This window comes from Mucilaginibacter sp. SG538B, assembly GCF_013376065.1.
Lineage (GTDB): Bacteria > Bacteroidota > Bacteroidia > Sphingobacteriales > Sphingobacteriaceae > Mucilaginibacter > Mucilaginibacter rubeus.
The window spans coordinates 919,943-1,035,285 of sequence record NZ_JABMJI010000001.1 but is presented as its reverse complement, the minus strand read 5'-3'; the positions used below and the strand labels follow the sequence as shown (position 1 = coordinate 1,035,285).

Sequence of the window (115,343 nt, the reverse complement as noted above, 5' to 3'; positions counted from 1 at the left end):
TTCTTCTACAAGTTGTGTAAGCAAAGCTTTCAATACAGCTTCGCGGGTCCATTGCTGTTCGGGTGACGAGGCATCCTCTTTATACCATTGCAAGGGGGTGTTAATTTCGATGCGGGCCTTGTAGGCAAAGTTTTTGGTTGGGTGTAATTTGGTACCCTCGTAACTATTCAGATTTTCGGCTTTAATGATCCGGGCAAGGTCACGGATCCGGATATCTACCTGAAGGCATTCATCAATTGAGTTTTTAAAATCCTGTTTATCTTCCAGCCACAAAGTAAGCACTTCATCGGTAATATCGTGTTCGGCAATAGTTATCCGGCTGTAATCATAATCAACCGATATAATAAGCCACCAAAGCTGGCTTTTAAGTTTTTGAGAAATTTTTATCATGATAATTAGTGTATTGATTTCGTATTATTTTAATTGAGCATTTTAGACCGTAATACCTGCAACCAGGTTATGACCGTTTAAAAGCGGGCATCCATCCCGGCATATACTTTTGGATAGCAGCAATTTCATCTCTATATTTTTCACATGCAGTTTTGTAACCCTCAAAGCGCTGCAAAGCCTCATGTTCATTCAAAGTATCCCGACTATCTTGATTGTTATTAACTCCTGTCAATTGCCGCAAGGCCGAAAATGCTATATGCATGGTAGTATGATATTGATTATTTATTGATATTATTTCTTGATTTTAAATTACAGAACATTGTATTTAACTAAAAGAATACTCTTTATAAAACGAACCGAACATTTTGATTTGTGAATAATTTGACTTACATTAGCAATTATCAACGAAACAAATATACAGAATAATCTTTATTATAATCAAGAAAAATCTTTAAATTATTCATCCATGGAAAACGAGATAAAACCAAACAAAATAAAGATTGTACGGCCCGAAACATTGGAGTTCATCATACTTTATAATCAGCTTAAGGGAAAAGCTTTTAACGGAAATGCTCAATTAGCTGAAGCGTTAGGCTTTAATTCACCAAGCTCGATCACTGAAATAATAAAGAGCCGACAGAACATAGATCCAGAAAAACTCCGTATTTTCAAAGAAAAATACAAAGACTACATAGCAGGAGATAAAACACAGAATTTTCCTGAATCAAAGCCTGTATCCAAACACAGTGAGGGCATACCTATGTATGAAATTTCTGCAACCGCTTCAGGCGTAGAAGTATATAACGACATTAATGATTCACAGCCTGTTGGTCATATGAATTTCCCGGGCATTGAGGACTGCGATTTCGCACTTCCGGTTTGGGGGCACAGCATGTATCCATACCTTGAAAACGGCTGCTGGGTTGCACTAAAAATAATTCATGACAAAAAGATCCTACCCGGCGAGGTTTATTACATTGAGTGGGGAGATTACCGCATGTATAAACGCCTGCTTGCAGGGGATAGCCCTGATGAAGTAATTGCACATTCAGATAATACAACCGAGATGGTTGGCAACCGGCTTAAATATGCCCCATTTATTATAAAAGTAGCCGACATCAAAAAACTTTGCCTTGTTAAAGATATCCACAAAAAGCATAACCATTAACCCGCATGGCGGTAGAATTTGTTAAAAGAAAAACAAATTCTACCGCCATTATTACCTGCCCGGTGACCAGTTATCATACTTATAAAATGAATACCGAAAACCGTATAAAAACCCTACGGCGAAATAAGCTGATCATTATTACAAAAGGCAAGCTATCATATCTTAAACACTTCCCTATTTTTAATTACAATTTATTTGACAGATAAAATGACAATCCGGCTGGCTACCCTCAATGATATACCCCAGATATTAGCTTTTGTAGCTGAAGTAATACCTGGCATGAAAGCAGCAGGTAATTTTCAATGGAATGACGACTATCCCAATAAACAAGTATTTACAGATGACATTAACCTTAACCAACTTTGGGTGGCCGAAGTTACAGGAGCAATTGCGGGTGTGGCTGCCCTAACTACCGATCAGGATGCAGAATATGCGCAGGCCGGGCTTGATATCGGTGAAGCTGCTATAGTTACGCATCGGCTTGCTGTAAACATTAACTACCAGGGCCGGGGCGTCGCCACAGCACTTCTCAAGCAGGCCGAACATGAAGCTATACAGCGAGGAATAAATACATTACGAATTGACACCAATACTGCGAACATGGCAACGCAAAAGCTATTCCCAAAGCTGGGCTATGTTTTGGCCGGCGAAATTAGCCTGGATATAAGGCCGGGTTTAAGTTTTTTGTGCTACGAAAAGCGGCTCAATAGCAAACAATAACAAATTACAACAGCTATCCGGCATGGCTAACCTGTTTCCATCTATTTAAAGCTTCACATATTTACACAAAACTTACAACCATTTCTCAATAGTTATTCACAAATGGGCATTTTATCAACAATAGCTTTTTAGTTTATTCTTTATTCAATTATATTTATAGTAATTATAAACCGCAGGCCTCTGCCGGAGTGATAAAGTTGTAATAAAAGAGAAGAAGATGGAACCTATCATGATACTGGTAATCGCGGCTATTATTGCTGCCATAATTTTAGTTGAATTTAACAAACGGCAAAACACAAAAGCTGGCGATAGTAGTCATATAACCGCCGATGTGCAACAGCTATACCTGCTTAAAGCTGCAGAACATAAAATAGAAGTAATTGAAGATTTGCAAAAGAATGCTGCCAATACCAACAATACCATTGTAACAAGTATTGAACAGGAGTTAACACGCTTAACAGGGGCTTTTGAAAAAGGCGATATCAAATTGAAAGAATTTAACCTCAAGCTTGACAACTTACTTAGTAACCTCGATGTTAACAATTCACTGGCACAAGCATCATAAACAATAAGTTACTTAATTGCGCCGGCTCGCATATATCACTTTAAAAGTGTTACATACCCCGACTGCGGTTTCTTACCATCTTTAAGATCAACCACGTAATAATAAGTCCCGGCCGGCAGCACGTACCCATTAAATTGCGCACGTAAACAGATCAATTTCAGGGCTGTTGTTTGGAAAGCAACAAATTAATTTAAATTATAAAATCCGACATCACCAAAAACAAAAAAGCCGGACTAAGCCGGCTAATATTTTTAAAAAAGAAGAATAATGTTTTAGTTGGTATTAATTACGTCTGAAGCCACCTTTTTGGCCACCGCCGTTAAAGCCAGGACCTTTATCTTCGGCTACGTTAACCGTGATCCTGCGGCCATAATAACTTGCTCCATTCATGCAACGTATCGCTTCTTTCGCTTCATCCTCGTTAACCATCTCCACAAAACCAAAACCCTTACTCTCTTTTGTTTCGCGATCTTTAATGATCCTGAGCGATTTAACCGGCCCAAAATCACCAAAAACAGCTGTTAATTCGGCCTCATCTACTTCTAAAGGAAGACCTGCAATAAATACTTTCATCAATGTTTTTAAAATTTGCGTAAAGGTACAAAAAAAGAGCCGGATTCCTGCCTCGCCCGGCACTAATGATGATTAGGTAATGGCTTTTTTACCTTCATATTACTGAGTAAAATTTCCAAACCAATGTTAAAAACAGAACCGGATTTTATTTGAGTTGTAGCTCGAAGCTTCCCTCAACGCGGTAAAAGGGAGAGTCAGACTTATCGTCTTTAGCTAAAAAGGTAAAGAAAGTACCTTTAGCAATCATATTTTCGTGATTATACTGATCTATATCAATCTTACCAAAATCCTGTTGTCCGGCATATTTGGTCAGGGTATATTGAAGCAAAGGTTTTTTTTCATCAACCTTAAACAAAAACTGACTTCCGGCTACGTCGCTGCTGGTTTTCACAGAAGCCAATCCTAACGAGCTGATGCCAAAACTCATGTTATGCGCTTTATTGATCGCTGTGATGCCAAAGTATTTGTTATCGCCATTATGCACGTTTATGAATGCGATTGAATCCTGGCTGGCATCGAAAGTGTAAGTTGAATCTTCGATGGTAACTTTTAAAGTACCTTTGCCTGCAAGAAAATTACCCGGAGTATTGATAATGTTTACTGACGATACGCTGTCCTTACTGCCTGATGTTTTAACCGCGCTGATATCTTTCACCTCCTCGTCTTTTTGGCAGGAAGTTAAAGCCACCGAGATGGATAAACTTAGTAAAACAAACCATTTAGTAAAACTGGTACGTATCATAGGCTTATTGGCAAATAAACATAGCAATAAATAATTACAAATTTCATTAAATATGGTTAAACGAATTAATTTTTTAACTTTTTTTAACTTTTATATGAATATACGTCAATAGTCATGCTAAAGTTGCCGGTTTACGCGCGGTAATGCACTTTTAATAAAAATGCAAAAAACAGACAAGCTACGGCCTATTTTCAGGGATTTTCACCATCCAAAATGTAAAAATTAAAATACAAATTACAGGCAACATGCTGTTAATCAAATCAATATCGACCAATTAAAACACTTCGCCCACATTAATAAACAAGCCTTTTGACCCTTCGCGCCCGAAACCATAATCAATGGCTATGTTTGTTTTGGATACCTTATTTAGTTTAACCCTTAAACCGGCCCCAAAACCGGGTTGCACAGTTTGCAAAGCCGTACCCGGTGCCGCCGAAAACGACTCGCCGTTTACAAAAGCTACCCCTCCAAGTAAACCATTACGGGTTATTTTAAACCGGTATTCGCTTTCAAGGTAAACCATTTGCGCCCCTCTAAACCTGCCCTGTATGTATCCGCGCCCGGTAGTAAAGCCTGGGTCGTGCCCCGTAGCGGGCAGATCGAGATATGCCGGCCGTCCATTAATTACCAGCCAATTATATGACCAAAAGGCCAGCACGTTATCCGAGCTTTCCGGAAACCTGAAGTATTTGCGCACATCAACAATTAAAGAGCGCCAGGCAGTTGTACTACCTAAAAAAGTATAATTATCCCGGTACTGTAACGAGGTGTAAAATCCGCGCGACGCATTGATCGGGTTATCGCGACTGTCATAGAGCCCGCTAAACGTTATCCCGGTTGATATAGCGCGGCTAACAGGGCCGTACCTTTCATAGTCGGACGTTTTTCCGTTTAACTGCCCTTTCTCGTACATATTCCACCTGTCATCAAAAATATACCCCAAACCGGCGTAAAAATTTCCGGTTATATTGCGCAAAACAGTTTCATGGAAACGAAAAAAACTGTAAACCAGGGGATTTTCATTATCCCTGTCAGAATTACTGCCTAAACCAAAACTGCTTTGCGGATATTTGTAAAACCTAAAATCGCCAATAAAATCGTACTTGTTATTTTTCGACCATATGTTTGATTGGATTGGAACGATCACCTGCTTGTTTTGGGTATAAGCAGGGTTTACCGTTATAGTAGAGATCCGGGTATTGGGAGCTAACCTGAAAATCACATTGCCGGATATGGTACCGGCCAAACCTGTTTGTAAAGTATATCCTATAGCCGGGATGATTGATATTACTGGTTTTGAAGTTACAGAATCAACCTTGCCGGGTTTCTTGCTTTCATGAAAAATGGATCCGATAACGTCAAAAATATCCTTTTCAAAGGTAGTGTCGGGATGGGTAACCAGTACTGTATCTTTATATTTAGTATGCCCTATCGGGATGTATCTTTTATCCTGGGCGTGTACTCCGATACTTATGAGCAAGCCTGCAAAAATTAAAATGCTTGTTTTATTAATACCCATTATAATTATTCGATGCAGGAAAAGTAAAGGTTTATCCGTGCAATTATAAAATAATTATTTAAGTTATTTGTTTGTACAAGATTTTATTGTGCTTTAAGCCGCGGATCAAAAGTGAACTTGTTTACACTGCTGATAGTTATTTTATTATAATCGGGATGGGCCGGATTAAGCAGGTAATTATATTCCAGATCAATAATTGCCGATGGTACTTTTAATACGGCCGTTTCCATTTTACGAAGCCAGGTATCGCCAAGCAATTGAGTAACCGGGTAGTTAATTACCTTGTGCCAATTGGCATTAAGTTTTTGGAGTTTGTTTACAGTGATTTCAAAAACAGGCAGGTTATCTGGTATCTGAAATATAATAACCGAAAAATCACCTGCATATAAAGCAGTACCAGGCGAATGCGCCAGTTTTTCAAGGCATGAAAGAGCCAGCGAACCGCCTGTATAGATCATATATTGCCCCAATGAATTCCATCGGCCGTCAATTCCTGAGCCTTTGCGGTCATGGGCATATTTGGTTTGACTTATCCGGTAAACGTTCAAAAGATAGATGGAAAGATTAATAACCTATTTAGTGATCATAAATTTGCGAAAAAAATGCAATCATTCACTAAATCATTAATTCAATAATATTTTAGGCAAGCACACCGTAATCAATACGGATAAGCTGGCTTATTACAATACTAATGCCTGTTATGGTATCAAGTAAATCAAAAGGGATAGCATCAATGCCCGGATTATAATGTTTTAGCCAGCCTTTAAACTCGTCAAGGGTGCCAAAGGTATCCAGGCCTTTATCAAAAAGCTCAAACAGTTGAATAATGTGCTCACTAAGCCCCTGGTTTAACTCATGTGTGCTTTGCAAATGCTTACGCAAAGTAGGCTCGGTTATATGCAGCCATTTGGCAATATCACTTTGAGTAGCACCGGTTACCTTTAATAAATCAGTGATGGAATTTGAACGCAACCCTTGTTTTATAGCCCCAAGCTTGGCCAAAGGCGATTTAAAATAGGTTTCATAAGGCATCAGCAGATCATTAAAAACCTGCATAGGCGCATCGGTAAATACATAAGGGCGGGATGCAGCCTGCCCTTGCCTGCCTTCAATAGCTGTATTACGTTTAATTGCTTTGCTCATATACAAATGTAAATATTTTCTATTAAAAAAGAAAATATTTACATTTTATTCATCCACCATATGCTCACTCACCTTTATTTGTTTCAAATAAAAAATTACCAATAAAATTAGCAATTGTAAAAAATATTTCCGATATTTGATTATTCTTTTATGCCAATCGGCATTTAAAACATAATGAAACCCAATATATCTTCCTTTAATAACGCCGCCCAGGTTGAGCGGCTTATCGACAAATACTTCGCCTATATAAAGGGGAAATATCATATTGAACAAAAACCGGTAAAAAACAGTAAAGACAATGCAGAAACTATTGAACAAAAGGTTTGGGACCGTGAACCCGAACCCGCAACGCTATCAGGGCTGGCCCTTGCCCTTGGCTTTAGCAGCCGGCAGGAGTTTTATACATATGTACAGCACGGCCCGTTTTCACAGGCAGTTAAACAAGGCGTTTTACGCGTAGAAGCTTGTTATGAAGCCCATCTGCACCAAAACGCAACCGGGGCAATGTTCGCGCTAAAAAACATGGGGTGGAACGAAAAACATGACCCATCACCAAATACAGAAGCAGGGAATCCTTTAAAAGTGGAGATCTTTAACTCCGGACCGCCCCCTGCCGGCAGCGAAAAAGAGGTAAAACTATAACCCCGGTACCCGTTTGCAAGTTCAGGTATCAGATTTAAAAATCAGCAACAATGACCGATGAAGAAATAATCACCGACATTCCATTTAAAGAACCGGAAGGTTTTCACTGCTCTGTCCTATTCCAACAAAATTATCTTTCAACCGCGCATGTGGTAATTAACCAGGGAGGCACCAGCAGCGGTAAAACATTTGCCATTGAGCAGGCGCTGTTTTGCCTTGCCTGCGAAAACCCCAAACAGGTGATCACCATAGTTGGACAGGATATCCCTAACCTTAAAGCAGGCGCCCTGCGCGATGCTCTAAATATATACAGCTCTTCGCCGGTATTACAGGCAAAAATTAAAAGCTATAATAAAAGCGACCGGATCTTCGAATTTTTTAACAGTAGTATTATTGAGTTTAAAAGCTACGACAACGGACAGGACGCAAAATCCGGAAAGCGCGACTACCTGTTTATCAACGAAGCCAATGGCCTTACATGGGACGTATATACAGAATTGGCCCTGCGTACCAAAAAGCGCATTTTTATTGACTATAACCCCAATACCGGCTTTTGGGTACATGAGCACTTAATTGGTAAACCGGGGGTACAACTTATAGTGTCCGACCATCGGCATAACCCGTTTTTAGGTCAGGAAGTACGTGATAAAATAGAAGCGTTAAAAACTGTTGATATTGAACTATGGAAAGTATACGCCCGTGGTTTAACCGGCAAAATAACCGGGCTTATATTTGACAACTGGTATATCTGCGAATCTATCCCGGCCGATGCCCGTTTGATAGCCCTGGGCTTAGATTTTGGTTTTACCAATGATGAAACCGGATGCATTGAAGTATACCAGCAAAACGGCGAATTGTGGGTAAACGAGTTACTCTACAAAACAGGCCTCACCAACACAGATATTTCCTCAAAATTAAAAGAGGCCGGTGTAGGTTTTAACTGCGAAATTATTGCAGATAGTGCAGAACCCAAATCAATAGAAGAATTAAAACGCCTGGGGTGGCGTGTTACAGCTGCAAAAAAAGGTGCCGATAGTGTTAAAAACTCTATTGATATCCTTAAACGCTACAAAATAAATATAACCCGCAATAGTACAAACCTGCGCAACGAGCTTAACCGTTATAAATGGCGCGTAAATGTAACAGGCAAAACCATCAATGAACCGGTTGACTCATGGAATCATTTGATAGATCCCTTAAGATATATCGCCCTTAATAAATTAAAAATAAACGGCACCGGAAAACTTCAATCACGCCTGCCGCACAGGCAAAGTATTCAACAGGCAGGGGCGTTATACGGGCTGACCTAAACATCCATAATCAAAAACCACAAAACCGATACAGGCTTAAATAGATATGACAGAACAAATATTAAAAACACCCCAGGGCAAGTTGCGGGTCCGGATACCAACGCAATTAAATGAAGTAACCCTGGGCCAACTAATGGATTTGCAAGCCCGGCCCGATATAACAGATTTGGAGGCCATCAGCATACTTTCGGGCATCCCGGTTATTGAGCTTCATAACATCAAAAACTATGATGATCTGCACCAGTTTGGCGATGCCGTGCTTTCTTTATCCTACCAGATTAAACACCTGTACAACAGTAACGAGATCCCCAAAGAGGTAATTTTTATGCTATCTGGGGACAGCGGGGCACCATTCCAAAAAACAAAGGTAAAAGTAATGCAAAACCTTTCGGTTGAGCCTGCTGGCGCTTTTATGGCAGCCCGCGATATCATAGCCGAAGAAATAAATACCCATATAAAAACCCATGGCGAAGATGATTGGCAGGAACATTTTAACCCATCATTAAACGCCTGCTGCCAGGTATTGGCACAATACTTTTATTGCAGGGCTACGGGTAAAAAATATAACGAATATGAAGTCGAAAACTTTATTGATGAAGTTAAAAAGCTACGGGTAACGGAGGCACTGCCCATCTCAAAGCATTTTTTTACCTGTTATCCCAGCTTATCGATGCCGAGAATAAGCTTTTGGCATCGGTTCCTACCGTATTGGAAAAAAGGGCAGGAATCCAGTTGTTCGAAAAATTCAAATACATCAACACTGTAAACTCATTAGCAGGCGGCGATATTACCAAATGGGACTTGATCATGAGTATGCCATATGAGCGCTTGCTTACCAAACTGCTGCTTAACAAAACTGAAGCTGAATATCAAAAACGATATAGCGAGCTATCTCAAACTACAACTTAAAGCGCCTTATCCCTGCAAGGCTATTAAATACCAAACCACCCCAACCCAGGGATCGGGGCCTGAATTATTATGCGTAACCAAATAGAAGCTATTGTACAAACACTTAATGGCAACCTGGCTTTTGCCTATGGCACCCAGGCCGAACTGAATACCCTTGCAGATGATATCAGCTTTCCCTGCGTATTTCTTTACCCCCTTCAGCCTATTGAGGTAAGTCCGCAGGTTAATGGCTCGGTTGATAATACGTTCACCGTTTATATGGAGTTTCTGTTCAAAACAGATTTTGGACAGTTCACGGCCGAAAATGAAACCTATATATCGCAGGCACTGCAAATGGCTAACCAATTTGTGGTAAAAGCCTCAAAATACAGGGAAGGCGAAGGCCGGTACTTCAGGGTCAAAGCAGGGCAAAAAGCCAAATGTGTGCCGGTTTATAACAAGTTTGATGTTAACACCACCGGTATTGGTTTAACCATAGCGTTATCGGCCATGTATTTTGATGCTTTTTAAACCCTCATTCTAACCAATAAAAAATGAATATAACAGCCACTATTAATGAAACCATCAGCTCAACAACCTACCCCGACCAAAACGGGGGACAAATCGATCAGGGCGATGTATTCATCAGCATTATTGATGCTGATACCAGGCAGCCTACCAATGGCAATAACTGCGAAGTCACCTATCAGCGTAACGAAAACGGGTATACAAGCACCTTCACCGTTATTGTAGCCGGGCAATCATTCCCACTTTATTCAGGTATCATCAGGGATTACGAATATAGTCCCCAGGGCGATATGATTCGGAGTAATTATGTATCGTTCAGCATAATTGCTGTCAAAGCCGGTGACAATCCTTCCCCCAATCCCTCTGTTTGTGATCTGAAGATAAATTATATAGCTATTAATAAGATCGAGTCGGCCCCGGGAGCTGCCGACGCTCAGATTACAGTTAACGCGACCTCAAGTTTTGCATCCATATTGTATAGTATCGATCTGGGTGTAAACTGGCAGGCGTCTCCTGTTTTCACAAACCTAAGCGGAGGGTTAAAACACATACTTGTAAAAGACAGTAACCCCTTAGGCTGTACAGACACCGCGGAGGTTAGTATTTCAACATCCACCAATCTGTTAACCGGTGACCCTTCGGTAATGCTCCCCGATGGATATATATCACGCTGGAGCGCGGCGTTCAATCCTATCGTGTTTACCTATCAAAGAAAAGATTTCACGATTAACAACATAACAGCCGACGGCGAAAAAGGGCATGCCTGCATCAGTGTTAACGCCAATTTTAAAGACACCAATACAGGTTTGGTTAAAGTCAAGGAAGGGGATAAAATCTATCTGAATACGAACGCTTATAAAGGAGTTTATACCATTGAAAAAGTAACCGGCACCAATAGCATAGTGATTGATACTTCCTTTATAAACGGTGACACTACCGGTTTTATTAATATCAACAGCATGTACCCGTATTATGAGCTACATACCCGCATTACCTATAACGATCCGCTTACCAATAACCTATCCGCTATAAAATCAGTAAACCGGCCGGATAATACCGGCTTAGTAAAAGCGGACCTGTCAAACTTTTTACAGAGTTTGCTGCGCCCGGCCGACAGCAGCGATTACAACCAGGTTGATCATCGCGATACCAATCTCTGCGCCGCTTATACGGTTGAGTACGCCCAGCATTATGATGATGGCTCAAACGAAGGATTTACAAGCAGCTTCAGTCAAATTCGGTATCCGTACTATGTGGTTTATGCGGCCAAACAGCTCGGGGATAAATATGGCGGCAACCTTGCAGCTTATGTACCAAACGTTAACTCACCTGCACAATGGATAACAGATTTTAAAGAACCTGTGTATTCGGCCGGGTACCCATTCGATATTGGGTTTATCTGCACCGATGAGATGGCCGGCCTCCAACCCTATTGCCTGCTTACTTTGCTTGATATTAACCGGAACCCGCTACCGGGTGGTTCACAACCCGATTATTTACAAAACGAAGATGATTCATGGATATTGAATGAAGATGGCAGCAAATTTAGTATTGGGAACCAGACATCTTTTATCATGCCTTTAACAGGTCCCGCCGGCCTGCACCGGCTTATGGTTAATGCAAACTTCCCGGCCGTGGCCTATTACTTCAATATCCAGATCAGGTATGATGATGAAAATGGCTCGCATTCGTTAACCAAAGCACAAACTATACGGATAGATGATGCTGTTGATGATAATTCAGTATACCTGAGATGGATCGGGCTTAGTGGTTCCTGGAATTACTATCGTTTTGTATTTAACCAGGAAATAAGCCTGGATGTTCAAAATGCTGTTATAATTAAAAACTTTGTACAAAACTGGCAAACCCAGGAAGGAATTGAAGAAGTGATCAGCAAAAGTGCAGGGCAAAAAATGAAGGTTATGGCCGAAGACCTTTCTGTAAATGATATCCGCGGGCTGCAGTCAATTAAATATTCGCCAAAGGTACAAATGCTGGTAAATAAAAATCCTGTCAGGTGGCAAACCATTGTGATAAATACGGCTACCTACAGCGAATATGAAACCCGCAACGGGCAGGCCCCGTTTAGCGTAACATTCAACATGCCGTCGATAAATATTCAAAGCCAGTAACCGCCCTATTCTTTCGTAAAACTAATGTTATCAATCCCATAGTAATAATCACCATCAACAGTTATACTACTTTCATAACTTACTTCAAGTGCATTTTCGCTAAGTGTATTAACGGTATAAGTGCCTTCATAAAATGCCGGTGTTGTTTTACTTATGGTTAATACTTTATCCTTCAAAGTGTATTGATATTCAATAAGCGCCGTTTCGCCCGACGGAGTGCGGTTTGACGTATAACCTGAACCATCATTATTAAAAATTTCAAAATCAGCAGCCGAGTAATCTATACGGGCAGTATCTCTCAATAGTACATTGTTTTTATAACTGCGGGTATGATATTTTTTCAGGTACCATTTACCTGTAATAGTAACTACAGGGTTAGCAGCCTTATCATCTTTTTTGCATGATACCAGGCAACATACCAATATGGCAATTATCAAAAGATACTTTACATGCATTGAATGCTGTTTCAGGTTAATTGGTCGGGATCATAAACTTAAATAAATTATTGATAATAAACCAATTGTTTTAAACAACGATCAACAACTAACATTTGCTAATTTCATGAATCAGATACAACTTTATATTAATGACCAAGTGGTTGATTTAACTGATGACAGCCCTATTGCGCTTACCTTCCAGATCAATAACCTGGCCGAAGTTAAAAACCAGCAGGGCAATACCAGCAACCAGTTTAAGATCCCGCTAACACAGCGTAACCGTCAAATCCTGGGTTTCCCGGATGATATAGCTTTTACTACTATGCTCCCTTATGATAATTACCAGGCAAAAATCATCCAGGATGGGCTGGAGATTATTCCTTACGGGCTGGCTGTACTTAACAGCATTGAACAGGATATGGCCAACATCACCATACTAAGCGGTAACGTTGATTTTTTTGATGCGTTGGAGGGAAAAATCTATGACATGGGCGATAGCAGCAGCCCAACATCCAATTTGGGTAAAAACCTGCCGTGGCAGGCTTTTGACCACCCCTGGAATCTGGATACTATTATCGCCTCACAAAAAAAGGCAGACGGCTGGATATGGCCCGTTGTGGACTATGGATCGATAAACGAAGTTGATTTTGATAAACCTTTAGATGTGTACACCATGCGCCCCGGCTTTTTCATTAAAACAGCAATCGAACTAATGATCAAAAACACAGGTTATAAAGCAACAGGCTCCTTGCTTAAAAATGAGTTATATCCTAAACTTATTTGCCAGTTTGCCAATGATGAATTTGAGCATGGCTCAGATTTTCAAAATTCTGTTGAAGGCTTGAGTAAATCAGCATCGATGTTGTATGTAACAAATAACGACCTCGTAATAGATGGCGGGCAATTAGGCATGCATGCTAACAACAATACGGATAGAACATTACCAATTGGGTTTCAGGAATACCACGCAAAAGAGCGGGTTAACGGAACAGCAAGCCTGATATTGGATTTGGATATGCATGGTATTGCCAATACTGGCGATAATGGGTATTTTGAACTCATTATCAACTATCGCGATGCAAATGGGCATGAAAGTGTTTCAACAAAACAAACGATAAACTTTACCGACAAGGCCTATCCGCCTAACACCAGGGAGCGCACAGAACCGGTTAAGAACTTAAAACTCACATACGATTTTGAACTTAATAAAGGGGATTCGGTTTTTATCTCTTATCACCTGCACCGTTACAATACAACGGTATTCATTCACAAAGGTGCTGCATTTAGGTTTGATGTTGACCAGAAACCAATTTTATACGGTCAACAGGTTCAATGCGAACGTATTTTTCCGGATATTAGTCAGAAGGATTTATTGAAGGATACGCTACAACGTTTCGGCATTGTATGCCAAACAGATAACAGTACCCGCACCGTGTCGTTTAACTCATTTGCTGATATTGCAGATAATATCCCAATCGCAAAAAACTGGACCAGCAAATGCATCGATCAGGGCAAAACTATTAACTTCCAGCTTGGTGGATATGCACAGGTTAACTACATGAAATACAAGGATGATGATAATGTACTGCCTAAAAAGTTTGCCGACGCAGAAATTGTGGTTAATGACAAAACCTTGCCGGCCAGTGCAGATTTGTTTGAAAGCCAATTTGCCCCTACCCTTAACCGGGCTTTTACTGGTGGAACCATAGCTCAAATCAAAAAACTCGATCCTGACAGCGATAACAACGATTTTAGTATCGGGACATCGCCAAGAATATTGATAGATCAAAAGTTAAACCTGCTTAGTCTTAAAAACTACCCTACTGTAAAATTTACCGATGGCGAGAAAACTGTTGAGGTAAATGACGTTGTATCGGTACCTTATTTTTATAAACCCGACGGTGAATTTAACCTTTGCTTTAGCGATAAACCGGGAGTTAACGGTAGCATACAGTCTGGCTTAAAAACAAAGTATTATCCGCAGCTCGAAAAAATACTTTCGCAAACCAAAAAGGTAGTCAGATATTTTTTGCTTACACCCCGCGATATCCTTGAGCTCGATTTACTTATTCCTGTTTATCTTGAACAGGATAGTTGCTATTAATACATCAACAAAATTGATAGCTGGCGAAAAGGACAGCCGACGAAGGTTGAATTGGTGAAGTTGGGATGATAATTATTAATTGTTAAATAGCATTTGTATGATATTATATAAATGGTATATTTACCAAAAAAATTAGCATTTTATTGTACAATAAATCAATAAACCTACATCATGAAATTATCACGATTAATTCCCGTTTTGTTTTGCCTTGCTGCTTGTAGTGATAGTACACAACAGGGAGACCAATTGAAAAACATGCCTGCTCCGGAACTGGCCCTCATTAAAAGAGTTGAAATTGCCGACTCCGCTAAAGTAGTTAACGATAACCCAATCAAAAAAGGCGATGCCGTCAAATACCATAAAGCAGCTATTTTAAAATTTGTACAAGATACTTTGCAGGGGAATGTAAAACAATGGTTAGCGGTTATAGAGACAATAAAAACGACACCGCTTGTAGACGATGATTATGATACCAGCGTAAGATTATTGATTCCGAGGAATAATTATTTAGACGAAAAAGTTCCTGAATTTGGTACAATAATATTTGATGCTCAAATTGATAGCGCAGGCGCAGTAAAAAATGCCTTGAAAGAAATGAAAGACGGAGACAGAGTAATTGTTTCAGGAACCTTTGTAAGGGATATCGTAAACAATATTGATTTTGATAATATCATCGATTTACATGAAGGCTTTAACAGCCCTACGTTTAAATTTAATATTCAAAGCATAACCAAACGGCCATGATTTAAACCGTTAAGAAAAACCGCTGGCTAAATGATTTAGTGTACGTAATTATAGGATATTACCTCATAAATAGTAAATGGCTATGGTCACACTACAGGTTAATCTATGCTATTTGTTTGTTCATTCCAATTTACTTCTTCCGTCAAATAAGCCATAACTTGAGATGGCAAATTTTCTAAAAAACCACCAAACCTGATGTATTTAACGGCGTAATAAATATGCCATATGGAACTACATTCATAAGCATAAAACCCGTTCAGTAGTCACAAACAATTGGCTTACAAGCAAAAACGACATTAACATCTTTAACTCAAACAGAAAACCCTCTTTCCATCCTGCAAAACGCATACCGACAGTAGCTCTTTCCAACACCTCCTACCCCTCATTCCTATTTCCAACAACGATCAACCAATTAAAACAACTTACATTATATGCCAGATGAAAAAAAAATAACCGTCGATGTTAAGGTCAACAGCGATGGACAAAGACAGCTCGACCTATATACCAAAGCCTTTGTCAACTTCCGCAATGCTATAGCTGATATGTCAAAACCTTTGAATACTTTAAGCTCCGATCTTCCTAAACTGACTGATGCCATTGACAAATTAAATACTCAAAATCTCAAACTGGCTGATTCAGGCGACAAAGTTGCCAATAAGATCCCTGATATGATTAGCGCGTTTCTTAACTGGAAAGACATACTGGACTTAATTAAAAAAGGCTCAGAACTGGCTGAGGGAGCATTCACACTTTTTGAAGGCGCATTAACAGGAGGTTTGGCTATCCTGGCGGTATATGGCCCCGAAATAATTAACTGGGCAATGGCTCTTTTTAAAGGAAAAGAAGCTATTGATGTTGCCACGCTTAGTTTAAGCAATCTTAACAAGGGATTAGCATCAACTGACTATTCACATGCTATCGAAAATGTTGATATGCTTCACCTACGGGTACAAGTAACAGGAATAAATGCCCCTCCAATAAATTCAGGGAGCATCCACAACCATTATAGCACAAATGCTGTGCTTCTTTAACCAATTTATAATATCTACATCATGACAACATTTGAACACAGAGAGATCAGGGGCATTACCATAAAGAATATGATAGTCACCATAGCCAGCACCATAAGTATTGTTGTTTCGGTAATGACAGGCTACTTCCAATTGAAAGGCGACATTAAAGATATCCGTTCATCGCAGGAAACACAAAGCAGGATCGCCGAGATCAGGTTAAAAGTACTGGAAGGACAAGTTAATGTTTTACAGCAGGAAGTCCGTGGATTAAAAGACGGGAAGAGATCTTAAATACGTTGTTTAAGAGGTGTGCCCAGAACGAGATTCGAACTCGTACATCCTTACGAATGCCACCCCCTCAAGATGGTGCGTCTACCAATTTCGCCACCTGGGCTTTTAAAAAATGTGAGAATCTTTCAATTCTCACATTCTAATTTTTCTTACTTTAAAAAAGGCGTGCCCGAAGAGAGACTCGAACTCTCAAGAGACAATTCTCAACGGCTTCTGAGACCGCAACGTTTACCAATTTCGCCATCCGGGCTTATCGTTTTATTAACAAGCGTGCAAATATAATCGTTTCCGGCAAATTGCAACTTAATAAATTAAAAAATCAATATTATGTTGTTTAACGGCCTTTGAAAATCTAACTTAGGTTTCATAAAACTCTTTATATCAAACGTAATGAAACTAAACCGCATTTTTATTTCAGGTATCTTACTTTGTTCTTTGTGGTTCAATTCTGTCCTGAAAGCACAAACTATTACCGTTTTACAACAGGATAAGCCAACAAGCATCCGCGGTTTATCTGTAGTTGATGATAATATGGCATGGATAAGCGGCAGCAAAGGATACATCGCCAAAACAAACGACGGCGGCAAAACCTGGAGCTGGCAACAAATAAAGGGTTATGAAAAATCCGACTTTCGGGATATCGAAGCATTCAATGATCAGGAAGCCGTGATCATGAGTTCGGGCACGCCGTCCCTCATCTTAAAAACGGTTGATGGCGGCCAAACCTGGCAGGAAAAATATCGAAAAACAGATACCACCTATTTTTTAGACGCCATGGATTTTGCCGATAACCTTCATGGCTACATATTAGGCGACCCGATCAACAATAAATTTTTATTACTGGAAACCAAAGACGGCGGTGAAACCTGGAACGAGTCAAAAAATGCCCCGGATGCATTGCCCGGAGAGGCATCGTTTGCCGCAAGTGGCACATGCCTCAGAGTATCGGGCAAAGAGGCGATATACATCGTTTCAGGGGGTAGTAACGCCAGGCTTATTTCCTTACAGCCTCACAATAATCAATGGCAGTATTCAAACCTTCCACTTACACATGGAAAAAGCAGTGAAGGCGCTTTTTCAATATCGATAGGGCAAAATGCCGGTATTATTGTCGGAGGTGATTATGCCAGTGATAAAAAAACAGATTCAGTGGCGACTATCCTGGCGGTTCACCCTGTCCTCACATTTACACCACCCCAAACAGGGCCGGCAGGTTTTCAATCAAGTGTTGAGCACATAAAATCCGGGATATTTCTTTCCACAGGCACACCCGGGAGTAATATTACTACTGACGGCGGCCAAACATGGAAACAAATAGATAGCACAAGTTTTAATGTTTGCCGCAAGGCAAAACATGGTAAGCTTGTATTATTAGCCGGGAATAGTGGTAAAATAGCCGTTCTAAAATTGTAGTTTACTGGTTTTTAACGGCTTAAAAAAACCTTAATATTAATTTAAAAAATAGCTTGCAGGGAATAATTAAGAACCCTATATTTGCACCACTTTAAACGGAAACGGTTAACCGAACCAAAGAAGTTTAAAGAATGATTCCGTAGCTCAGCCGGTAGAGCATAACACTTTTAATGTTGGGGTCCTGGGTTCGAGTCCCAGCGGGATCACAAAGCCTTTGAAAAGAGGCTTTTTTATTTAAAAACAAAAGCTGCCTTTAAACAGCCACGCCTTAGTAAGCGAAAAATTTAAAGAATGATTCCGTAGCTCAGCCGGTAGAGCATAACACTTTTAATGTTGGGGTCCTGGGTTCGAGTCCCAGCGGGATCACAAAAGGCGCAAGAAATTGTGCCTTTTCTCATTTAAACCGTACCCCGCATTGTTTTAACATATAAACGCCCTTCTTCCGTTCAGGTTGAGTCGCGTCGAAACTACTGAACATCTTTTTCGTTATATTGCTCCACAATTAAGCACAACCAATACTAAAAATGACCGGCGGTAATAAGAACGATAAGGTGAATATGAAAACGCTTGCGAAAGAGCTTAACCTTTCAACCGCAACCATATCCAAAGCGCTGCGCGATAGCTATGATATAAGTCCTGAAACCAAACTGCGGGTAATGGAAGCCGCCAGGCGTTTAAATTACGTACCTAACGCTTATGCCAGCAGTCTCCGCAAACAAAGCAGCAATACTATAGCCATCATTATACCCGAAATTGCCGACAGCTTTTTTAGCCAGGCCATTAACGGCATTGAAAGTATTGTCGCGCCAAAAAAATACCATGCGCTGATCTACCTTACCCATGACAGTTATGAACGGGAAGCATCCATGTTTAATGACCTGGCCAGCGGACGCGTTGATGGCCTCATTATGTCCGTAGCCAGCAGCACCCAGGATACAGGACATATTAAAACATTACAGGAAACAGGCATCCCCATAGTTTTTTTTGATAGGGTGTGCGAGGATATTACTGCGGATAAAATAGTAACCGACGACTATAATAGCGCTTACAACGCAGCCACACACTTATTGCAAGCCGGATGTAAAAACATCTCACTGGTTACCATCAGTGGCTATCCTTCTATTTTAACCGCCCGGGAACAAGGATATCGCAACGCTTTAACTGACAATGGGTTTGTAGTTAAAGATGCAGGAATAGTAACCTGCTCCAACAAATATACCGACGAAAATGTAAATATAATCAAAGCGCATTTGGCAACCGTTAAACCCGATGGTATCATAGCTACCGTTGAACAGCTGGCTACCGCAACTTATCTGGCTTGCGATGAACTGAAACTACAGATCCCTTGTGATGTAAAAGTTGCTTGTTTTACCAATCAAATTACCGCGGCCATACTTAATCCATCGCTTACTACTATTTTACAACCTGCATATGATATGGGAAAGCAAGCAGCGGAAATCCTTTTCGGCCGCTTGTCCGGGCGGCTTAATGAAGCCAAGCAGGAACTGATAATGCCATCGCAATTGATAGCAAGAGCATCAACAGCCAGTTAGAGATTGTTATATATCGTTCTTAAACGTAGAAGACACTACCAGCTTACTTTTTTTCTGACGACACTATATTTTTGATATCATCAGCAGATAATGCGGCTTTGAATACTTTCACTCTGTCCATAAAGCCGTGAAACACGCGTTCCGATGGAAACTCTTCGTTTCGGCCTAACGTCCATTTGTTATTTACCGACAGATCAGCGGTTACCTCTAACAGCGTGGTTCCGGCCAAAACACTATCGATATAAACATACAGCTTTTTGCCGTTGCACACGCCCGCAATGTGGTGCCAGTGTTGTTGCCAGTCGGCAGGGAGGTTTACAGTACAGTCGCCCCTGCCCCATCCGCCCGCAAAAAAAGTCAGGGTTCTGTTATCGGTCATTTGCAATACATCGTTATCGCCTTTGGTAATGATATCAACCAAACCTTTCTCATTGCCCATCGGGTAAACCCATCCCATCATAGTAATGGATTCATCCATATTGTCCAAAGATGGTGAGTTTGGGACTTCCAAATAAGTACTATCGCTAAATAATAGTTTATCATTAGTAGTTGTTACTGAAGATGAAATAACATTTCCGTTGTTATGAAAGCCCGAACTATCAGCTACTATCTTACCACGGGCTATCGATGCGAAATCAAGTAATAATGATTCTGTAGCATTTTCATAAACCTTGTAGATAGTTTTCGCCGTATCGACCCTCACATATTCAAATCCGTTTTTGGAAGCTTTTATATGATGACTAATGGTTTTAACTTCACCGGCATCAAGTTTAATATTATCGGTAAAAACAACCGAATCATTCTGGATTACAGGTATAATAAAGGTTTGCTTTAATCCGCCAGTATTTTTTATCCGGTATTTTATTTCCTGGCTTTCATTCAACCTGATCATCGGTTTTACTTCCAGCCCCGATATTTTAAAAGCTTGCTCCTGCGGTTTTGCAGGCAGATTCACTTCGACAATCAACGGTAGTGTATTATCAAGCTTCAGTACCGTTTTTCCCACAGGGTAAAGGCGAAACTCAATAGAATCCTGAACAGTTTGTCCCGGCTCAACCAGGCAGTTTTTATAACTATATGGCTTTCCGTTAACCAACAGCTTTATGGTTTTAATGCCCTTGCTACCTGTATTTTTAAGTTTAAACCTTATCACAAGCGGCTCGTCAGGCACTGCATTTTTTTTATCGACCGAATAACTCGCTATACTAAAGGCAGTATTTTTTTGTGTGGCCGATAGCTCAATCGGATCTTTATCGGTTGGCCAGTTACCTGGGGCTTTCCCCATATCAAAAGTCATTGCACCACCGTTAACCAACACCGAATGTGGCAGGGCCAATTGCTGCCAGGCTTTGCCATTCACATGCAGAGCCTGTACGTAATTATTTTTTTCAGATGAATTATTACTGCCGATGATGAACTTTTTGCCATTGGGTAAATGAAGCGTTACAGATTTGAACAAAGGCGCACCGATAGCGTAAAGCGGATTACCAGGACATACCGGATATATCCCGAGCGAGCTAAAGACATACCAGCTTGATGTTGAACCCAAGTCATCATTACCGGGTAAACCACCGGGTGTGGCGCTGAACCTGTTGAGCATAATATCCCTCACCCATTTTTGTGTTAACTGAGGCTTACCTGCCTGATTGAACATATAAGGCAAATGGAAAACAGTTTCGTTATCAAATAGAATAACATTATTGCGCAGGGCAGGGTCAAGCCGGGCGGAGAATTGTTCGTTGCCGCCGGTCATGTTAATAAGGTCTTTACCGTTTTGAGGTACAAAGTACGAGTACACCCATTTATCGCCCTCTTTATATCCTGATGTACCGGGCTGCAGTTTAAACTCATCACCATTACGCGGAAGCATAAAGAGTTCATCTTTATTTAAAAGATTACGGTAACTAAATCCCCTGTTTGCTAATAATTGAGCGGTTTGTTTATCTCCCATCGCCTTTTCGGCAAATTGCGATAAAGCCCAATCATCATAAGCATATTCTACAGTGCGGGTAACCGACTCAGGTTTGGTGAATGGAACGTAGCCTTTTTGACAGTACACTTCCATGTCCGATTGCACGAATGGGCCATCAACCAAATCCTTCTTCATAGCCTTGTAAGCAAGCTCTTTATCGAAACCAGTAATGCCTTTTAAGTATGAGTCAACAATGATAGGAATAGCATGATTGCCCGTCATGCTTTCTGTTGGCAGATGCCCGCTTTGCTTGTAAACATCAAGCATGGATAAGATCACATCCTGCTGCTTCTGTGGATAAAGCAGTGTAAGTAATGGGTGCAGCGACCGGAAAGTATCCCATGGAGAGAAAGCCCCGTACTGATTTTGCCCTGTTTTTTGATGAACCTCGCCATCATTCCCCCGATAATTGCCATCAGCATCATCAACAACCCAAGGCAATAACAGCGAATGGTAAAGCGCCGTATAAAATACTGTTTTGTTTTGCTCGTTACCGTCGATTATATCAACTACCGATAATACTTTAGCCCATTCGCTGCCGGTTTTCGCGCGGATCTCATTAAAAGTTAAGCTACCGATTTCCTGATCAATATTATGCTGTGCATTGAGATAGCTAACTGATGATTTACTTAAGCGCAAAGTAATCACTTTAGTCTTCGGGAAAGTGAAAACCCAGCCTCCTTTAACTTCCTTTTTTTCCGTGTATCTTTCGCTAAAGTTTATCACAGCGTTTGCAACTGAAGTATGGATCACTTTACTTGATATCGCCTGGATTTCACCGGCATTTCCAACGAAAATTTGTGGATTAGTGCTTCCATTGAACATAAACCGAAACATGCCTGTTCTAGTAGTAGCTGTAGCTTCGGCGGTAATCCGCTGGTTATCAAAATTCACTTTATAATAGCCCGGTACGGCAGTTTCTTTTTTGTGCGAAAAATGCAGGCTTGACTTTCCCGGTTCAAAACTTTCACTACCACTAAACGGCATCACAAAAAAGTGGCCTGATGATCCTTCAGGAAAGCCGCTCATGTGGCCAAAACAACTGAAATAATAAATTGAGCTATCGGTGTAGTTATATCCCCTTGCCCCTGTAGTCCTTGTTTCGGGACTTAGTTGTACGCTGCCCGACGGCGCAACAGCTCCCGGATAACAACCTCCATTATTACCCCATTTGGTAAGCACATTGCTAAGTGATGTACCGATAAACGGATCAACATATTGCAGATGGTCTGTATGCTGGGCATAGAGGTTGCTGCCCAATAATGTAATGACTGAAACTAAACAGAATATCTTCTTCAATTGCGCAATCAATAATTTAAAACACTAATGTAAAGACGCATAATTGCGTCTCCTGCTTTGCACGGGCATTTAAAGTGTATGCCGTCTCTGTACAATTAGAGACGCAATTATGCGTCTCTACGTAAATTGTTATATTTTTATATAGATCTTCTTTTTATCAAGCACCCAAGCCACCAGCCAGCAAAGCATCATATAACATAGTGCAAATACCAGTGTACCAAATGCGCCGGGGAAGATCTTTTGATAAAGCGCCTGGTTTATCCAGTCGTAAAAGCTTAGCTGTGGTTTTACCCAAATGGTTTGAAAAACTGTTAACAGCAACTCCGAAAGCAGGTAAATAGCCAGTGAATTGCGCCCGAAAACCTGGAAGAAATTTGTACCACTCTTGATCTTTTTTATCTCGATAGCAAATACCATGAAGCCTAACAGTAAAAGATCAATACCGATAGTAAGTAGTGTAAATGAGCTCGTCCATAGTTTTTTAGCAACTGGGAAAAATTGCGCCCAGAATAAGGAAATAGCAATCAGTAAAACACCGCACATAAACAAACGGGCAACCGACTCATAGTTTTTACCCTTACGCTGTATAAACGCTCCGGCCAGATAACCGCCAATTACATTCACAATGGCTGTCATGGTGCTGAGTAAACCCTCCGGGTCAAAAGCTATCGGACCGCCTTTATCGTGATATAAATGATCGTTTCCCATTAACACAATATCTAATCGGGTGCCCGCATTGCCAAGCATGGTATACTCTTTACCCTGTTCGCCGCAAAATATCAGGAATGCCCAGTAGCCCAATAAAAGCACAGCAGAGATAACGATGGCCGTCTTTTGCGAGCAATAATGAACTATCAGTGCGCCAAAAAAGTAGCACAGCGCTATTCGCTGCAACACGCCCATGATACGGGTATGGCTTAGTGGGTTAAACACCCAATTACCCGCTTCACGATGGAAGAAAGGGAACCAGTACATCAGATACCCCAGCAGGAAAATGATCACCGTGCGCTTAAAGATCTTGCCTATAAAAGCGGCATCCGTTTCAAATTTCTTTTTAGAGAAACTAAGCGCGTTGCCAACTGCAAAAAGGAATGATGGAAAAACCAGATCGGTAGGTGTAAAACCAATCCAGGATGCATGGTCAAGCGGCGACCATACGTTTGCCCCCGAGCCGGGGGCGTTAACGATGATCATGAAGCAAATGGTCATACCACGGAAAACATCAAGTGCGGTAAATCTTTCGGTTATTGTAGCCATTTTCTGCTATTCTATTAATTAAGGGGTATTGAAATTTCTTTGATTGATCTGCCCGCTGCTTCTTCGGCCACAATGCGGGTTTTATTGATACTATTGCCTTCTTCGTCATAAACCACCACCTGGTTTAAACCCGGTTTAAGCCAGCATTCGGGGATATAAAGGCTTTTCAGATCCAGTTTTTCGGGATACCTGCCAAGGTTATGACCGTTAACCCAAACAGAACCGTGACCTAAACCAACAGGATCAAAACGCCAGATGAATGTATTTCCGTTTGATTGAGGCAAGTTGAAAGTTGTACGATAAAAGGCCGGAGCATTTTTCATTTGCTTTGCTGCGTCAAGCTTAGTCCAGCCCTGAATAGCTTGTGCATCACCCGGACCACCTTTTAATTGCCAGTTAATTACCGCTGTTGCATCACCTATGGCATTGATTTTTACAGATTGATCGATGCCTCCTTCATTTGAGTAATTTTCAATAAAAAGGATAAGATCAACCGGGTGTTTTAAGGTTTCTGCATCAATAATGTTCACTTCAAATGGCTGGTTCCAGCCGTCATGATGGGCTACTTGTTTACCGTTAATAAATACGGTGGCGTTTTCGTCAACGCTTTTAAACAGCACTGCTAATTTTGAAGTACCCGCCGGCTGCTGCGAAATAGTTGTGTGAAACCAGGCAAAACCCTCTTTCAGGTTAAAAACATCATTGCCTATTTTATATTTTTTGTATATCAATGTATCAAATGCCGGTGGTCCTTGCTTTACATCGTCTTTTTTGTTGGCTTTGGCAAAATACCAGTCACCAAGCTCAGAAATGAACGGTCCGCCCTTTTTGATCAAGGCCTTACCGAAAAGGCCTTTGCTGTCTACTTCATCTATCGGGCCAAGATAGGCAGCCAGCTTATCGCGGCCATCATGTGCCGCAAAAACGGCCAGTGTATGTTTGCCTTTGATAAGGTTAAGCGTTAATTCATTATCATTCAGTTTCCATTTAGCCGTGGGTTTGCTGTCAATAAAAGCTTGACCCCTGCCGCCACCTTTTACCTGCAGGGTATATTTTCCGTTGGATGGTATATTTATGATAGTCCTATACCAGGCATCGGCAGTTATATCGTCATCCGCTCCCATTGGCTTCGGATCCTTTGATTTGAGCCAGCTGCTTGTGTTTACATTTGTTGCCGCGTTAACGGCCGCGTTTTTATATTGCCAGTTAGCTAAGCTGATAGTTGACTGCTGATTGCCTTTCTGCGCATCAAGGCTGAATGGTATCTCCTTGCGATCAGTATATAATACCGCTTTCTGAATTATGCTCTCGGTTAAAGGCGTTTCTGCTATTAATTTTAACTGGCCATTTTTAACCGATGCCTCACCAACATAGTTCAACCCAGTGATGATGTAGTTTTTGTCTTTGCTTTCGGTAATCCACGTTTTATCGGTTAAAGCACGATTCATGACTAAAACTCTTACAGTTTGCGAACCAACGTTAAAACTATATTCAACAACCTTTTCCGCGATTGCCGGCATTTGCTCATCGATAAGCACATTATTGTTATCGATTTTTACCGAAGCCTTTGCTGATGAAGCTGTCTCTTTAGTATTGAAACGAAGAAGCAGCGGATCATCGGCTTCAGCCTCAACAATTATAGTTGTGGTATTAGCCTGCCTAACAATAGCAAACACGCGGGTAAGTGCCCAATCAAGCGTAACCTCATCGTTAAGCCTATAATTGTGTACCAACGGATAAATCTCTTTGGGCTGTAGGCTGATCTTTTTTCCCGCAAACAGGTTCTCGTTACCCTTGATATTTAATGATGAACTTACCTTAGATGTACCCGGATTATCCAGGAATATCAGATCACCTGCCGGGCTTGTACGGGCAGATATTTTAACCGTTGTGTTAACGGCAATGCCTTTGTATGTTTCCGCAGCGTTAGTGCTGTTCTCCAATACATTCTGAAAACTGCGGGAGAACCATGCGGCCCGTTTAAAAGTGTAATAGATTGGTCGCAGATCACCGGCCTGGCCTATACCAGTGCCATAATCGTATGAAGCTGCGTCCTCATCATTATTGGTATAGCCAAAATTTGAACCGCCATGGGCCATGTAGTAATTATAACCATTACCACCGTGAGCAATGATTTTCCAGGTACGCCTGTCATAAAGCTCAGCATCGCCCGGCTTAGCACCATATTGCGAATACCAAACGGCCCAGAACTCGGTAGAAAACCACGGGTTTGGCCGTTTATCATCGTCAAGCTTTCCATCGCCCGCCGGGTCGCTGGCATGATGTAAACCGCTGAAGAAATATGGTACCTGCAAGCCCAGATCCGAAGCCTTCGCCTGCAGGTGTTTGAAATAACCATCAGGCATTACAGTTCCCCAACCATTAGGATGCTCGTTTTCAAGCTGAACCAGTATTACTGCGCCACCTTTATTGATCTGTCTTTGGAATACTACCGGCAAAAGATGATCGAAAAAGCGATCTACATATTGCTCAAATGGTTTATTGTCCTCACGTACCCTCAGGCCTTTTTTAAATTTAAGCCATATCGGGTAGCCGCCGTTATCCCACTCAGCACAGTAATACGGGCCAACGCGAACAATAGCATATAAGCCCAACTGTTTTACTATATCCAGGAATTTCCCAAGGTCACGGTCGCCGTTGAAATTGAATTTACCGGGCTGCTCTTCATGAAAATTCCAGATGGTATAGATCTCTATACAGTTAAAACCCGCCCGTTTTATCCGCAGTAATCTATCATACCAAAGTTCATGCGGGATGCGGGCGTATTCCAACCCGGCCGATGCGATAAATGTGCGTTTACCCTGAACAATAAAGCCTTTGCTGTCAAAATCAATATAAGGCTTTGCAACTGCTGTGGCTGGAAAAATATGATCGTTTGAGCCCTGGCTGTGGGCTGCTGTGAAAGCGGTTAGTAGTAAGATAAATGTAAATATAGCGTAGCGTATTCTCATGATTCTTCAAAAATCCAGACTTACGAAGTTTTGAAAACTTCGTAAGTCTTCAACTTCATATTTTTTTATCGTGTCCCCAAAATCATCGCATTATACTTCGCAAACAATTGCTTTGATTTTTCAATGGCATCACCTTTTGCTGTATCGGTATAAGCATTATCATGCTTGTTTACCCATTGCCACTCCCAATCCTTTACCTGCTTATCAAAGGCTTCGGTATTAAAGTCGGTTTTGGTTGATAACGACTTATCCAACTGGCCAAAGTACATTGACCAGCGTGGTTTGTAATAGCCTTTGATTAAACCAGCCCATTGACGGTTTGAGTATTCGCGCAAACCACTTTCTTTGTCACCCCAAAGGGTAACCAGGTCACGGGCGTTAAACTCATACAGGTTTTTCTCTTTATCGGTTACGCCGTTAGCCCTTGCTTCGTTAATCCATTTGCCTAACAGGAAATCTTTACGGGTACTTAGCAAAGCATCCATATCATCCATCAGTTCCAAAAACTGGCTGCTATATAATTTAAATTGTTGCTGATCCTTATTTTGATAAGCCTGAGCCATTTTCTGCTGTAGCGGACTTGCATAATTGGCCAATACCTGCCGGGTAACATCAACCAGATCATACTGAAAACCATCACTTTGTTTTAGGCTGTCGGCAGCATTTATGAGTAGCGTCCAGGCTTTAACCAATTGCATCGGGTCATAATCCAGTTTGGTCAATACCCTGTCGATATATTTTTTTATTGTCGGCCTTGCCACAATGATCGATTCTGGGCCGCCTTCGGTTAGGCCGCCTGAGTACACCGAATTTAACAGGATGTGCCATGCTTCATCTGCCTGATTGTTAGCTTGTCCGTAACGGCGCTGCGCATAGTTAGCTACCCATTTATCGGCATCAATCGGGGTATCGTTCCAAACGTTTTCCAACATTAGTGCAAACAGCGCAGGGTTTTGTTCGATACCTTCGGGTGTAACACCAATACCACGCATATTTTTTGATTCAGGATCATGCAGGGCCATGGCCGGATCGGCAGCTACATGGCGCATACGACCAAACAGGCTGATGTTCCCGCCAAAGTTTTGGAGCATACCCCAGATCCATGGTTTGCCATAGTAAGCTTCCGTACGGTTCCAAACCGGGTGGGCATCGCTGTACAAATCAAGCACGATCATCTGCTCGTTTGGCACAGCGTTAAGCAGCGCTTTAATCTGTTGCGGCTGCCAGAATTTGTTATTATAGTGAAACATCCAACCCTGCATTACCCAGATAGCTTTAGGATCGGCAGCAGCCATAGAGTTGAATACTTTCTTACTCATACCATCCAGGTAGGTTGAATCATTTGTTGGCGGCACGTTTTCATTAAAAGTATCGGCCGAGTACAGGTGGTCGGTACCGAACTCTTTTGTTTGTGCCTCTATATATTTTTTACCGATGGTTTCAAACATCGGATCGTCGGGATCAAGTATAAAAACATCTGGAAACCCGGCATCCCAGTTGGTTCTTTTAACCTTAGCAGCGGGGAATTTATCTTTAAATGATGGCGGCACATGGCCGGTAAATGACGACAATACAGGCGTCATCCCAAATGAGCGTTCGCGCTCTAAAATCTTTTTTTGTAATGCTTTATGCGAGTCCATCCAATGTTGCGGCAGCGGGCCGCCCCAGGCATCAATGTTCCCCATCCAAAACCATGAAAAATAAGCAGGGCCGCTAAAAAACTCATATAGTTGTTTATCAGTAAACCCCATGTCTTTGTAAACGGTTTGCCAAACGGCTTCTTCGCCGGTTATGGCCAGCGGCATATTGATACCGTTCAGGGCCATCCAGTCAATTTCTTTTTGCCAGCGTTCCCAATCCCACCAGGCCATGGTGTAATTAAACGTGCAGTAATTTAAGTAGTAGCGATATTGGTAAGGCGTGGTTTTATGGATGAGGCCTTTAACTGACGGCAAAGTAGCAGGCAAATTAAGGTTTGTGCCATTCCAGCCGATATCGCAAAAGCAATAATTTTTAAGATAGTAATTTAGCGCTGATGCTATAGAAAGGCCATTATTACCTCTCAGCACAATTTTACCATTACGGCTTTCCAATTCAAATACATCTTTGCCGTTTTGTTGCGGGATAGCCTCAACAACAAACAAATTACCTTTGCCGGGAATTACTCTTTCAATAAAATCGTACGAGGCTTTCTGATCAACCTGGGCACCGGCTTTAAGGCCGAATGAAATAATAGCAGCTAAAACAAGTAAACACTTTCTCATCAACAGATAATTAAACGCTGGAAATAAATACCGGCAACAGGAGGCTCTCCCCTATTGCCGGTATAAGGATATAATTATTTAAAATTAGGGTTCTGTACTAACACACCTTTACTCTTATCAATCTCAACCTGGGGGATTGGGAAGTAATAGTTTTTAGGGCGTACAAAGGTTACCGTTTTGTTTTGATCAAGCGGAGCTTTGGAAACAGCAAGGTTATAAATTGCCGCTATATCCACAATTTTAGCTTTATCCCAGCGCATCAGGTCCTGATGGCGTTGATCTTCACCCGCCAGTTCAACTCGACGCTCATGGATCAGCTCTTTCATGCCAGCTCCTGAAACAGGTTTTAACAGTGGAGAAGCCCTATGCCTGATCTGGTTGATCAAAGCGTCACCAGCTCCGGCACCTTGTGTACGGATCAAGGCTTCGGCAACTAATAAATAAATATCTGCAGAACGCATTAGAGGCACAGCATAACTGTGGTCAACTCCACCGCCATCAGCTTCAGTATTAAATACAGCGTACTTTTTAAATGCATAACCAGTAGCAGAAAGATCGGCGGTAAACGTTGTCAAGCCCTTGCCATCACCCAGATCAACCTTGTCGCCAACGCTTAATAAAGTAGCCTGTTTACGCGGATCCCCTGCCTCAAACTCATTGGCAAGTCCCTGTAATGGCTGACTAAAGCCATAACCGTTCCATGATCTTGGAATGTAATAAACTGTAAAGTCATTTTGTACAACGGTTTGTACAGCCTGGATCGAAAAAAGCAACTCGGTGCTGGTTTCGTTAGCACGGGTAAAATTATCGGCGTAGTTAGCAGCCAACGCGTAATGTGAATTGGAAATCACTTTTTGACCGGTTGCAATTGCCTCAGGAAGTTTTTCCCAATACATGTAAAGCTTGGTTAATAAGCCCAATGCAGTTCCTTTGCTTACACGGCCGCGGTCGGCAGAGCCATAGCTTTCAGGCAAAAGATCCACCGCTTTCAACAAGTCCGACTCGATCTGTTTTCGTACTTCTTCAATTGGCGATTTTGGAACATTAAAAGTTTGTTTTGAGTAATCATCTTCGGTAATGATAGGTACATCGCCATGAATGATCATTAAACGCCAGTAGCCAAAGGCACGTAAAAAATAAGCTTCGCCCATACTCCGATTTTTAATATCGGCAGATATTGCGGTGATCTTTGGGATGTTAATGATGCAATTGGTTGCCCGGTTGATGGTTTCATACCTCCATTTCCATGGATACCTGATGGCTGCATTTGAAGCATCATAAGTTAAGTTCTCAATGCCCTCATCCTCGCTATGATCACCTGAACGCCAGTAATCGTCAGATGGAACATCAAATGTAGCCTCCGCGTGGCCAACATAATCCTCTTCTTCCAAAAGGCTATAAATACCGGAAACCGCATTTACAGCATCAACTTCGTTCCTGAAATAATTATCTGAGGTATAAACCCCTTGTTGTTTAAGATCAAGTGCTTTTTTACAGGCGCTGTTGAGTAACGCCAGCCCTATAACCATATATATTGTAATTTTCGATTTCATGATTTTAAAGTTTAGCAGTTATACCGAATGTAATTGTACGTACCGTAGGGTACTGGGCCACATCAACCCCACGCTGCAGGTTGCCATTAGTATAACCAAGCTCAGGGGTGTATCCTTTATAATTGGTTATAAAAAATATGTTTTGACCTGATGCATATAACCTTACGCTTTTCAGTGTCGCTTTTTTAGCCCAGCTTGCAGGTAAAGTATAACCTAAAGTGGCATTTTTGAGGGCAAAGTAATTTCCGCTTTCGACAAACAGATCGGATGTGCGATAATTGTCGTTAGCACGATCTAATGACATACGCGGGATCGAGTTGCTTGTGCCCGGCCCTGTCCAGCGGTTCATGTCTTCGGCATAAAGATTAAACGGATAGGTTGGATCAATACCTTGCATCCTATCGGCATTATAAAGGCTTACACCAAATACGCCGGTAAAGTTTGCTGCAAAGTCAAAACCTTTGTATGAAAGACTGCCTTGCAAACCAACTGTAGCATTAGGATTTGGATTGCCCAAATTGGTGCGGTCATTACCATCAATCTGGCCATCGCCATTTAAATCCAGAAAACGCACATCGCCGGGTTTGATATTAGCCTTGCGCGAATCATTTTTAAGCGCCGGATCGTTATCAATTTCTGCCTGGGTTTGGTAAAGGCCATTTGTTTTCCATCCGTAAAAAGAAGCTATCGGCTGACCCTGATATGTTCTTGAGATTTCCTGGCTTGAACGCCCGTAAACTGTCGAACCAATGAAAGTACCTTCTCCATTAAGTTTAGTTACCTTATTTTTGATAAACGAAGCATTGGCACCGAATGAATATTTTAGTTTATCGCCGCCTTGATAGTTAATTTCAACTTCGACACCTTTGTTATTCATTGTACCGATGTTTTGATTTGGAATAGCTACCGAACCCGCTGAACCTACTACCGGCGGTGATATCAGCATATCTTTAGTATTCTTATTGAAATACGTAAGTGTGGTATTTAACTGGTTATTCAGGAAACCAGCATCAAGGGTAATGTTGGTCATAGCAGTACGCTCCCAAGTAATATCCGGATTTGCAATACTTGTAACAGCTGCACCACTTACTCCCGTGCCGCCAAAGGCATAACCACCATTTTCATAAGTACTGCCAATTTTGATCAAGCTTAGATACTGAAAAGGCAGTACATTTTGATTACCCAACTCACCATAACCACCCGTCAATTTCAAGTTATTAATCCAAGTGATATTTTTCATGAATTTTTCACTGGTAATTCTCCAGCCCAAGGAGAATGCAGGAAAGTACCCCCACTGTTTGCCGGGCGCAAATTTGGAAGAACCGTCTGCACGAAAAGTAACGGTTGCCAGGTACCTGCTGTCAAAATCATAAAATAACCTTGCAAAGCCCGACTGTAGTGAAGATGGTTGAGGCAAGATATTTGAATTGAATTGGCCATTGCCCTGGTTAAGCACCCGCTGATCGGGATCGGTATCGTCATAACCAACCCTTTGAGCGTTAAAACCGTAATCTTTAAAGTTTTGATAAGAATAACCACCTGTAAAAGTTACGTGACTTTTGCCAAACACCTTATCATACGTAAGAAAAGATTCAAGCAACTGTGACGATACTTCCTCTTCAGATTGAGTTAAGGTAGAATTTGGATTTGGCCTTGTTTGATTATTATCTGCGATACTAAAATTATAATTGCGGATAAATGTACCGTCAAAGGCATAGTTAACCTTCAATTTCAGCTCCTTTAAAAAGGTAATTTCAGCAAACGCGTTGGCCAAGGCCCTGTACTTTTTAGTGTACCTGTCGGCCATTTGGATAGTAGCATAGGGACTGTTGATATCACCCAACTGATTAGCAAAAGCCTTTGATGTACCGTAAGTACCATCAGGATTTACCAGCGGTATAGCCGGGTTAAAACGTAGAGCCGAAAATATCAAACCCGTTTGCGAATTATTGTTATCAAAGCCATTGTTATTACCGTAGGTCAGTTGAACGTTCTCTCCCAGTTTTAACCATGAAGTTATCTTATGCTCGGAATTGATACGTGTACTGTATCGTTTGAAGTTGGTTTTATCAATAATACCATCCTCGTTATAAATAGAGCTTGAAAAGTAATAATTAGAGGCATCGTTACCTCCTTGTATACTAACATCTCCATTGGTTACATGTCCTGTACCCATAATAGCCCGTTGCCAATCTGTTCTTTGAGTAGCATAATAATTATCATCCCATGGAGCATCAATTGCTACGCCGTCATTTGTATAACGTTCCCTTTTTAATTTAAATAAATCTGGAGCCGTTAGCAGATTAAGATATTTAGTTGTGTTGGAAAACCCGCTATAAAAGTTAACAGTGGTTGCCAGCTTTTGATTATAAGTACCTCTTTTCGTAGTTACCAAAACCACACCATTCGCAGCACGTGTACCGTAAATAGCGCTTGAAGAGGCGTCTTTCAAAATGTCGACGCTGGCAATATCGTTGGGGTTAATGTCACTTAACGCGTCAGGGTTACTGGTAGGTACACCGTCAATTACAATTAACGGATTGGCATCATTCACTGTACCTGTTCCACGGATCCTGATGCTCGGCGCAGCGCCAGGTGAACCATCGTTACGAACAATACTTACACCACTTGCACGGCCATCTAAAGCCTGGGCCGCTGTACTAACAGGCAAGTTTTGAATATCCGATCCTTTAACGCTTGCTACTGCACCCGTAACATCAACCTTTTTGCTGGTACCATAACCAACAACCACAACTTCGGTCAAGGCAGATGGCAGGGCAACGAGGGTAATATTTAAAGTTTGGCTTCCGGTTATGGTAATTACCTTTTTTTCATACCCGATATAAGATATTTCCAACACACCATTTACCGGTGCATCAATACTGAAATTACCATTTGCATCGGTAGTAGTGCCCTGATTAGTCCCTTGTAATCGAATATTCACGCCAATAAGCGGTTCGCCTTTGGCATCAACAACTTTTCCTTTTATAAGGGCAAGGTTTTTGGCATCCTCCTGGTTGGCAATGATCACTACATGATCGTCACTCATTTTATAGGAGAGCTTATCATCAATGATAACGGCAAGCAGCTCATCAATAGTTGCGTCTTTTACATCCACATCAACCCTGCCCAACTTTTTAACACTGGCATAGTTGTAAAAGAAACGGTAATCACTTTGTTTTTGAATTTTGGTAAGGACACTGCTTACTTCGGCCTGCTTTAGGTTAAGCGTAAATTTCTGCTGTGAGTACACTTTTGCAGAAACTTGCACACAGGTAACCATGACCAATAAAAATACTGCTTTCATCAGCAAAATAACTTTGAGACACACGGGCGCGCCACGAAGCGGGAACACCCTTCTTGTTTTTTTCATTACATTTGTTTTGAAAATAAATGGATGGAGTAAGTGCTGTGTTACAATAGCTTACTCCGTTAATAAAATCCTATTTGTTTGCGGGGAGGAGTGGCAGCTCTTCCCTTGTTTATTTGAGGATGTTTCAGGAATCTGACAGGTAAGTTTTCAATATCATAAGCTGTTAATTAAGTGGTTAGTTAGTTTATTTTGTTTTTATTTATCTTTCTTTGACAGGTACACCGTTTGTCCATCAACCCTAAAATTGAACGGCGTGGTCAGTTCAATAATGCCTAAAGCTTCCTTCAACGTTTCTTTATCAAGTAAACCGCTTATTTGCTCGGTACGAAGCGCCCGATCTTCAAACACAACCTGCACGTTGTATTTGCGTTCAATTTGAGCAGCCACATCTTCAAACATCTCGTTGGTGAACAGGATGCGGTTATCAACCCAGGCTGTTTCTTTCACTTCATCCGGCTTAACATCAGGCAATTCGGTTACCTGGTATTCAATTTTACCTTCCTTGCTCTTTACACTTTTAGGCTCCCGGTTATTAACAACAATCAGCTTTTCATTAGGCAACAGGATAATCTTTTTTTCGGGATTGTTTTTTAATTCAACCTGTACCTTACCTTTTAACAGCGTAGTTTCAACTGTTTTATCATTATTATAAGCCTTAACATTAAACACCGTTCCTAATACCTTTACAACAAGCCTGGCCGTATGTACCAGAAAAGGCCTCTTAGAATTTTTAGTTACCTCAAAAAAACCTTCGCCGGTAAGGCTTACATCCCGGCTGTTTTTTTCAAAAGCCTCGGGGTACGAAAAAGTACTGCCTGCATTTAGTGTAACCTGTGTCCCATCGGGCAGTTTGAGCTTTTCGGTTTTACCATAAGGCACATGAATTTCATGTAAAATATTTTCTGCGGTTAAAGTATCCTGTTGCACCGCTCTGTTATAAAATAAAGCTCCTGCGGTAACAAGCACCAGTACCGCGGCAGCAACCCATTGCCACCTGAACATTGGTTTTACCTTAGTATCACCCGCCGAACTTTCGTTCGAGCTTTTAATTCGGTTCCAAATCTCCTCCAGGTTTCCGTTAATCTCTTCCGGTTTTATTTCTGCTGCTTCAGTGTCCTTTCCTTTTAAAGCATCGGTAACGTTATACGTTTTTTTATAGTCGGGAAATTGTTCAAGAAACATGTCGAGTTCGGTCAATTCTTCAGCACTGGCAGTTTTGCCCATGCTTTTGGCCATCAACTCAATAAACCTGGATTTGCTCATAGTAATTGGTATTCTGGCTTAAGGACACAGCAGTTCCCAGTTTTTCCTAAAAGAAATTAAAATATTTTTTTGAAGGGGATCAACCTATTTATTCCCAAGCGCCTCATCAAGTTTCTTCAGGGCGATGGCCAGTTGCGCAAATACAGTTTTGTTAGAGAGACCAAGGATATCGGCTACTTCATTGCAGGAGAGATCATCCTCCTTAACCATTTTAAAAATGAGCTTACAACGAGGCGGTAAACTGTTAACAGCGTTTAGAACTCCGGCCTGCAGCTCTTTGCTGATGAGCAATTGCGAGGGATCAACCGATAAATGAAAATAATAGGTTTCGGCTAATTGGGCGTCGCGGTTTCTTTTTGAGGTGTTGCTTCGGATATGGTTAAGACAGGCATTTTTTATAGCCACATAAAAGTATACTTTAGGATTCGCGATCTTGTTAAGTTTGTGGCGACCTGTCCAGATATTTACAAAAAGGTCATTGATGATCTCCTCGCAAGCTTCCTTGTCGCCCAAAAACGACCAGGCGAACTGATTAAGATTATTGATCAGCAGCTTATACAATTCATTAAAGGCAGATTCATCATTGTTGTAATGGATAGAATCTATAAGTTCTTTAATCTCCAATGTTTAGCGGCTTGCTTTTAACGGGAACAGTTAACTGAAATAATGTACAATTTTAAGTAAAAAATCTTGATCAAAGCTATTTTAGGTTGATTTAAGAAGCCCCGATCTGCTCATCGCCTAAAACCGATTGTCTGCAATTATATTGTCGTACTATTCGCGGTTTAAAATGTCTAATTCAGGCGATAAGATGTCCGCTTGTACCATAAACCCATATTTCCATATTGAAACCTGTTATATTTTAGCAGCAAACGGAAATAATTGGGGTGTTTGGTCAAAACAGATTAAAGTTTGACGGTGGTTTTAGTAACACAACAGCAGATTTGGCCTATAGGCCATAATTAACTTTATATTTGCCCGGCGACCATTTTATTTCCGCAAACCTTTGCAATAAATGAAAGACACAACATTTAAAATCTCCCCCGGAATTATATGGAGCAGTTCAATCTTCCTTGGTCTGCTGGCGTCTGTTCCCCAGATAGCTGAACGCCACTTCAAGCCCGCTGAAGCGGCAGTGAATTCGGCTGTTACCGCTTCTTTTTCACTGTTTGTATGGTACTATAATATCTATACGCTGCCAAAGCAATCGGGCAATAAACAACTGAATAAAAGCATCTCGTATTCCCGGCTCCTTACAACACTGCTGATAGGTATGGGGGTAATGTTGGCCTTAGCCTACATACAGCAACTGATACTAACGCATTTGAATTTTGGCCCGGTAATGCTGATGATTGAAGTAAGGGGCATACTTATTAACCTGGTATTTTATATGCTTATAAACCTGTTGTACCAGAACTACCAAAACCAGCAGGTTAACGTTGAGTTGGAACGTATTAAGGCCGATAACCTTGGCGCACAATATGAACTGTTGAAACAGCAGATCAACCCGCATTTCCTGTTTAACAGTCTCAATACCCTAAAGGCGATGGTTGAGACCAATGACCAACACTCGGTAGATTTCATCCTTAAACTTTCAAATTTTTACCGTTTTACGCTTGAGAGCCGAAAATTAGACCTCATTCATTTATCCGACGAACTGGAAATTGTAGAAGCTTACAATTTTTTACTTAAAGCCAGGTTTGAAGACGGTTTTATTTTCACTAGTACTATACATGAACAATATCGCGGTACGCTAATTCCCCCATTCACACTGCAGCTATTGATAGAAAACTGTATTAAACACAATGTGGTATCATTAGATCATCCCCTGCATATCAAACTGTATACTGAGGGTGAAAACATCGTTATGGAAAACGAAATAAAACCAAAGCGCTTTGAAGAACCATCAACAGGTGTTGGGCTTAAGAATATCAATTTGCGTTACGATCACCTGCTTGATAAACATATAGAGATCATATCTGAAGATAAAATATTCAAAGTTAAACTACCTATTATACATGAACATTATCATCATTGAAGACGAATTAAAGGCGGCCCGTTCGCTTGAAACGATCATATTAGAATTAAGACCGCACTCAAAAATAATTGCCAAGCTTCAGAGTGTTGAAAGCTCGGTTGCCTATCTTTCAGAGAACAAGCAGCCCGATCTTATTTTTATGGATATCCAACTGTCGGATGGGTTGTGTTTTGAGATCTTTAAATCGGTAAAGGTGTCCTGCCCTATTATTTTCTGTACCGCGTTTGATGAATATTCGTTAGAGGCATTTAAGGCCAACAGCGTTGATTATGTACTCAAGCCTTTCTCAAAAACAGATATTGCCGATGCCTTTAAAAAGGTAGACGAGTTGCGGAATTTCTTTCAGCAGGGTTCATCTCCTGATATCAGCAGCCTGCTATCGCAGGTTACGCCTCCTGCCGGTAAAAAAAGCTTCCTGGTATTTAAAAATAATAAGTATATCACCATAGCGTCCAATAATATAGCCTTCTTCTACATCCGCAATGAACTTTCGACCATCATGACTTTTGATCAGCAGGAATATGTGGTTAACCAGTCGCTTGATCAGATCAGCGGTCAGCTCTCGCAGGAGCAGTTCTTCAGGCTCAACAGGCAATACATAGTTAACTTCAGTGCGATAAAAGAGGTTGAGCATTATTTTATGCGTAAGCTGTTTGTTAAACTAACAATTCCAACTCCCGAGAAATTACTCATCAATAAAGAAAAAGCGCCGGTATTTTTAAGCTGGCTCGAGAATAGATAGTCTTTTAAGTTCGAAGTCGGAAGTGTTGAGTCAGAAGTTCTAAAAAGCTGTATAATTTTTTCAAGTAGAGACGCATAATTGCGTCTCCCGCAGGACAAGCGACTTTGCAGACCATTTGCTAAAGTAATTTGCATACGGTGGACACAATTATGCGTCTCTACAATTAAAAACAACTGAGAACTTAAGACTAAAGACTTTCGACTCAAACAATGCCCAACTGAGCTTACAATATGTCCGGTTGGGCTTTTTTACGCTGTTTTGGCGGCCATTTCGAGGCTAATTTTGAAGTAAATAAAAAATCAAGAAATATGAAAACCTTAAAAATTTTTAGCTTTTGTGTTGGTACCGTGGCACTGGCACTTGCTACCGCAGCTTACGCTAATCGTAAAATAAATGCGCCTAAAACCGAAAACAACACTACTCCCGGAAAAGGTTTTGCTTTGGTAGAATTGTTTACTTCAGAGGGATGCTCAAGCTGTCCTCCTGCTGATGAATTGCTGGCGAGGATCCAAAAAGAGTCACAGGAAAAGCCTGTTTACATATTAGCTTACCACGTTGATTATTGGAATAACCTCGGCTGGAAAGATGTATTCAGCAATGCCATGTTTTCAAAACGCCAAAAAGAATATAGCTACCATTTAAATGCCCAGGTTTATACACCTCAAGTTATAGTTAATGGTAAAACCGAGATGGTTGGCTCGGATGAGCCGGCACTTCGTGAAGCGATTTCGAATGCACTAACAACCGCACAAACCGCTCAGGTTTCCTTAAAAGCACAACAAACCGGTGATAAGCTTGCTGTAAATTACGAACTATCGGGCAATACTGATAACCAACAATTGCTGATAGCCATTGTACAAAAAACAGCCATCAGCAAAGTTGCCCGCGGCGAAAACGAAGGCAGAACCTTATTGCACACCCAAATAGTGCGCGACTTAAAAACAGTTGCCCTAAGCGAGGTAAAAACAGGCCAAACCATTATTAGCGTTCCTAAAGAATTTAACCAGCAAGAATGGGAAGTAGTGGGCTTTATACAAAATAAAGATAGCGGTGAGGTTTTAACTGCAACAAAAGCTGTTTTAACCAGCGAAGCCGTAGCCAAAATATAACAACCATAAATTCAAAAATCATGAGCAAGTTGAAACAGGGCCGGTTATTAATGGGATTCTTATCACTGTTCTCTTTATCATTCCTGACAAGGGCACCGTTTGAACGTAACCCGCAGGATTGTGAATTGATCTGCGTTACGGGAAAGAGAAAAAAACCGGCAACAAATAATTAAATCTAACATAAACAGGATCGGCCCTTCGCAGGGCCGATCCTGTTTTTAATAAATACTATCATGAAAACATTACTGCTAATTGCCATAGCAACATTTTTAAGCATTGGGGTTTATGCCCAGGCAAACGAACTAAATTGCACCGAGCAGGCATTTACTTTTAAAATAAACCTGCCGTCGGGTGGACGCAACTATTCATCTGAAATAGACCGCTTTGACGCTTCGCAATTATCACCGGAGTTCAGGTTGCCGGGTGCTAATACCAGTAAACAAAATCAAGCGGATAGCATTCTGCCTGCCGGCTTTAACAAAAAACCTGATCCATACACAGCTTATTCTTCGGCCGATAATATCCTGCTTAAAAAGATGACATTTCTACATCCTAAAATAAACGCTGTAACAGGTAAATTTACCTACACAGCCTACGATCATTTTAAGCTATTGCCAATGCCTGTCTTAAACGTTTTAACTCCGCTCTTAAACTAATCATCATTAACATAAAAAAGCAAACCAATGAAACTGAACTATTACGGTCACTCATGCTTCTCGGTGGTTGCCGGAGGTAAACACATTTTATTTGATCCCTTTATTACCGGCAACGAACTGGCTAAGGACATCAACATTGATGAAATTAAAGCTGATTACATTTTTGTATCACACGGGCATTACGATCATATTTTGGATGTAGAAACTATAGCCAACCGTACGGGCGCTATGGTTGTAGGCATTTATGAGGTTTACGATTACTTCAGCAAAAAGAGCGTTAAAAATGTACATCCTTTAAACCCGGGTGGTAAAGTGACCTTTGATTTCGGCACAGCAAAATCATTCATCGCGCAGCACTCGGCCAGTTTTCCGGATGGAAGTTATGCAGGGGTAGCCTGCGGTTATGCATTAAAGACAGATAATGGCAATCTTTATTATAGCGGTGATACCGGTTTAACGTTGGATATGGGCCTGGTAGCCAATTGGGTTGCTCTTGATTTCGCGGTTTTCCCGATAGGTGATGTGTTAACTATGGGGGTTGATGATGCCATTGAAGCAGCCAGGCTTGTTAAGGCCGATAAAGTTTTAGGCGTTCATTACGATACCTTTGGTTTTATTAAAATAGATAAAGACGAGGCTATAAAACAATTTGAGCAGGCAGGCCTAAAGCTATTTTTACCGGATATAGGCGAGAGTATAGAGATTTAAACTTTAGTTTCAGCATAGCAAAAAGGCCCGCTCCAATTGAATGAAACAGGCCTTTTTGTTTTTAAGCTCCCCCTTTAGAAGCGGAGGGAGCGAATTATACTAAATTGATCTCAACGTTGATGTTACCATAAGTTAACTTTGAATAAGGACATGTTTGGTGTGCTTCTTCAATCAATGCTTTGGCAACTTCAACATCCAGGCCTGGTAAGCTTACGTTTAAACGGGCTTGCAGAAAATAGGCACCGGTAGTAATACCCAAATCCACTTCGGCATCAATAGCCAATTCGGCAGGGAGTGCAATCCTTTTTTTAGCGGCAGCAATACCGATGGCGCCTTCAAAACATGCTGACCAGCCTGCTGCAAATAATTGCTCGGGGTTTGTGCCTGGTTTAGGGGTTCCGGGAGTTGAATGTTTGATATCCAACTGGCCATCGGTACTAACAGATGAACCACCGTCACGACCGCCAACTGTACGAACTTTACCGGTATATAATACTTTGTCGATTTTATTAGCTGAGATAGCGTTGATAACCTTGATCTTACTGATACCTGATTCTTGAATAGTTTCCATTGTGTTATTTATTTATTAATTTTTGTTTTTTGTATGCTCAAAGATACCCTGATATCGCCCGGTGCCCTATCACTAACTATGTGAACCGGACAAGCCATGTCGTGAACAAGACATTCTTTAAGCCGAAAGTTCAACCAGTACGAGAGCTATTGAAACTTTTAATCACAACCGGTAAAGAATAAGAAAACCAGCTACACATTACGCGTAATTATTCTAAATAAATTTGGATACTACGTTTATAAACAGCAATTTTAAGCAACTCATTGTTCGTAAACCAATTGAAGAAGTTTATTGCCCTAATGCTGCTCGGTTTTCACCTGCTTAATATAGGCGGGCAACTGGCATTGCATCAGTTCATGGTTTACAAAAGCAATAAATACTTTGCCGAACAAACTGCCAAAGGCTTTTACAATGTGAAAGACCTTACCGAGGTAGTAATCCCGGTAAACATGCCTGGCATAACCGACTGGAAAAACTACGAAAATATTCATGGGCAGATCCGGTTTGGCAACAACAGCTACAATTATCAAAAAATGCGCGTAACCAGTCGCGCAATTTATTTGATGTGCATCCCAAACTACGAAACCACCCGGCTGGCCGATAAGAACATCATTAACGCAAAGGATGTAAAAGAAAACCCGGTACCGCAAAAAGAACATGTGCCTTTCGGTAAAATAATAATGCAGGACAACCTCAATTTCGCTTTTGTGCATTTTGAATTTAGTTGCCCGATAAAATACACTCAACAAACCGTTGTTCACCCTGTTCAACAGTTAATTCCTGCTCACCAGGACATTCCAGAGCAACCACCAAGGGTCGTTTGCTAATCTTCTCCGTGTTTTAATTCATTTTCGGGGGGGGTAGCGATTGCTACCCTGCTGTGTTATTTATTTCTGTCGATAGCTAAATTCGTAGCTCAAACGCTATGACAACAATTATATATCGATAGCATCAATAACCTCCGGACAGGTACGCCCCCCTCACTAAATTCAGCATTCAACCCATTATTTATGCCTTATATTACCCTTGAAAGCCATTTGCCGGGCATTACCGGCCTGTTGGAATATGCCAAAGAACCGGCACAACCTATCCGTAACCTTACACAATTTTTATTACGTGGTCCTTCAACCCTATCCGAAGCTGATCGTGAACTGATTGCCATCGTGGTATCGCACAACAACCAGTGCGCCTTTTGTACAACGGCACATACTGCCGCTGCCGATCTGCTGGCTGGTGAAGCCGAAACAGCGCAAAAAGTAAAGGAAAATATTGAAACCGCCCCGGTTACCGAGAAAATGAAAGCGCTGCTTACCATTGCCAAACTAACTGCTCAAAACGGCCGGAGCGTAACTACCGAGGCCATTAATCGGGCCAAAGCTGCCGGTGCTACAGACGTTGAAATTCACGATACCGTACTGATAGCTGCCCTGTTTTGCTATTACAACCGCTATGTTGACGGCCTGGCCACCGCCCTGCCTGCCGATGCCGGTTACTACAACGTATTAGCCGAACGCCTGGTTAATCATGGCTATACCCGCCTGCCGCAAGGATATGACCATTTAAAAAAACAACCCTAACCCTTTATCCAGTAAAACCAATCACAATGAAAAAACTTTTATTCGTCTTGCTACTGTTCACCTCCATAAACGCGTTTGCCCAGGAAATTAAGATAACGGGGAACATCACTGATGCCGCTACAGGCAAGCCTGTTTCGGGTGCCAGCATCTCTGTTAAAGGAAAACTTACAGGCACCACTACTGATTCAAAGGGCAACTATACTTTAAATGCCAACAAATTAAAGCTGCCCTCCACTATCGTTATATCCGCCGTGGGCTTTGAAGTACAGGAAAGCCAGGTAACATCTGCCAATAACAACATCAGCATCAAGCTAATACAAAAGGCAATTGTGCTTAACGAGGTGGTATCATCTGCCACGCGGATCAACCAAAGCATTTTACAATCGCCGGTGAGTATCGAAAAAATGAGCCTTAAAGCCATTAAGGAAAACCCTTCCTTTACTTTTTACGATGGCTTGCAAAGCTTAAAAGGCCTTGAAGCGGTTACCAGCAGTTTAACTTACAAACAGATCAACACCCGCGGCTTTAACAGCACGGGTAACAGTCGCTTTTTGCAGTTGGTTGACGGCGTGGACAATCAAACACCAGGATTAAACTTTTCGGTAGGTAACCTTTTTGGCGCTTCGGATATTGATATCGAAAGTGTGGAAGTTATTCCGGGCGCTGCTTCGGCATTGTATGGTCCGGTAGCTTTTAACGGCTTACTTTCGCTTAAAACCAAAGATCCTTTCAAATACCAGGGCTTAACCGTGCAGGTAAAAACAGGCCTTAACCACTTTGGCGAATCGGTTGTTAAACCACAGGGCTTGTATGATTTTGCAGCCCGCTATGCTAAGGCATTCAACGATAAATTCGCGTTTAAGATCAATGCTTCGTGCCTCACCGGCCGCGATTGGTATGCCGATAACTATACCGACGTTAGCGCTTCAACACCGGCAGCGCAACGTGGGCCCAACAACCCCGGGCGCGATGCGCTAAATATTTATGGAGATGAGGTTACAAAAACCTTACCCGGCATTGGCCTGGTTTCCAGAACTGGTTATGAAGAAAAAGACCTGATGAACTATAACGTTTACAGCCTTAAACTTAACGGTGCATTACAATACCGTTTCAGCAATAACCTTGAGGCAATCTACCAATACAACTACGGTCGCGGTACTGCAAGCTATACCGGCAGCAGCCGTTTCGATCTCAATAACTTTGTTTTACAGACACACCGGGTCGAATTAAAGGGAAGTAATTTCTTCATCCGAGGTTATTCGGTTGAAGAAAATTCGCACGACTCATACAACACCCGCTCACTGGCCCAATTCATTAACCGCGACTGGGTAAAAGACCTGAACGGCAACACCGTAACTCCTGATAAAGCTGATGACACCTGGTTTACACGTTATGCCGCGGCATTTAACGGCACGGTAAGTGGCGTTACACCTAATAGCAATTCCTCAGCAAGGACCTTTGCCGATCAGGGCCGTTTTTTACCGGGCACAACTGAATTTAACAATGCCAAGAACGCATCTATCCACAATTATGGTTTGAGCGGTGCAGGCGTTTTCAGTAATAGTAAGTTTTACCATGCCGAAGGCCAGTACGACTTTACCAGCGCCATAAAAGTGTTTGAGCTTTTGGCCGGAGGCAGTTTCCGCAATTACAGGATGTTCACCAACGGCAGCTTGTTTGATGATAAGGTAAATCGTGTAACCATTAAAGAGTACGGCTCATTTTTACAAGCCGGCAAAAAACTGTTTGATGACAACCTGAAACTAACAGCCTCTATCCGTTATGATAAAAACGAAAACTTTAAAGGAAGCTTCACACCTCGTTTTTCGGCAGTATATACAGTTGATAAAACCTCCAATTTCAGGGCATCATACCAAACCGGTTTCAGGAACCCAACCCCGGTTGATCAGTTTATCCACCTTAACGTAGGCCCTATCACTATTTTGGGTGGTGCGCCTAATAACAGCAAGGGCTTAAACGTTTATGAAAACTCGTTCACCTCGTCATCAGTAAGTGCCTTTGGCGCCGCGTTTGGCAAGGCGGTACAAAGCGGTACGCCATTTCCGCAGGCTATTGAGCAAAACAAAGGCTTGCTGCAAAAAGCAAGTGTAGCTTATATCAAGCCCGAACAGCAAAAAGCATTTGAGCTTGGCTACAAAGGTTTAATGATGGATAAATTACTGATCGATGTAAACTATTACTACAGCAGCTACACCAACTTTATCCTGAATACGGTTGTTATCCAACCCAGCAACCCGATTCTTGGTTCTGATGGCCAGGTTACTACAGCCTCCGCAACCGATATCCCTAACGGTAAGGTTCACGCCTTCCAGTTGTATACCAACGCACCTGATAAAGTATCTGCCCAGGGAGCAAGCGCTGGTGCTACCTACCTGCTTGATGGCGGTTACGCGCTTGGCGGCAATGCAACCTTATCCGTATTTAACCTTCGCAATGCCAATCCCAATAATATAGCGGCTTTCAATACGCCAAAATGGAGCACTAACGCTACGTTTGGTAACAGCAACGTGATCAATGATTTTGGCTTTAACGCTGCCTGGCATTGGCAAACCGCTTACGACTGGTATGGAACCTTTAACGGCACCCGTCCCGGCCGCGTAGATGCTTATTCAGTTGTCGATCTGCAATTCAGCAAAAAGCTTCCGAAGATCAAATCAACCATCAAACTGGGTGGCAGCAATATTTTCAACAACCGCATTTACCAATCTTATGGTTCGCCGGCAATTGGCGCTATTTATTATGTATCAATAATATTTGATGACCTTTTAAAATAAACAACATGAGCACTTTAACAATTGATGAGCAGGTTGTAAAACCTCAAACAAACCTCAGCGCCACCTATAGGGTGGTGCTGTTTGCGATCTGTTTTTTTAGTACTGCTCTGGGTGGCTCCGTGTCAACACTGATGTCGGTTTACCTGCCCGTTGTGGTAAAAGACTTGCAGGGAACTGTGCCTGCTGATGAGATCAACGCCATAAGTGGGTACATCAATGCCATTTTTATATTCGGCTGGGCCTTTGGTGGTTTTACCTGGGGGGTGATCAGCGATAAAATGGGCCGTAAAAAAGCCCTGCTGCTGGCCATTGGCAGCTACGGTGTATTCACCATTTTAACCGGGCTAATGCCAACCTGGTGGGGCGTACTATGTTGCCGTTTTTTCAGCGGTTTTGGCGTAGGCGGCGTTTTGGTAACATCCATAACGCTGGTGAGCGAAGTCTGGCCAGCCAAAAGCAAAGCGGTGATCATAGGCATTCTTTCTATTGCTTTCCCGGTAGGTATTTTCTCTGCAGGGCTAATCAACTTTATTGTATCATCATGGCGGTCGGGCTTTTTTGTCGGGGTGATCCCGCTTGCACTGGCCTTGATAGGCGCTCTGGTTTTGAATGAATCTGAAAACTGGCTCAACTACCGTAACCATATTGCCAACCGCGAAAACCCCTTGAATAAACTGCTCTCTAAAAGCCACCGCCGCGAGCTTATTGTAGGCTCCCTAACCTTTGGCACTATGCTGATAGGTTTATGGGCCATATTTTCATGGCTGCCTACCTGGGTGCAAAGCCTGATTACCGACCATGATGCCGCAAAAGAACGCGGCCTGAGCATGATGTGTATGGGCATGGGTGGGTTAACCGGTGGTTTCTTTTCAGGATGGCTTGTTAATTTACTATCTATAAGGCGCTCCATGGTGATCTGTTTTGCGGTTTGCGCAGGTATGTCATTCATCCTGTTTAAAACTAATACTACATTCAGTACGGCAGTTTATGTCGAGATAATAATACTGGCTTTATTCTTTGGGGCGAGCCAGGGCGTATTATCAGCCTATATCCCCCAATTATTTTCAACCGGCATCAAAGCAACTGCAACAGGCTTTTGCTTCAACATCGGGCGTATTTTTACAGCTACCGCGGTTTTATTTGTAGGCGTGCTGGTATCAACCCTGGGAGGCTACGGTAACTCGCTATTCATCTTTTCACTGGTATTTATAATAGGCTTGCTGGTAGTATTATTTGTACAGGAGAAAGCCGAAGGCGAGGAAAAAGCAAAAAGCAAAAAGCTGAAGGCTTAAAGCCGAAAGCTTAGAAAATTAAAAAAATCACTAATTCAATAACTCACTAATTCACTAATTAAAAATATGGCACACATCAATGTACCCGAAGGCGTTCCGGGCATCCGTTCGCTGGTAATGTTCAGGCCCGAAACCGGTCAGTATTTGTATGAACTGGCTGAAGTATTATTACGCGGAGAATCAACCTTTAGTGCGGCCGACCGTGAGTTGATAGCCACTTATGTATCATATCGTAACAACTGCACATTTTGTTACAGCAGTCATGCAGCCGCTGCCCGTTGTCTATACGAGGATGATGCCCTAATTGTGGACGAGGTTTTACGCGAGATGACCGAAGCACCCATCAGCGCCAAGCTAAAAGCTTTACTGAATATTGCAGGCAAAGTGCAGATCTTAGGAAAAGAAGTAAAACAGGAAGACGTTGACGCAGCACGTGCAGAAGGAGCTACCGACCGCGAGATCCATGATGCAGTGTTAATAGCCGCCGCCTTTAGCATGTTTAACCGCTATGTTGACGGCCTCGCCAGCCTTACCCCTACCGACCCGGAAGCTTATGCCGAAATGGGCAAACGTATGGCTAAAGGCTATGTATTGCCACAACCTCAGCATTAATTTTTAACCAGACAAATATGGCACATATAGAATTAAATAACGATCTGCCCGGCATTCGTGGGTTGATGTTTTATAGTCCGGAAACAGAGGCCCCGTTAAATGCCCTTGCCGAGCAATTGCTCCGCAACGATAACAACTCCTTATCGCGCGGAGAACGTGAACTGATAGCAACCTATGTATCCTACCTCAACGACTGTTTCTTTTGCCAGAACGTGCACGGCGCTGTAGCCGGGCACTACCTTGGCTGCACTATTGACGAGATAGATGCCATCAAAGCCAACTTTTCGGCAACTGATCTTTCAGCGAAAATGAAAGCCCTATTGGCCATTGCCGGCAGCGTACAAAAAGGCGGTAAACATGTAACTACCAAACAAATTGAAGCGGCCCGCTCGGAGGGAGCTGATGATAAGGAGATCCATGACACTGTACTAATTGCTGCGGCTTTTTGCATGTTCAACCGCTATGTTGACGGCTTAGGTACATGGGCACCACAAGATAGACAAATCTACGTTGACCGGGCACCCGAACGCGCAGAGGTTGGCTACATATCAAGCATTTTTAAGAAAGTTTAACACCTAAGTTTTTTATCACATCCACGGCCCGGAGTTAAAAGCTCCGGGTTTTTTTTGGCTTATCTGTGTACTTAAGCTATAGTTGTGAGTTGCCTTTACTGACAAAAAGGGGGTTAACAGGGTTAACAGAATCCGGAGCCATTCTTTTACTATGTTACTTATAATCAATCAGTTGATTGCTTTTTATGTAAAAAAAGTGTTAACCCCCTTTTTGGATAAATATTATCGGCCAATTTCAATTCACAGGTAACATAACACCAAGGTTGGTCAATTGGTTTATTATACGGTCTCATTTCTTATTATAGATATAATTAAAAAAGGGTACTTCATATCCAACCAATTGAAACAGCAATATTACTTTGTAAATTAATTTAAAAAGTTAATTTTAGTTATGCTTACCACCAATCATAAACCAATTAAAACCCTGCTGCTCACAGCACTTATTGCCTTGCAAGGCGTGCAAAGCAACGCCCAAGCCAAAACGGGCACAACCGAAATAACCAAATGGCAATACGGAAAAACCGGGGCTGTTTCCCTTACTTATGATGACGGCTCTATGAACCAGTTCAGGAAAGCCCTACCGGTAATGGAACGCCTGAAAATGCCAGCAACATTTTTCATCATTACCGGATCCATTCCCGGCTCAAAATACCATGGGAGATTTATTGGCCGCCCGGTAAAGGAGATCATCAAAGAATCGGCAACTGTACCAACCAACGATCAGAACTTTTTTGAGCGGTGCTCTGCCACAGGGTATTTAGGTTACAAGGGTACCATCGCTTCGCACACGCAGGCCGGAAGTTTGTACGATAGCGGCAAAAAGGAAAAAGCTTTTAAGGTACTTGATGATATCTATGCCAAAGCCCGCAACGGCGAATTGAAACCGGGTTATGGACCTAATGATGAGTTTAAACAATCCATAGGTTCAACCTGGGATGATTTCAGAAAAGATGCCGCCAAAGGTTACGAGTTTGCCAGTCATTCCATCACCCACCCCAGCATGCCAGGTTTGGATGAACCAAATCTGCTTTGGGAACTGGAAAAAAGTAAGGCCGACATCCTGGCCCAGCTTGGCCCTAAACATACCTTTTCGGCCGAGTGCCCGTACGGTTTTGAAAACGACCGTGTGATGGGCTACGCACTCAAAATTTATCCAGCCCTGCGCAATCGCATGCCCGAACCATGGTTAAAGGAAATTGATCGCGCCAGCAAACAAACACCCGGCTCAACAGATAAAGATTATATTCAATGGCAGCGCGGCGCAACTACAAAAACACCGCTACCTATGATGAAACTTTGGGTTGATACTACGCTTAATCATACCAATACCTGGCTGGTACTTGTTTTCCATGGGGTTGACAGTATGGGTTACGAAGCCTTGCCAAGCACTCTGCTCGATGAATATTTCCAATACATCAAAAGCAAAAACGATAAACTATGGGTAGCAACTTTTGGCGATGTAACCCGTTATATGCGCGAGCGCGAGCACGGCAAAGCTGTGGCTTCAACTACAGGAAACATAATACAGGTAAAAGTAAGCCATAGCCTTGATAGTAGAATGTATTATCTGCCATTAACGCTCAAAACCTACGTATCACCAAGCTGGACAAATGCAACAGTGACCCAAGGTTCAAAAAGCAAAAAAATTAACACAGCTAAAGATCAGCACGGTACCTATGTACTCTATCAGGCTCAGCCAAATGAAGGCATAGTAACGCTAAAGAATGGATAATTATATTGGATAGTTTAATTGGTGCTGAAGTAGTTTTTGATAAAATAACCTGCTTCAGCACCAATTAACAATTACTTTTAGTTCAACTGCAAAGTTTGCGGGCCGAACTCTTCAAAATGGATCAGTTGCTTATCGATCCCTTTTTTAACCAATTCGCGGTAATGCAGTTCAATAAAACCTGCCGGTCCACAAATGTAATATTCGGTATTGGGCTCAAAGATCTCATCGCCCAGTTGGTTCAGGTCAACCCAGCCTTCATATAAGTCGTCAGAGGTTCCTTCCTCAACCTCATTATAAAAAATATGTTTTTTAACCTCTTCGTTTTTACCTTCCCAGTGTTCAATAACTTCTTTAAAAGCATGCACATTTTTATCGCGGCAACCGTGAACCCATGTTTTTGGTCGCTTACTGCCGCTTTTGATCAGGCTTTCCATCATGCTCATTAATGGGGTTTGGCCAACACCTCCGCTTATAAAAACTATCGGGTGGTCACCATCGCCATTTAACACAAAGCCACCTGCCGGCGCAGATACCTCGATGATATCACCTTCATTAACAAAATTATGCAGGCGGTTGCTGATCATGCCATCGGCAAGCAAAGCTGTTCCAGCTTCGCGTTTAACCGAAATCCGGTAATACTCGCCATTAGGCGCACTTGAAATACTGTACTGACGGGGTTGTAACAGGTTCAGCTCGGGCAAAAACAAACGCACGCTTAAAAACTGACCGGGCGTAAAATCCGGTACCGCTCCGCCGTGCGTAGGATAAAGGTAAAAGGAAGTGATTTCTGCCGATTCTTTTACTTTCTGTTTTACCACAAATGGCCTCCAGCCTGTCCAGCCACCTTTTTTAGCCACTTGTTTACTGTAAAGGTTTTGTTCATGGCCAGTCATAATGGCCGCCAGCTGATTGTAAGCAACAGTCCATGCTTCGAACAGCTCGGGTGTAGCGGCATCGCCCAATACTTCGCTGATTGAGGCAATCAGGTGACCGCCAACAATAGCATAATGCTCGGGCCTGATATCAAGACTTGTATGTTTTTGACCAATGCCATCAAGCACGGGCATTAACACGCCCGGATTTTCTATATGCTCGGCATAAGCCAGTACAGCCATGGCAAGAGCGGTTTGTTGTTTGCTGTTTTGCTGATTGCCCATGTTAAACACATTTTTAAGTTCGGGGTTATGAGTAAACATCCGGTTGTAAAAATGAGTTGTTAATAATACTCCATGCTCTTTCAATACAGGCACTGTGGCTTTAACCAGCTCTTTTTGTTCTTTAGTAATCATCATTTTAACAGTATATATTTATAATTAATTACGCGGCTACGGGGATTACACAATAGTCCTGCCGGTCCCACCCTTCATATTAGCGAGTTTGCTCTGAAACATTACCGCCATCAGGCCCGCCCTGTTCTTAGCATCATCAGCCATTGGCCCGGCAAAGTGCGTATCAACCGTTTGGGTAAACAGCTCCAGCCAACGGTTAAAATGCTCGTCATTTATAGGCAACGGTGCATGTTTGGCAAAGGGATTGCCTCTGAAACCAGCAACGCCAAACAATGCAGCATTCCAGAAAGCGTACATTTTATCAAGGTGCGGCTGCCAGTCGTTTTTTATAACTTCGGCAAAAACAGGCCCCAATAAACCATCGAGGCGCACCCTGGTGTAAAATTCATCAACCAGTATTTTAATTGATGTTAGGTCTTCTATATCGTTCATTAGTTTGTTTATTTGTTGAAATACACGCTATTTAGCAGTAACCATCACAATTATTATTCCATTGAGCCTAACCACCTTGCCAGTATAAACCGGTCTAAGAATCGCGCGTAAAAAGACCATTTAGTGTATTTCAACCGGCTATTCGCGACAAGTTGCAGAGCCCAGACTTATGAAGTTTTTGAAATTTCGTAAGTCTTCTACTTTTCATATCACCTCAAAGTCCATCGGATTTCTTTGAGGTATTAACTTGGTTTTTATATAAAATATTAATACCTTTTTATCCTTTAATTAACTACTTCAACATCCTCTTTTATTTAATTCATTAAAATTGGAATGCTTTGACCGCGCCTAACTTTTCGGGTGGGCGATTTATTTTTTCAGTACTACAATTCCCAGGTTCAGGTCTTCGTTGAACTGGCCTATGGTGATAGATTCAAGCATGTTTTGTAAACGGTTCCTTACATCTAAAAAATCATGATGCAAGGGACATGGATTTTTTGACGAACACTCTTTTAACCCTAAACCACAATCCCTGAATATGCCACCGCCATCAACCGCTTCTATTACATCTGATAGCGGGCGGGCCAGGCTTTGTGCATCAAGATAAAAACCGCCGTTGGGCCCTTTTACCGATTGAATAATACCTCTTCTACTTAAATCCTGAAGTATTTTAGCCAGGAAATGCTCGGGCGAATCAATGTTTACGGCTATTTCCTTTATGCCAACCCTACTGCCGTCGGCGGTGCGCTGGGCTATAAAAAATACCGCCCTTACCGCATACTCACATGTTTTTGAAAATATTCCCATTGCTTTATAAAGCAAAAGTAATTATTTAAATCAACAATAAAAGATATAAATATCTTTTATTGTTTCGTTTACTTAAACCTGACAGTTTATGCCATTAGTTTTATTGCTTCCGGGCTGGTGACGTTAAATTTATTTTGCTGGTTAAGCGGCAAGCTAAAAGAAAATACAGCACCTCCATCCTTTCCGTTTTCGGCCTTCACTGTACCGCCATGTTTTTGGATAATGCTTTTCACAATATACAAACCCAGGCCTTTGCTGTTTTTTTGCCTTATCGATTTTTGATTGCACTGGTAAAACTTCTGGAACAGCGCCTGGCTGCTTTCCTCATTAATCCCTACCCCCTCATCATGCACCGATACTTCAACATCATTTTCGTTACAGTCTATATTAATGTTAATGTGTGAGCATGGTGGCGAAAATTTGGCAGCGTTGGTTAAATAATTGATCAGCACCTGGATAATCTTGTATTTATCTCCCCTAACCAAAATGCTATCGGCAGTGGGATATTTACAAAAGCGATGTCCGGGATAAAGGATCCTCATTTCACCAAGCACTGTATCAACCAGGTCGTTAATATCAAACAGGCTATAATTGAGCTGTGTTGATCTGTCCTCGCCGGTTGATGGTGATAAATATTCATCAATCAGTTTGGTCATCCCGTTAATGTGCTGATCAACCATGTTCAGCAACCTCACCGGTTGTTTATTGATGCTGAGTGCAAGATGGTTAATTAAAAACTGGGTATTGAGCTTTATAATAGTTAACGGCGCACGCAGTTCATGATTTACAATAGCCATGCTCAGGCATTCCTCGTTAACTTTCTGAGTAACATCTTCAATGGTACCAATCATTTGTTCGGCAGTACCCCACCTGCGTGAGTATAAAACACCTGTAAGCCGGATCCATTTTTCGGTACCGGATGGAGTTACAATTTGCACCTGCTTTTCAAATTTGGTACCATTAAAGGAGGCAACCTTAAACTCATGGATAAGTCCGCTCAACTGCCCGGGTTTAACCAGCCCAAAAAGTTGTTCGATATTTTCATCATATCCCTTTGATAGCTCAAGCATCTTGCGCATCCGCGGGCAAAAGGATACCCTATTTGACCGGAGCTGGATTTTCCAATTGCCTATGTATGCTGCTCCTATGGTATGTTCGGGCATTAGCCCCGCCCGGCTTTCCATATTTCTGATTTCCCTGTTCATTTGGATATGTTTTTCTTAAATTTTATTTTATTACTGATAGATTTAACCTGATTACATTATTAAATTTTGACCATAAGCTTAATGACATCCCTTTAATGTACACCCCGTAATCGCTCATTAATATGCCCTTCATGTCATGGTTAATTAACCGAATGGCATACACCAAACTACAATCATTATTCTTTCCCGATGATTTGCAGTGATAGGTTTCCAGGATATCAAAATCATCGGGCGAAATCAGCTCGTTGTATTGTAAGCACCTGATATATTCATTCTCAATTACAAAATCGTGATTAAAGCCCCGCTCCTGCAGATCAATAATGAGGTTAATCAATTGTTCATCATAGTGATGCATATTGCCATTCATTAAATAGGTGATGCCATCAATTCATTTTCAATAGTGTTTTCATTGGCCTTATAAAGCCATAAACGGCCTTGCAAAGCCATGTAAAAAAGCAGGAGTAATGCTTGTATTGCAATAAGCGGCACAGGTACACTTATTGCCAAATCGGTGACGCTGCCCGATAGCAGTAAAAACATATCGGCCGATATAAAACCAATGCTTATTTGCTTAAGCACGGGTTTGTCCGGTATAAGCATAATAACCAGCAAAGCAAATTTCAATGAACATATACTATAAAGCACGATTATGAAAAACCTGGCGGGCACCAGTTGTTCCATCAAACATGTGTTAAGCTTAATAAATAAACCTGTTGCTATAAACATCAACACACTTGTAAAGAAGGCAACTGCCAAACAAACAAACTTTTTCATAGCATGAGGGCTTTACACTTTTATCGCACAATTAATTAATGCTTAATTATTAACTGTTATTTAACAATGTAAAGTTCGGGCCGGAAATACCCGAAATCAATGTACTAATTATGGTTTCAGTAGTACAAATTACATATGACCCAAGACAAATAGGACGTTAATACTATATAGGATAGTATTCATTTTCGATATTCCCGAAATTCTTTTCGGCACGGAAAACCAGGGTTATTGACACGCCCTCGCTATTTTCCATTTTAAAATTCCCGCCAAGCTGCTTGCTCAGGGCCTTCATCATTTCCATACCCAATGACGACGCTTCTTTAATATCAAAACCTTGCGGCAGGCCAATACCATTATCGGCAATGCTCAACATGATATTATTATCATCAAGTGTACCAAGCGAGATGTTTATAAAGCCACGCTTGTGCGGAAAAGCATACTTAATAGCATTGGTAATAGCTTCATTGAGCATAAGGCCAACAGGTACGGCCTGGGCAACGTCTATTTTAACACGTTCAATTTGCTGTTCAAACCTGATTCCCCGTTCATGAGCGTCGTAACAATCGGCAAGATAATTAACCAGTTCGTTGATGTAAACAGCAATATCAATAAAGGCTACGTTTGAGCTGCTGTATAATTTTTGATGGATAAGCGCTATAGCCTGTACACGGTTCTGGCTTTCACGGATGGCAGCAAGTGCCGCGTTATTTTTTAAAAATGCCGATTGGGTGTTAAGCAGGCTCATCACTATTTGCAGGTTATTTTTTACCCGGTGATGCACCTCTTTCAGTAACCAGTCCTTTTCATCAAGCAAGCGGTTTTTATCCGCAGTTAAAAGCTGCAGCATTTGACTTTGCTCACTGATCTCCTTCTCCTTTAGCTGCAACCGTTTACTGTTTATTTGCTTTTGCCAATAACCAACATAAGCCCCCCCAAAAACGAAAAGCAACGCCACAATGCCGACAATTATAAGATCCCATCTCATAACAAACGCACTATTTTTTGCCCACAAAACAGCCTGGAAGATATGATCGTGACGCTGCGCCGGCGAGTTTGTGGATATCAAAAGCAAAATGCCCGTTAGTGTCAGCTTGCAATAAAACCGCGATAAGTTTTTATTGATATTCACTTGATATTATTTTTATGGTCAGCTTAAAACTAACAGGTTCTTGTTCGCTACACATAACTCCACACACATAAACCTGTACTCAAATTCAACTTATAAAAATAATATACTTCATAAAACCGGCCGATGTATTAAACATGGATTTTGATGTATAAATTACATATCGCATTTACCTGCCTGCAATAAAACCAATATTAATTTATATAATTAATACCCCGCGATATTATATATTATACTCCAACCTTAAGCCGCGTTCATGTCGGTATAAACGGTAAAATTATTTTTCCTGATACCATTTAACAACCCGTTCTGTTGACAAGTGATGGCCGGGGAATATGTGTTTAGTGACATAAAAAAGATGCGATATTTCGTTCCTCAAGTAACAATATGATGATATTTCGTTAAGCTCCATTATTCAAAACAAAATACAAATAACTGATTATCAATAAAATAAAAACATCGGCACGAAAATAGAGAGAAGGCACATGCCTTACAAGCTTTAAACTTCGCAGCCATGAAACAATTTAACGATTTTGCACCGCTACATTTTGAGAAAGCATCTTATTGCCTCCCTTTCAAAATCCATACTATCGAATGGATCAAAGAAAACGGCGTCGATCTTCCCAACAATTATTTCATGCTGATATGGATAGTTTCAGGCAACGGCTATTACAGGCTCAATTTGCAAAAGGAGGCGGTTAACACCAATCAGTTGCTGCTGATAAAACCCGGCCAGTTGCATGATCTTAAATTTAGCAATGGCCTGCACGGTTACGTAATATCGTTCACCGATTCGTTTTTGGATGTAGATGATTATGGCCGCGACCTTATATACAGCCCTATCCATCAAATATTTAATCAAACACCAATCGTTACCATTAACAGCGAACTGGCCGATGATATGAATGATATTACCGAAATAATGATGAAAGAATATAGCCGGCACAATCTTTACCGTGCCGAAATATTAAAACGATATTTTAAGATCTTCCTCATCTATCTTTCACGCCAGTTGGAATCGATGGAACAAGCGCCGAAACAGTCGCGCAATACCTCCATATTACAAAACTTCATAAGCTTGCTCGATAAAAACTTCAGGGAGTATAAAATGGTGGCCGATTACGCCGACAGATTATCTGTAACCCCCAATTACCTTAACGAAGTGGTAAAAAAATTGACCGGACAATCGGCCGGCCATCACATCAGGCAAAGAGTTGCAGCCGAAGCTAAAAAACAAGCTATACACCCCGACAACTGCATGAAAAAAATAGCGTATGACCTGGGTTTTTGCGACATGGCCCATTTCAGTAAATTCTTTAAAAATGCTACCGGGATCAGCTTTTCTGATTTTAAGAAAAGGGGCACTGTATTGCAACCTGTTTTTTAATAAGCTATTCACAATCTTATTTAATCAACCTAATAACCAATTAATTAAATTTATCATCATGTCAGAAGAAGTACAATTAATCCCGGGCAACTCCTTAATCACAGCAACTCCACAGGAAGGCCGTGAACTTGCTATTAAAATGGCAAGGCTCATCATCAAAGTAACTCAGCCCGATGCCGAAATTCGTGGTAAGCTAAGAGGTGTTTACGCCGAAGACGCAGCGATGCTCATTGCCGTAGGGCAAACAGTGGCAACCGAATTTGCTACAATAGCTGCAGCTAATAATTACTGGCGATAGCGCAACAATGGCCGAGCTTTGCCAATTAATTTCATATTTTAAGCCCGGTAATACATCGTGCATACACAAGTAATTATTATCGGTGCCGGGCCAACCGGTTTAATGGCCGCCTGCCAGCTGGCCCGCTTTAACGTTGAGTTTATTATTATCGATACCAAGCCGGCACCTACCCATGAGTCGCGGGCTATGTTGGTTACGGCACGCAGCATGGAAATTTACCAGCAAATGGGCTTGGCTGATACTGTTTTTGAACAGGGACAGGTGATTGGCAAATTTGCAATTTACATGAATGGCCGGGAAAAAGCAGTACTTGAAACAGCCAACGCAGGCAACGGACTCACCGATTTCCCCAACCTGCAGGCATTTGAACAGTTTAAAAACGAGGAACTGCTTTACGAGCAATTAAAAGCTACAGGCCGTGACGTTTTGTGGCGAACCAGTTTGGTTAGTTTTGAACAGCATGATGATCACGTTATGGCCAATCTTTATGATAAAAGTGATCCGTTCAGGAAAATAAGTATTAAAGCCTCCTACTTGCTGGCTTGCGACGGTTCATCGAGCCCGGTAAGGCAGCAACTGGGATTAAGTTTTGAAGGAGGCACCTACCAAAATAAATTTTTTGTGGCCGATGTAAAGCTTAGCTGGCTGCAACCAGCAAACAAGCTCATCGCATCACTGTCGCGTGTTAATTTCTGCGCCTTTTTCCCCATGTATGGCAACGGTAATTACCGCATTTTAGGTACCCTCCCCGAAGGTTTTGCAGGCAAAGAAAATGTTAGTTTTGATGATCTTAAAGATGTGATCACGGCCAACATTAAGCTGTCGCTGAACATAGAAAAATTAAACTGGTTTTCAGTTTATAAACTACATCACCGCTGTGTTAACAGTTTCAGGATAAACCGATGTTTTTTATTGGGCGATGCCGCACATATTCATAGTCCCGCAGGTGGACAGGGCATGAATACCGGCTTGCAGGATGCACATAACCTGGCCTGGAAACTGGCCCTGGTGCTGCAGGGCGTTGCTGATGATAAACTTATTAATACCTATCATGACGAACGGTACCCTTTTGCCCAATGGCTCATGAAATTTACCGATAAAATATTTGCATTCATGACAAGCTGTAACTGGTTCCTATATCAATTACGCACCTACGTTATGCCCAATATTTTACGCCTCGTACTGTCAACCCAATGCATCTCAAAACGCATTTTCAGGATCTTGTCCCAAATTTGGTATTCGTACAGAAAAAGCCCGCTTTCCCTGCAGTTTATTAAACAGAAGCTAAAATTTAGTGCCGGCGACAGGTGCCCCTACGTTATGACCACTAACGAAGGCAAACTACAAAGCATCTATCATTTGCTCATGGAACCCAAATTTCACCTGTTATGTATTGGCAGCATTGGGTACGACGGCCTAATTCCTGATCACTTAATAAATTATATCAAAGTAGTTAATTTACCCCTTAATGAAAGCTGGCAAAAATTAGGGGTACAATCAGGTTTATACCTGTTAATACGGCCCGACAATTATATAGGCCTGCTTAGCGATGAAATAAGCCCAGGTTTGATAAGCGGTTATTTTGATACCTTCAAAGGTAAATGAATACTAAAAGACCTTAACAAGCACTAAGCTTCATCATATATAAAATCAATGCTCCAGCGATAAGTAGCTATACTTGCCAGTAATAAACTACCCGCGCTATCGGCCCAAACCGAATAGTTAAAAGGAGCCTTGATTCCTGAAAATATGGTCATGCAAAGGGCAAAAGTAAGCGTAAGGGCAAAACTTGCATAAGCCGCCGTACGAATCTTAAAACCTACAATAAACATGATGGCTATTGAAACCTCGGCCACTGTTGCTAAAAAACCCATGACACCTGCCACCCACCGGCTCAAATATGGCATCAACGTATTGGTATAAACCACAAAATTATCCCAACTACCCCAGCTTACTGAATTTTGCCCTGCCGGCCCCATGAAACCCAAGCGATCTGCCACGGGCAGCAAAAAACCAATCGCTAAAGCAAAGCGCAAATAAAGTTGTGCTATTTGAAGTGTATTTTTCATCTATCAACATTTATGCACCTAAAATACAGGTTTAAAATCCTGCTTAAAAACGCAAAATCCATGTTTACACAAATAAGATAAAAGTGTCATCTTTTTGTTGAGAGGCATGCAGGCTATCATTTATCCAGAATTTCTACAGAATGTGAGGGTAGTATCGCATCACTCACATGTCTGCCATAAGTATTGTTAAAAGGACCGCTGCCTACGTTACCTCCTTAATGGAAGAAAACCTTCCGGCAACTATGTATTTTCATAATTTGGAACATACACAAAGGGTGGTAAACGCCGCCATTGAAATTGCCGGGCACAATAAATTAAAAAGACAGGAATTAACTATCTTAACAGTGGCCGCCTGGTTTCATGACACCGGCTACCTTTACCATTATAACGGCCATGAAGACACCAGCATGATCATTGCCGGTACTTTTTTAATGCAGCACCATTACAATAATGATTTTATACAACAGGTATGGGATTGTATTGAAGCTACAAAAGTACCGCAATCGCCCCAAAATCTTATCCAGCAAATTATTTGCGATGCCGATATGCACCACCTGGCATCTGTAAACTACCTGGATTTTGCCCATGATTTAAAACAGGAATGGGAAGTACATCTGGATAAGCAATATAGCGACAAAGAATGGCATACCCTTAATTTAAGCCTGTTACAACAACACCAATATTTTACAGAATACGGTAAAACGGTATTGCAAGCCATGAAAAAGAAAAACATTGAACTGATGAAGTTTCAGGGTTAATGTTTCTTTACAGTTTCTTTTCGTACACGGCTTAAGGTTTCGGGTGTTATGCCTAAGTAAGATGCAATCATCGCCTGTGGCACCCTTAGCGAGAGATCGGGATATTTCTGCACAAAATCAAGATATTTTTGCTCGGCAGTAAAGGCAATGGCCGAGTGAATGCGGTTTTGACTGGTGATGAAACTTTTGTTCAGAATGGCATTAACCATATCGTTAAAAGCCGGTATATCACGGCAAAGCCTGTCGAAGTTGGTTTTGGTAATCAGTATCAGTTCTGTATCCTCAATAGCATCAATATTATTTTTAGAAGGCTCGCCGGTAAGCAGGCTGGCACGGTCGCCGGTCCACCAGTTTTCTTTGGCAAAACTTACTATGTTTTCGCGGCCATTTTCATCAACGCTGTAAAATCGAACCAAGCCTTTGGTTATAAAAGCGTTATACTTCCAAACATCGCCTTCCTGCAATAAATACTGCTTTTTACGGAGTTTTTTAAAAATACAAACTGCTTCAATTTTAGCATAGTCGGCTTCGGTGAGTGTTGCTTTTTGGCCAATGTACTCTTTAAATTGCTCAAACATATAAAAGCAAATATCTCCTTTATCCGGGGATATTTGCTTTTGTTCGGGTAATCTTTTTATAATTAGGTTATGCGGTGTATTTGCTTAACCATTTTGTTTTGATAGCGGCGCGGGCATCAATAAATTCCTGGTCGGTACCCTGCGCTACGGCATCAAGCGGATAGCGTAGAGGCCTTGTGCCCTTTTCCATTTCAACCAGTCTCAATATCCCATCGGCAATAGTTTGAGGGTCCATGTTAAACTCGGCCATTTTGCTGAAAAGCGCTGTGCCCATGGCGTTAAATTGCTGTGCTGAGGTCTCGCCGTATTCGGCCACAACTTCCGGTTTATCGGCATGGATGCCTGTTTTGCTGCCATTATTCATTTCGGTTGGATAAACGCCCGGCTGGATACTAACGCTCTCGATGTTGAACTGCGCAAGCTCATCCTTTAAACCTTCGGTAATACTTTCTACCCCAAATTTTGATGCAAGATAAGGAATCATGAATGGCAGGGTATGACCACTTGCACCCGATGTAATGTTGATGATAAGGCCATTTTTAGCTTTACGCATCCCCGGCAAAACCGCAAAGATGGTGCGCAGGGTTCCATAAAAATTCACTTCAAACATCTGCCTGATCTGATCGAGCGAGTAAGCCTCCAGTACGCCAAAGCCTGAAACTGCGGCATTGTTCACCAACACATCAATATGGCCGTATTTTGTTAATGTATATTCAAAAGCAGCTTTAACTGAATTATCATCAGTAATATCTACCTCAACTACTTCAACATTTGGCAAGGCTGAAAGCTCTTTGGCTACAGTTTCATTTTTGGCATTTATTCCGCGCATACCTGCTATTACGGTATGGCCTGCATTTGCAAGGGTTATGGTGGTTAATTTACCAAACCCTGTGCTTGTTCCGGTTATAAAAATTGTTTTTGACATTTTGTATCATTCTTTTGTTGATACAAATCTACCGCTACGCTATAACCTGTACATTGACATTTGATAAGAAGGGAATTGACATTTATCAAGAAAATGGAGGAGAGATTTAAATCAATGTCATTTCTCCTTCGCCCCAGCGCTCATTCCTTCCTATGCTCTATCGAAATGGCGACGCCGGTTATTCCCGAATGCTATTTCGTTCCCGAAGGCACAGCCAACGGCTGTCCATCTTTCAATGGCACACCAAAATTTGGCGAACCATCCTTATTCCAGGTAAATTTTTGCGCACGCGGCGAACGTTTATTACCGCAGCCTTCGTTAGGGTTTGAGTTGGCATGGTACAGGATCCAGTCTTCCCTTCCATCTGGCGATTTAAAGAATGAGTTATGACCGGGCGCGTAAACGCTGTTTTCCGGCGATTGCTTAAATACCGGCTCCTCTGTTTTGATCCATGAGGCAGGGTTCAACAGATCACTATTTTTAGAAGCGGTAAGCATGCCTAATGCATAAAAGTCAGTCCAGCAGCCACTGGCCGAATAGATCAGGAATAACTTATCTTTATGTTTCAAAATTTCCGGTCCTTCATTTACGCTTACATGTGCCGGGTTACCGGCATCATGCAGATCGCCATTGGTTTCCCATTGATAAGCCGGGCTCGATATTTTCACGCGTTCGCTGCCGATGGTCATTGCGTCTTTCATTTTAGCAATGTAAATATTCTGTTGACCGTTATGGTCTCCTTCCCAGCCCGACCAGATCATATACCAACTACCGTTATTTTCAAATACCGAAGCGTCAATAGCCCATTTATCGGTGCTATCTGCTATTTTTCCTTTAAACTCCCAGGTACCTTCCATTGGGTCGGCCGAGCTATTTTCCAGTACATATATGCGATGGTTATTGTTATCGCCATTATCCGCGGCAAAATATACATACCATTTGCCATTTATAAAATGGAGTTCGGGCGCCCATATGTCTTTGGAATAAGCTGTACCAGGCGGCGGCGCCCAAACAGCTTTCTTAGGTGCAGTGCTCAGCTTGGTAATATCTTTTGTTTTCCAGATAACAATATTGCCCCCTGTTGAATTGGTATAGTAGTAAAACCCGTTTTTACAGATCACCCAGGGATCGGCGCCTGATAGCAGCAACGGGTTGGTAAAAGTTTTATTGCCGGTATTTTGTGCAATTGCCGTGCTGGAAAATAAAAGCAGCAGCAAACAGGCAGTGAACATTTTTTTCATAGAGCTGAAAGGTTTTAGCGTAGTTTATAATGCGCTAAAAATCTGTAAAAGTTTTCACAAAAACAACAAATGTTAAGCATACATTTATTACCAATCAGGTATTTAATATTAAGCTTTTACCGGTTGAGAGGAACTGCGGATAAAAACCCGGGTAGGCAATACGGTAGTTTCAAACTCTGTAACAGGCCGCTTGCTCTCGATAATGCTGATCAGCATTTCGGTTGCCTTTTTTCCCATTTCAAAACCGGGCTGATAAACAGCACTTAGCGGCGGGTTTAAAACTTCGGCCAGTTGGGTATTGGTGAAGCCGAGCAAAGCGATATCAGCAGGAATCCGGAAGCCTAATTTATGAAGAAGGGACAAGGTCGTAGTCGTGATCCTGTCGGAGGCTGTAAAAATAGCATCGGGCTTACTTTCAGAAAACAATTCACTTAGCGCGTTTTCGATCTCGGCAAGGTCTTTACCACCATGCGGGCAGTACTTGATCAATTTTTCATCAGGTATTATACCATGTTGTTCAAGTGCGCCTTTGTATCCCCTCAAGCGTTCGGCTGTGATAGATACATTTACCGAACTGGTGATATGCGCTATTTTGCGATATCCCGCATCAATTAACTGGGTTGTAGCATCGTAGGCGCCGGCAAAATTATCAGCTACTACTTTATGGGTATCAATTTCATCGCTTACCCTATCAAAGAAAACTATCGGTAATCCTTTTTTATGAAGCTCTTTAAGATGATCAATATTGTTGGTTTCGGTTGAGAGGGAGATCAGCAAACCATCAATGGAGCGAAAAGTCAGGTGACGTACATTTTGCATTTCAAGCTCATACGATTCATGGGTTTGTGTAATAAACACATTATATCCCTTACTGTGTGCTACTGATTCGATGCCATTGATCACCTGCGAAAAAAACTGGTTCTCAATAGTTGAAACTACAATGCCGATAGATTTGCTGTTGCCCCGTTTAAGGCTTTGGGCATTAAGATTGGGCTGATAGTTGAGCCTTTTAGCACACTCAAGTACAAGCGCCTTGGTTTTTTCGCCAATTTCATGACTGTCTTTAAGCGCCTTGGAAACCGCTGACGGTGAGATCCCTAACTCTTTAGCAATATCCTTTATGGTAACTCCGCCAAAATTCATTTCGCCCCCTTGCTTATGATCCTAAAATTAACAATCCAATTATATAAAGGAGAGTAAACATAAGAAAAATAAGTCCTGCACAGTATAAGGATGTATTATGCCATGTAACATTATGCTGACATCCACGAATTTAAATTCATATATGTGCTATTTATCCCCCGGGCTCGGGCGTGTTGAATCTCCTGTCTTAATCTCTTAAAAATCCATCTATCTTCATATTCCATTCCTGTTGGTAGTATTGGTTTGTACCGTGACTGGTTTCGTTATCATACTGATCTTGTAGCTGGTTCATTTCACGGTACGAGTCAAGGTATTGTACATTAATATAGCCATCATAGTTATCAACCGGGAGTTTCATAGTCATAAGGGCCCTCTTAAAATGCCGGGCTATTACCGCTACAATATCAAAATGCCGCTGCTCATGATTTAGAGCATAGTCTGTACGTCCTTCCGGCTTTACCCAGGCGGCACTTTTAGGCAAAAACACGCGCATGCTTATCTTCACTACCACTATCGACTTTACTACTTCTACCTGTTCTGTGTAACCAAAACTTGGCTGCACTTCGGCAACATACTTTTCGCCCCGGGCTTTATCCTGAAAGTCATTCCAGGTTAAAGGCCGCTTGGCCGAGTAGTAGATGGTATCGCCTTCCGGTTGTTCAGAATAATCGGTAAAGATTAATTTTACTCCTTTAGCCAATTTAATATTAGTGTCGGCTTCACGATTCATCCATCTGTTAAAATACATCAGGCCGGCTTCAAGGGCCCGGCTCAACAGCACCCCGGTATCATATTGTTGCCCTGCACCGCGATAGTATGTTGTGGCCGCCGGGTAATCAATCAAATGCACATTGTCCTCAGCCTTTTTCAATTCAAACCATAATTGTATCTCCAGCCTGCCTTCTATCCTGCCATCGGCCATTGCCGCTTCAGTAAGCTTCAACTTCTTGATGCGGATGACCACCGGACGTAACATCTTATTAACAGGGATAGCATAATCAGCAAATTGTTTAACAGCTGTTGCTGCCCCTCCCTGTAAATCAACTTTATACTTTACTGCCGGCAAATTACCTGTGGCCGATAATAACCAGGCGACGGCACTCCGGTCGGGCCGTTCATCAGTAACGCTTGCGATATAAAATTCGTTCGGCTTTTCATTTAACTGCCTGTTTGTTAAAACAATTTCGGCATTTGTTTTTTGTGCTTTTGAATTTAACGGACAAAACACCAACATGTACAAAATAACCGGTAACCACAATCCGCCTCTGTTAAGAACGCTACTCATAATTGGTAAAATAATGGATGGGGCACGTCGCCCCCGGGGGTATTATAATGCTCAAAATACAAATAAATTGCACTGTTTAACGTGTAATTATTACTTTTGATTATCCATAGCCGGTACCACGGCAGTACTCAACAATTTTAAAGTTTTCCACATGGATATTATCTTAAGTATTACCTTCGTTAAAAGAAGTGTTATCCACAATTGTTAATTTCTAATGTGAAAAGCCTCTTTTTGGTTTAGCTATTTTCGCACTATCGTTAGTATGCGCTTTATGATCAAAACAAGATACATCACCCTGCTCATTCCCGTATTTTTATTTTCAGCTGCACGAGCCCAGCAAAATCCTTCCACTCAAATTTACCGTACTTATCACGCGGCTATTGATTTGATGGACAAAGGAAAATTTGCTTCGGCGGCCGAACAATTTCGCCTGGTTGAGGCTTACAAAATTAAAACAAGCACCCAGCCGCAGTTTGAAACCGAGCTATCGCTCACTAAAGAAAACTGCCAGTATTATGAAGCTTATTGTGCCCTTAATTTGGGGAACGATGATGCCGAAAGCATGTTTCTCCGTTTTATAAAAGAACACCCTGAAAACCCGCTTACCAAACAGGCTTTTTTCCAGATTGGTAAATCGTATTTTAAACAAGGTAAATATGAAGACGCTATCCGCTGGTTTAACAAGGTTGAGGCAGGCGAGCTTAACGGCCATGACAATACCGAGTATAAATTTCGTAAGGGTTACGCCTATTTTGAGTTAAAGGATTACAAAAATGCCCAACTGCTTTTTGGCGAGGTTAAAAACAAAAGGTCGGAATTTACTGAGGATGCTACTTATTACTTTGCTTATATAGCTTATTTAAACAAGGACTATCACCTGGCACTGGTAAATTTTGAAAAGCTTAAAAACTCAAAAAAATACGAAAACAGCTACCCTTACTACATCTCGGCAGTTTACTTTTTAGATAAGCGTTACGATGATGTGCTTAACTACGCTGTGCCTATTGTAAATAAAACCCATCAGCAAAACGAAACGGAAATGCTGCGCATCATCGCTGCATCGTACTTTGCTAAAGCCGATTATGACAACGCGGTTAAGTACTATGGCCGTTTTGAAGACCGGGATCAGGGCCGTACCCAAAACACGCAGGACAGCTACCAGATGGGTTATACCTATTATAAGGTAGGCAACTATGCCAAAGCTGCCAGCGAACTGGAAAAATTGGTTGAACAGCACGATGTTTACAGCCAAAGCGGTAACTATACCCTGGGCGATGTGTTCCTGAAAATGAACAATAAACAGAGTGCCCGTAACGCTTTCCTCAATGCCTCCAAGCTTGATTATGATAAGCAATTACAAGAGGATGCCCTTTATGAGTACGCCAAACTATCATACGAGCTCGACTTTAACCTGCAGGCTTTAGGCGCTACAAGGTTATACCTGGCTACATACCCACGTTCAAAACGTATTGATGAGGTTAAGGTATTATTGGGTGAAGAATTACTAAACTCACGCAGCTATAAAGAAGCTGTTGAGATCCTGGAGCCTATCCCTAATAAAAGCCAGAGTGCACGTTTAGCTTATCAAAAAGTTACCTACTACCGCGGTTTGGAATTTTATAACGAGCGTGCTTTCGAGAATGCGATTGGTATCTTCCTGCGTTCGCTAAAAGATCCGGTTGATAGTAAAACAGAAGCTTTAACTACTTACTGGATGGCCGAGGCGATGTTTGAGGTTCGTAAGTATGGCGAATCGGTAGAGAATTTCGAGAAATTCCTGAGCATGCCCGAGGCTAAGGAAACTGATGTAGCCAATTATGCCAACTATGCTTTGGCTTACGCGGCCTTTGGCGACGAGCAGTACAAAAAAGCAGCCAATTACTTCGAGAAGTTTTTACAAGGCGATGTAAAAGACGCCAACACCCAGAATGATGCCATCACCCGCCTTGCCGATAGCTATTTTGTAATGAAGAGCTATGGCAGTGCCATGACCTACTATAACCGCATTATAGCCATGCATAACCAGGGCGAAGATTACGCCTTATTTCAGCGTGGTATGATCCAGGGGTTACAGGGCTCGTTAGATACTAAGATCAGTACCCTTAATGATGTGCTGAACAAGTTCCCTAACTCAGATTATGCCGATGATGCATCGTTTGAGATTGCCTACACCTATTTCCTGAAAACAGACGGTGATAAAGCCAAAGCCGATCTGCAGGCCATGATCCAGAAATATCCGCGCAGCAGCTATGTGCCACGCGCACTGGTTACTATCGGTTTGATTGATTACAACGCGGGCAACGATGACCTTGCTATTGAATCATTCAAAAAAGTAGTACAGGATTACTCGTCAACCGATGAGGCCAAACAATCTTTAAAACAGATCGAAAAGATTTATACGGATAAGGGTGACGCCCAAACATTTATTAACTATGCAGGCACCACCCCTATCGGTAATTATACCACCTCCGATCAGGAAAGCATCATGATCACCGCAGCCAACAACCTTTACCTTAAAGGCGACTGGCAGGGTACTGTAAGCGCGGTAAACGCTTATTTCGATAAGTTCCCAGGCAAACAGATCTACGAAAAACAGGCACGCTTTATCCGTGCACAAGGCTTAGCAGCCTTAGGCCGTACAGACGAAGCCGTGGTTGATTATAACGTGATCCTGAACGACTGGACCAGCGCCTACAGTGAAAAAGCCTTGATCAGCATGGCTAAATTATACATGCAGCAAAAGAAATATAACGAAGCCGTAGTGTTCCTGAAACGTCTGGAAACCAACTCCGAATATAAGGCCGACTACACTTTTGCCATCACCAACCTGATGTACTGCTACTCGGAAATGTTAATGACCGACGACGCTATCAAATACGCAGAGCTGGTTAAAACCAATGATAAAACATCGCAGGAGGATAAATTTAAAACCGGCTTGTACGAAGGTAAAGCTTACCTGGCAACCGGCGATACTACCCTGGCTGTTAAACAGTTCACCTATACTGCAACCAACACCAAAACCGTTGCCGCTGCCGAAGCCCGTTACAACCTTGCACTTATTGAGTATGAAAAAGGCCGTTATAAAACAGCACAAAAAATGTGTTTTGACCTGGCCAAGGAAATGCCAAACTACGATTACTGGGTGGCCAAAACATACATTTTGTTATCTGACACCTATGTGGGCTTAAAAGATACCTTCCAGGCCAAGGCAACCCTGCAAAGTATCATTGATAACTATAAAGCCGATGACGACATATTACCTACTGCTAAAGAGAAGCTGGATAAACTGAGCGGCCGCAAAACCAAAGCCCCTGCCACAGGCACTAAAGAAACTGCCCAGCCCGATACAACTAACAAACAGTAACAAAGAGTAATATAAAAAAGACAAGCAATGAACTCAAGATACACATATACGCTGCTTACCTTAATAATAGCATTATACTTTGTTCCTGCCCAGGCACAAACAAAGAAATCTACCAAAAAAGCAACAGTAAAAACTGCAACTAAAAAGCCTGCCGCCAAACCGGCACCAAAAAAGGCCGCGCCCAAACCTGTAACTAAAAAAGCTACCGACAGCAAAAGCTTGGGCGATGCCGCTGCAAAAACAGCGCAGGATACTACTAAGAAGGGCGGCGGCAATAATCCCAACAACGCTGCCAATGGCGGTAGCTTATCAGAAGAAATTGTAGTGACCACTGCTTATAAACCGGTGCTGGCCGATGCGGTAAAGATCCGTCGTAACCCTGATTTGGAAGATAAAGCGCCCTTTAAAGCACCGTTAACCTATGCCCCGCTTGATAAACGCCAGGAGCAAAACTCCGAGATCAGGCAGCTTGACCCAATGAAAAGGCCGGCAGAACAGGATTCTGTTTTAACCAACAACTTTGCTAAAGTTGGTTTTGGCAACCTGAAAACCATTTATGGCGAAGGCTATTTTGCCAACGGTCGGGATGAGGCTTTACAATTTGGCGGTTTCATAAAACATTTGTCGCAATCTGGCTCACTGCAAAAACAAACCCAAAGCCGCGATGACGTTGGTGTTTTCGGTAAAAGTATAATTGGCGATAACAATATCTCAGGCCGCATCAACTACAATCGTTTAGGTACCTATTTTTACGGTTACAACCAGGATGCTCCCGACAACAATTTTGTACCGACAAAACAGCACTTCAATACCATAAGCGGCGAGGTTGAACTGGCAAAGAATTACAAAGACGTTGAAAATGCCTTCACCTATGCTGTAAAATTAAAAGGTTACGCTTTTAGCAATGCTTACCAGGCTCGTGAAAACAATGTCGTTATATCGGGATTTTTAAATCAAACGGTTAAGCAGTTTTATGCAGGCTTAAGCGGATCGTTGGATCTGGCCAGCCAGAAAGACAGCCTTTACAGTCTTGGTAATAACATTGCACGTGTCAACCCTTATATTAAATTTCAGGGCGATAACTATAAAATAGATGCAGGCGTTAACATCGTAAAAGAGTTTGGCGATTTTGGTAAGTTTTACATTTTCCCAGCCGCTAAATTGGAGGTACAGGTAATCCCTAAATATGTACGCCTTTTTGTTGAAGCTAAGGGCGATGTAAACCGCTCTTCACTGCATGATTTTGCCATGATCAATCCCTTCATCGGCCAAAACATCAACATCAAAAACTCAGTTGATCAACTGGATATCAGTGCCGGTTTAAAAGGCACCCTGGCCCCCGGCTTAAGCTTCAAAGCTTCCGTGTACCGCAACAGCATTAAAAACATGCCTTTAATGGTGAGTAACTTCAACGCCGAAGGCAACAAATTCACTGTTATTTATGATGATGGCAAAGCCCGCGTAAACGGCTTTAATGGCGAGCTGGATTTTAAAGCAACAGACGATTTTAACATTTTCGGCCGCATTGAAATAAAAGACTATCAAATGGCTAAAGAAAGTGAGCCATGGAATTTGCCTAAATTTTTATTAACTGCAGGTACTGCTATACATATCGACAGCAAATTGACCGTTACAGGTTCGTTGCTTATCCGCGGCTCAACAACCGACAGGTTATTGGTATTGGCACCAACTTCTACCCCGGGAAGCCCGGTTTACAACCAGATTAAACAGCCTATTAAGGGCTTTGGCGACCTGAGCGGCAGTGTAGAATACAGGATAAACAGCAGGTTTTCGGTATTTGCGCAGGCTAATAATATCCTGAGCAGTTCGTATCAAAATTGGTTATACTACCCTAACTACGGATTTAATATCTTTGGCGGGGTAGGGTACTCGTTTTAAGCCCTGTTTGATGTTTTAAAATTAACCGTATTTTTACCGGATGGATATAGCCAATTATTTAAGCGAACTACTCGGCCGGTACACCGAAATAAGTGTACCTGGCTTGGGCTGCTTTTCGCGCCTGCGCGTAAATGGCTATTATGATGATGTACAGGCAACTTTTTATCCCCCCGGTCATAAGCTGCATTTTGATCAGGAGGTTAAAGACGATGAGATCCTGACACGTCATATTGCCGAAAAGAAAAAGATCTCGCTGGCATCATCCAAATATTTCACCGAAAAATACATCAGCAGCCTTAAGCAGGAACTGGTGTTGCATGAAGTACCTTTTGCCCAATTGGGTTGGTTTTATATGCAGGAAGGCAAAATTGCTTTCAGACCGCAGGAACAGGCACCGGGCAGCGATCCTTTGTTTTTTGGCCTTACCCCGGTAACCATTAACAAGGTTAACTATGTGCCCCCGCCACCACCGCCGCCGCCTTTGCCTACGGCTATATCTCTACAGCAAACCTATACACCGCCGCCTGCAAACGCAACCCTTGTTGAGCAGCCTGAGTATATTGATGATGAACCCGAAGTTAAGCGGGGTATCAGCATTTGGGTTATAATAGCAATTGCAGTGGTTATACTTGCCGCAGCGGCTTTTGGCGTATATAAATATAACCCCGCACTATTACATCTTAACAATGACAGCCCTAAAGAACAACCAAAGGTTGAAAAGCCCAAAGCTGCTCCCATAATTAAGCCGGATAGTATCCAAAAGGATTCCACTCCAACTGTTGCTGATACGGCAAAGGCAATTTCTAAACCTGTTGAAGCGTTAAATAATCCGGCAGCCAAAACAGATACCGTAGCACAGCCGGAGTTTGCGATATTTTTAGGATCGTTTAAAACGATAACCAAAAGCAATGAGGCGGTTAAAGATTATAAAAGCAGGGGGATTGATGCCCGTCTGCTGAAAGGCCCCGGAACCGGTCCGCGGATCAAGATCATAATTGGAGGGTTTTCCTCATCCGAGGAAGCAGAAGCCGTGAGAAAAAAACTCATATCACAAGGAAAAATAACTAAAGACACATACTCAAAACAAATTACTGATTCCACGAAATGACTTTATTATTAATTCAGCAAATTACAGATACCGCCAAACACCTGGCAGATACCGCAAACCACGCCGTAACAACCGCAGCACTGCCAACTGAAGAACTTCGCTTTGGCGACCTGCTAATCAAAGGTGGCTGGGTGATGATCCCGATAGGTATTTTAGCTGTACTGGGGTTGGTAATATTTTTTGAACGTTACTTTACTATCCGTAAAGCATCTCGTGATGAATCAAACCTGATGGTACAGGTACGTTCAAGTATCCACTCGGGCAATTTGGAATCGGCCATTGCTATTTGCCGTAACAATAACACGCCGCTTGGGCGCATGCTGCAAAAAGGTTTATTGCGCATTGGTCGCCCTATAAAAGATATTGAAGGCGCCATTGAAAACGTTGGTAAGCTTGAGGTATCAAAACTGGAAAAAAACATTGGAATTTTAGGTATCGTAGCCGGTATAGCGCCGATGTTTGGTTTCCTGGGTACCATTGCCGGTGTAATCAAGATCTTTTATGATATCTCAAAAACCGATAACATTAGCATGGGTGTAATCTCTGGCGGTTTATACGTAAAAATGGTAACATCAGCCGCAGGTTTGTTTGTAGGCATCGTAGCTTATGTGTGCTACCACATTTTAAATATGATGGTTGATAAGGTGATCCTGAAGCTGGAAACCGATGCCATTGAATTTATTGACCTGTTAGAGGAGCCGAGCAAATGAATTTAAGAAAACGACACAGGGGCGCATCGGCAGAGGTACATACATCGGCAATGAACGATATTATGTTCTTTCTGCTGCTGTTTTTCCTCATAGCCTCAACAGTTACCAACCCTAACGTTATTAAGCTGGTGTTGCCTAAATCATCAACAGGGCAGTCGGTATCTAAAAAAACCATAACCGTTTCAGTAACCAAAGACCTGAAGTACTACGTAGATAAAAAAGAGATCCCGGTGGATGCTTTGCAAACTACACTGGCGGGTTACAAAACCCTGGCTACCGAACTTACTATAGTTTTGTATGTTGACAAAACTGTAGCCATACAGGATGTGGTACAGGTGATGGACGTGGCACAAAAGTTGAATATTAAACTGGTTTTGGCAACAGAACCTAAGGGATAACAGTGGCAGTTGCAGTTTAAAGTTTATAGTAGATTATTGCAGTAAGTTACCGTAATCTTTTAAACAAACTGCCACTCTTTTTAGTAGCAGTTGTTCTTTAAGTAGCAGTTGCAGTTTTTAGCGGCAGTTTTAACAGATTACTGATAACAATAGAAAACGTGCTACTCGCTACTGCTACTGCAACTAAGAAAATACTGCTAACTAAAAAATTGCACTAATTATAAAAATGGAGTACAGGGAAGAAAATAACTATCCGAAAGCATTTATAGCAACAGGCATTATTATGGCTGTGCTGATAGCGGCATGTTATTTTATAGTATTCAAAAATCCGCCGGTTGAGGAGAACGGAACAGGCGGCATATTGGTAAACTACGGTACGGTTGATGAAGGTATGGGCGATGATTACATGAGCACCGAAGAACCTTCGGTAGCGGAAAAAGCCAATCATACTAAGCCGGATAAAGTTACCGAAAGTAAACCCACCGAAGAAAAACCAACGCCCGAAAGCAGCGAAAAAACGGTAGTTACCCAAAATAACGAGGATGCCCCAGAAGTGGCCGCGCCTACTAAAAAGCCAAGTCAAAATGTTGCCCCTACTCCACCGGTAAAAACACCGCCGGCAAAACCTACCGTTAACCAAAATGCTTTGTACAAAGGCAAAGCATCAACCGGTACCGGTGAAGGCGATGGCACAGGCAAAACTCCGGGCAACCAGGGTAAAACTACGGGTACTACACTCACCAATAACTATAATGGAACAGGATCCGGCAATGGCGGCAGCCTAAATATGGCACAGCGTAACTTTGTGAGCCGCCCCTCTGTAAGTGACGACAACCGTCAAAGCGGTAAAATTGTAGTTGATATCAGGGTTGATAAAGATGGCAACGTTACGTATGCCCGTGCCGGTGCCCGTGGTACTACGATATCAGATGCAGGCTTGCTTCAAAAATGCGAAGATGCTGTAAAAAATTCCAAACTTAACCCGCTTGATAACGCCCCCGATCAGCAACAGGGTACCGTTGTTTTTGTGTTTAAGGTAAATTGATTTCTTAGTCCATAGTCGATGGATGATAGACCATAGCATTTATCTGTTAACCTACGGTAAATTGGATCAACCATGATTATGCACTATGACGCATAAACCATAAGTTTGCGGTAAAATCCATTGACCATCAACTATGGACTATGGACCATGGACTATGGACTATAATCAAACCCTCCAATACCTCTATACCCAGCTTCCCATGTTTACACGGGACGGGACTTCGGCATTTAAGAAAGACCTTACCAATACGCTCGAGCTTTGCAGGCGGTTGGATAATCCGCAGCATAAATTTAGAAGTGTGCACGTAGGCGGCACTAATGGCAAAGGATCAACATCGCACATGCTGGCCGCCATTTTACAAACTGCCGGTTACAAAACAGGGCTCTATACCTCACCCCATCTCAAAGATTTTCGCGAGCGGATCCGCATTAACGGACAAATGATCAGCGAGCAAACTGTAGTTGACTTTGTTGAAGATCACAGGGCCGATTTTGATGAAATAGCCCCTTCCTTTTTTGAGATGACCGTTGCTCTTGCCTTTGATGTTTTCGCCAAAGAAAAGGTGGATATTGCCGTTATCGAGGTAGGTTTGGGCGGTCGGCTGGATTCAACGAATGTGATCACTCCGCTGCTCTCGGTAATTACCAATATAGGTTGGGATCACATGAACATGCTTGGCGATACCCTGCAACTTATAGCCGGCGAAAAGGCAGGCATCATCAAACCGGGCATCCCGGTAATCATTGGTGAACAACAACCGGAGGTATCAAACGTGTTTATCGATAAAGCTGCGCAAACTAACAGCAACATTCGGTTTGCATCAGGAGAGTGGACGATTTCAAGTCCGGAAGCCGGGAAGTCCGAAAGTCGGAAAGAAAACGAAGGGCTACTTAAAATTAGTGCAAAACGAAACCCATTGGGCCATACCTCTTCCGGACTTTCGGACTTTCGGACTTTCGGACTCGACCTAACAGGTAGCTATCAGCTTAAAAATGTAAAAACCGTTTTATCCGCCGTTGATGAATTACGCGAGCAAGGCTTTGCAATTACCGATGAGCATCTCGACACAGCCTTAAAGCAAGTCAAAAATCTCACCGGCTTACATGGCCGCTGGGAAACCTTAAGCCATAACCCGCTTACCATTTGCGATACAGGGCATAACCCGGATGGCATTGAGGAAGTGATGAAAAATATTGCTTCTGTTAATTACAAACACCTGCACATGGTTATCGGGATGGTAAATGATAAAGACACCGGCAAAGTGTTATCGCTGCTGCCTAAAGATGCTACTTATTATTTCTGCAAACCAGACATTCCAAGAGGCCTGGACGCTGAAAGCATGAAAGCACAGGCGGGGGCTCATGGTTTAATTGGTGAAGCCTACCTTTCTGTAAAAGAGGCATTGTTATCGGCACAAAAAAATGCAGCTAATGATGATCTTGTTTTTGTAGGCGGCAGCACTTTTGTGGTGGCTGAAGTTGTCTGAATCAGAATTTACAGAATTTTAGGATTTTCAAAATTTTGATATAGGAATTGGCAAGGTTTTCTGCTAATTCAAATCCTGTAAAATCTGGGCTTGAAGTAAAACATGCTGTTAATTCTTAAATCCTGTAAATTCTGATTAAGACAGTTTCTTCCAAACCACCTCTCCCATTACCGCTCCTCCGGTAGTTGGCGCAGGTACAGTGTACTTAAAAATATCGCCCGAAATTGTAAAGGGGCGTTTTTGCTGTGTGCCCTCCCAGTTTGGGAACGATGCATGTTCGATATTGAAAATGATATTATTCCCTTCAACTTTATAGGTACCGTAATGAGCATTACATCCTTTTATCGCGGCTCTGTTCTCATCATCGGTACCCTTAGCTTTATCACCCGATGCAAATTTTAGCCGACCTTCACTGTAGATCTGTAAAGCGTAATGCCCCATAGCGTCAACTATAAGGGTCCCCTTCGGCGAATCCCCGTAAAGATGGGTGCGGCTGCCGTCGGCGGCAATATTATCAACTGTTACCAATTCATAGGTTCCGGTCAAATTATGACCAGAGGGTTTGTTCTGTGCCAATGCTGCACACGTAGTGAACAATATTAGAATGAAAAGCAATTTATATTTCATGCAGCAAAGTTATATTTGCTATATTCCATTAACAATAAGGCACAAAAAAGTAGCCTGATTACTAAGAAGTTACCATGCTGTAAATCAGTTATATTATTTTTAATTGATGGATAAAAAATCAAAACACGAGGCTCCAAGATGCGGTATCGACTACGCTTTTCAGCGGATAGGCGGCAAATATAAAGGTCGCATCCTGTGGCGTTTACGCAATGGCACCATGCGTTATGGCGAGTTACGGCGCACTGTAACAGGAGTAACCTCTAAAATGCTTACCCAGGCCCTGCGTGAGCTGGAAGATGATTGCCTCATCGTTCGGCAGGTGCATGTTGAAGTACCTCCAAAGGTTGAATATACCCTTACCAATACAGGCCGGGAATTACTTCCTTTTTTACAGTTACTCCGCGATTGGGCCAAACATCAGATGCAGGTTAATGATATAGTAGCCATGCCATAATTTAATTTCAGTAAAGTCAAAAATACCTTTATTAATCTACCTAAAGTTCTATTTTTACGGCCCGATCCTCACCTAAAAATATGACATATATAGCATCTGCCGATAGGTATCAAACAATGCAATATCGCCGCTGCGGTAACAGTGGCATCAAGCTTCCGGCTATTTCATTAGGCCTTTGGCATAATTTCGGTCATGTTGACGTTGCCGATAATTACCGCAAAATATTACATCTCGCTTTCGACAGCGGCATCACCCATTTTGACCTGGCCAACAACTATGGGCCGCCTCCCGGCTCAGCCGAAGAGAATTTTGGAAAGATCCTGAAGGAAGATTTCCGCGATTACCGCGACGAACTTATTATATCAAGTAAAGCCGGTTACACCATGTGGCCGGGCCCGTATGGTGACTGGGGTTCAAAAAAATACCTGGTAGCCAGTCTTGATCAAAGCCTTAAACGCATGGGGCTTGATTACGTGGATATTTTTTATCATCATCGCCCCGATCCAAACACGCCGCTTGAGGAAACCATGGCTACGTTGGACCTCATTGTTCGCCAGGGAAAAGCTTTGTATGTTGGTGTTTCCAACTACCCTGCCGAACTGGCTTCGAAAGCTATCAAAATACTCAAAGAGCTTGGCACACCGTGCCTTATTCATCAGCCCAAATACTCCATGTTTGAACGTTGGGTTGAAGGCGGTTTGCTGAATGTTTTAGGTAACGAAGGCGTAGGCTGTATCCCCTTTTCACCACTGGCGCAAGGTTTATTGACGGATAAATACCTTCATGGCATCCCCGAAGATTCAAGGGCTGCCCGACCGACCGGTTTCCTTCAAAAAAGTCACATCACGGACGAACGCCTGAACCAGATCAGGGATTTAAACAGTTTGGCAATACAACGGGGACAGTCGCTGGCCCAAATGGCACTGGCCTGGATCCTGAAAGATGAGCGCGTAACATCTGTATTGATAGGCGCAAGCAGGCCCGAACAATTATCCGATTCATTAAAAGCTTTGGATAACCTGCGGTTTTCGGCAGAGGAGTTAGCAAGGATAGAAGAAATTTTGGCCCCCTAACCCCCTAAAGGGGGAACTATGGTGGAGCGCCAATTTCTATTCTTTTCGACAAGTAATTTTAATATCTTTCCTTAAATAAAAATTAAAGTCTCCCCTTTAGGGGAGATTTAGAGGGGCTAACAATGATAAACTGGGGTATTATAGGTTGTGGCAACGTAACTGAAAAAAAGAGCGGGCCTGCATTTAAAAAAGTGGCGGGAAGTAATCTTGTGGCCGTTATGCGCCGCGATGCAGAAAAAGCAGCCGATTATGTTGCACGCCATGGCGTAGGTAAATGGTACAGCGCTGCCAGTGAATTACTGAACGACCAGGAGCTAAACGCGATCTACATAGCCACCCCTCCTGCGTCCCATCTCGATTATGCACTTACCGCATTAAAAAAAGGGTTAAACGTTTATGTCGAGAAACCGGTCACCCGTAATTCGGCCGAAGCAAGGGCTATGGCGGAGGCGGTAAAGGAAAGCAGTTCAAAACTTACGGTTGCCCATTACCGCCGGGCTTTACCTATGTTTTTAAAGGTTAAAGAATTAATTGACACGCAGTTGATTGGCGAGATCCGTACCGTGCAGATCAGGATGTGGCAAAGCCGCAAACCAACTTTGATTGCCGACGTGGAAACCAACTGGCGTGTACAGCCCGAATTATCAGGCGGCGGCTACTTCCATGATCTTGCCCCACATCAGCTCGATTTGATGCTGTATTATTTCGGCGAGCCTGAAATGTATCATGGTTTTTCGCTCAATCAATCAAACTCAACACCTGCCGACGATCATGTTTGCGGGCAGATCCTATTTAAAAATAAAGTAGTGGTTAACGGTTCCTGGTGTTTTAATGTAGCCGAAAGTGAAACCACCGATACCTGCGAGATCATAGGCACAAAAGGAAAAATCATCTTCCCGTTTTTTGGCAATTACATCAATTGGAAAACTGATAGTGAAGAAGACACCATAACTTTCACTCATCCCGAACATATCCAGCAGCCTTTCATAACCAAAATAGTAGCTTACTTTAATGGTGAAGGGCCCAACCCCTGCTCCATTGATGAAGCTGTAACGCTGATGGATATCATCGACGCGTTTACATTAAAAAAGTAAAAGGATCAGGCCAAAACCTGTCGAAGCATGATGTTTAAATTCATCAAACTTCGACAGGTGCCGAAATTTTTCCGGTTATAATCTATTAACTTTTCTTCTTCGGCACTTTGGCGCCTTCTTTTCGCGCTTCTGAAAGGCCTATAGCTACTGCCTGCTTTTTGCTGGTTACTTTTTTGCCGCTGCCGCTTTTCAGCTTGCCTTCCTTCATTTCGTGCATGGTTTTCTCAACCTTCTCTCCGGCTTTTTCTGAATACTTTGCCATAATGTTACTTTTTAAGTAAATGATAATATTACAATGCAAAATATTTGCCAAAATATAAAATCAGTGGTGATTTTTTAATAGTTACAGCGACAATTTTAGTAGCAGTTACTGAGTGGCAGTTGCTGTATAGGTAGAGTTAACGACTGTAATAGCAAGTACACCAAACTGTTCCTGTTGCTACTTAAAACTGCAACTGCTGCTCAATCCGGCATGATTTAAACCTTTCGCATTTTTCACCGGGTCTGTTCCCGATTATTACTTATCTTCAAACTTCTGAAATAATTACGTGTTAAGCCTTCATAAATACCTCTACATTTGCCCCATATGCCAACAAAAAAACTCATCGCTCCATTTTACGAACGTCTTGCTTTAGTACTTATTGGTTTTATGGCCCTGGGTTACCTGATTATTATGGGTAAGGATCTGCTTGATCCCATGATCTTTGGTTTCATATTCGCCATACTGTTGCTTCCCGTTTGTAATTTTCTGGAAAATAAGCTGAGATTACCCCGCAGTATGGCATCGCTGGTTTCTATATTATTATTGGTTGGTGTTGTTGGGGGGATCCTCTACCTGGTAGGGTCACAGATCTCAAACATGGCTAACGACTGGCCAATGCTTAAAAAACAGGTTACGCAATCCATACAGGACCTGCAGGAATGGATTCAACACGCGTTTCATGTTAACGCCGCCAAACAAATGGCCTATGTTGACGACACCGCCAAAAAACTCATGGAGTCGGGCACTGATGTACTGGGCACTACTTTTGGCGCCATCTCATCGATTATGCTGTTTTATGTGTTCATCCTGATCTTCACCTTTTTTATACTGTTATACAGGCGTTTGCTCATCCGTTTTATGGTATGGGTTTTCAGAGATGAAAATGAGCACGTGGTAATGGATATTGTTGAAAATATTCAAAGTATTTTGAGGCAATATATATTGGGGTTACTGTTAGAAATGGTAATAGTAGCCGGAGTAGCCATTACCGTTTTTTGGATGATTGGTATAAAATATGCCGCTTTGCTGGGCATTATAGTCGGTCTTTTCAATATTATTCCATACATCGGGATCTTCACCGCCTTGCTTTTAAGTACTGTTATAACTTTTGCTACCGGCAGTATCAGCAACACTGTAGCGGTGGCTGTTAGTGTTATAGGTATTCACGCAGTTGATGCCAATTTTTTGCTGCCCACTATAGTCGGTTCAAAGGTTAGGCTCAATGCCCTCATCTCTTTTATAGGCATTATTTTAGGCGAAATGATCTGGGGCCTTTCGGGCATGTTCCTTTCTATTCCTGTTATTGCCATATTCAAGATCATATTTGACCGCATTGAAACACTTAAACCATGGGGATATCTGTTAGGTGGCGATTATGAATATAAAAAACCTGCTGCGAAGGCCATGAAAACAGAATAAATTCTCAAAAAAAGACAAACCTAAACCTGTAAACTTTCGTTTAAATATACTGAACTTTAATTTTGCAGAAACTGTTGCTCCCCCCTAACAATGGAAATTGTAAGAGATACGCCACGTGCTATTTACAGGTGTAAAAAATGTAATGAGCCTTTAAAAACCAGGCGTAGGCGTAGCCTTGCATTAAAAATCACCCTGTTTTGGCTTCCCGTTCGCAAATTTTTTTGTGAACGATGCCTTAAAACCCGTTATGTAATGTAACTGTTCATAAAAACAGGCGGCATTTACTTTAATTATTTATGCATATCCTTAATTTAGTAGCGTAGCATACTAAAGCTAAATCTGCCTAAAATGAACCTCAAGTATAAATTATTGCCATTTTTATATATTTTCCTTTTCCCTGTAATTTTGGTTGCTCAAACTCCAAAGGTTTCGACTTTCAGGCTGGTACCCTTAGGTGTACTGGGGGGGATTGATGAAAGCAACCTATCGGCCTATATGCTTGCACCCAAAGGCAGCAATAACTATATCTGCCTTGATGCAGGCACAATACATTACGGCATTGAAAAAGCTGTAAGGTGTAAAAGCTTTAAAGTACCCGCCAATACTGTGCTGAGGCAGTACATTAAAGGCTATTTTATATCCCATTCACATCTTGACCATATTGCCGGGCTCATTATTAATTCACCCGAGGACAGCACCAAAAGCATCTATGCACTTAATGATTGTATTGAAACGATAAAGACGCACTATTTTACATGGAAAAGCTGGGCCAATTTTGCCGACCAGGGTGAAACACCAGCACTGAAAAAATATCACTATAAAGTACTGGAACCCGGTACCGAAACAGCTATCGAAAATACCGAGCTTAAGGTCCGGGCTTTCCCGCTCAGTCACTCCAATTTAACCAGTACTGCTTTTTTGGTGAATAGCAATAACAATTATTTGCTTTATTTAGGTGATACCGGCCCCGACGAGATAGAAAAAAGCAGCAACATGCAAAACCTGTGGCAGGCCGCTGCTCCGCTGATAAAAAGTAAAAAATTAAAGGCTATTTTAATAGAGGTATCTTTCCCTAATGAGCAGCCGGATAAAACATTGTTCGGTCACCTTACGCCAAAATGGTTAATGGCCGAGATGGATAAACTGGCCTCGTTTACCGGCACAGATGCTATAAAAGGCTTAAACATTGTAATAACTCATTTAAAGCCGCCAATGACCAGCATCAGCAAAATCAAAACTCAGTTAAAAGCTGCTAATAAATTACAGCTAAACCTGGTATATCCGCAACAGGGAAAGGCCCTTAATTTTTAAACCTGAAACATCCATTACCATGAAAATACTTAAACCTGTTTTTTTATTCCTGTTGCTGGTAAGCAGCTTCAATTTATTTGCGCAGCAGGGCAAGGTACTTGAAGAGCAAAGCCTCAAAAGCAAAATTTTAAAGCGCAATGTAAATTACGCGGTTTATCTACCTCCGGATTATGAAACGGCTAACCGCACCTACCCTGTAGTTTACCTCCTGCACGGCTATACCGACGACCATACCGGCTGGCTGCAATTTGGCGAAGTTAACCGCTATGCCGATAAAGCTATTAGCGATGGCACTATCCCGCCCATGATCATTGTAATGCCAAATGCCGATTCGAGCTGGTACATCAACTCTTATGACAGTAAGGAAAAATATGAAGACTTTTTCATCAAAGAGTTTATGCCTTATATTGAAAAGGCATTGCGCATCAAGGCTGAAAAAAAATACCGGGGAATTGCAGGCCTTTCAATGGGCGGTTATGGAACGCTGATCTATACACTTAAACATCCCGATCTGTTTGCAGCCGGTGCGGCCTTAAGTGCCGCTGTATTTCCCGACGATCAGCTCGTAAGCACTCCTGATGATACTTATGAAAAAATATTTGCACAGCTTTACGGCCGGGGCTTAAAGGGGAAAGACAGGGTTAACAATGCCTGGCAAAGTAATTCGGTTTTAAACCTGGTGCAAACCAAAACTACCGATGAGTTAAAATCTGTAAGATACTGGATAGATTGCGGCGACGACGACTTTCTGAGCAAAGGCAACTGCCTGTTGCATATTGCCCTTACCGAAAAAAATGTACCGCATGAATTTCGCATGCGCGATGGCGCCCACACCTGGACCTACTGGCGTACAGGGATCACCAACGCACTGCAATTTATTGGTGATAGTTTCAGGCAAAAGTAGCAGATGCGCTGTTTTCAGATATGCGGATGTGTAAATGACGATTAATTGAATCAATTAGAATATGAGTATTATAAAAAGGATTTTGCTGGTTTGTTTATTGCTGATTTCGGCAAATGCATTTGCGCAAACTACCGGTAAGGTGATTGAAGAGCAATATATAAAAAGCGATATTTTAAATCATAATGTAAAATACGCAGTATACCTCCCTGCTGATTATGAAACATCAAACCGGACCTACCCCGTAGTATACCTGCTGCATGGTTATGGGGATGACCATACCGGCTGGCTGCAATTTGGTGAAGTTAACCGCTATGCCGATAAAGCTATTGCCGACGGTACCATTCCGCCGATGATCATTGTAATGCCCGACGGGGGCACAAGCTTCTTTATCAATGCATACAAGGGCAAACTAAACTATGAGGACTTCTTTTTCAAGGAGTTTATACCATCTATCGAAAAAGAATACCGTATAAAAGGTACTAAACAATACCGCGGCGTGGCGGGCTTATCCATGGGAGGCTTTGGCACACTGGTATATAGCCTTAAACATCCCGATATGTTCTCAGCAGCGGCGGCTTTGAGTGCTGCGGTACGTGGCGATGATGATTTTATGGCGATACCCGACGAGCGCTGGAAGGATGTATATAGCAAGGTATTTGGCCCCGATCTTAAAGGAAAAGAACGCCTTAATGCTACCTGGCAGGCTAACTCCATACTGGGATTGGTACAAAGCAAAACAACCGAGGATCTGAAAAATGTGCGCTACTGGATAGATTGCGGTGATGATGACGCGCTAAGCAAAGGGAACAGCCTGCTGCATATAGCCCTTACAGAAAAGAAAGTACCACATGAATTCCGCATCCGCGACGGAGCCCACAACTGGACCTACTGGCGCACCGGCATCACCGATGCATTAGCATTTATTGGTGATAGCTTTAGGCAAAAGTAGGACGTAGGAATATAATAAAATAGCTATTAAATCCTGAGGCCTCTGAAGATTGTTTCGGCCCCCCACAGGTCAGTCAACGCTTTGATCAGCACGCCCGGAGGCATAACGAGTGCGGTGTTGAAGCAAGTTACCCATGACAACTTAAAAAATGGGTGTCATAATGAGCCCGTCGAAGTATGGCGGGCAAGCCTCTGCACACGAGTCTTCGACAGGCTCAGACTGACAGGCCCTCTTTTGTCGTTTCACCTTCAGAGGCCCCTGGATTTAATCACTCAGCATTACTCCGGATGGAGTAATTTGGCGCTAATCACTCAAAATATCTTCACATTTCTCTTTCAAAACCTTCAAACGGTTATTCAGTTCGGTCAACCCGGCATCATTACCAATGTTCTTATAAAGCGTTTTTATCAGGGCTAAAGTATTGTCGTCAGCATCGCAGGCCTGTGCCTTCTCCAATTGAGGCAGGGCTTTTTTGACAGCCTTAATGTATTCGGCATCTGTAGATGGGGTATTCAAAGGCTTATCAGCATCGGGGATATTTTTGAGATACAAGTATCCCAAAGCCCGGTGGGCCACATAATAATCAGGTTCGGCAGCAACTACGCGCTCGTATAAGGGTATTGCATTTACACTTTGATTGTCATCTTCATAAAGCCTGGCCAGTGAATTGAAAAAATTGATCTTAACTTTGGCTGATAGCCTGGCCGTATCCTGCATAATTTGCCGGGATAATTCCATTGCCTTATCCTGTTCACCCTGCAAACGCGCCAAATTAAAGTCGAGGTATTTGTTGTAGGTATCTTCAGCAGTTTGGGCCTGTGTTAAGGTAACAGCCATTAATAAGATTATTACCGTCAATATTTTCCTGGACATGATTGCGGGCTTGATTCAAAGCTATAACGCTGAAACGGAGGGTTTAATATGAAACCCACGCCTATAAAACCTTAAACATCTTAACCAAAGGCAATACCACCCCATCAGGCATCGGCTGATCTATATTTTCCATGGCTTTGTATCCCATAGCTTCGTAAAGCGGCACACCGGGCAACGTAGCTCCTAATTGCAGGCTCTTAAAGCCGTTGTTTTGTGCAGCAGTTTCGCAAACCTTTATGATATAACTACCTATACCCCTCCGGGCATAGTCCGGATGAACAAAGAAAGCCCTGATCCTGGCAGCATCATGATTGGGATCAAGCAATGGGTCTTCAATTTCTTTATGCTGATCGCCACCGTAAAGTGTATTGCGTTTGCTCCAGCCGCCACAGCCTACGGTAACGCCGTTCATTTCGGCTACATAATAAGTACCATCGGCAACCAATTGGGTATCCACTCCAAAAATGTACTTAATAGCACTTTCAATTTGCTGCTGATTATAATAATTAGTGCTTAATCCACGAACAGAAAGAGCGATCAGCCCCTGCAATTCAGGGATATCATTAAAAGTTGCCAGGCGGGCCATAATAGTAGACATGGCGGTAAATGTAACGTTTTAGTAAATACCTCAACCCGCGCCATTAAAGAATTACCTTATTCTGAAAATTGAATAATTCTGTAATTCTGATTCGGACAGTTCCTCCTGGCGCAAAACACCTTTCTCCTCACACTGCAATATCATTTTACAAAAACAGTACATACACACTGCTTGTTAGTACGCATATTTGCAAAAACAAAAAACATGTCTACACTATTCTCTCCCCTTAAAATAAAAAACATCGAACTAAAAAATCGCATCGTAGTATCGCCTATGTGCGAGTATTCAAGCCAGGATGGTTTTGCCAACGACTGGCACCTGGTACACCTTGGTAGCTTTGCTACAGGCGGTGCAGGGTTAATCATTACCGAAGCCGCCGCGGTATCACCCGAAGGCCGCATTACCTTCGCCGACCTGGGTTTGTATAAAGACGAACATGTTGAAAAACTAAAACAGATTACTGATTTTATAAAGGCTCAGGGCGCTGTTCCGGGCACACAGCTGGCGCATGCAGGGCGTAAGGCAAGTCACCTGGAACCATGGAACGGCGGTAAACAGGTCCCTGCCGATCAGCCAAACGGCTGGCAAAGTGTTTCGGCAAGTGCCATTTCTTTTTTTGAAAATGAAGAACCACCCATAGCTTTGGATAAAGCGGGCATTGAAAAAGTAAAAGCCGATTTCAAAGCCGCTGCTAAACGGGCTATTGACGCCGGTTTTCAAGTGATAGAATTGCATGGTGCACACGGATACCTGATCAATCAATTTCTTTCACCGTTCAGTAACCAACGTACAGACGAATATGGCGGAAGTTTTGAAAACCGCATTCGTTTACTCCTCGAAATAATTGAAAGTGTTAAGGAAGTTTGGCCTGAAGAGAACCTACTGTTTGTACGGATTTCGGCAACCGAATGGGTAGAAGGCGGCTGGACGGCCGGAGATTCCGTTGCATTAGCCAATATTTTAAAAGGAAAAGGTGTTGATCTGATTGACTGCTCAACAGGCGGCAACATACCAAATGTTAAAATCCCGTTAACACCGGGTTATCAAGTTGAATTTGCCGAAAAAGTTAAAAAAGAAAGCGGTATACTTACAGGTACGGTAGGTTTGATCACCAAATCGGACCAAGCTAATGAAATTATAGAAAACGATCGTGCCGATCTTGTGTTTTTTGCAAGGGAAATGCTTCGTGATCCACATTTTGCCCTGCGCGCGGCACATGAGCTTGGCGAGGAAATAAAATGGCCTGTTCAGTATGAACGCGCTAAATGGCATTGATTGGTCAATAGTCGATAGTCTATGGTCGATAGTCCATAGAAGCTGCACTTATTAAGACTATAAATTATAGACCATTGACCATGCCTATGGACTAAATAATAATAAAACTATAGACCATGGTCTATGGACTAAATAACCAAAAAACAAAAACCACACGCTATGAAACGTACAGCAAACGCCCATTGGAACGGTACATTACAGGCAGGGCAGGGAGAGATCACTACCCAGAGCACTGTATTAAACAAAACCCAGTATTCATTTAAAACCCGCTTTGCCGATGGCATCGGTACTAACCCCGAAGAGTTATTAGCTGCTGCTCATGCAGGCTGCTTTACTATGGCCGTTGGCGCTGCTTTAACCCAGGCAGGCTTTACTCCTAATGATTTAACTACCGATGCAATTCTTGACCTTGATATGCAGGCTTTAGAAGTTACAGGCATCCATTTAGAAATAAAAGGATCAGCAATTGATGGTGTATCTGAAGAACAATTCAAAGAAATTGCCGAAGGCGCCAAAGCTAACTGCATTATTTCAAAAGCACTGAGCGTGCCAATTACTTTAAGTGTTACTTACGCTTAACTACATTTTACAAAATACAAAAAGGGGATTGTGCTGTGCACAATCCCCTTTTTGTTGACTCATCCCCTATCCACTCCTTTTTAAAACAACAAAGCCGCCGGTAAACCGGCGACTTTTCAGCACATATTAAATCAGGGGGTCAATAAGCTATATTACAACATAAATACAAGCAGCATGGCAATATGTACCAGGACGCTGAATGCGAAAAAACCAAGCAGTGTACGGATACCGGAGCCGCCCATGCCGGCTATAATGTTGGCAAAGAATAACACAAGAGTTACTGCCAGCACGGCTATCGGAGCGTTGTAATAATACAGCAGGAAAGCAGGTACAGGTAAAAAGAGCACACCTTGTGAAACAAGTGAAAACATGAACCAAACTGTTTTATTAGGGGCCTGGCTATCGGCAAAGGCCATTAACTTATTCCAGGTATTGTTGCCGGCTTTAGTATTGGCGGTGTTAACGGTATTGGTATTTGCAGCGGTCCATTCAGGAGCATTTATTTTTAAAGTTGCCATGATTGTTATCTTTTAATGATACAAAGATGGCTGGTACCGCTTACCTGTAACATGACCATGGCGCGTTAAAAAAATGATCGTGGTCACTTTCAAAAGCTGAAGGCTGAGAGCAAAATGCACCCTAATAAAAACCGGGTTAAGGCATTTGAACATTAACCAACTCACAATAGCATTACCATAAGCTATTGATTACTAATTTAAAAAGCTTTATTCAAAGCAGACTGATTACCCTCTAAATCAACCGCTCTCACTGTTAACTTGCCTTTACCAGCCGCACTCCTATCCACCACAAAATAATTTAACGGCGTAAAACCTATCCGTTTGCCATTATTGTAAATATTATAACCCAACACCCGCTTATTATCCTTAGATGCCTGCCATTTTAAGGTACCGGTAGCTTTGGCCAGTTTTACCTGCTTTGGGGCAGTGGGTGGTATTTTATCCGGGTCAAGTTGCGTCACACAGTTCATCAGCGCGCGGAAAGTGTGGTAAGTTCCCTTCCAGATCTGGCCTTTGAGAGCTGTTTTATACTGTGGTTGTTTATCTATGCCGCCCTGGTACCAGTCGCCGTGTTCATGGTCAATGAGGTAGGTTTGCGTGTATAGCCACAGGGTTTTAAACTTTTCAAAGTACTGGTGCTTATCCTGCGGATACCTGGCAGCCATAATGAGCAGCGTGTTGAGCCCTTCTGCCTGCGCCCACCAGTTCTTGGTATCCTCAGTAATGGTAAGTCCGGGCTTATCTTTAAAGTAATAGCCCTCATCGTAAAAACCGCCCACTTTATTATCCCAACCATTATCCAACGCATCATCAACCATTTTTTTGCCCACCTGCAAGGTTTTGATATCCCCTTCAATACCTAAAGCATGTGAAGCTTCGAGCATCAGATAAGCCGTTTCTACATTATGTCCGTACGAAATATGGTCAAGGCTATGATGCTGCTTATAAACGGCAAGGGTAGAATCGTGGTAAGATACCGGTGTCCAATCGGGTTGAAAAAACAGGATAAGATTTCCCTTATCATTAGTGATCTTATCACGCACCAGCATTAACATTTCTTTCAGGCGGATTTTAAGCAATTCATCCGGCCACACGCTGTATAATTCGGTAAACGCCTCCAGCAGATGGATGGATGAATTTTGATCTTTATAACCCGTTTCGGCAGTAGATTTTATGGTTGCATCCCTCACAATTGGTGTTCCATCACGCTGCATGTGCTGATAGTAACCCTTATAAACCGGATCGTGACCGTGTTTTTCTAACCACCAAAAACATTGCTTAGCCAAATTTAATGCACTGGTATCGCCCGAGGCCTGGTAATATGCTGCAAGCGCGTAAATTGCAAAAGAATTACCATAAGCTTCTTTAGGAGCAAAACCACCCTGTTTGGGATTGCCTTGTTTATCCGTAAAAATGTAAAAGCCACCGTATTGCTTATCCCACAGCTTATCCCTCAAAAATTCATAGCCATGACGGGCTCCCGCTATGTAATATTTTTTTGCGGGGAAAAGTTCAGCGGCTTTGCTGCTGCTCCAAACGTGGCGTGCCTGGGTTACTATCATTTTATCCTGGTTACCTGTTGGCTTGAAATCATAGGTGAAAGCACTTAAAAAGCCACCATCGGCAGTATCAACAGCGGCCGGGTACCAGGGCTTAAGCAGTTCATCAACCATGGATATTTGCATTTCATGGGCTATCTTTTGCTTTTCGCTCTGATTATTTTGGGCAAATACAATCGACACTGCGCTGGTTAAAGCCGATAGCAAAGTGATCTTCAATTTCATAAGCTTACTTTTTATTTAAAACATGATCGGCCGCTAAAACTAAAAACAGGTAGTCGGTTGTGCCACCGCCCAAAACGTATTCGCCCTGTTGCCATAGGTAAGGCCAGTTAAGCAGTTCGGGAAAATCAGGCCGGATAAGCGCCGTGCCGGAGGTGATACCACCGGGAATATATGAGCGGTCGGCCCGGTTAAAGCCGTACGCAGTTGTCATTGATTTTGAACCCACGCCCGATACAAACGAAGCTGTATTGGAGCCCGGATGGCAGCCCAGCACAAAATCAATGGCGTGCAGCATATAGTTATCACTAAAAACAGACGGAAAACCGGAGTATAAAAAGTATTGTTTATAACCAAAATTCTGGATACCCCATCCCGCTCCCCAAATATTGGGTTCATACGGAACTCCATAAGGGGTTTTAGTTCCCTGCTGCTGAATTTGAGCATATAGTTTTTTTACTGCTTCGGTTATTTTATCATGATAATTTGCATCGTTGATCAACCCCATGGTGCGGCCAACCAGCCAGCCGGTGTTATCAATACTATTGGCTATCGCATCGGTATTGTTTACCAGGTAATCGGCATAGGTTTTATCTTTTGTGGCGATGAGTAATTCTACCGCCAAAGCAACGCGATGGCGCAAAGTATGGTCAGGTGTGTTTTTCCAAACTTCCTGTGCTATTTGCAGGCATTGCGTAGCAAGTGTATCATTATATCCCTTCATTACACGGCTTGCAGCAGCCAGAGCTGCGCCTGTTTCTAACGAACGGCCAGGGTTTTCCTCCGTAAACACCCAGCGGTCATCGGCCGCCGCGGGAGTTTTCAATGCAGGGTTAATATTTGAAGCATTGGTTACAAAAGGTTTGTTATCGGTGATATTGGCGGCATCACCCAAAATGGTGTACTGCCTGATGGTTGGCTCAATAACTCCACGGTAAAAACGTCCCAAGGCCTGGTAGCCTCCTGTAATGGCTAATAAACCGTGCTCAATCTGTTGCAGCATATCCGGTTTGCCATCGGGCTGGTGAATTTCAACGATGTGGTTCTTTTGGTCGATAGTTGTGTTATCATATCTTACGTCGAAAGTCTCATAAGCTAATGTAAGCCCATGTACCGTTTCTGCCTGCGATTCAACCCGCAGATCAAAATCCCCGGCATCGTGCCATGCACCGCGGTCGAGAAATGGCACGTTATCGCCCGGTTTATATTTATTGAGTGTATTATGCCCCTGAATATAGCCGTCGAAATGGTTGGAATCAACCGGCGCCATTCGGGCATCATCCATATGGCATAAGCCATGCCATACGCGGTATTTTTCGTTAACCCGCATATGGCACATCTGTATAGGCAGGAAATATGAAAGCGTTGGCTGCCATACATCGTTTCTAAATACATCAGTACTGATCTGGAATGGCTCCGTTTGATAATTGCCATATTTCACCAAGTACATACCCGGTGTGGTGATCTTTGTAAAATCAAATTGCAGGTAATGATACCTTAAAAAATCTCCCCAAATGGTGGGTGTGGCTTTCAAAGCGGTTATTAGTCCGCCGTTTTCATTTATCCTCATCAGCGAAACCGGCAATACTCTTTTATCATTTTTATCCAGTTCAATTACCGCAATTTTTTGCTGCGCGGGATGATACCCTACCTGCGATACCTGAACTACCGGTTGCGATTGCCAGCCCTCTACAGCATTTGGGGTTACCAGCCATTCTACAGCATCTTTTGACGCGCCTTTAGCCACTAACGAACGTACCACAAACCAGCCATTGTTATGCTTGGCCCGGCCATCCAACAATTGCAGGCTGCCGCCCGAAAGGTTTTCGATAGTCATGCGCTGCAAATCGGTTTCGGGCGTAATAGTGAGCTTTCTGCCTTCGGCCATGGGCATAACCTGGGTTTCACCTTCTTTGTCGATATAAGTTTGTCCGTCGGCCTGTTGAGAGAATATCCCAAATTGCTTATCCATGTAATAAGATTTGCCAAACAAAATCCCCGGGAATAACTCCAGGTTAAAACCTACTTTACCTATCCAATTATCGGGCAATGGCTTATCCAAATCAACAATGATCCTAAACGCCTTTCCCGCAGGGATCACCCGAATATTATAAGCAAAATTCAGATCCGGATAGATAATAGGGTTGAAACCGTGGCGATTCATATCCGGATTGGGGAACTCCATGCGTACGCTTACTTCGCCGGTAGCTTTATTAACCACACGCTTACCTACTTTGGGTATAGGCGACCATTGACCCGGCGTGGGTTCCAGCCTGATATCACCATTGGTAGCTACACGCTGTCCGTTTTGAATAATGCCTACCCCTCCCTGGTGCCCCTCGGGGTAAAAATCATGGGCAAGCATTACGTTTACGCCCTTATATTCAAGATATTCCTGCGCGTTAAGCTTCATTAAGCCAGCAGCAGGCTTAACCTGTGCATACAAAAAACTGGGCAGTAAACAACAGGCAGCAATAATCGAGGTGAAGGTAAATTTAGATCTCATCAGGATAATGGATTAACCGGTAATATGCAACAAGATATTTGCACGGCTAAAAATACCTCTGTGACAAGGGCTCAGTATAATGATATATTAACCTTTTGTTGCCGATTTTATACAATAACGGGGATTTTACATTAAAAATCACTATTAATAAAAAACCAGCCAATAACACCGCAAACAACTTATTACCAATTAATTAAAAATAAAAATACCTGATATTAGGTATTCAATTTGTTCAGTAATTAATTTAAATTTGATTACCAGTAATACCTGTGTGCCGAAAAAGGGATCAAAGAGTAGGCAACAATTATTAAACCGATGGCCTTCCTTTTATGCTTAGCTGTAATAGCTTCACTGCTGTTACTGAACCCCTGTTTAAAAAAACAAGTATTTAAACTATTTACAGCTGTTCTTTTTATTCTTATTTTCTCTGAAGCAGTTCACGCTCAGCCTGCCAACATTGATAGTGTAAAAAATAACGGGGTTAAAAAAGATTCAGTAACTAAAGCCCTTCTTCCCGATTCTATATTAAATATTTACAACCTAAGCGGAAGAAAAGATTCGGCCAGGTTAAATGAGATCATCGCTATCAGACTCAAAACTACACTCCCAATCGATTCGTTCAAAACCCTGTATGTTGACGATATCAAAGTAGGAGAAACTGCTTTTTGGAGTAATAACGATTACGAAAAGATCGTGTATTTCAAAATAGACGAGTCGGTACAGAACCTGGCCGTGCAGTTTTTAGCCAGCAAATCCATCGATAAAGCCCGCATTCCGGTATATTTTTCGGTGGGGTATTCGGGTGGTTACATAACCAAAGGATTAATAAAAACACAACTTGAGGTTAAACAGAAAATAAACCGGGTTTGGGTATGGATAATGGCCGTTATTATGGCCGGCTTCCTGGCTATGGGCTTAAAAAACAATATTTTAAAAGATGACAGCAACTTATACTACAGTCTGAGCCGCACGCAACTTCTTTATTGGACGGTCATTTTCTCGGTCACTTACCTCTATATATGTAATGAAACGGGGGCACTTCCTGACATCCCGGGTTCACTGCTGGCTATCCTGGGCATTAGCGCTGCAACTATGGCTACAGGCAAGGTTATCGAAAATGACCAAAAAACCAAAACGGAGATTGATCCCAAAGCACATAGTGAAGGCTTTTTTCATGATATCCTATCTGACAGGACCAGCATCAATATTCAGCGCCTTCAAAACGTGCTGTTCAATATCCTGTTCGGGCTAATTTTTATACAAAAAACCGTATCATCAAACCTGCTTCCCGATTTCGATAACAATATATTGCTGATGATGGGTATCAGTGCAGGCACCTATGCCGGGTTAAAGGCTACCGAACCAACCAAAGATCAGCCAACAGAGCAACATGATTCAACTACCGTTGGAAATGAAAAACCAACCGACCAACCCGAGGGAGATGACAGTAAAGGAGGTAGTGGTAAAACCAAATAAAAAAGCTTTAAAGCCGTTTAATGCAAGTCAGGCACAAGTCCGGTATCATATGATGATTAACCGGGCTTGTGCCTGTTCTTTTAATTCGGGTTTAAGCTGGGTTAGCTTTGCACGGTAACGGTTGGGTCCCAGTAATAGTAACCAAATAATACCGGATTATCAACGCCCCGCTGGCGTACGTAAAGTGCAAACTGCACGTTATATTGCTCGGTACCTTTGCCAACTACAGTAGCCTGGTTAAACCAAAAATTTTGAGTAGAAAAGCCAACCGGAATAGCGGTACTATTAGTTGGCAAAATGCCTGTGCGCGTATATACATTGAAAGTTTCACCATCAAATACTACATCCTGCGCATACCATGCTAACTTGTAAATAACTACAGCCGAATCAAAGTTACCGTACTCTGATACTGCATACCAGCGTATAACATCACCTACATCTGCTTTGATGTTAAGGTCGGCGCCGCCAGATCCGGTCATGGTATTACCGCGGGTAGCAACCATATACATATAGTTATGCGGCAAACCTGTTGGATTGTTAGGATCCTGACTTGGGTTTGGATAATCGGTAGTAATTGCATCGGTATCGATAACTACCTGGATGTTGATGATCTCCTGCGAGGTGGAGACAAATTCACTGTTAATTGCCATGACTAAAAGGGTTATTAGGATAAATAAATGTCCCTACTCTTTAAAGGATTTTCGGGTTAGCTCCTTTGATCAGAGCGAACAGAACCGAAGCGCTTCTTAACCGGTTTTTCTTATTCGCTTATCACAATACAAACCTCCGCTTATTTAAACGGGCTTATTAGAGAAAAAATACCGAATAAAAAAAATAAGTATTTATACGTATACAAACCATAAAAACACCCTTTCACACTATTTCACACCTACTAACTTTGCGGTATAGGAAAATCAGCAGAAAACGAAGCGAACAATAAATAATTAGTGAGAAATTTTTTCACAGTAGTATAAATAATTTCTCACTTATATAATTTATTATTACCAACATAAAATACAAATAATACAACTATATTACCTGCATATTAAACCTATTATATCATGAAAAAACGACCTTTTAACTTATTCAGACCGATCGCTGCCGCGATTACTATTTTCTTGTTTTTTGCCATGACTTCATGCAGGCAGGCTACCAAATTTGCCCAGGTAAAGTATACCGCTACGCAGGTTAATCACTGGCTCGACTCGGCCAAAACTGACAATTTTGTTTTTCAGTTTTACAGCCCCCAGGTTGATGACGTTAAAAAGCCATATCAGCTTGTATCATATATTCTGGATACAGCCGGAGGCTATCTTAACCCGATGCATCCCGATACACTGGCTATTGCAAAAGATACACTGGTTAACTTAACCGGCCCGGTGGTTTTAGGCAATACGTATCTAACCAAAAAAGCTATTATGGCGATTATCTCAACCGATAGCGGAAAAAAACGTGATTATGACTTCCTGGTTTTTACTCCTAAGATCATAGCTTCCAACCAGCACCTTGTATACGCCATCAGCCTTATAAAAAACGGTGTACCTATTGATTACCGCGACTCAGACACCGGGGATGTTGATTCAAATCCATCACCTCCGGCAAAAATGTAATAGCGTTACAAAACTGCTGCAAAGTGGAACAGCTAATAAAAGGTATATCTGACTGGTCGGAGGTTTGGGCGTTGCTCATTCCCCTGGCCATTCTTTGTTTGAAGAAAAAACAACCAGTTTTTAACAAACCTGTTGTTATATATTTATGGACAGCGCTGGCAATTAATGTAACTATTGATGCCATATGGAAGCTTAAAACAATTTTACCGCACCCATACAACACCAATAATTATCTGTATAATATACATTCCATAATCAGGGTGTTATTATTCAGCTCTTTTTTTATAAAGTTAAACCAGCAGTTTTTGTCCAAAACAAAAAGGATAGCACCGTATATTTTTTTAGGGTTTGTACTTATCAATTTCAGCTTTTATCAAAACTTTTTTGATTATGGACAATTGAGCAGCAGATTACTATCATTTGAGGCGGTAATTATGATGTTTTATTGTATGCAGTATTACCTGTTTAAAATAACCGACGATGAAGAACCCGGTAAGAAACAGCCCGACTTTTGGATAGTAACCGGCCTGGGTATTTACTACACTGTAAATTTTTTTATTTTTCTGTTATACAATGAACTCACAATACGCCTGCACAATTTTGCCATAAACCTGTGGAATATCCACAATTTCACGTATACTATTTTATGTGTATTTATAGCGAAAGGGTTATATGAAACAAACGAATGATGATATCAGGCTCCTGCTCTTTATGGGCATTGCGGTTATGCTTTCCTTATTCGCGAGCATATTGCTCATTTTTATATTTTTTCAGCGTAAAAAATACCAGTATCAGCAAAAAATACAAAAGCTGCATCAAACCCAGCAAAACCAGTTGATAGAGGCAGCTGTGCGCAGCGAGGAGACAGAACGCCACCGCATTGCGGAAGAACTGCATGATGAAGTGGGCGCCATTTTATCGGCGTCAAAGCTGCATTTGCAAGGGGTTAAGATCAACGTTATTGATAAAAACAATGAGCCGAGGTATGAAAAAGGACAGGAGCTGCTTGACATGGCCATTAAACAGGTGCGTGGTATTTCGCACAATTTGCACTCCAGTATTCTGAAAGAGTTCGGGCTAAATGAAGCAATCAGGCATTTTGTTGAGAAAATAACAAATAACGACCTCATATTTATTACCACCGATCTTGATGATTCATATACAACCCAGGCTAATGAAAATGATATTAGCATATACCGCATGGTGCAGGAGTTAATGAACAATGTACTTAAACATGCCAGACCTAAAAAAATACATATCACATCAACTTATAACCACGATGCTTTAAACATTAGTATTTTTCATAATGGGAAGGGGCTCAGCCATGCACAATATGAAGAACTGAAGTTTAATAAACAGGGCCTTGGCCTCAAAGCTATCCAAACCCGCATCATTTTGCTGAAAGGCGAGGTATCATTCAATCACAAGCCCGAAGGATACTACATTAACATCAGTATCCCCCGAACAATTACTATTTAACCATTATAACAATCAAAAAGAAGGCGATGAAACCTATTAAAATTGCCATAGCCGATGATTATACCATATACAGGGACGGCCTCAAAATTGGACTTACCCAGGATGAGAACCTGGAAGTAATGCTTGAGGCCGGCGATGGTGAAGACCTGATAAAAGGCATTGAAACCAATATGCCCGATGTAATTATCATGGACCTTAAAATGCCTGTTATGGATGGCATGGAAGCTACCAAACACATTAAAAAGAAGTATCCTGATATGAAAATTTTAGTGGTGACGATGTACGATGACGAAAAGTTCGTAATTCATTTAATGGAGATTGGCGCCAACGGGTATCTGCTAAAGAACGCGGAAGCTGAAGAAATCAGGAAAGCGATATATTCGGTACACGAAACAGGCTATTACTTTAACAATATAGTAAGCAACGCACTTTTAAAGAAATTGGTGATAAAAGGCAATATCAAACCATCCTTTAAAGAAGGCGTTGAACTCACCGAACGGGAACAGGATGTACTGAAATTAATTTGTGCCGAAAAAACTGCCAATGAAATGGGCAAACAACTGTTTCTTAGTCCGCGCTCGGTTGAAGGGATCAGGCAGCGCCTGATAGATAAGGTGGGCGTACGCAACACCGCCGGGCTGGTAATGTTTGCAGTAAAAAATGGGATAATATGATGCTTTTAAATTAGCCATGCCATTTTGCATGTCATCTTAAGACGAGATTTCTTTTTTTTTAATAAATACACAAAATACAAACTTCAAATAAATCGTAAAAGCAAACAATTGGTCTTTTCATCCAACAAAAAACCTGATTTATCGGGTTTAAAATCAATTAAATCAATAATAGCAAAAAACTATTCAATGAAAATTCAATTTTTTGATAAAAAATACAATTTTCATTGATATTTTTACAACAAAACATTGACTGATTGATCAACATTTGAATGAAAAGAAATATCCAGTGCGATAATCAAACCTGTCTTTTATGTAAAGGCTGTATAAAAGAGTGGCTGCCGGCAATTGCAGCCAACAAAAAAAACTTTAATGTAAAAAAAGGACAGGTTATTTTCAGTGAAGGCGACCCGGTGAAAGGAATTTACTTTGTTTATGAAGGCAATGTGAAAGTTCATAAAAAATGGGGGGCAGATAAAGAGCTTATTATTCGCTTTGCCAATAAGGGCGCTATTTTTGGTCACCGCGTGCTGGGTAAACATGCCACCCACTACCCTATTTCGGCAACAGCCTTGGAAGCAGGCATTATATGCTACATTGATATGGAGTTTTTTGAGGCTACTTTAAAAGTAAACCCTCAGTTTACCTACCAGCTAATGTTATTTTTTGCCGACGAGCTGCAGGAGGCTGAACGCAAAATGCGTAATCTCGCACATATGCCGGTAAAGGGCCGCGTTGCCCAGGCACTCATAAGCCTCAAGAATCAGTTTGGTACAAACCCGGAAGGCCATATTGATGTAGAACTTACCCGGCAGGACCTGGCCTCATACGCAGGTGCTACTTACGAAACTGTGTTCAGGGTAGTTAATGAATTGATACAGGAAAAACTGATTAACACCAACGGTAAAAAGATTAGTATTATCAATTATGATAAACTTTTTCTTTTAACTCAGGATGATGAGTTGTAAATGGGATAATTACTTCAAAATATTATTTTCCTTTTGCCTTAAATGGGTTTATTATTTTAGCTTTTTGGGGATAAAAATCATCTAAGGTGTAAAGCAGAATATTGGTATCAATTGCGATATAACTCATAATCATTAGCTTCCCCCCTGTCAAATCTATACCCATTATTCAAGGTAAATTCATTTAATCTGTCGTTCAAATGGTCAACGGTTTTTTATATAGACTCAGTTTCTCTTTCAATTAACGACAATCATTTTTAACATTTAGATAATTATCGGCAGCCAGCCCTCATCCAACCAAATTCCGTACTTCAATTGGCGATAACGATGTTTGCTTTTTAAAGAAGTTTGAAAAATGTGACAACTGCCCGAAGCCCAGGCTATAGGCTATTTCCGAGATATTCCAGTCGGTTTGTTTAAGCAGGATGCGGGCCTCCTGGATGAGCCGGCCGGCTATATGCTCAGTTGTAGTTTTGCCGGTACTCTCTTTTAATACTTTATTAAGATGATTGCTATGAACAGCAAGTCTGTCGGCATAGTCTTTAGCTGTACGCAGGAGGATTCTTTGATCGGGTGACGCTATTGGAAACTGCCTCTCCAGCAATTCAATAAATAGGGATGATACCCTTGCAGATGCATTATGACTGTTATTATAATTGGTAAAGGGCTGCAATTTTTGGCCATAATGAATTAGCTCCAGTACATAGTTCCTGATCAGGTCATACTTGTACAGGTAATCGGATGCTATTTCATGCTGCATCTTTTTAAAAATGAGGGTGATCTCATCGGCCTGTTCATCGGTAAGCATAAACACCGGGCACCCTCCGGGACTAAAGATCGGTAAAGCATCTAATACCACACCGCTTTTCGATTGCACCAAAAATGCATCAGTAAAAATGCAGAAATATCCGGATTGATCCATACTCTGTGGTTTCCAGCTATAAGGAATTTTGGGTGTGCCAAACACTAATGCATTCTTTTCAATATTAATAACCTTATCTGCATACTCAGCAATATTCCTGCCCCTCACCAGGTTAATTTTATAATATAACCTGCGATTGTAAGGTACATGGGTAGGATCCTTCTTTATTTTAGCAATGATGTCGGTAAGGTTGAATACATTAAAATGCCCTATCTGGTTATTGATATCAGCCGGAAGCAGGTCCCCCACCGTGCTATTGGTACGCCCGGCAGCATCTTTGTAAAAATCTTCTACTGTTACTGTTTTCATCTTTTGCTTTAATGAGCTAAACAAACTTAATGATAACTACATCACTATTTGCTTCAGGTAAATTAGTTCTTACAAAACTCAAACAAAAGCTCGCAGCATATCAACACTTTATAGTTTCGAAAGGCGAAATGATTTGATACCTAACGGAAATATTATTTGAATTTGATAAATTTCATTAACAGATGATAAAAAGAAGCCGCCTCATATTGACTTACAAGGCGGCTTCTTTTTATGTAACACCAATATTAATAACCCGGGTTTTGGTACATCTTAACAGGGTCAAGTTTGTACTCATCAAACGGAATTGGATAATAACGATCTTTGGTAGTAAAGTTTGCCAGCGAAGCCAAACCAAAGTCAGTCTGCTTTTTGGCTTTGAAGTAAGCAACTAATTCGGCATCGTTAAAAGTGCGCAACAGATCGTACCAGCGGTGGTGCTCAAATGCAAGCTCAACGCGACGCTCATGCAAAATAGCCAGTTTTAATGTTGGGTATTTTGTAGCATAATCACTGTTGGTCATCGATACCGCGTAAGTCGGCATACCTGCCCGTGTACGCACCTGGTCAAGGAAGCTGATGGCAGTAGCCTGGTCGCCAAGGTAATTGTTAACTTCGGCCAGTGAAAGGATCACATCAGCATAGCGCATCAGGATCCAGTCGTTACCACCATAACCATTTATTCCGGCAGCATTGCTTATATCCCTAAATTTGGTCACAAACCAGTCTTTTACGGTTGGATCGTTCGCGAATTTCACAGAGAATGCCATCCGCGGATCGCCGGTTTCATACTCGTTAATTAAATCATGGGTAACGTTGTAACCTGCACCTGTCGCTTTTTTCTTGCTATTAAGCGTATCGCCTTTGGCCTGAAAGTTAGCTGCAATTGACGAACTGTAATTAATATCACCCTGAATATTCACTATCTGGAAGATCAGTTCGGGACAGCTCGTTTTTTTGGCAACATCAAAAACATCAGTATAAGGAATACTCTTAAGCTCGCCGAAAGTCCGCATATTATAAACATTGGTTAAATATGTTTTAGCGGCGGTGAGGTTAGCGGTACGGTTGGCCTGATCCTGGGTGGTCGCCATCGTAAGATATACCTGGCCCAGCAAAAAGTTGGCAGCTGCTTTTGAGGTTCTACCTGTAGAAGCTTGCAGGTTTGGAAGCGGGCTGTTATTAATAACATCCATCAAGTCGGCCACTATTTGTTGATAAACAACAGCCTGCTTTTCGCGAAAGGTAGCTGCGGGTAAATCAGAATAACCCAATTGTTTGGTAACCAGCGGCACATCTCCCCAAAGGCGCACTAACTCAAAATAGGCAAACGCGCGCAAAAACTTGGCTTCGGCAATGTACTGCAGTTTTAGGTTATTATCGGGAAAGGGCACAGCATCAATATGTGATAATACCACGTTTGCTCTTGTAACAGTTCCATATAATGATACCCAGTGCGCTTTAAGGTAAGTATTACTTGGTAAGATTGAAAAATTGCCGAACTGAAAAGGTTCGCCTGAGTTTGACTGGTTATCCTGAGTACCGGTATCATCTGAACGTTGATCTGTCCACAAGTCGCTGCTTTCGCCAACGTTATTACCGCTGCGTAACGATTGATAGATACCGTTTACAGCCAGTAACACATCATTAGGGGTTTTATAACTCGCATCAACCGTTATAGCGTTGGGGTCACTCTGATTTAAAAAGTCTTTTTTACAAGACGGGCTTATCGCCACAGCCGCCGTAAGGCAGGCAATAGCTACAAATTTTTTATTCATCTCTATATCTCTTTAAAAAATTCATTAAAAAGTAACATTAACACCTAAGTTGTATGACCTAACCAGCGGGTATGTACCATAATCGATACCTGGTGCAAGGTTGGCAGGCTGGGTATTGTTTGACGCAGCGCCTGAATAGTTATAATCCACATCAGGGTTATAACCTTTGTACTTGGTGATTGTGAAGGCATTCACAACACTGGCAAAAACGCGTGCTTTGCTTAAACCTAAAGTTTGCTGTAAAAAATTAGGCAGTGTGTAACCTAAGGTAAGGTTGGTACAACGCAGATATGAGCCGCTTTGCAGGTAGAAAGTTGATAAACGGGTGCTGTTACTTTGTGTACCGGCACGTGAAGCGCGGTAAAATGAACCATCTCCCGGTTCAGCTTCATTACGGTAACGTTGTGCAACATTAGCGTATTGGTTACCGGAACCTTCGCCGTTGTACAAATAGTAATCCTGTCCGTCAAGGATCTTGTTACCATATGAACCATTGAATGACGCACCAAAGTCAAAGCGTTTGTAAGTACTGTTAAGGGCAAAACCGTAAGTAAATTTAGCATATGGCGAACCGATTATGGTTTTATCAGCGTCGTTGACAATACCATCTTTATTGGTATCTACAAACCAAAGGTCGCCGATTTTGGCCGGGTTAGTTTGTGAAGCAGACGGAGCAGTTTTACCTACGTTAGAGGCATTGATTATGCCACCAACCTGGAAACCATAGAACATACCGATAGGCTGGCCCTGGGTAGTTATGCTGGTAAGGTACGAACGCTCGGCACCGTTGATGATCAGGGTGTTTTGAGCAGGCAGTTTAACTACTTTGTTGCGGTTTAATGAGATGTTGCCGCTTGCACCCAAGGTAAAATCTTTAGTGTTAACTATCTTGCCATCTAACTGCAAGTCAAAACCGGTGTTACGGATCTTTGAATCGCGCAGGTTAGTTAAGATAGTGGTACTGCCGGATATTGCCGAAATTGGCTGATTATACAACAGGTTATATGAATAACTTAAATAATAGTTGGCAATGATCTGTAAACGGCCGTTAAATAAACCGATATCGGTACCAAAGTTATACTGCGATGTAGTTTCCCAGCTTAATTTTGGATCCTTTAAACCACCAGGATATGTAGCAGTTGCAATACCACCGTTTAACACCGCGCCAACGGGACTGGCCAATGTTTGGGTGATAGCATAGTTAGGGATATTGAAGTTACCGCTTTTACCCCAGCTTGCACGGATCTTAACTGTTGACTGATCGCCAAGGAAATTGTGATAGAATGACTCATCAGATAAATTCCACCCGGCGGCTACCGACGGGAAATAGCCATACCTGTTTGTTAAACCAAAACGTGATGAACCATCCGCACGGAATGATGCGGTTAAGAAATATTTACCGGCGTAATTATAATTTGCACGACCAAGATATGATAATAAAGTGTAAGTACTTTTAGAAGCTGAGTTTAAGCTAAAGAAAGCCGCATCTGCACCTTTGCCTGAAATTTCGGGCACGTAATCACTTTGGAAACCGTTTGCTTTTACACTCGTGTAATCGCTTGTAGTTTTTTGAGCAGTGTAACCGGCCAAAGCATCAAAATGATGTTTGCCAAATTGTTTGGTATAGTTTAAGGTAAACTCGGCCAGCCTGTCAACATTGAGCAGATACGACGCCTGCGCGTTGGCCGCGTTGATAGCCTGCGACGATCCCGGAGGGTTAGCACCCGAGCTTAAAGTAGTTGGATAGTAATAATCGTATTTTTCAGTATAAGCCTGCGTACCCAAATTGGTTTTGAAGTTAAGACCAGGTAAAATGTTATAAGTAACATTTGCATTATAAGTGCTGCGATAACCTTTTCGGGTTATTTTAATACGATCGGCAAGGGCAAGCGGGTTTTCAATACTTTGGTAGCCATATTGAGATGAACCTACTGCTTCAACGTTGGTTTGGTATGAGCCATCAGCATTATAAGCAGGCAGATAAGGCATATAGATCAAAGCCCCTAAAATTGGGCTATGGTCAAAACGGCCTTCCTGTGTTTCCTGGTTGGTATTTTGAGTGTAAGATATGTTTGCGCCAATGTGAATACGTTTGCTTACATCACCATCGATATTGGTACGGAAGTTATAACGTTGCTGGCCTGTATTTAAAATAATACCCGGTTGATTTTGGTATGCACCGCTTACATAATAACGAACACCATTTGAAGCACCTGAAAACGACAAAGTGTGTTTTTGAAAAAATGTGTTGCGGTATAACTCATCCTGCCAATCGGTATGTACTGTTTGTTTAATAGGGGTTTGCGAAGCAAAATCATATAAGCCATTAGGAATACTTACACTGCCCGAGTTACCAACGTTAGTAACGCGGGTTGCGTTGTTATCAGAGTACATGGCGTCGTTCCAGGTATGGCCTGAGTTTACCCAAAGGTCATGATAAGCGTTGTTACGGCCGTCAATTACCAGCAGTGCTGCCTGATCGGCATTAAGTAGCTTCACTTTATGGGCAAGCTGATCAACGCCTGTTTGCACGTCATACTCAAAACGGCCTTTACCTTCTTTACCTTTTTTAGTAGTGATCAATACCACACCGCCAGATGCGCGTGAACCGTAGATAGCGGCAGATGCAGCATCTTTCAAAATATCGATGCTTTCGATGTCATCAGGGTTAATGAAGATATCATTACCGGCCGGGTAACCATCAATTACATATAGGGGATCAGAACTGGCGTTGAATGAGCCAACGCCCCTTACCCTGATTTTAGTGCTTGTATATGGAGCACCGCTGGTTTGGGACACTTGTACACCTGATACCTTACCAGCAAGGGCCTGCCCCAATGAAGGTGCAGAAAGATTAAGATCACTGGCTTTAACGCTGGCAATAGAACCGGTAACATCACTTTTACGAATAGACTGATAACCGATGGCCACCACCTCGTTAAGCATGTTTGATTTTGGTTTCATCTTAACGTTAATGGTTGATGAACCGCCAACAGTTATTTCCTGCTGCTCATAACCAATAAAGTTAAAAACCAGCACGGCGCCTTCATCGGCCGAAATGGTATATTTACCATTTGTGTTAGTTGCAGTACCTTTATCAGTCCCTTTGATCCGAACTGATACGCCGGGTAACGGAAGATTAGTTTCGTCGGTAACAATACCGGTGATTTGGTTTACCTTATATATTATATTTTTTGCCGAAGCGTTTGAGATAAAAGGTTTTAGCAAAACCAGTAAAAACAATACAGGAATTAAAAAAAACCTGTTCAAAAGATTTGGGTTAATCTTTTTATTCATATGTTTAAAATTGATTGTTGAAAGAAATGACTTAAAGCCTTGGACCGCTTTTGAGTTATTTGACAATTATCCCGGACCAGGTGAGTGTTAGCGCATTCACCGGTTCTTAGTTTTATCGCCGGGCCCGATGTTAAGTTGAAGTTATGTTACATAGGCGATATTTTTAAAGACGTGAGCAAAAAATTAATAATTTAATAATTATTATTGCGTTATCATTAAATAATATTAATACAGAGTTGTTAATATTGTAATAATGACAGCAAAGCTAAACCTGCTATCTTAACCAAAGGATACCTTAGTGTTAAATTTACATTAAACAAAAAATAGAAAAATACCTGCCTCTTTGCAGGATTTTTTACTTTAGCCAGTTGTTTAATACTACCATGAAGTAGTGGTAAAATTCACGTTATTTTTCCGTGATGAGGTTACGGCTATCCCTTTCTCCCCACCACCGAGCAAGGAAAAACCTTCCAGCTCATCGTCCCTGTCAATACCATCAACCTGACTCAGCACCACCTGTTTACCGGCTTCAATTGATTTTTTAAGATCAACATAAGTAAACCGCCATTGCCTGCCCTCAAGCTTATTCTGGATCAGCACTAAAATGCCTTTATCAGCTTTCCAAAACAGATTTTGTACCCAGGGTGTACATGTAAATTTTTTGTAAAGCACGCCGGGTTCCTTCGTGCTTTTGGCTTTGGCCAGTTTTTCTGGGTCGTATAAACGCACTTCGTTGCCGTGATCACCATAATCTGCAGTGGCTACATACCACTTATTATTATATTTTACATATTCCGGCCTGGTGCCCTGGATACAGGCATCATCCTCAATGGTATTAATTAAATTACCATCAAGCGTACCGGTTTTAAGCAGGCCCTTCCAGTTCACATTATAAATTACTGCCCTCCACTGGCTGCCCGCTGCATTAAGGCGGATGGAATTACCTATAAATGTCGGGCCCTTATCATTGTTATAAGCTATACCGGTTGGGTGGTTAATAATATCCTGCCCGTTTTGGGTTAGCTTATATTCCTTATGCAGATATACCAGGCTGTCATTTTCCAGCTTAAACTCCCGGATCATTCCAACTTCCCTGTCACCATATAAAAATATGCGACCGTCTTGGTATGAAATGCCCTGGCAGGCGCCCAACGAGTCGATTGTTATGGCACGGTTAAGTTTATGATCAATCGTACCGGTGGTGATGCTGCCAATACCTAAAACAACGACTATTATAGTTAAATTAAGCTTTTGCATAAGTTTAAATAAAGTAATTACATTAGTGATCAGATGATAATTTTAAGCTTTTCGCGTTCTGCCTTCAGCTCCTAACGGGGGTCAAGTGGTTCGTCAGGATCAATTTGTTTGGCTTCTTCTACCGGGTAATATTCAACTTCGGTCTCGGAGTTACGCTTGGCCAGTTTGTAAGGCACATAGTTCAGTTCCTTTTGGCAGCGAGCATCCATATTCATAATAAAATCGGCTTGTGATTTATCGGTTACCACAATACCGGGCTTATTGGCAGGGATGCCATATTTATAAATAAGCCTGGCACTGTTACGCATATTTGTTGTAGTATGACGTGCATGAGGTTCAATGATGATCACATTTTCAGGAATATGAAGGGTTTTCATTAAATAAACCTTCATTTCCCCGGCTTCATTATATTTTGTTTTATATGGATGCACATTGCCGCCCGATACAATGATAAACGGGGCTTTGCCCGCCTTATATTCCTGTACCGCCAGCCTACAACGCAGCATCCCCTCCCCGCTCAATGGCGATGTCAAATTATCCGGACCAGCGCCAGGTACAAGAATATTTGAATAAGGATAATCGGCCCATTTAATGGTTTTGATACGGGTTACGGCAGCTTTGTTTGCGTTTAGCTCCATTGGCTCGTAATTGGCAGGGTCCTGCCTTTCGTTGATCTGCAGATAGAGCAGGGCTGCCTGCATAGCGGGTTCAAAAAACAGCTTTGTTCCTTTAATATCACCTAACAATGTAGCAGAAGCATCATACATTAGCGTAAAATATGCTCTCGATTTAATATTGTAGCTGATAGAGTCTATCTGCGGATAATTAGGCTTTTTGCCTTCAGCATAAACGCCAATAGTGTAATTGATGCTACCTGCGTCCTGCTCCCATGCTTTTATAAGCAATTGCTCGGGCGATAGCTTTTTATACAAGCTGTAAAGACCCGATGGGATCAGTTTCGATTTAACCATCCTGTTAAGCGCGTTACCTGTTTTATATAGTGCTGCAAGCCGGTCGCTTACGGTTTTGATGTCATCATCAGTTAGTTTTGCCGCAGTTACTAAGCACGCCGCGTCTTTACAATCAGTGAGGGAAGTGCTAAGGGCGCTTAGCTTTTTCTGAGTGAGCTGTGCCAGTTCAGGATCGTTTTTAAGTAAAGTGCTTACTTCGGCATCCTGCTCAAGTAAAGTCAGCAGGCCGTAGTTTTTAATCTTTATATAATCTGTCGGGGCATTTTTAACAGGGGCCTGGGTTTGCGCGAAGGCACTTATACCGCCTAATCCAAGCATGGTTAGTAGCAGGAGTTTTTTCATTAAGCTGTTTTTTAACAAGCCGCAAATAACGTCTAAGCAGATAAACTCAAAGTTAACTACCGGTAACTTTCCTCTTACAAAACAGGCCTAATTTCAATTTTAATTAAGATATACCATCTTTAGGCGTAAAAAATCCATATCAAATTTGATATTTGCAAAAGCTGATAAATCTTTCAACCTTCATCTATGGAAAATACTGCCTTATTAAAAGCCATTATTGAAAATGCTATCGATGGCATTATTACTATCGATGAACGGGGGATTGTCGAATCTATCAATCCTTCGGCCTGCAGGTTATTTCAATATGAGCCTCATGAAGTTATCGGCAAAAATGTATCGATACTGATGCCCCAGCCATACCGGCAGGAACATGATCATTATATCAATCGATATCAAACTACCGGTAAACCACATATCATTGGTATAGGTCGTGAAGTAACAGGCTTGCGTAAAGACGGCACCCAATTCCCGTTCAGACTTGGGGTTAGTGACGTAAATTTTTCGGGGCGTAAAATATATGCCGGTTTTATACACGACCTTAGCCGTGAGAAGGAAGCAGAGGACAAGCTAAAGGAATACACATCACACCTGGAGGAAGTGGTAGAGGAACGCACGCTCTCCTTAAAACAATTTGTTCTTGAACTACAAAAAGCCAAAGAAGAAGTGAGCCAGTCCCTCGAAAAAGAGAAAGAACTGGGACAATTGAAAAGCCGTTTTGTTTCCATGGCATCGCATGAGTTTCGTACGCCACTAAGCGCTGTTCAATTATCGGCCTCGCTTATTGATAAATATGCCGAGCCTTTGCACAGCCTGCAGATTAGCAAGCATGTTAATAAAATCAAAAATGCCGTTGGCAACCTCACTACCATTCTGAATGATTTTCTCTCGCTCGAAAAACTGGAAGCCGGCCGTATTGAACCATCATACACCAGGTTTGACCTGGTTAAGCTGGCCGAAGAGCTAACTGAAGAAATGCAGATTATGGCCAAGCAAAACCAAAATATCCTTTATCAGCATACAGGTACAGATAGTATGGTTTACCTCGATATTAACCTGCTCAAAAACTGCATCATCAACCTCATCACAAACGCCATCAAATATTCGGGCGAAGACAGCTTTATTGAATTTAGTACTGAAATAAATGCTTCCGGCTGTTCCATTACTGTAAAAGATAATGGCATAGGCATTCCCGAAAGCGACCAGAAGCATTTATTTGAGGCATTTTTCAGAGCGCACAATACAGGCAATATCGCGGGTACCGGTTTAGGCCTTAATATTGTGGCCCGGTACACTGCCCTTATGAACGGCAGGGTTGATTTTCAAAGTAACGTAAACGAGGGTACTTCATTCACCATTTCATTTTCCGCATCATGAACCAAAAAATCCTGATCATCGAAGATAACAACGATATCCGCGAAAACGTGGTAGAAATACTGGGGTTGGCCGGTTACACGGTATTTGAAGCCGATAATGGTAAAACCGGTATTGAACTGGCCGTTAACAACCTGCCAGATGTAATACTTTGCGATATCATGATGCCCGAGCTTGATGGTTATGGCGTTTTATTTATGCTGAATAAAAATCCCGAAACCGCCGCCATACCTTTTATATTTTTAACCGCAAAGGCCGAACGGATTGACCAACGCAAAGGCATGGAAATGGGTGCCGATGATTACTTAACCAAGCCTTTTGATGATATTGAACTGCTAAACGCCATTGAAAGCAGGCTCAGGAAAAAAACTGCCCAGCAAAGCTTTTATAGTCAATCGCTCGAAAACCTAAACTCAATTGTATCGAAGAATAGCGGTCTCACCGAACTTAAACGTATTATTAGCGAACGCAAGGTACGCCTGTTTAAAAAAGACCAGGTAATTTATTACGATGGTGATAAGGGGAATGGCTTGTACCTGATATTGAAAGGCAGAGTTAAAACCGTTAAACTGGCAAACGATGGCCGTGAGTTGATGACCGCCATCCACTCTGCCGAGGAATACCTTGGGGTAAATGCCATGCTCTCGAACGAGGCTTACACAGATACAGCAACCACCCTGGAGGATAGCCAGCTGTGCCTGATCCCGAAAGATCAATTGGACAACCTGCTCAATTTATACCCAGATATTGCGCGTGAGTTTATCAAACTGCTTTCTAATCATATCCGCGACAGGGAAGAGCAATTATTGCAGCTTGCGTATAACTCAGTACGAAAAAGGATGGCCGATACCCTGGTGCGACTGCATAAACAGCAGGGTGGGGATTTCAAAATTTCGCGGGAAGACCTTGCTGCTATGGCCGGTGTGGCAACTGAAACTGTGAGCCGTACCCTTACCGATTTTAAAGATGAAAACCTAATCGATAAAAAAGGGAGCCAGATCACCGTGCTTTCGCCCGAACGGCTGGCCAAAATGAAAAACTGACCGCTGCTATTTTTAGATGATCCTGCTCATTCACTGAGCAATGACTTGATTACAACAAACCATTTGCACCCCTGTGCAACCTATTTTTGTATCAACACCAACAGCTCCTGTGGCGTTTCATAAGTTGTACCTTTGTAGCTGAGTACTTTAGCGCCAACGCATACGGTATCAACGGTTTTGGTAGTGTGTGTAATATAGATCTTCCCGCGCACGTCCGGTTCTGTACCGTCACTCACCATTTTCATACCGGTTAGCAATTGCATTACACTATCAACGCCCGGCTTTTTATTAAAGTTTTTTTCTTTCCCTTCGGGGAAGTAATAATCAAACTTATCGCAGGTGATCCTGAACTGTGTTTCGCGGCCAAGCTCGGTGAACTTAAATTTGATGGATTGGACATCATCATTTGAGCTGGTTTCGCTTTTGCAGGCCGCAAATGACAGTGCTGCAAGGAAAATAAGTTTATAACTTTTCATTATCAGTTCGATATTACGGTTCCAATAAAGTTAAGGTGTTTACCAATAGAATAAAAGTTGATATAAAAATCCTCTCAGGGGGCAGGGACCTATTTCAATTCATCCAACACCCTAAACATTTTCTCCTTTATACTCCTGTTCGGGCCGCTGAAATTATTAACCATGATAGAAAAACAAAGCTCTCGGCCGTTTTTGGTTTGATAACCGGCATAACACAACACATTATTGATGCTGCCGCTTTTCATTTTCATATCATTATAAACCGGCAGACTTGTATAAAAATCAGCAAACCAGCTTTCCTTCTTTGCCGATTGCAGGATGCGGGCCAGCGTTAACGTAGTTACCCTGTCACCGGGCGAAAGGCCGCTGCCGTCGTAAATATTCATGCTGCGGGTATCTATACCTTTGGCCGCCCAAAACTTTTGTACCTCATCCACACCATTTGCCGTTGTAGGCTTGCGTCCCTGTTTCCAGGCTATGGTTTTGAGTAACTGCTCGGCGTACAGGTTAATACTTTTCTGGTTAAGCCAGTAAATTATTTTGCTTAAAGTTGGTGATGATATAGTTGCCAGATTTTTAGCATTTACAGGCAATGGCAGGTTTTTAGCGCTCAAAGTATTGGCTGACTCCGGCTCATTACCGATAATGATACCTAAACTCCTCAGCGTATCATTGAGCCGCAACGCAGCATCATAAGCAGCATCAGGGACAGCGGCCGAAATACTTTTTTTCTCCTGATCAACAGCATAAGTTCCGCGCAGATATATTACTTTACTGCCAACCGGTAAAAAAGCATAAGCATTATCTCCTGATCCGGCAGAACCACTTGTCAACTCGCTTTTAAATGCAAGGTATGGCATCAGCGGAACAGTACGTGATATGCCAACCGGGTTACCAACCGCACCCGTACGCAGCTTTATATCAAATTGATTTTCGCGCCAGCAAAGACCCGATGTACCGGCTCCGTAATAGTTACCGATGTCCTGCCAGATCCAGCCTTCGGGGATGGATTGTGTACCGAAGATGCTGTCATCGCCAATGATGCGGCCGTTAACTTTTTTGATCCCGGCCTTTCGCAAGGCGTCGGCCATAAGGGCCAATACATGCCCCTCTTTGGTTTGCTCATAACGCCAGCTGCCCAGGGTTGGGTCGCCGGCACCTTTAATGACGATATCGCCGGTCAGGGTGCCATCGGCCCCAATCTCACCGGTATAACCCAATTGCGTTTGATATTGAAAATCGGGACCTAAAATATTAAAAGCCGTAATACTGGTAATGGTTTTAAGCGTTGAGGCGGTAGCCAAACCCATGTTGGGGTTACCTCCAAACACCTGTTCCCCGGTTTTGGCATCAAGTACGGTTAATGATACTGAAGCATAATTGCACTGGCTATCCGCCTGCAACCTTCCAAAAGCATTTGATATTTTTTGCTGAAGCGTTTGCGCCGCAACAGACTCTCCTATAAAAAAAAAACTAATTACCAGTAAGCGCCTCATCCTGTTTTTTAACGTTCCGTTGCGAAATATAATATATCGGTAAACCTATAAGCACAATTCCGAGCCCGATAAGTGTAAAGCTTTGTTTATAAACAAGCAATAAAATACAAAATGCAATCCCCATGACAATATAAAGTGCAGGCAAAATGGGATAACCTATAGCTTTATAAGGACGTTCGGCATCAGGGAGTTTAGCACGCAAAATAAATATGCCCAATATAGTCAGTACATAAAATACCACTACCACAAATGAGATCATATCCAGCAAATCGCCATAACGACCACTCAGGCAAAGTAATGAGGCAACTACGCACTGGATCCATAAACCAAACTGCGGCACACCAAATTTATTCAGGCTACCTGTTTCCTTGAAAAACAGACCATCTTTGGCCATAGTGTAATAAACCCTCGCCCCCGAAAGGATCAAACCGTTATTACAGCCAAACGTTGACACCATGATCATAAGGGCAATTATGTAAGTGCCCACGTTACCAAAAATAACGTGTGAAGCAGCTACGGCCACCCTATCCTTATCGGCAACGGTAATTTCATGTAATGACAATACGCCAGTGTAGACCACATTGGCCATCACGTAAATAAAGGTCACAATGATAGTACCCCACATCATACTTAAAGCAACATCTCGTTTCGGGTTCTTCATTTCGCCGGCAACAAAGGTCACACTATTCCAGGCATCGCTACTAAAGATAGAACCAACCATGGCTGCGGCAATAGCGCCAAGTGCTGTACCTGTGGTGAGGGTAGTAATGCTGCCGTCCTTATTTAGGTTATGCAAATCCCACGCGTTTATCCAGTTGGCATGCCATATATCTGCTTTAAAAGCAAAAAGGCCAAAAATTATAAGACCAAAAAGACTGATAAGCTTGGTTAAAGTAAAAACGGTTTGAATAACCTTTCCGCCCTTTACCCCGCGGGTATTTACATAAGTAAGGATAATGATCAATATAATAGATACCACCTGGGCGGCACTTATAGCAAAAAACTTCGCATCACCCGTTGATGTTGTCCCGGTTTGCAACTTCCATAATATATTATCCTCGCTAAAAGCAGGTATTAAATAGGCGGTGAATTTACTAAAAGCTACTCCTACCGCCGCGATAGTGCCCGTTTGGATCACTGCAAAAAAGCTCCAACCATATAAAAAAGCGACGAGCTTGTTGTAAGCCTCTTTTAAATAAACATATTGGCCGCCAGCTTTGGGAAACATACCGCTCAATTCGCCGTAGCTAAGGGCCGCGGTAAGGGTCATGAAACCGGTGATAACCCAGATAGCTATCAGCCAGCCGGCCGAGCCTACGTTACGGGTAATATCTGCACTAACAATAAAAATACCTGAGCCTATCATGGATCCTGATACCAGCATGGTACCGTCCAGCAAGCTAAGCTCATGTTTCATTTTTGGTTGCGATGAGTTTTTCGCCATATATTGTTTTAGGGTTTAAATCTCTAAACTATTCAAAAAACTTTAATATTAACGATCACTATAGTAAATAAATAAAATTACTATTTTGCAATCACCAATTGTTATTAAACACTGTTAAACCAAGCAGTACTACTTTATTAAACCAAATTTGTGATATGGATTTTCTGAACAATTATTTAATTTATTTAATTCCTGTTTTGGGGCTTATCGGGATCCTTGTTATGGCTATTAAAGCCGCCTGGGTTACCAAACAAAACGCCGGTGACGGCGACATGGCCACACTCGCCGGTTACATTGCCGATGGCGCTATGGCCTTTTTACGTGCCGAATGGAAAATATTAGGCGGCTTTGTTGTGGTTGCCGGTATTTTGCTGGCATGGTCGGGCACAACGGTTACTACTTCAAGTCCTGTTATTGCCATATCATTTCTGATAGGCGCGTTTCTATCTGCCTTTGCAGGTTATCTGGGGATGCGTATTGCTACCAAAGCTAACGTACGTACTACACAGGCTGCACGCACCAGTTTGGCACAGGCATTAAAAGTATCATTCACCGGCGGAACAGTAATGGGCTTAGGCGTTGCCGGTTTGGCCATTATTGGTTTAGGATCGCTTTTTATTGTTTTTTATCAGTTTTATGTTGTTAAAGTAGCAGGCAGCAGTGTTAACGGCGAAGCCATGGCAAAAGCGCTTGACGTTTTAGCCGGTTTTTCATTAGGTGCAGAATCCATAGCGCTGTTTGCCCGTGTTGGCGGCGGCATTTACACAAAAGCGGCCGACGTAGGTGCCGACCTTGTTGGTAAAGTTGAAGCCGGTATCCCCGAGGATGACGTGCGCAACCCGGCCACCATTGCAGATAACGTAGGTGATAACGTAGGCGATGTTGCCGGTATGGGTGCCGACCTTTTTGGCTCGTATGTAGCCACCATGCTTGCTACCATGGTATTGGGACGCGAGATTGTATCGCACGATAATTTTGGTGGTATTGCCCCCGTATTGCTGCCAATGGTAATTGCCGGCCTTGGCTTGATATTTTCGATAGTGGGCGCGGCTATGGTGAAAATCAAATCTGAAACCGACAGTGTGCAAAAAGCATTGAACATAGGTAACTGGGCATCAATTATACTAACTGCTATAGCTACATATTTTGTTGTACAATGGATGTTGCCTTCGGGCGAATTTCACATGGTGCGTGATGAAGTTAACGGGGTGGTAAAAACTGACGTGATACCTTTTACAAAAAACGGTGTTTTTGGATCGATATTGGTTGGCCTGGTAGTAGGTACTTTAATGTCGATTATAACCGAGTACTACACCGCCATGGGTAAACGCCCGGTATTGAGCATTATCAGGCAGTCGTCAACCGGTCACGCTACCAATATTATTGGTGGTTTATCTGTAGGCATGGAATCAACCGTGTTGCCTATTCTTGTTTTGGCATCGGGTATTTATGGGTCATATTATTTTGCCGGTTTATATGGTGTAGCTATTGCCGCTGCCGGTATGATGGCAACAACGGCCATGCAACTGGCGATAGATGCTTTTGGGCCAATTGCGGATAATGCCGGGGGTATTGCCGAAATGAGCCGCCTGCCCGAAGAGGTTCGTCACCGTACCGACAACCTGGATGCTGTTGGCAACACTACGGCCGCTACCGGTAAAGGTTTTGCTATTGCTTCGGCAGCATTAACTTCACTGGCTTTATTTGCGGCTTTTGTGGGTGTTGCAGGTATTGAACATATTGATATTTATAAGGCCAACGTACTGGCAGGTCTGTTTGTTGGCGGAATGATTCCGTTCATTTTTTCTGCTTTAGCTATTGCGGCGGTGGGCAGGGCGGCTATGGCCATGGTAGAAGAAGTTAGGCGCCAGTTCCGCGAAATTCCGGGTATCATGACTTACGAGGGTAAACCAGAATACGAAAAATGTGTGGCTATCTCCACCAAAGCGTCGATCCGCGAAATGGTTGCCCCTGGTTTAATCGCACTGATCACCCCTATTATCATCGGTTTTGCCTTTGGCCCCGAAGTGTTAGGCGGCTTGCTGGCCGGTGTTACCGTATCGGGTGTATTGATGGGGATTTTCCAAAGCAATGCAGGTGGTGCATGGGACAACGCCAAAAAATCATTTGAAAAAGGCTGTGATATCAATGGCGAGATCTTCTACAAAAAATCGGAACCGCACAAAGCATCAGTAACAGGTGATACTGTAGGTGATCCGTTTAAAGATACTTCAGGCCCATCCATGAACATCCTTATTAAGTTAATGTCGATAGTTTCACTGGTTATTGCCCCGCACCTGAACAGCCATCCGGCTGCAACCAGCGCCAGTATCCAAAAAGAAATGAACAAACAACCTATGAGCATCCATATGGTTGTTAAAGCAGAGAAAAGCGTTTAATAGTTTTTATAGTTAATAAAGAGAGCCGCCTGTTGAGGGCGGCTTTTTTTGTCTGAACCAGAATTTATACGATTTGCCGGATTATCGGTTTATTAATAAGAACGGGCCGCGGAGAACATAGACGAGATTTGAGAACCTCTATTTAACATAATCCCTTTCACCTTTCACCTTTCACCTTTCACCTTTCACCTTTCACCTTTCACCTTTCACCTTTCACCTTTCACCTTTCACCTTTCACCTTTCACCTTTCACCTTTCA

104 protein-coding genes and 4 tRNA genes (1 of these 108 cut by a window edge) are annotated in these 115,343 nt (G+C 42.1%); 60 read left to right on the top strand and 48 right to left on the bottom strand.

What is annotated here, in order from left to right:
* Together FHW88_RS04055 and FHW88_RS04050 are read right to left on the bottom strand one after the other, a co-directional pair.
* Positions 1 to 390 carry the 5' portion of a hypothetical protein gene (locus FHW88_RS04055; protein ID WP_090523766.1) on the bottom strand. The gene continues 27 nt to the left of window position 1, outside the view, so the window shows 390 of its 417 coding nt (coding positions 1-390); its start codon is at positions 388 to 390; its stop codon lies beyond the left edge, outside the window.
* A 67-nt stretch (positions 391 to 457) separates the two neighbouring features.
* On the bottom strand, positions 458 to 652 hold the full coding sequence (locus FHW88_RS04050) for a hypothetical protein (RefSeq protein ID WP_176623326.1): 195 nt from the start codon (positions 650 to 652) through the stop codon (positions 458 to 460).
* Positions 653 to 856: 204 nt separating this feature from the next.
* On the opposite strand from FHW88_RS04050, the gene FHW88_RS04045 reads away from it, so the two are divergent.
* The 4 genes from FHW88_RS04045 to FHW88_RS04030 all read left to right on the top strand — a co-directional run bounded on the left by FHW88_RS04045 (position 857) and on the right by FHW88_RS04030 (position 2,843).
* Complete coding sequence (locus tag FHW88_RS04045) at positions 857 to 1,558, top strand: helix-turn-helix transcriptional regulator (RefSeq protein WP_090523761.1); 702 nt, start codon at positions 857 to 859, stop codon at positions 1,556 to 1,558.
* 5 nt (positions 1,559 to 1,563) lie between these two features.
* Positions 1,564 to 1,764 (top strand): hypothetical protein, encoded by a 201-nt coding sequence (locus tag FHW88_RS04040; protein ID WP_090523758.1) that lies wholly within the window; start codon positions 1,564 to 1,566, stop codon positions 1,762 to 1,764.
* Position 1,765: 1 nt separating this feature from the next.
* A complete protein-coding gene (locus FHW88_RS04035) occupies positions 1,766 to 2,278 on the top strand; it encodes a GNAT family N-acetyltransferase (RefSeq protein WP_090523755.1) in 513 nt (170 codons plus the stop codon).
* Between the two features lie 217 nt (positions 2,279 to 2,495).
* Complete coding sequence (locus FHW88_RS04030) at positions 2,496 to 2,843, top strand: hypothetical protein (protein ID WP_090523753.1); 348 nt, start codon at positions 2,496 to 2,498, stop codon at positions 2,841 to 2,843.
* 282 nt (positions 2,844 to 3,125) lie between these two features.
* Here FHW88_RS04030 and FHW88_RS04025 read toward each other — a convergent pair whose 3' ends face one another.
* The 5 genes from FHW88_RS04025 to FHW88_RS04005 form a co-directional block, all read right to left on the bottom strand.
* Positions 3,126 to 3,416: an RNA recognition motif domain-containing protein gene (locus tag FHW88_RS04025; RefSeq protein WP_090523751.1), complete on the bottom strand. Its 291-nt coding sequence runs from the start codon at positions 3,414 to 3,416 to the stop codon at positions 3,126 to 3,128.
* 145 nt (positions 3,417 to 3,561) lie between these two features.
* On the bottom strand, positions 3,562 to 4,158 hold the full coding sequence (locus tag FHW88_RS04020) for a hypothetical protein (RefSeq protein WP_090523746.1): 597 nt from the start codon (positions 4,156 to 4,158) through the stop codon (positions 3,562 to 3,564).
* Positions 4,159 to 4,432: 274 nt separating this feature from the next.
* Positions 4,433 to 5,677: a hypothetical protein gene (locus FHW88_RS04015; RefSeq protein WP_176623324.1), complete on the bottom strand. Its 1,245-nt coding sequence runs from the start codon at positions 5,675 to 5,677 to the stop codon at positions 4,433 to 4,435.
* An 83-nt stretch (positions 5,678 to 5,760) separates the two neighbouring features.
* Entirely contained in the window at positions 5,761 to 6,225 is a 465-nt protein-coding gene (locus tag FHW88_RS04010; RefSeq protein ID WP_167516197.1) for an RES family NAD+ phosphorylase, read from the bottom strand.
* 91 nt (positions 6,226 to 6,316) lie between these two features.
* Positions 6,317 to 6,820, bottom strand: a complete 504-nt coding sequence (locus tag FHW88_RS04005) for an antitoxin Xre/MbcA/ParS toxin-binding domain-containing protein (RefSeq protein ID WP_176623322.1) — start codon at positions 6,818 to 6,820, stop codon at positions 6,317 to 6,319.
* A gap of 174 nt (positions 6,821 to 6,994) precedes the next feature.
* On the opposite strand from FHW88_RS04005, the gene FHW88_RS04000 reads away from it, so the two are divergent.
* From FHW88_RS04000 to FHW88_RS03975, 6 genes are all read left to right on the top strand, one after another.
* Positions 6,995 to 7,462, top strand: a complete 468-nt coding sequence (locus FHW88_RS04000; RefSeq protein WP_176623320.1) for a terminase small subunit — start codon at positions 6,995 to 6,997, stop codon at positions 7,460 to 7,462.
* 50 nt (positions 7,463 to 7,512) lie between these two features.
* Complete coding sequence (locus FHW88_RS03995; protein ID WP_176623318.1) at positions 7,513 to 8,772, top strand: PBSX family phage terminase large subunit; 1,260 nt, start codon at positions 7,513 to 7,515, stop codon at positions 8,770 to 8,772.
* 46 nt (positions 8,773 to 8,818) lie between these two features.
* Positions 8,819 to 9,538, top strand: coding sequence for a hypothetical protein (locus FHW88_RS03990; protein WP_176623316.1), 720 nt, complete (start codon positions 8,819 to 8,821; stop codon positions 9,536 to 9,538).
* Positions 9,505 to 9,681, top strand: coding sequence for a hypothetical protein (locus tag FHW88_RS03985; RefSeq protein ID WP_176623314.1), 177 nt, complete (start codon positions 9,505 to 9,507; stop codon positions 9,679 to 9,681). The genes FHW88_RS03990 and FHW88_RS03985 overlap by 34 nt, the downstream gene beginning before the upstream one ends.
* 69 nt (positions 9,682 to 9,750) lie before the next feature.
* Positions 9,751 to 10,191 carry a hypothetical protein gene (locus tag FHW88_RS03980; protein ID WP_090523726.1) on the top strand — a complete coding sequence of 147 codons (441 nt, stop codon included), beginning with the start codon at positions 9,751 to 9,753 and terminating at the stop codon, positions 10,189 to 10,191.
* 23 nt (positions 10,192 to 10,214) lie between these two features.
* Positions 10,215 to 12,320 carry a hypothetical protein gene (locus FHW88_RS03975; protein ID WP_176623312.1) on the top strand — a complete coding sequence of 702 codons (2,106 nt, stop codon included), beginning with the start codon at positions 10,215 to 10,217 and terminating at the stop codon, positions 12,318 to 12,320.
* Between the two features lie 5 nt (positions 12,321 to 12,325).
* Here FHW88_RS03975 and FHW88_RS03970 read toward each other — a convergent pair whose 3' ends face one another.
* Complete coding sequence (locus tag FHW88_RS03970; protein ID WP_176623309.1) at positions 12,326 to 12,775, bottom strand: hypothetical protein; 450 nt, start codon at positions 12,773 to 12,775, stop codon at positions 12,326 to 12,328.
* A 106-nt stretch (positions 12,776 to 12,881) separates the two neighbouring features.
* On the opposite strand from FHW88_RS03970, the gene FHW88_RS03965 reads away from it, so the two are divergent.
* The 4 genes from FHW88_RS03965 to FHW88_RS03950 all read left to right on the top strand — a co-directional run bounded on the left by FHW88_RS03965 (position 12,882) and on the right by FHW88_RS03950 (position 16,909).
* On the top strand, positions 12,882 to 14,861 hold the full coding sequence (locus tag FHW88_RS03965) for a hypothetical protein (RefSeq protein ID WP_176623307.1): 1,980 nt from the start codon (positions 12,882 to 12,884) through the stop codon (positions 14,859 to 14,861).
* A 171-nt stretch (positions 14,862 to 15,032) separates the two neighbouring features.
* Positions 15,033 to 15,605 (top strand): hypothetical protein, encoded by a 573-nt coding sequence (locus tag FHW88_RS03960; protein WP_176623305.1) that lies wholly within the window; start codon positions 15,033 to 15,035, stop codon positions 15,603 to 15,605.
* A gap of 431 nt (positions 15,606 to 16,036) precedes the next feature.
* Positions 16,037 to 16,636, top strand: coding sequence for a hypothetical protein (locus FHW88_RS03955; protein ID WP_176623303.1), 600 nt, complete (start codon positions 16,037 to 16,039; stop codon positions 16,634 to 16,636).
* Positions 16,637 to 16,657: 21 nt separating this feature from the next.
* Entirely contained in the window at positions 16,658 to 16,909 is a 252-nt protein-coding gene (locus FHW88_RS03950; protein ID WP_176623301.1) for a hypothetical protein, read from the top strand.
* 19 nt (positions 16,910 to 16,928) lie between these two features.
* Here the strand turns inward: FHW88_RS03950 and FHW88_RS03945 are convergent.
* Both FHW88_RS03945 and FHW88_RS03940 read right to left on the bottom strand, forming a co-directional pair.
* Positions 16,929 to 17,012: transfer RNA gene (locus tag FHW88_RS03945), tRNA-Leu, on the bottom strand.
* Positions 17,013 to 17,075: 63 nt separating this feature from the next.
* Positions 17,076 to 17,159 (bottom strand) — tRNA-Leu (locus FHW88_RS03940).
* A 140-nt stretch (positions 17,160 to 17,299) separates the two neighbouring features.
* Here FHW88_RS03940 and FHW88_RS03935 point away from each other — a divergent pair.
* From FHW88_RS03935 to FHW88_RS03920, 4 genes are all read left to right on the top strand, one after another.
* Positions 17,300 to 18,322 carry a WD40/YVTN/BNR-like repeat-containing protein gene (locus FHW88_RS03935; RefSeq protein ID WP_176623299.1) on the top strand — a complete coding sequence of 341 codons (1,023 nt, stop codon included), beginning with the start codon at positions 17,300 to 17,302 and terminating at the stop codon, positions 18,320 to 18,322.
* A 133-nt stretch (positions 18,323 to 18,455) separates the two neighbouring features.
* Positions 18,456 to 18,528 (top strand) — tRNA-Lys (locus tag FHW88_RS03930).
* A gap of 87 nt (positions 18,529 to 18,615) precedes the next feature.
* Positions 18,616 to 18,688 (top strand) — tRNA-Lys (locus tag FHW88_RS03925).
* Positions 18,689 to 18,846: 158 nt separating this feature from the next.
* A complete protein-coding gene (locus FHW88_RS03920; protein WP_090523582.1) occupies positions 18,847 to 19,875 on the top strand; it encodes a LacI family DNA-binding transcriptional regulator in 1,029 nt (342 codons plus the stop codon).
* A 43-nt stretch (positions 19,876 to 19,918) separates the two neighbouring features.
* Here the strand turns inward: FHW88_RS03920 and FHW88_RS03915 are convergent, their stop codons facing one another.
* From FHW88_RS03915 to FHW88_RS03880, 8 genes are all read right to left on the bottom strand, one after another.
* Positions 19,919 to 23,146, bottom strand: a complete 3,228-nt coding sequence (locus FHW88_RS03915) for a GH92 family glycosyl hydrolase (RefSeq protein ID WP_176623297.1) — start codon at positions 23,144 to 23,146, stop codon at positions 19,919 to 19,921.
* Positions 23,147 to 23,275: 129 nt separating this feature from the next.
* A complete protein-coding gene (locus FHW88_RS03910) occupies positions 23,276 to 24,403 on the bottom strand; it encodes an acyltransferase family protein (RefSeq protein ID WP_176623295.1) in 1,128 nt (375 codons plus the stop codon).
* A gap of 14 nt (positions 24,404 to 24,417) precedes the next feature.
* Positions 24,418 to 27,375 (bottom strand): beta-galactosidase, encoded by a 2,958-nt coding sequence (locus tag FHW88_RS03905; protein WP_176623293.1) that lies wholly within the window; start codon positions 27,373 to 27,375, stop codon positions 24,418 to 24,420.
* A gap of 65 nt (positions 27,376 to 27,440) precedes the next feature.
* Positions 27,441 to 29,639 (bottom strand): alpha-N-acetylglucosaminidase, encoded by a 2,199-nt coding sequence (locus FHW88_RS03900; protein WP_176623291.1) that lies wholly within the window; start codon positions 29,637 to 29,639, stop codon positions 27,441 to 27,443.
* A 74-nt stretch (positions 29,640 to 29,713) separates the two neighbouring features.
* Positions 29,714 to 31,192 (bottom strand): RagB/SusD family nutrient uptake outer membrane protein, encoded by a 1,479-nt coding sequence (locus FHW88_RS03895; protein WP_090523568.1) that lies wholly within the window; start codon positions 31,190 to 31,192, stop codon positions 29,714 to 29,716.
* A gap of 4 nt (positions 31,193 to 31,196) precedes the next feature.
* Positions 31,197 to 34,565 (bottom strand): TonB-dependent receptor, encoded by a 3,369-nt coding sequence (locus FHW88_RS03890; RefSeq protein WP_176623289.1) that lies wholly within the window; start codon positions 34,563 to 34,565, stop codon positions 31,197 to 31,199.
* A gap of 195 nt (positions 34,566 to 34,760) precedes the next feature.
* Positions 34,761 to 35,828 (bottom strand): FecR family protein, encoded by a 1,068-nt coding sequence (locus FHW88_RS03885; protein WP_176623287.1) that lies wholly within the window; start codon positions 35,826 to 35,828, stop codon positions 34,761 to 34,763.
* Between the two features lie 84 nt (positions 35,829 to 35,912).
* Entirely contained in the window at positions 35,913 to 36,452 is a 540-nt protein-coding gene (locus FHW88_RS03880; RefSeq protein WP_176623285.1) for an RNA polymerase sigma-70 factor, read from the bottom strand.
* A gap of 391 nt (positions 36,453 to 36,843) precedes the next feature.
* On the opposite strand from FHW88_RS03880, the gene FHW88_RS03875 reads away from it, so the two are divergent.
* The 6 genes from FHW88_RS03875 to FHW88_RS03850 all read left to right on the top strand — a co-directional run bounded on the left by FHW88_RS03875 (position 36,844) and on the right by FHW88_RS03850 (position 41,081).
* The gene (locus FHW88_RS03875) at positions 36,844 to 37,866 is read left to right on the top strand and encodes a sensor histidine kinase (protein ID WP_176623283.1); all 1,023 of its coding nucleotides are present in this window, start codon (positions 36,844 to 36,846) and stop codon (positions 37,864 to 37,866) included.
* Positions 37,847 to 38,608: a LytR/AlgR family response regulator transcription factor gene (locus FHW88_RS03870; RefSeq protein ID WP_176623281.1), complete on the top strand. Its 762-nt coding sequence runs from the start codon at positions 37,847 to 37,849 to the stop codon at positions 38,606 to 38,608. The genes FHW88_RS03875 and FHW88_RS03870 overlap by 20 nt, the downstream gene beginning before the upstream one ends.
* A gap of 308 nt (positions 38,609 to 38,916) precedes the next feature.
* A complete protein-coding gene (locus FHW88_RS03865) occupies positions 38,917 to 39,717 on the top strand; it encodes a DUF1223 domain-containing protein (protein WP_176623279.1) in 801 nt (266 codons plus the stop codon).
* Between the two features lie 20 nt (positions 39,718 to 39,737).
* Positions 39,738 to 39,890, top strand: coding sequence for a hypothetical protein (locus FHW88_RS03860; RefSeq protein WP_176623277.1), 153 nt, complete (start codon positions 39,738 to 39,740; stop codon positions 39,888 to 39,890).
* A 60-nt stretch (positions 39,891 to 39,950) separates the two neighbouring features.
* Positions 39,951 to 40,373: a hypothetical protein gene (locus FHW88_RS03855; protein ID WP_176623275.1), complete on the top strand. Its 423-nt coding sequence runs from the start codon at positions 39,951 to 39,953 to the stop codon at positions 40,371 to 40,373.
* 27 nt (positions 40,374 to 40,400) lie between these two features.
* Positions 40,401 to 41,081 (top strand): metal-dependent hydrolase, encoded by a 681-nt coding sequence (locus tag FHW88_RS03850; protein ID WP_176623273.1) that lies wholly within the window; start codon positions 40,401 to 40,403, stop codon positions 41,079 to 41,081.
* 94 nt (positions 41,082 to 41,175) lie between these two features.
* On the opposite strand, the gene FHW88_RS03845 is transcribed toward FHW88_RS03850, so the two are convergent.
* Positions 41,176 to 41,652 carry an organic hydroperoxide resistance protein gene (locus tag FHW88_RS03845; RefSeq protein ID WP_090523523.1) on the bottom strand — a complete coding sequence of 159 codons (477 nt, stop codon included), beginning with the start codon at positions 41,650 to 41,652 and terminating at the stop codon, positions 41,176 to 41,178.
* A gap of 278 nt (positions 41,653 to 41,930) precedes the next feature.
* Between FHW88_RS03845 and FHW88_RS03840 the strand changes: the two genes are divergently transcribed.
* The 7 genes from FHW88_RS03840 (at position 41,931) to FHW88_RS03810 (ending at position 50,232) form a co-directional block, all read left to right on the top strand.
* Entirely contained in the window at positions 41,931 to 42,479 is a 549-nt protein-coding gene (locus tag FHW88_RS03840) for a hypothetical protein (RefSeq protein ID WP_176623271.1), read from the top strand.
* A 183-nt stretch (positions 42,480 to 42,662) separates the two neighbouring features.
* Positions 42,663 to 43,229 carry a carboxymuconolactone decarboxylase family protein gene (locus FHW88_RS03835; protein ID WP_176623269.1) on the top strand — a complete coding sequence of 189 codons (567 nt, stop codon included), beginning with the start codon at positions 42,663 to 42,665 and terminating at the stop codon, positions 43,227 to 43,229.
* A 26-nt stretch (positions 43,230 to 43,255) separates the two neighbouring features.
* Positions 43,256 to 46,024, top strand: coding sequence for a TonB-dependent receptor (locus FHW88_RS03830; protein ID WP_176623266.1), 2,769 nt, complete (start codon positions 43,256 to 43,258; stop codon positions 46,022 to 46,024).
* Positions 46,025 to 46,029: 5 nt separating this feature from the next.
* The gene (locus FHW88_RS03825) at positions 46,030 to 47,316 is read left to right on the top strand and encodes an MFS transporter (protein ID WP_176623264.1); all 1,287 of its coding nucleotides are present in this window, start codon (positions 46,030 to 46,032) and stop codon (positions 47,314 to 47,316) included.
* A gap of 66 nt (positions 47,317 to 47,382) precedes the next feature.
* Positions 47,383 to 47,928: a carboxymuconolactone decarboxylase family protein gene (locus FHW88_RS03820; RefSeq protein WP_090523504.1), complete on the top strand. Its 546-nt coding sequence runs from the start codon at positions 47,383 to 47,385 to the stop codon at positions 47,926 to 47,928.
* 17 nt (positions 47,929 to 47,945) lie between these two features.
* Positions 47,946 to 48,500, top strand: coding sequence for a carboxymuconolactone decarboxylase family protein (locus FHW88_RS03815; protein WP_176623262.1), 555 nt, complete (start codon positions 47,946 to 47,948; stop codon positions 48,498 to 48,500).
* A 391-nt stretch (positions 48,501 to 48,891) separates the two neighbouring features.
* Entirely contained in the window at positions 48,892 to 50,232 is a 1,341-nt protein-coding gene (locus FHW88_RS03810; RefSeq protein WP_176623260.1) for a polysaccharide deacetylase family protein, read from the top strand.
* Between the two features lie 77 nt (positions 50,233 to 50,309).
* Here the strand turns inward: FHW88_RS03810 and hmpA are convergent, their stop codons facing one another.
* From hmpA to FHW88_RS03775, 7 genes are all read right to left on the bottom strand, one after another.
* A complete protein-coding gene (gene hmpA / locus FHW88_RS03805; RefSeq protein ID WP_255485205.1) occupies positions 50,310 to 51,524 on the bottom strand; it encodes an NO-inducible flavohemoprotein in 1,215 nt (404 codons plus the stop codon).
* Positions 51,525 to 51,566: 42 nt separating this feature from the next.
* Positions 51,567 to 51,953 (bottom strand): group III truncated hemoglobin, encoded by a 387-nt coding sequence (locus FHW88_RS03800; RefSeq protein WP_176623258.1) that lies wholly within the window; start codon positions 51,951 to 51,953, stop codon positions 51,567 to 51,569.
* A 369-nt stretch (positions 51,954 to 52,322) separates the two neighbouring features.
* On the bottom strand, positions 52,323 to 52,760 hold the full coding sequence (locus FHW88_RS03795) for an RrF2 family transcriptional regulator (RefSeq protein WP_090523487.1): 438 nt from the start codon (positions 52,758 to 52,760) through the stop codon (positions 52,323 to 52,325).
* Positions 52,761 to 52,846: 86 nt separating this feature from the next.
* A complete protein-coding gene (locus FHW88_RS03790; protein WP_176623256.1) occupies positions 52,847 to 53,965 on the bottom strand; it encodes an ATP-binding protein in 1,119 nt (372 codons plus the stop codon).
* A gap of 22 nt (positions 53,966 to 53,987) precedes the next feature.
* Positions 53,988 to 54,320, bottom strand: coding sequence for a hypothetical protein (locus tag FHW88_RS03785; protein WP_176623254.1), 333 nt, complete (start codon positions 54,318 to 54,320; stop codon positions 53,988 to 53,990).
* Between the two features lie 11 nt (positions 54,321 to 54,331).
* The gene (locus tag FHW88_RS03780) at positions 54,332 to 54,739 is read right to left on the bottom strand and encodes a hypothetical protein (protein WP_176623252.1); all 408 of its coding nucleotides are present in this window, start codon (positions 54,737 to 54,739) and stop codon (positions 54,332 to 54,334) included.
* A 163-nt stretch (positions 54,740 to 54,902) separates the two neighbouring features.
* A complete protein-coding gene (locus tag FHW88_RS03775; RefSeq protein WP_176623250.1) occupies positions 54,903 to 55,724 on the bottom strand; it encodes a sensor histidine kinase in 822 nt (273 codons plus the stop codon).
* 655 nt (positions 55,725 to 56,379) lie between these two features.
* Between FHW88_RS03775 and FHW88_RS03770 the strand changes: the two genes are divergently transcribed.
* The 3 genes from FHW88_RS03770 to FHW88_RS03760 are packed head-to-tail and all read left to right on the top strand — an operon-like array spanning position 56,380 to position 59,155.
* The gene (locus FHW88_RS03770) at positions 56,380 to 57,252 is read left to right on the top strand and encodes an AraC family transcriptional regulator (protein WP_090523469.1); all 873 of its coding nucleotides are present in this window, start codon (positions 56,380 to 56,382) and stop codon (positions 57,250 to 57,252) included.
* A 58-nt stretch (positions 57,253 to 57,310) separates the two neighbouring features.
* Complete coding sequence (locus FHW88_RS03765; protein ID WP_176623248.1) at positions 57,311 to 57,550, top strand: hexameric tyrosine-coordinated heme protein; 240 nt, start codon at positions 57,311 to 57,313, stop codon at positions 57,548 to 57,550.
* A gap of 57 nt (positions 57,551 to 57,607) precedes the next feature.
* A complete protein-coding gene (locus FHW88_RS03760; protein WP_176623246.1) occupies positions 57,608 to 59,155 on the top strand; it encodes an FAD-dependent monooxygenase in 1,548 nt (515 codons plus the stop codon).
* A gap of 23 nt (positions 59,156 to 59,178) precedes the next feature.
* Here the strand turns inward: FHW88_RS03760 and FHW88_RS03755 are convergent, their stop codons facing one another.
* On the bottom strand, positions 59,179 to 59,619 hold the full coding sequence (locus tag FHW88_RS03755; RefSeq protein ID WP_176623244.1) for a DoxX family protein: 441 nt from the start codon (positions 59,617 to 59,619) through the stop codon (positions 59,179 to 59,181).
* A gap of 167 nt (positions 59,620 to 59,786) precedes the next feature.
* On the opposite strand from FHW88_RS03755, the gene FHW88_RS03750 reads away from it, so the two are divergent.
* A complete protein-coding gene (locus FHW88_RS03750) occupies positions 59,787 to 60,377 on the top strand; it encodes a hypothetical protein (protein WP_176623242.1) in 591 nt (196 codons plus the stop codon).
* Here FHW88_RS03750 and FHW88_RS03745 read toward each other — a convergent pair.
* From FHW88_RS03745 to FHW88_RS03725, 5 genes are all read right to left on the bottom strand, one after another.
* Positions 60,374 to 60,955: a Crp/Fnr family transcriptional regulator gene (locus FHW88_RS03745; protein WP_176623240.1), complete on the bottom strand. Its 582-nt coding sequence runs from the start codon at positions 60,953 to 60,955 to the stop codon at positions 60,374 to 60,376. The genes FHW88_RS03750 and FHW88_RS03745 overlap by 4 nt on opposite strands.
* Positions 60,956 to 61,022: 67 nt before the next feature.
* Positions 61,023 to 61,880, bottom strand: a complete 858-nt coding sequence (locus FHW88_RS03740; protein ID WP_176623238.1) for an SDR family oxidoreductase — start codon at positions 61,878 to 61,880, stop codon at positions 61,023 to 61,025.
* A 191-nt stretch (positions 61,881 to 62,071) separates the two neighbouring features.
* Positions 62,072 to 63,121 carry a family 43 glycosylhydrolase gene (locus tag FHW88_RS03735; protein WP_176623236.1) on the bottom strand — a complete coding sequence of 350 codons (1,050 nt, stop codon included), beginning with the start codon at positions 63,119 to 63,121 and terminating at the stop codon, positions 62,072 to 62,074.
* A gap of 108 nt (positions 63,122 to 63,229) precedes the next feature.
* Positions 63,230 to 64,264 (bottom strand): LacI family DNA-binding transcriptional regulator, encoded by a 1,035-nt coding sequence (locus tag FHW88_RS03730; protein WP_176623234.1) that lies wholly within the window; start codon positions 64,262 to 64,264, stop codon positions 63,230 to 63,232.
* Positions 64,265 to 64,451: 187 nt separating this feature from the next.
* Positions 64,452 to 65,549, bottom strand: coding sequence for a hypothetical protein (locus tag FHW88_RS03725; protein WP_176623232.1), 1,098 nt, complete (start codon positions 65,547 to 65,549; stop codon positions 64,452 to 64,454).
* 271 nt (positions 65,550 to 65,820) lie between these two features.
* Between FHW88_RS03725 and FHW88_RS03720 the strand changes: the two genes are divergently transcribed.
* The 7 genes from FHW88_RS03720 (at position 65,821) to FHW88_RS03690 (ending at position 75,559) form a co-directional block, all read left to right on the top strand.
* The gene (locus FHW88_RS03720) at positions 65,821 to 68,913 is read left to right on the top strand and encodes a tetratricopeptide repeat protein (protein WP_176623230.1); all 3,093 of its coding nucleotides are present in this window, start codon (positions 65,821 to 65,823) and stop codon (positions 68,911 to 68,913) included.
* Positions 68,914 to 68,940: 27 nt separating this feature from the next.
* A complete protein-coding gene (locus FHW88_RS03715) occupies positions 68,941 to 70,812 on the top strand; it encodes a hypothetical protein (RefSeq protein ID WP_090523425.1) in 1,872 nt (623 codons plus the stop codon).
* Positions 70,813 to 70,852: 40 nt separating this feature from the next.
* Entirely contained in the window at positions 70,853 to 71,920 is a 1,068-nt protein-coding gene (locus FHW88_RS03710; RefSeq protein WP_176623228.1) for an SPOR domain-containing protein, read from the top strand.
* Complete coding sequence (locus FHW88_RS03705; protein WP_090523416.1) at positions 71,917 to 72,630, top strand: MotA/TolQ/ExbB proton channel family protein; 714 nt, start codon at positions 71,917 to 71,919, stop codon at positions 72,628 to 72,630. Before FHW88_RS03710 ends, FHW88_RS03705 begins: the two co-directional genes overlap by 4 nt.
* Positions 72,627 to 73,028, top strand: a complete 402-nt coding sequence (locus FHW88_RS03700) for an ExbD/TolR family protein (RefSeq protein ID WP_090523411.1) — start codon at positions 72,627 to 72,629, stop codon at positions 73,026 to 73,028. The genes FHW88_RS03705 and FHW88_RS03700 overlap by 4 nt, the downstream gene beginning before the upstream one ends.
* Before the next feature lie 226 nt (positions 73,029 to 73,254).
* A complete protein-coding gene (locus FHW88_RS03695; RefSeq protein ID WP_090523406.1) occupies positions 73,255 to 74,073 on the top strand; it encodes an energy transducer TonB in 819 nt (272 codons plus the stop codon).
* Between the two features lie 133 nt (positions 74,074 to 74,206).
* The gene (locus FHW88_RS03690) at positions 74,207 to 75,559 is read left to right on the top strand and encodes a bifunctional folylpolyglutamate synthase/dihydrofolate synthase (protein ID WP_255485204.1); all 1,353 of its coding nucleotides are present in this window, start codon (positions 74,207 to 74,209) and stop codon (positions 75,557 to 75,559) included.
* A 135-nt stretch (positions 75,560 to 75,694) separates the two neighbouring features.
* Here FHW88_RS03690 and FHW88_RS03685 read toward each other — a convergent pair whose 3' ends face one another.
* Positions 75,695 to 76,186, bottom strand: a complete 492-nt coding sequence (locus FHW88_RS03685) for a lipocalin-like domain-containing protein (protein ID WP_091163108.1) — start codon at positions 76,184 to 76,186, stop codon at positions 75,695 to 75,697.
* Between the two features lie 106 nt (positions 76,187 to 76,292).
* Here FHW88_RS03685 and FHW88_RS03680 point away from each other — a divergent pair, with 106 nt between their 5' ends.
* The 3 genes from FHW88_RS03680 to FHW88_RS03670 all read left to right on the top strand — a co-directional run bounded on the left by FHW88_RS03680 (position 76,293) and on the right by FHW88_RS03670 (position 78,807).
* Positions 76,293 to 76,640: a winged helix-turn-helix transcriptional regulator gene (locus FHW88_RS03680; RefSeq protein ID WP_091163107.1), complete on the top strand. Its 348-nt coding sequence runs from the start codon at positions 76,293 to 76,295 to the stop codon at positions 76,638 to 76,640.
* A gap of 80 nt (positions 76,641 to 76,720) precedes the next feature.
* A complete protein-coding gene (gene mgrA, locus FHW88_RS03675) occupies positions 76,721 to 77,713 on the top strand; it encodes an L-glyceraldehyde 3-phosphate reductase (protein WP_176623226.1) in 993 nt (330 codons plus the stop codon).
* Between the two features lie 122 nt (positions 77,714 to 77,835).
* Complete coding sequence (locus FHW88_RS03670; RefSeq protein ID WP_176623224.1) at positions 77,836 to 78,807, top strand: Gfo/Idh/MocA family protein; 972 nt, start codon at positions 77,836 to 77,838, stop codon at positions 78,805 to 78,807.
* An 85-nt stretch (positions 78,808 to 78,892) separates the two neighbouring features.
* On the opposite strand, the gene FHW88_RS03665 is transcribed toward FHW88_RS03670, so the two are convergent.
* Positions 78,893 to 79,069 carry a DUF6496 domain-containing protein gene (locus FHW88_RS03665; protein WP_167516215.1) on the bottom strand — a complete coding sequence of 59 codons (177 nt, stop codon included), beginning with the start codon at positions 79,067 to 79,069 and terminating at the stop codon, positions 78,893 to 78,895.
* 324 nt (positions 79,070 to 79,393) lie between these two features.
* Here FHW88_RS03665 and FHW88_RS03660 point away from each other — a divergent pair, with 324 nt between their 5' ends.
* The 4 genes from FHW88_RS03660 (at position 79,394) to FHW88_RS03645 (ending at position 83,652) form a co-directional block, all read left to right on the top strand.
* Positions 79,394 to 80,488, top strand: coding sequence for an AI-2E family transporter (locus FHW88_RS03660; RefSeq protein ID WP_176623222.1), 1,095 nt, complete (start codon positions 79,394 to 79,396; stop codon positions 80,486 to 80,488).
* 348 nt (positions 80,489 to 80,836) lie between these two features.
* Positions 80,837 to 81,799 (top strand): MBL fold metallo-hydrolase, encoded by a 963-nt coding sequence (locus FHW88_RS03655; protein WP_176623220.1) that lies wholly within the window; start codon positions 80,837 to 80,839, stop codon positions 81,797 to 81,799.
* A gap of 19 nt (positions 81,800 to 81,818) precedes the next feature.
* Positions 81,819 to 82,703, top strand: a complete 885-nt coding sequence (locus FHW88_RS03650; RefSeq protein ID WP_176623218.1) for an alpha/beta hydrolase — start codon at positions 81,819 to 81,821, stop codon at positions 82,701 to 82,703.
* Between the two features lie 61 nt (positions 82,704 to 82,764).
* On the top strand, positions 82,765 to 83,652 hold the full coding sequence (locus FHW88_RS03645) for an alpha/beta hydrolase (protein ID WP_176623216.1): 888 nt from the start codon (positions 82,765 to 82,767) through the stop codon (positions 83,650 to 83,652).
* 303 nt (positions 83,653 to 83,955) lie between these two features.
* Here FHW88_RS03645 and FHW88_RS03640 read toward each other — a convergent pair whose 3' ends face one another.
* Together FHW88_RS03640 and FHW88_RS03635 are read right to left on the bottom strand one after the other, a co-directional pair.
* Positions 83,956 to 84,489: a hypothetical protein gene (locus FHW88_RS03640; protein ID WP_176623214.1), complete on the bottom strand. Its 534-nt coding sequence runs from the start codon at positions 84,487 to 84,489 to the stop codon at positions 83,956 to 83,958.
* 97 nt (positions 84,490 to 84,586) lie between these two features.
* Positions 84,587 to 85,123, bottom strand: coding sequence for a GNAT family N-acetyltransferase (locus FHW88_RS03635; protein WP_176623212.1), 537 nt, complete (start codon positions 85,121 to 85,123; stop codon positions 84,587 to 84,589).
* A gap of 204 nt (positions 85,124 to 85,327) precedes the next feature.
* Between FHW88_RS03635 and FHW88_RS03630 the strand changes: the two genes are divergently transcribed.
* Both FHW88_RS03630 and FHW88_RS03625 read left to right on the top strand, forming a co-directional pair.
* Entirely contained in the window at positions 85,328 to 86,398 is a 1,071-nt protein-coding gene (locus FHW88_RS03630) for an NADH:flavin oxidoreductase/NADH oxidase (RefSeq protein WP_176623210.1), read from the top strand.
* A gap of 159 nt (positions 86,399 to 86,557) precedes the next feature.
* Positions 86,558 to 86,977 carry an OsmC family peroxiredoxin gene (locus tag FHW88_RS03625; protein WP_090523343.1) on the top strand — a complete coding sequence of 140 codons (420 nt, stop codon included), beginning with the start codon at positions 86,558 to 86,560 and terminating at the stop codon, positions 86,975 to 86,977.
* Positions 86,978 to 87,129: 152 nt separating this feature from the next.
* Here FHW88_RS03625 and FHW88_RS03620 read toward each other — a convergent pair whose 3' ends face one another.
* The 3 genes from FHW88_RS03620 to FHW88_RS03610 all read right to left on the bottom strand — a co-directional run bounded on the left by FHW88_RS03620 (position 87,130) and on the right by FHW88_RS03610 (position 91,782).
* The gene (locus FHW88_RS03620; protein ID WP_090523334.1) at positions 87,130 to 87,495 is read right to left on the bottom strand and encodes a hypothetical protein; all 366 of its coding nucleotides are present in this window, start codon (positions 87,493 to 87,495) and stop codon (positions 87,130 to 87,132) included.
* A gap of 197 nt (positions 87,496 to 87,692) precedes the next feature.
* Positions 87,693 to 89,279 (bottom strand): AGE family epimerase/isomerase, encoded by a 1,587-nt coding sequence (locus FHW88_RS03615; RefSeq protein ID WP_176623208.1) that lies wholly within the window; start codon positions 89,277 to 89,279, stop codon positions 87,693 to 87,695.
* 4 nt (positions 89,280 to 89,283) lie between these two features.
* Positions 89,284 to 91,782, bottom strand: coding sequence for a glycoside hydrolase family 9 protein (locus FHW88_RS03610; protein WP_176623206.1), 2,499 nt, complete (start codon positions 91,780 to 91,782; stop codon positions 89,284 to 89,286).
* 315 nt (positions 91,783 to 92,097) lie between these two features.
* Between FHW88_RS03610 and FHW88_RS03605 the strand changes: the two genes are divergently transcribed.
* Positions 92,098 to 93,258: a hypothetical protein gene (locus FHW88_RS03605; protein ID WP_176623204.1), complete on the top strand. Its 1,161-nt coding sequence runs from the start codon at positions 92,098 to 92,100 to the stop codon at positions 93,256 to 93,258.
* Positions 93,259 to 93,359: 101 nt separating this feature from the next.
* On the opposite strand, the gene FHW88_RS03600 is transcribed toward FHW88_RS03605, so the two are convergent.
* Positions 93,360 to 93,908: an inclusion body family protein gene (locus FHW88_RS03600; protein WP_176623202.1), complete on the bottom strand. Its 549-nt coding sequence runs from the start codon at positions 93,906 to 93,908 to the stop codon at positions 93,360 to 93,362.
* Between the two features lie 411 nt (positions 93,909 to 94,319).
* Between FHW88_RS03600 and FHW88_RS03595 the strand changes: the two genes are divergently transcribed.
* From FHW88_RS03595 to FHW88_RS03575, 5 genes are all read left to right on the top strand, one after another.
* Positions 94,320 to 94,868, top strand: a complete 549-nt coding sequence (locus tag FHW88_RS03595) for a hypothetical protein (protein WP_139159894.1) — start codon at positions 94,320 to 94,322, stop codon at positions 94,866 to 94,868.
* 23 nt (positions 94,869 to 94,891) lie between these two features.
* Positions 94,892 to 95,557 carry a hypothetical protein gene (locus FHW88_RS03590; RefSeq protein ID WP_139159893.1) on the top strand — a complete coding sequence of 222 codons (666 nt, stop codon included), beginning with the start codon at positions 94,892 to 94,894 and terminating at the stop codon, positions 95,555 to 95,557.
* Positions 95,541 to 96,347 carry a sensor histidine kinase gene (locus tag FHW88_RS03585; protein ID WP_090523309.1) on the top strand — a complete coding sequence of 269 codons (807 nt, stop codon included), beginning with the start codon at positions 95,541 to 95,543 and terminating at the stop codon, positions 96,345 to 96,347. Before FHW88_RS03590 ends, FHW88_RS03585 begins: the two co-directional genes overlap by 17 nt.
* Positions 96,348 to 96,373: 26 nt before the next feature.
* The gene (locus FHW88_RS03580; protein WP_090523305.1) at positions 96,374 to 97,021 is read left to right on the top strand and encodes a response regulator transcription factor; all 648 of its coding nucleotides are present in this window, start codon (positions 96,374 to 96,376) and stop codon (positions 97,019 to 97,021) included.
* Between the two features lie 269 nt (positions 97,022 to 97,290).
* The gene (locus FHW88_RS03575) at positions 97,291 to 97,986 is read left to right on the top strand and encodes a Crp/Fnr family transcriptional regulator (protein ID WP_090523301.1); all 696 of its coding nucleotides are present in this window, start codon (positions 97,291 to 97,293) and stop codon (positions 97,984 to 97,986) included.
* A 286-nt stretch (positions 97,987 to 98,272) separates the two neighbouring features.
* Here the strand turns inward: FHW88_RS03575 and FHW88_RS03570 are convergent, their stop codons facing one another.
* The 5 genes from FHW88_RS03570 to FHW88_RS03550 all read right to left on the bottom strand — a co-directional run bounded on the left by FHW88_RS03570 (position 98,273) and on the right by FHW88_RS03550 (position 106,856).
* On the bottom strand, positions 98,273 to 99,214 hold the full coding sequence (locus FHW88_RS03570; protein WP_176623200.1) for a helix-turn-helix domain-containing protein: 942 nt from the start codon (positions 99,212 to 99,214) through the stop codon (positions 98,273 to 98,275).
* A 245-nt stretch (positions 99,215 to 99,459) separates the two neighbouring features.
* The gene (locus tag FHW88_RS03565; RefSeq protein ID WP_176623198.1) at positions 99,460 to 100,989 is read right to left on the bottom strand and encodes a RagB/SusD family nutrient uptake outer membrane protein; all 1,530 of its coding nucleotides are present in this window, start codon (positions 100,987 to 100,989) and stop codon (positions 99,460 to 99,462) included.
* A gap of 24 nt (positions 100,990 to 101,013) precedes the next feature.
* On the bottom strand, positions 101,014 to 104,286 hold the full coding sequence (locus FHW88_RS03560; RefSeq protein WP_176623196.1) for a SusC/RagA family TonB-linked outer membrane protein: 3,273 nt from the start codon (positions 104,284 to 104,286) through the stop codon (positions 101,014 to 101,016).
* A 378-nt stretch (positions 104,287 to 104,664) separates the two neighbouring features.
* Positions 104,665 to 105,543: a hypothetical protein gene (locus FHW88_RS03555; protein ID WP_218117125.1), complete on the bottom strand. Its 879-nt coding sequence runs from the start codon at positions 105,541 to 105,543 to the stop codon at positions 104,665 to 104,667.
* Positions 105,544 to 105,614: 71 nt separating this feature from the next.
* Positions 105,615 to 106,856 carry a YdcF family protein gene (locus tag FHW88_RS03550; RefSeq protein ID WP_176623194.1) on the bottom strand — a complete coding sequence of 414 codons (1,242 nt, stop codon included), beginning with the start codon at positions 106,854 to 106,856 and terminating at the stop codon, positions 105,615 to 105,617.
* A 186-nt stretch (positions 106,857 to 107,042) separates the two neighbouring features.
* On the opposite strand from FHW88_RS03550, the gene FHW88_RS03545 reads away from it, so the two are divergent.
* Together FHW88_RS03545 and FHW88_RS03540 are read left to right on the top strand one after the other, a co-directional pair.
* On the top strand, positions 107,043 to 108,230 hold the full coding sequence (locus FHW88_RS03545; protein ID WP_090523281.1) for a PAS domain-containing sensor histidine kinase: 1,188 nt from the start codon (positions 107,043 to 107,045) through the stop codon (positions 108,228 to 108,230).
* On the top strand, positions 108,227 to 109,270 hold the full coding sequence (locus FHW88_RS03540; protein WP_090523277.1) for a response regulator: 1,044 nt from the start codon (positions 108,227 to 108,229) through the stop codon (positions 109,268 to 109,270). Before FHW88_RS03545 ends, FHW88_RS03540 begins: the two co-directional genes overlap by 4 nt.
* An 80-nt stretch (positions 109,271 to 109,350) precedes the next feature.
* Here FHW88_RS03540 and FHW88_RS03535 read toward each other — a convergent pair whose 3' ends face one another.
* The 3 genes from FHW88_RS03535 to FHW88_RS03525 form a co-directional block, all read right to left on the bottom strand.
* Complete coding sequence (locus tag FHW88_RS03535) at positions 109,351 to 109,746, bottom strand: hypothetical protein (RefSeq protein WP_176623192.1); 396 nt, start codon at positions 109,744 to 109,746, stop codon at positions 109,351 to 109,353.
* Positions 109,747 to 109,835: 89 nt separating this feature from the next.
* Entirely contained in the window at positions 109,836 to 111,242 is a 1,407-nt protein-coding gene (dacB, locus tag FHW88_RS03530) for a D-alanyl-D-alanine carboxypeptidase/D-alanyl-D-alanine-endopeptidase (protein ID WP_176623190.1), read from the bottom strand.
* Positions 111,220 to 112,686, bottom strand: coding sequence for an APC family permease (locus tag FHW88_RS03525; protein WP_176623188.1), 1,467 nt, complete (start codon positions 112,684 to 112,686; stop codon positions 111,220 to 111,222). Before FHW88_RS03525 ends, dacB begins: the two co-directional genes overlap by 23 nt.
* A 155-nt stretch (positions 112,687 to 112,841) precedes the next feature.
* Between FHW88_RS03525 and FHW88_RS03520 the strand changes: the two genes are divergently transcribed.
* Positions 112,842 to 115,085: a sodium-translocating pyrophosphatase gene (locus tag FHW88_RS03520; protein ID WP_090523258.1), complete on the top strand. Its 2,244-nt coding sequence runs from the start codon at positions 112,842 to 112,844 to the stop codon at positions 115,083 to 115,085.
* Positions 115,086 to 115,343: the final 258 nt, after the last annotated feature.

What these genes read in the sequence shown, in the direction of transcription:
- FHW88_RS04050 (WP_176623326.1), bottom strand. Translation starts at nt 652, where the DNA reads ATGCATATAGCATTTTCGGCCTTGCGGCAATTGACAGGAGTTAATAAC.
- FHW88_RS04045 (WP_090523761.1), top strand. Translation starts at nt 857, where the DNA reads ATGGAAAACGAGATAAAACCAAACAAAATAAAGATTGTACGGCCCGAA.
- FHW88_RS04040 (WP_090523758.1), top strand. Translation starts at nt 1,564, where the DNA reads ATGGCGGTAGAATTTGTTAAAAGAAAAACAAATTCTACCGCCATTATT.
- FHW88_RS04035 (WP_090523755.1), top strand. Translation starts at nt 1,766, where the DNA reads ATGACAATCCGGCTGGCTACCCTCAATGATATACCCCAGATATTAGCT.
- FHW88_RS04030 (WP_090523753.1), top strand. Translation starts at nt 2,496, where the DNA reads ATGGAACCTATCATGATACTGGTAATCGCGGCTATTATTGCTGCCATA.
- FHW88_RS04025 (WP_090523751.1), bottom strand. Translation starts at nt 3,416, where the DNA reads ATGAAAGTATTTATTGCAGGTCTTCCTTTAGAAGTAGATGAGGCCGAA.
- FHW88_RS04020 (WP_090523746.1), bottom strand. Translation starts at nt 4,158, where the DNA reads ATGATACGTACCAGTTTTACTAAATGGTTTGTTTTACTAAGTTTATCC.
- FHW88_RS04015 (WP_176623324.1), bottom strand. Translation starts at nt 5,677, where the DNA reads ATGGGTATTAATAAAACAAGCATTTTAATTTTTGCAGGCTTGCTCATA.
- FHW88_RS04005 (WP_176623322.1), bottom strand. Translation starts at nt 6,820, where the DNA reads ATGAGCAAAGCAATTAAACGTAATACAGCTATTGAAGGCAGGCAAGGG.
- FHW88_RS04000 (WP_176623320.1), top strand. Translation starts at nt 6,995, where the DNA reads ATGAAACCCAATATATCTTCCTTTAATAACGCCGCCCAGGTTGAGCGG.
- FHW88_RS03995 (WP_176623318.1), top strand. Translation starts at nt 7,513, where the DNA reads ATGACCGATGAAGAAATAATCACCGACATTCCATTTAAAGAACCGGAA.
- FHW88_RS03990 (WP_176623316.1), top strand. Translation starts at nt 8,819, where the DNA reads ATGACAGAACAAATATTAAAAACACCCCAGGGCAAGTTGCGGGTCCGG.
- FHW88_RS03980 (WP_090523726.1), top strand. Translation starts at nt 9,751, where the DNA reads ATGCGTAACCAAATAGAAGCTATTGTACAAACACTTAATGGCAACCTG.
- FHW88_RS03975 (WP_176623312.1), top strand. Translation starts at nt 10,215, where the DNA reads ATGAATATAACAGCCACTATTAATGAAACCATCAGCTCAACAACCTAC.
- FHW88_RS03970 (WP_176623309.1), bottom strand. Translation starts at nt 12,775, where the DNA reads ATGCATGTAAAGTATCTTTTGATAATTGCCATATTGGTATGTTGCCTG.
- FHW88_RS03965 (WP_176623307.1), top strand. Translation starts at nt 12,882, where the DNA reads ATGAATCAGATACAACTTTATATTAATGACCAAGTGGTTGATTTAACT.
- FHW88_RS03960 (WP_176623305.1), top strand. Translation starts at nt 15,033, where the DNA reads ATGAAATTATCACGATTAATTCCCGTTTTGTTTTGCCTTGCTGCTTGT.
- FHW88_RS03955 (WP_176623303.1), top strand. Translation starts at nt 16,037, where the DNA reads ATGCCAGATGAAAAAAAAATAACCGTCGATGTTAAGGTCAACAGCGAT.
- FHW88_RS03950 (WP_176623301.1), top strand. Translation starts at nt 16,658, where the DNA reads ATGACAACATTTGAACACAGAGAGATCAGGGGCATTACCATAAAGAAT.
- FHW88_RS03935 (WP_176623299.1), top strand. Translation starts at nt 17,300, where the DNA reads ATGAAACTAAACCGCATTTTTATTTCAGGTATCTTACTTTGTTCTTTG.
- FHW88_RS03920 (WP_090523582.1), top strand. Translation starts at nt 18,847, where the DNA reads ATGACCGGCGGTAATAAGAACGATAAGGTGAATATGAAAACGCTTGCG.
- FHW88_RS03910 (WP_176623295.1), bottom strand. Translation starts at nt 24,403, where the DNA reads ATGGCTACAATAACCGAAAGATTTACCGCACTTGATGTTTTCCGTGGT.
- FHW88_RS03905 (WP_176623293.1), bottom strand. Translation starts at nt 27,375, where the DNA reads ATGAGAATACGCTACGCTATATTTACATTTATCTTACTACTAACCGCT.
- FHW88_RS03900 (WP_176623291.1), bottom strand. Translation starts at nt 29,639, where the DNA reads ATGAGAAAGTGTTTACTTGTTTTAGCTGCTATTATTTCATTCGGCCTT.
- FHW88_RS03895 (WP_090523568.1), bottom strand. Translation starts at nt 31,192, where the DNA reads ATGAAATCGAAAATTACAATATATATGGTTATAGGGCTGGCGTTACTC.
- FHW88_RS03890 (WP_176623289.1), bottom strand. Translation starts at nt 34,565, where the DNA reads ATGAAAAAAACAAGAAGGGTGTTCCCGCTTCGTGGCGCGCCCGTGTGT.
- FHW88_RS03885 (WP_176623287.1), bottom strand. Translation starts at nt 35,828, where the DNA reads ATGAGCAAATCCAGGTTTATTGAGTTGATGGCCAAAAGCATGGGCAAA.
- FHW88_RS03875 (WP_176623283.1), top strand. Translation starts at nt 36,844, where the DNA reads ATGAAAGACACAACATTTAAAATCTCCCCCGGAATTATATGGAGCAGT.
- FHW88_RS03870 (WP_176623281.1), top strand. Translation starts at nt 37,847, where the DNA reads ATGAACATTATCATCATTGAAGACGAATTAAAGGCGGCCCGTTCGCTT.
- FHW88_RS03865 (WP_176623279.1), top strand. Translation starts at nt 38,917, where the DNA reads ATGAAAACCTTAAAAATTTTTAGCTTTTGTGTTGGTACCGTGGCACTG.
- FHW88_RS03860 (WP_176623277.1), top strand. Translation starts at nt 39,738, where the DNA reads ATGAGCAAGTTGAAACAGGGCCGGTTATTAATGGGATTCTTATCACTG.
- FHW88_RS03855 (WP_176623275.1), top strand. Translation starts at nt 39,951, where the DNA reads ATGAAAACATTACTGCTAATTGCCATAGCAACATTTTTAAGCATTGGG.
- FHW88_RS03850 (WP_176623273.1), top strand. Translation starts at nt 40,401, where the DNA reads ATGAAACTGAACTATTACGGTCACTCATGCTTCTCGGTGGTTGCCGGA.
- FHW88_RS03845 (WP_090523523.1), bottom strand. Translation starts at nt 41,652, where the DNA reads ATGGAAACTATTCAAGAATCAGGTATCAGTAAGATCAAGGTTATCAAC.
- FHW88_RS03835 (WP_176623269.1), top strand. Translation starts at nt 42,663, where the DNA reads ATGCCTTATATTACCCTTGAAAGCCATTTGCCGGGCATTACCGGCCTG.
- FHW88_RS03830 (WP_176623266.1), top strand. Translation starts at nt 43,256, where the DNA reads ATGAAAAAACTTTTATTCGTCTTGCTACTGTTCACCTCCATAAACGCG.
- FHW88_RS03825 (WP_176623264.1), top strand. Translation starts at nt 46,030, where the DNA reads ATGAGCACTTTAACAATTGATGAGCAGGTTGTAAAACCTCAAACAAAC.
- FHW88_RS03820 (WP_090523504.1), top strand. Translation starts at nt 47,383, where the DNA reads ATGGCACACATCAATGTACCCGAAGGCGTTCCGGGCATCCGTTCGCTG.
- FHW88_RS03815 (WP_176623262.1), top strand. Translation starts at nt 47,946, where the DNA reads ATGGCACATATAGAATTAAATAACGATCTGCCCGGCATTCGTGGGTTG.
- FHW88_RS03810 (WP_176623260.1), top strand. Translation starts at nt 48,892, where the DNA reads ATGCTTACCACCAATCATAAACCAATTAAAACCCTGCTGCTCACAGCA.
- hmpA (WP_255485205.1), bottom strand. Translation starts at nt 51,524, where the DNA reads ATGATGATTACTAAAGAACAAAAAGAGCTGGTTAAAGCCACAGTGCCT.
- FHW88_RS03800 (WP_176623258.1), bottom strand. Translation starts at nt 51,953, where the DNA reads ATGAACGATATAGAAGACCTAACATCAATTAAAATACTGGTTGATGAA.
- FHW88_RS03795 (WP_090523487.1), bottom strand. Translation starts at nt 52,760, where the DNA reads ATGGGAATATTTTCAAAAACATGTGAGTATGCGGTAAGGGCGGTATTT.
- FHW88_RS03790 (WP_176623256.1), bottom strand. Translation starts at nt 53,965, where the DNA reads ATGAACAGGGAAATCAGAAATATGGAAAGCCGGGCGGGGCTAATGCCC.
- FHW88_RS03785 (WP_176623254.1), bottom strand. Translation starts at nt 54,320, where the DNA reads ATGCATCACTATGATGAACAATTGATTAACCTCATTATTGATCTGCAG.
- FHW88_RS03780 (WP_176623252.1), bottom strand. Translation starts at nt 54,739, where the DNA reads ATGAAAAAGTTTGTTTGTTTGGCAGTTGCCTTCTTTACAAGTGTGTTG.
- FHW88_RS03775 (WP_176623250.1), bottom strand. Translation starts at nt 55,724, where the DNA reads ATGAGATGGGATCTTATAATTGTCGGCATTGTGGCGTTGCTTTTCGTT.
- FHW88_RS03770 (WP_090523469.1), top strand. Translation starts at nt 56,380, where the DNA reads ATGAAACAATTTAACGATTTTGCACCGCTACATTTTGAGAAAGCATCT.
- FHW88_RS03765 (WP_176623248.1), top strand. Translation starts at nt 57,311, where the DNA reads ATGTCAGAAGAAGTACAATTAATCCCGGGCAACTCCTTAATCACAGCA.
- FHW88_RS03755 (WP_176623244.1), bottom strand. Translation starts at nt 59,619, where the DNA reads ATGAAAAATACACTTCAAATAGCACAACTTTATTTGCGCTTTGCTTTA.
- FHW88_RS03750 (WP_176623242.1), top strand. Translation starts at nt 59,787, where the DNA reads ATGTCTGCCATAAGTATTGTTAAAAGGACCGCTGCCTACGTTACCTCC.
- FHW88_RS03745 (WP_176623240.1), bottom strand. Translation starts at nt 60,955, where the DNA reads ATGTTTGAGCAATTTAAAGAGTACATTGGCCAAAAAGCAACACTCACC.
- FHW88_RS03740 (WP_176623238.1), bottom strand. Translation starts at nt 61,880, where the DNA reads ATGTCAAAAACAATTTTTATAACCGGAACAAGCACAGGGTTTGGTAAA.
- FHW88_RS03735 (WP_176623236.1), bottom strand. Translation starts at nt 63,121, where the DNA reads ATGAAAAAAATGTTCACTGCCTGTTTGCTGCTGCTTTTATTTTCCAGC.
- FHW88_RS03730 (WP_176623234.1), bottom strand. Translation starts at nt 64,264, where the DNA reads ATGAATTTTGGCGGAGTTACCATAAAGGATATTGCTAAAGAGTTAGGG.
- FHW88_RS03725 (WP_176623232.1), bottom strand. Translation starts at nt 65,549, where the DNA reads ATGAGTAGCGTTCTTAACAGAGGCGGATTGTGGTTACCGGTTATTTTG.
- FHW88_RS03720 (WP_176623230.1), top strand. Translation starts at nt 65,821, where the DNA reads ATGATCAAAACAAGATACATCACCCTGCTCATTCCCGTATTTTTATTT.
- FHW88_RS03715 (WP_090523425.1), top strand. Translation starts at nt 68,941, where the DNA reads ATGAACTCAAGATACACATATACGCTGCTTACCTTAATAATAGCATTA.
- FHW88_RS03710 (WP_176623228.1), top strand. Translation starts at nt 70,853, where the DNA reads ATGGATATAGCCAATTATTTAAGCGAACTACTCGGCCGGTACACCGAA.
- FHW88_RS03705 (WP_090523416.1), top strand. Translation starts at nt 71,917, where the DNA reads ATGACTTTATTATTAATTCAGCAAATTACAGATACCGCCAAACACCTG.
- FHW88_RS03700 (WP_090523411.1), top strand. Translation starts at nt 72,627, where the DNA reads ATGAATTTAAGAAAACGACACAGGGGCGCATCGGCAGAGGTACATACA.
- FHW88_RS03695 (WP_090523406.1), top strand. Translation starts at nt 73,255, where the DNA reads ATGGAGTACAGGGAAGAAAATAACTATCCGAAAGCATTTATAGCAACA.
- FHW88_RS03690 (WP_255485204.1), top strand. Translation starts at nt 74,207, where the DNA reads ATGGACTATGGACCATGGACTATGGACTATAATCAAACCCTCCAATAC.
- FHW88_RS03685 (WP_091163108.1), bottom strand. Translation starts at nt 76,186, where the DNA reads ATGAAATATAAATTGCTTTTCATTCTAATATTGTTCACTACGTGTGCA.
- FHW88_RS03680 (WP_091163107.1), top strand. Translation starts at nt 76,293, where the DNA reads ATGGATAAAAAATCAAAACACGAGGCTCCAAGATGCGGTATCGACTAC.
- mgrA (WP_176623226.1), top strand. Translation starts at nt 76,721, where the DNA reads ATGACATATATAGCATCTGCCGATAGGTATCAAACAATGCAATATCGC.
- FHW88_RS03670 (WP_176623224.1), top strand. Translation starts at nt 77,836, where the DNA reads ATGATAAACTGGGGTATTATAGGTTGTGGCAACGTAACTGAAAAAAAG.
- FHW88_RS03665 (WP_167516215.1), bottom strand. Translation starts at nt 79,069, where the DNA reads ATGGCAAAGTATTCAGAAAAAGCCGGAGAGAAGGTTGAGAAAACCATG.
- FHW88_RS03660 (WP_176623222.1), top strand. Translation starts at nt 79,394, where the DNA reads ATGCCAACAAAAAAACTCATCGCTCCATTTTACGAACGTCTTGCTTTA.
- FHW88_RS03655 (WP_176623220.1), top strand. Translation starts at nt 80,837, where the DNA reads ATGAACCTCAAGTATAAATTATTGCCATTTTTATATATTTTCCTTTTC.
- FHW88_RS03650 (WP_176623218.1), top strand. Translation starts at nt 81,819, where the DNA reads ATGAAAATACTTAAACCTGTTTTTTTATTCCTGTTGCTGGTAAGCAGC.
- FHW88_RS03645 (WP_176623216.1), top strand. Translation starts at nt 82,765, where the DNA reads ATGAGTATTATAAAAAGGATTTTGCTGGTTTGTTTATTGCTGATTTCG.
- FHW88_RS03640 (WP_176623214.1), bottom strand. Translation starts at nt 84,489, where the DNA reads ATGGCTGTTACCTTAACACAGGCCCAAACTGCTGAAGATACCTACAAC.
- FHW88_RS03635 (WP_176623212.1), bottom strand. Translation starts at nt 85,123, where the DNA reads ATGTCTACTATTATGGCCCGCCTGGCAACTTTTAATGATATCCCTGAA.
- FHW88_RS03630 (WP_176623210.1), top strand. Translation starts at nt 85,328, where the DNA reads ATGTCTACACTATTCTCTCCCCTTAAAATAAAAAACATCGAACTAAAA.
- FHW88_RS03625 (WP_090523343.1), top strand. Translation starts at nt 86,558, where the DNA reads ATGAAACGTACAGCAAACGCCCATTGGAACGGTACATTACAGGCAGGG.
- FHW88_RS03620 (WP_090523334.1), bottom strand. Translation starts at nt 87,495, where the DNA reads ATGGCAACTTTAAAAATAAATGCTCCTGAATGGACCGCTGCAAATACC.
- FHW88_RS03615 (WP_176623208.1), bottom strand. Translation starts at nt 89,279, where the DNA reads ATGAAATTGAAGATCACTTTGCTATCGGCTTTAACCAGCGCAGTGTCG.
- FHW88_RS03610 (WP_176623206.1), bottom strand. Translation starts at nt 91,782, where the DNA reads ATGAGATCTAAATTTACCTTCACCTCGATTATTGCTGCCTGTTGTTTA.
- FHW88_RS03605 (WP_176623204.1), top strand. Translation starts at nt 92,098, where the DNA reads ATGGCCTTCCTTTTATGCTTAGCTGTAATAGCTTCACTGCTGTTACTG.
- FHW88_RS03600 (WP_176623202.1), bottom strand. Translation starts at nt 93,908, where the DNA reads ATGGCAATTAACAGTGAATTTGTCTCCACCTCGCAGGAGATCATCAAC.
- FHW88_RS03595 (WP_139159894.1), top strand. Translation starts at nt 94,320, where the DNA reads ATGAAAAAACGACCTTTTAACTTATTCAGACCGATCGCTGCCGCGATT.
- FHW88_RS03585 (WP_090523309.1), top strand. Translation starts at nt 95,541, where the DNA reads ATGAAACAAACGAATGATGATATCAGGCTCCTGCTCTTTATGGGCATT.
- FHW88_RS03580 (WP_090523305.1), top strand. Translation starts at nt 96,374, where the DNA reads ATGAAACCTATTAAAATTGCCATAGCCGATGATTATACCATATACAGG.
- FHW88_RS03575 (WP_090523301.1), top strand. Translation starts at nt 97,291, where the DNA reads ATGAAAAGAAATATCCAGTGCGATAATCAAACCTGTCTTTTATGTAAA.
- FHW88_RS03570 (WP_176623200.1), bottom strand. Translation starts at nt 99,214, where the DNA reads ATGAAAACAGTAACAGTAGAAGATTTTTACAAAGATGCTGCCGGGCGT.
- FHW88_RS03565 (WP_176623198.1), bottom strand. Translation starts at nt 100,989, where the DNA reads ATGAATAAAAAATTTGTAGCTATTGCCTGCCTTACGGCGGCTGTGGCG.
- FHW88_RS03560 (WP_176623196.1), bottom strand. Translation starts at nt 104,286, where the DNA reads ATGAATAAAAAGATTAACCCAAATCTTTTGAACAGGTTTTTTTTAATT.
- FHW88_RS03555 (WP_218117125.1), bottom strand. Translation starts at nt 105,543, where the DNA reads ATGCAAAAGCTTAATTTAACTATAATAGTCGTTGTTTTAGGTATTGGC.
- FHW88_RS03550 (WP_176623194.1), bottom strand. Translation starts at nt 106,856, where the DNA reads ATGAAAAAACTCCTGCTACTAACCATGCTTGGATTAGGCGGTATAAGT.
- FHW88_RS03545 (WP_090523281.1), top strand. Translation starts at nt 107,043, where the DNA reads ATGGAAAATACTGCCTTATTAAAAGCCATTATTGAAAATGCTATCGAT.
- FHW88_RS03540 (WP_090523277.1), top strand. Translation starts at nt 108,227, where the DNA reads ATGAACCAAAAAATCCTGATCATCGAAGATAACAACGATATCCGCGAA.
- FHW88_RS03535 (WP_176623192.1), bottom strand. Translation starts at nt 109,746, where the DNA reads ATGAAAAGTTATAAACTTATTTTCCTTGCAGCACTGTCATTTGCGGCC.
- dacB (WP_176623190.1), bottom strand. Translation starts at nt 111,242, where the DNA reads ATGAGGCGCTTACTGGTAATTAGTTTTTTTTTTATAGGAGAGTCTGTT.
- FHW88_RS03525 (WP_176623188.1), bottom strand. Translation starts at nt 112,686, where the DNA reads ATGGCGAAAAACTCATCGCAACCAAAAATGAAACATGAGCTTAGCTTG.
- FHW88_RS03520 (WP_090523258.1), top strand. Translation starts at nt 112,842, where the DNA reads ATGGATTTTCTGAACAATTATTTAATTTATTTAATTCCTGTTTTGGGG.